Annotated in this window: 88 protein-coding genes; 33 read left to right on the top strand and 55 right to left on the bottom strand. The window is 70.9% G+C overall.

Annotated features, from left to right (window positions below; all coding sequences use genetic code 11):
* Positions 1–673, bottom strand: a 673-nt coding sequence (locus AB0M54_RS17910) for an aquaporin (RefSeq protein WP_364324368.1), incomplete at its 3' end; no start/stop codon positions are given.
* A gap of 191 nt (positions 674–864) precedes the next feature.
* Here AB0M54_RS17910 and AB0M54_RS17905 point away from each other — a divergent pair.
* The 10 genes from AB0M54_RS17905 (at position 865) to AB0M54_RS17860 (ending at position 10,820) form a co-directional block, all read left to right on the top strand.
* Positions 865–2,130, top strand: coding sequence for a DUF2079 domain-containing protein (locus AB0M54_RS17905; protein ID WP_364472440.1), 1,266 nt, complete (start codon positions 865–867; stop codon positions 2,128–2,130).
* A gap of 117 nt (positions 2,131–2,247) precedes the next feature.
* The gene (locus AB0M54_RS17900) at positions 2,248–3,684 is read left to right on the top strand and encodes a HAMP domain-containing sensor histidine kinase (protein WP_364472437.1); all 1,437 of its coding nucleotides are present in this window, start codon (positions 2,248–2,250) and stop codon (positions 3,682–3,684) included.
* 264 nt (positions 3,685–3,948) lie between these two features.
* Positions 3,949–5,208, top strand: a complete 1,260-nt coding sequence (locus AB0M54_RS17895) for a cellulose binding domain-containing protein (RefSeq protein WP_364472435.1) — start codon at positions 3,949–3,951, stop codon at positions 5,206–5,208.
* A gap of 282 nt (positions 5,209–5,490) precedes the next feature.
* The gene (locus tag AB0M54_RS17890; protein WP_364472433.1) at positions 5,491–6,945 is read left to right on the top strand and encodes an ATP-binding protein; all 1,455 of its coding nucleotides are present in this window, start codon (positions 5,491–5,493) and stop codon (positions 6,943–6,945) included.
* Between the two features lie 31 nt (positions 6,946–6,976).
* A complete protein-coding gene (locus tag AB0M54_RS17885) occupies positions 6,977–7,411 on the top strand; it encodes a roadblock/LC7 domain-containing protein (protein ID WP_364324353.1) in 435 nt (144 codons plus the stop codon).
* Entirely contained in the window at positions 7,408–7,782 is a 375-nt protein-coding gene (locus AB0M54_RS17880; RefSeq protein ID WP_364324351.1) for a DUF742 domain-containing protein, read from the top strand. Before AB0M54_RS17885 ends, AB0M54_RS17880 begins: the two co-directional genes overlap by 4 nt.
* Positions 7,760–8,446, top strand: a complete 687-nt coding sequence (locus AB0M54_RS17875; protein ID WP_364472431.1) for an ATP/GTP-binding protein — start codon at positions 7,760–7,762, stop codon at positions 8,444–8,446. The genes AB0M54_RS17880 and AB0M54_RS17875 overlap by 23 nt, the downstream gene beginning before the upstream one ends.
* Entirely contained in the window at positions 8,415–8,897 is a 483-nt protein-coding gene (locus tag AB0M54_RS17870) for a GAF domain-containing protein (RefSeq protein WP_364472429.1), read from the top strand. Before AB0M54_RS17875 ends, AB0M54_RS17870 begins: the two co-directional genes overlap by 32 nt.
* A 298-nt stretch (positions 8,898–9,195) precedes the next feature.
* The gene (locus AB0M54_RS17865) at positions 9,196–10,701 is read left to right on the top strand and encodes an acyl-CoA dehydrogenase family protein (protein WP_364324342.1); all 1,506 of its coding nucleotides are present in this window, start codon (positions 9,196–9,198) and stop codon (positions 10,699–10,701) included.
* Positions 10,698–10,820: a hypothetical protein gene (locus tag AB0M54_RS17860; RefSeq protein ID WP_364472428.1), complete on the top strand. Its 123-nt coding sequence runs from the start codon at positions 10,698–10,700 to the stop codon at positions 10,818–10,820. The genes AB0M54_RS17865 and AB0M54_RS17860 overlap by 4 nt, the downstream gene beginning before the upstream one ends.
* On the opposite strand, the gene AB0M54_RS17855 is transcribed toward AB0M54_RS17860, so the two are convergent.
* The 6 genes from AB0M54_RS17855 to AB0M54_RS17830 form a co-directional block, all read right to left on the bottom strand.
* The gene (locus AB0M54_RS17855; protein WP_364472426.1) at positions 10,817–11,383 is read right to left on the bottom strand and encodes a hypothetical protein; all 567 of its coding nucleotides are present in this window, start codon (positions 11,381–11,383) and stop codon (positions 10,817–10,819) included. The two genes, AB0M54_RS17860 and AB0M54_RS17855, sit on opposite strands and share 4 nt — an antisense overlap.
* Positions 11,384–11,453: 70 nt before the next feature.
* The gene (locus AB0M54_RS17850) at positions 11,454–12,059 is read right to left on the bottom strand and encodes a hypothetical protein (RefSeq protein ID WP_364324333.1); all 606 of its coding nucleotides are present in this window, start codon (positions 12,057–12,059) and stop codon (positions 11,454–11,456) included.
* A complete protein-coding gene (locus AB0M54_RS17845) occupies positions 12,056–13,399 on the bottom strand; it encodes a hypothetical protein (protein ID WP_364472424.1) in 1,344 nt (447 codons plus the stop codon). The genes AB0M54_RS17850 and AB0M54_RS17845 overlap by 4 nt, the downstream gene beginning before the upstream one ends.
* On the bottom strand, positions 13,396–14,196 hold the full coding sequence (locus AB0M54_RS17840) for an ABC transporter ATP-binding protein (RefSeq protein WP_364472422.1): 801 nt from the start codon (positions 14,194–14,196) through the stop codon (positions 13,396–13,398). Before AB0M54_RS17840 ends, AB0M54_RS17845 begins: the two co-directional genes overlap by 4 nt.
* Before the next feature lie 19 nt (positions 14,197–14,215).
* Positions 14,216–15,016: a hypothetical protein gene (locus AB0M54_RS17835; protein ID WP_364324323.1), complete on the bottom strand. Its 801-nt coding sequence runs from the start codon at positions 15,014–15,016 to the stop codon at positions 14,216–14,218.
* On the bottom strand, positions 15,013–15,564 hold the full coding sequence (locus tag AB0M54_RS17830; protein ID WP_364324320.1) for an RNA polymerase sigma factor: 552 nt from the start codon (positions 15,562–15,564) through the stop codon (positions 15,013–15,015). Before AB0M54_RS17830 ends, AB0M54_RS17835 begins: the two co-directional genes overlap by 4 nt.
* A 239-nt stretch (positions 15,565–15,803) precedes the next feature.
* On the opposite strand from AB0M54_RS17830, the gene AB0M54_RS17825 reads away from it, so the two are divergent.
* On the top strand, positions 15,804–16,583 hold the full coding sequence (locus AB0M54_RS17825; protein WP_364324311.1) for a GNAT family N-acetyltransferase: 780 nt from the start codon (positions 15,804–15,806) through the stop codon (positions 16,581–16,583).
* Here AB0M54_RS17825 and AB0M54_RS17820 read toward each other — a convergent pair whose 3' ends face one another.
* The 4 genes from AB0M54_RS17820 to AB0M54_RS17805 all read right to left on the bottom strand — a co-directional run bounded on the left by AB0M54_RS17820 (position 16,584) and on the right by AB0M54_RS17805 (position 20,352).
* The gene (locus AB0M54_RS17820) at positions 16,584–17,375 is read right to left on the bottom strand and encodes a GMC oxidoreductase (protein WP_364472420.1); all 792 of its coding nucleotides are present in this window, start codon (positions 17,373–17,375) and stop codon (positions 16,584–16,586) included.
* 809 nt (positions 17,376–18,184) lie between these two features.
* Positions 18,185–19,012 carry an MBL fold metallo-hydrolase gene (locus AB0M54_RS17815; RefSeq protein WP_364324305.1) on the bottom strand — a complete coding sequence of 276 codons (828 nt, stop codon included), beginning with the start codon at positions 19,010–19,012 and terminating at the stop codon, positions 18,185–18,187.
* A gap of 67 nt (positions 19,013–19,079) precedes the next feature.
* On the bottom strand, positions 19,080–19,868 hold the full coding sequence (locus AB0M54_RS17810; protein WP_364324906.1) for a cytochrome c oxidase assembly protein: 789 nt from the start codon (positions 19,866–19,868) through the stop codon (positions 19,080–19,082).
* Positions 19,869–19,887: 19 nt separating this feature from the next.
* Positions 19,888–20,352 (bottom strand): DUF2243 domain-containing protein, encoded by a 465-nt coding sequence (locus AB0M54_RS17805; protein WP_364324302.1) that lies wholly within the window; start codon positions 20,350–20,352, stop codon positions 19,888–19,890.
* Between the two features lie 329 nt (positions 20,353–20,681).
* On the opposite strand from AB0M54_RS17805, the gene AB0M54_RS17800 reads away from it, so the two are divergent.
* Positions 20,682–21,440, top strand: coding sequence for a GAF and ANTAR domain-containing protein (locus AB0M54_RS17800; RefSeq protein WP_364324299.1), 759 nt, complete (start codon positions 20,682–20,684; stop codon positions 21,438–21,440).
* Between the two features lie 18 nt (positions 21,441–21,458).
* Entirely contained in the window at positions 21,459–22,175 is a 717-nt protein-coding gene (locus AB0M54_RS17795) for a GAF and ANTAR domain-containing protein (RefSeq protein WP_364324296.1), read from the top strand.
* A gap of 9 nt (positions 22,176–22,184) precedes the next feature.
* Here AB0M54_RS17795 and AB0M54_RS17790 read toward each other — a convergent pair whose 3' ends face one another.
* The 3 genes from AB0M54_RS17790 to AB0M54_RS17780 form a co-directional block, all read right to left on the bottom strand.
* Positions 22,185–23,579 (bottom strand): hypothetical protein, encoded by a 1,395-nt coding sequence (locus AB0M54_RS17790; protein WP_364472418.1) that lies wholly within the window; start codon positions 23,577–23,579, stop codon positions 22,185–22,187.
* 75 nt (positions 23,580–23,654) lie between these two features.
* Complete coding sequence (locus AB0M54_RS17785) at positions 23,655–24,449, bottom strand: SigB/SigF/SigG family RNA polymerase sigma factor (RefSeq protein ID WP_364472416.1); 795 nt, start codon at positions 24,447–24,449, stop codon at positions 23,655–23,657.
* A 258-nt stretch (positions 24,450–24,707) separates the two neighbouring features.
* On the bottom strand, positions 24,708–25,625 hold the full coding sequence (locus AB0M54_RS17780; RefSeq protein ID WP_364472413.1) for a manganese catalase family protein: 918 nt from the start codon (positions 25,623–25,625) through the stop codon (positions 24,708–24,710).
* 174 nt (positions 25,626–25,799) lie between these two features.
* Here AB0M54_RS17780 and AB0M54_RS17775 point away from each other — a divergent pair, with 174 nt between their 5' ends.
* Positions 25,800–27,059, top strand: coding sequence for an Nramp family divalent metal transporter (locus AB0M54_RS17775; RefSeq protein ID WP_364472410.1), 1,260 nt, complete (start codon positions 25,800–25,802; stop codon positions 27,057–27,059).
* Between the two features lie 71 nt (positions 27,060–27,130).
* Here the strand turns inward: AB0M54_RS17775 and AB0M54_RS17770 are convergent, their stop codons facing one another.
* On the bottom strand, positions 27,131–27,769 hold the full coding sequence (locus AB0M54_RS17770; RefSeq protein WP_364472407.1) for a response regulator transcription factor: 639 nt from the start codon (positions 27,767–27,769) through the stop codon (positions 27,131–27,133).
* A gap of 30 nt (positions 27,770–27,799) precedes the next feature.
* Here AB0M54_RS17770 and AB0M54_RS17765 point away from each other — a divergent pair, with 30 nt between their 5' ends.
* The 4 genes from AB0M54_RS17765 to AB0M54_RS17750 all read left to right on the top strand — a co-directional run bounded on the left by AB0M54_RS17765 (position 27,800) and on the right by AB0M54_RS17750 (position 29,673).
* Positions 27,800–28,477 carry a sensor histidine kinase gene (locus AB0M54_RS17765; protein WP_364472404.1) on the top strand — a complete coding sequence of 226 codons (678 nt, stop codon included), beginning with the start codon at positions 27,800–27,802 and terminating at the stop codon, positions 28,475–28,477.
* A 103-nt stretch (positions 28,478–28,580) separates the two neighbouring features.
* Positions 28,581–28,757: a hypothetical protein gene (locus AB0M54_RS17760; protein WP_364472401.1), complete on the top strand. Its 177-nt coding sequence runs from the start codon at positions 28,581–28,583 to the stop codon at positions 28,755–28,757.
* A gap of 86 nt (positions 28,758–28,843) precedes the next feature.
* Entirely contained in the window at positions 28,844–29,299 is a 456-nt protein-coding gene (locus AB0M54_RS17755) for a DUF4383 domain-containing protein (protein WP_364324272.1), read from the top strand.
* Positions 29,300–29,397: 98 nt separating this feature from the next.
* Complete coding sequence (locus AB0M54_RS17750) at positions 29,398–29,673, top strand: hypothetical protein (protein ID WP_364472399.1); 276 nt, start codon at positions 29,398–29,400, stop codon at positions 29,671–29,673.
* Positions 29,674–29,786: 113 nt separating this feature from the next.
* On the opposite strand, the gene AB0M54_RS17745 is transcribed toward AB0M54_RS17750, so the two are convergent.
* The 10 genes from AB0M54_RS17745 to AB0M54_RS17700 all read right to left on the bottom strand — a co-directional run bounded on the left by AB0M54_RS17745 (position 29,787) and on the right by AB0M54_RS17700 (position 39,152).
* Positions 29,787–30,392 (bottom strand): GAF domain-containing protein, encoded by a 606-nt coding sequence (locus tag AB0M54_RS17745; RefSeq protein WP_364324266.1) that lies wholly within the window; start codon positions 30,390–30,392, stop codon positions 29,787–29,789.
* Between the two features lie 178 nt (positions 30,393–30,570).
* Entirely contained in the window at positions 30,571–31,884 is a 1,314-nt protein-coding gene (locus tag AB0M54_RS17740) for a neutral zinc metallopeptidase (protein ID WP_364472396.1), read from the bottom strand.
* Positions 31,885–32,086: 202 nt separating this feature from the next.
* Positions 32,087–32,467, bottom strand: a complete 381-nt coding sequence (locus AB0M54_RS17735) for an ester cyclase (protein ID WP_364472394.1) — start codon at positions 32,465–32,467, stop codon at positions 32,087–32,089.
* Between the two features lie 51 nt (positions 32,468–32,518).
* Positions 32,519–33,073: a HEAT repeat domain-containing protein gene (locus AB0M54_RS17730; RefSeq protein ID WP_364472391.1), complete on the bottom strand. Its 555-nt coding sequence runs from the start codon at positions 33,071–33,073 to the stop codon at positions 32,519–32,521.
* Positions 33,070–34,749 (bottom strand): DUF4157 domain-containing protein, encoded by a 1,680-nt coding sequence (locus AB0M54_RS17725; protein ID WP_364472388.1) that lies wholly within the window; start codon positions 34,747–34,749, stop codon positions 33,070–33,072. Before AB0M54_RS17725 ends, AB0M54_RS17730 begins: the two co-directional genes overlap by 4 nt.
* Before the next feature lie 42 nt (positions 34,750–34,791).
* On the bottom strand, positions 34,792–36,117 hold the full coding sequence (chrA, locus tag AB0M54_RS17720) for a chromate efflux transporter (protein WP_364472385.1): 1,326 nt from the start codon (positions 36,115–36,117) through the stop codon (positions 34,792–34,794).
* A gap of 85 nt (positions 36,118–36,202) precedes the next feature.
* Positions 36,203–36,700 carry a MarR family transcriptional regulator gene (locus AB0M54_RS17715; RefSeq protein ID WP_364472383.1) on the bottom strand — a complete coding sequence of 166 codons (498 nt, stop codon included), beginning with the start codon at positions 36,698–36,700 and terminating at the stop codon, positions 36,203–36,205.
* Positions 36,701–36,707: 7 nt separating this feature from the next.
* Complete coding sequence (locus tag AB0M54_RS17710) at positions 36,708–37,256, bottom strand: FAD-dependent monooxygenase (RefSeq protein WP_364472380.1); 549 nt, start codon at positions 37,254–37,256, stop codon at positions 36,708–36,710.
* 54 nt (positions 37,257–37,310) lie between these two features.
* Positions 37,311–38,192, bottom strand: a complete 882-nt coding sequence (locus AB0M54_RS17705) for an LLM class F420-dependent oxidoreductase (RefSeq protein WP_364327288.1) — start codon at positions 38,190–38,192, stop codon at positions 37,311–37,313.
* Positions 38,193–38,201: 9 nt separating this feature from the next.
* Positions 38,202–39,152, bottom strand: a complete 951-nt coding sequence (locus AB0M54_RS17700) for an LLM class F420-dependent oxidoreductase (protein WP_364327285.1) — start codon at positions 39,150–39,152, stop codon at positions 38,202–38,204.
* Between the two features lie 54 nt (positions 39,153–39,206).
* Between AB0M54_RS17700 and AB0M54_RS17695 the strand changes: the two genes are divergently transcribed.
* From AB0M54_RS17695 to AB0M54_RS17670, 6 genes are all read left to right on the top strand, one after another.
* On the top strand, positions 39,207–40,232 hold the full coding sequence (locus tag AB0M54_RS17695) for an ABC transporter substrate-binding protein (RefSeq protein WP_364472377.1): 1,026 nt from the start codon (positions 39,207–39,209) through the stop codon (positions 40,230–40,232).
* Positions 40,233–40,245: 13 nt separating this feature from the next.
* Complete coding sequence (locus tag AB0M54_RS17690) at positions 40,246–41,043, top strand: ABC transporter permease (protein WP_364472374.1); 798 nt, start codon at positions 40,246–40,248, stop codon at positions 41,041–41,043.
* A 24-nt stretch (positions 41,044–41,067) separates the two neighbouring features.
* Positions 41,068–42,093: a serine/threonine-protein kinase gene (locus tag AB0M54_RS17685; RefSeq protein ID WP_364472371.1), complete on the top strand. Its 1,026-nt coding sequence runs from the start codon at positions 41,068–41,070 to the stop codon at positions 42,091–42,093.
* Positions 42,094–42,176: 83 nt separating this feature from the next.
* On the top strand, positions 42,177–43,391 hold the full coding sequence (locus AB0M54_RS17680; RefSeq protein ID WP_364327273.1) for a PQQ-dependent sugar dehydrogenase: 1,215 nt from the start codon (positions 42,177–42,179) through the stop codon (positions 43,389–43,391).
* Between the two features lie 29 nt (positions 43,392–43,420).
* Positions 43,421–44,209: an SAM-dependent methyltransferase gene (locus tag AB0M54_RS17675; protein ID WP_364472368.1), complete on the top strand. Its 789-nt coding sequence runs from the start codon at positions 43,421–43,423 to the stop codon at positions 44,207–44,209.
* Positions 44,210–44,289: 80 nt separating this feature from the next.
* Complete coding sequence (locus tag AB0M54_RS17670) at positions 44,290–46,809, top strand: LuxR C-terminal-related transcriptional regulator (protein WP_364472365.1); 2,520 nt, start codon at positions 44,290–44,292, stop codon at positions 46,807–46,809.
* Positions 46,810–47,222: 413 nt separating this feature from the next.
* On the opposite strand, the gene AB0M54_RS17665 is transcribed toward AB0M54_RS17670, so the two are convergent.
* The 5 genes from AB0M54_RS17665 to AB0M54_RS17645 form a co-directional block, all read right to left on the bottom strand.
* A complete protein-coding gene (locus AB0M54_RS17665) occupies positions 47,223–48,731 on the bottom strand; it encodes an RICIN domain-containing protein (protein ID WP_364472362.1) in 1,509 nt (502 codons plus the stop codon).
* A 121-nt stretch (positions 48,732–48,852) separates the two neighbouring features.
* The gene (locus AB0M54_RS17660; protein ID WP_364327258.1) at positions 48,853–49,803 is read right to left on the bottom strand and encodes an alpha/beta hydrolase; all 951 of its coding nucleotides are present in this window, start codon (positions 49,801–49,803) and stop codon (positions 48,853–48,855) included.
* Positions 49,804–49,838: 35 nt separating this feature from the next.
* Positions 49,839–50,780, bottom strand: coding sequence for an NADP-dependent oxidoreductase (locus AB0M54_RS17655; RefSeq protein WP_364472359.1), 942 nt, complete (start codon positions 50,778–50,780; stop codon positions 49,839–49,841).
* A 116-nt stretch (positions 50,781–50,896) separates the two neighbouring features.
* Positions 50,897–51,718 (bottom strand): helix-turn-helix transcriptional regulator, encoded by an 822-nt coding sequence (locus AB0M54_RS17650; RefSeq protein WP_364327252.1) that lies wholly within the window; start codon positions 51,716–51,718, stop codon positions 50,897–50,899.
* A 102-nt stretch (positions 51,719–51,820) separates the two neighbouring features.
* Positions 51,821–52,645 carry a helix-turn-helix transcriptional regulator gene (locus AB0M54_RS17645; RefSeq protein WP_364472356.1) on the bottom strand — a complete coding sequence of 275 codons (825 nt, stop codon included), beginning with the start codon at positions 52,643–52,645 and terminating at the stop codon, positions 51,821–51,823.
* Positions 52,646–52,853: 208 nt separating this feature from the next.
* On the opposite strand from AB0M54_RS17645, the gene AB0M54_RS17640 reads away from it, so the two are divergent.
* The gene (locus AB0M54_RS17640; RefSeq protein WP_364472353.1) at positions 52,854–53,168 is read left to right on the top strand and encodes a hypothetical protein; all 315 of its coding nucleotides are present in this window, start codon (positions 52,854–52,856) and stop codon (positions 53,166–53,168) included.
* Positions 53,165–53,671: a cupin domain-containing protein gene (locus AB0M54_RS17635; protein WP_364327246.1), complete on the top strand. Its 507-nt coding sequence runs from the start codon at positions 53,165–53,167 to the stop codon at positions 53,669–53,671. The genes AB0M54_RS17640 and AB0M54_RS17635 overlap by 4 nt, the downstream gene beginning before the upstream one ends.
* Before the next feature lie 37 nt (positions 53,672–53,708).
* Here AB0M54_RS17635 and AB0M54_RS17630 read toward each other — a convergent pair whose 3' ends face one another.
* From AB0M54_RS17630 to AB0M54_RS17590, 9 genes are all read right to left on the bottom strand, one after another.
* Positions 53,709–54,215 carry a MarR family transcriptional regulator gene (locus AB0M54_RS17630; RefSeq protein ID WP_364327243.1) on the bottom strand — a complete coding sequence of 169 codons (507 nt, stop codon included), beginning with the start codon at positions 54,213–54,215 and terminating at the stop codon, positions 53,709–53,711.
* A 75-nt stretch (positions 54,216–54,290) separates the two neighbouring features.
* Positions 54,291–56,597 (bottom strand): endopeptidase La, encoded by a 2,307-nt coding sequence (gene lon / locus AB0M54_RS17625; protein WP_364472350.1) that lies wholly within the window; start codon positions 56,595–56,597, stop codon positions 54,291–54,293.
* 102 nt (positions 56,598–56,699) lie between these two features.
* Positions 56,700–57,212 (bottom strand): SRPBCC family protein, encoded by a 513-nt coding sequence (locus AB0M54_RS17620; RefSeq protein ID WP_364327304.1) that lies wholly within the window; start codon positions 57,210–57,212, stop codon positions 56,700–56,702.
* 90 nt (positions 57,213–57,302) lie between these two features.
* The gene (locus AB0M54_RS17615; RefSeq protein ID WP_364472347.1) at positions 57,303–60,113 is read right to left on the bottom strand and encodes a glycoside hydrolase family 2 TIM barrel-domain containing protein; all 2,811 of its coding nucleotides are present in this window, start codon (positions 60,111–60,113) and stop codon (positions 57,303–57,305) included.
* A 35-nt stretch (positions 60,114–60,148) separates the two neighbouring features.
* Positions 60,149–62,215 (bottom strand): PQQ-dependent sugar dehydrogenase, encoded by a 2,067-nt coding sequence (locus AB0M54_RS17610; protein ID WP_364472344.1) that lies wholly within the window; start codon positions 62,213–62,215, stop codon positions 60,149–60,151.
* A gap of 241 nt (positions 62,216–62,456) precedes the next feature.
* Positions 62,457–63,656: a PP2C family protein-serine/threonine phosphatase gene (locus AB0M54_RS17605; RefSeq protein ID WP_364327231.1), complete on the bottom strand. Its 1,200-nt coding sequence runs from the start codon at positions 63,654–63,656 to the stop codon at positions 62,457–62,459.
* Between the two features lie 50 nt (positions 63,657–63,706).
* On the bottom strand, positions 63,707–64,141 hold the full coding sequence (locus AB0M54_RS17600; RefSeq protein ID WP_364472341.1) for an ATP-binding protein: 435 nt from the start codon (positions 64,139–64,141) through the stop codon (positions 63,707–63,709).
* Between the two features lie 41 nt (positions 64,142–64,182).
* Positions 64,183–64,902 (bottom strand): GAF and ANTAR domain-containing protein, encoded by a 720-nt coding sequence (locus AB0M54_RS17595; protein WP_364327225.1) that lies wholly within the window; start codon positions 64,900–64,902, stop codon positions 64,183–64,185.
* A gap of 37 nt (positions 64,903–64,939) precedes the next feature.
* Entirely contained in the window at positions 64,940–65,353 is a 414-nt protein-coding gene (locus tag AB0M54_RS17590; RefSeq protein WP_364327222.1) for a CBS domain-containing protein, read from the bottom strand.
* 148 nt (positions 65,354–65,501) lie between these two features.
* On the opposite strand from AB0M54_RS17590, the gene AB0M54_RS17585 reads away from it, so the two are divergent.
* Together AB0M54_RS17585 and AB0M54_RS17580 are read left to right on the top strand one after the other, a co-directional pair.
* Positions 65,502–67,805 carry a nitrate reductase gene (locus AB0M54_RS17585; protein WP_364472338.1) on the top strand — a complete coding sequence of 768 codons (2,304 nt, stop codon included), beginning with the start codon at positions 65,502–65,504 and terminating at the stop codon, positions 67,803–67,805.
* A gap of 4 nt (positions 67,806–67,809) precedes the next feature.
* Positions 67,810–68,268: a hypothetical protein gene (locus AB0M54_RS17580; protein ID WP_364327216.1), complete on the top strand. Its 459-nt coding sequence runs from the start codon at positions 67,810–67,812 to the stop codon at positions 68,266–68,268.
* Between the two features lie 21 nt (positions 68,269–68,289).
* On the opposite strand, the gene AB0M54_RS17575 is transcribed toward AB0M54_RS17580, so the two are convergent.
* Positions 68,290–68,856, bottom strand: coding sequence for a TetR family transcriptional regulator (locus tag AB0M54_RS17575; protein WP_364327213.1), 567 nt, complete (start codon positions 68,854–68,856; stop codon positions 68,290–68,292).
* A gap of 85 nt (positions 68,857–68,941) precedes the next feature.
* On the opposite strand from AB0M54_RS17575, the gene AB0M54_RS17570 reads away from it, so the two are divergent.
* Entirely contained in the window at positions 68,942–69,403 is a 462-nt protein-coding gene (locus tag AB0M54_RS17570; protein ID WP_364327210.1) for a cupin domain-containing protein, read from the top strand.
* A gap of 14 nt (positions 69,404–69,417) precedes the next feature.
* Here AB0M54_RS17570 and AB0M54_RS17565 read toward each other — a convergent pair whose 3' ends face one another.
* The 9 genes from AB0M54_RS17565 to AB0M54_RS17525 all read right to left on the bottom strand — a co-directional run bounded on the left by AB0M54_RS17565 (position 69,418) and on the right by AB0M54_RS17525 (position 78,445).
* Positions 69,418–70,467 (bottom strand): LacI family DNA-binding transcriptional regulator, encoded by a 1,050-nt coding sequence (locus tag AB0M54_RS17565; protein WP_364327207.1) that lies wholly within the window; start codon positions 70,465–70,467, stop codon positions 69,418–69,420.
* A 28-nt stretch (positions 70,468–70,495) separates the two neighbouring features.
* Positions 70,496–71,458 carry a ribokinase gene (locus AB0M54_RS17560; protein ID WP_364472335.1) on the bottom strand — a complete coding sequence of 321 codons (963 nt, stop codon included), beginning with the start codon at positions 71,456–71,458 and terminating at the stop codon, positions 70,496–70,498.
* Positions 71,455–72,357, bottom strand: coding sequence for a carbohydrate ABC transporter permease (locus tag AB0M54_RS17555; protein WP_364327201.1), 903 nt, complete (start codon positions 72,355–72,357; stop codon positions 71,455–71,457). The genes AB0M54_RS17560 and AB0M54_RS17555 overlap by 4 nt, the downstream gene beginning before the upstream one ends.
* Positions 72,354–73,280, bottom strand: coding sequence for a sugar ABC transporter permease (locus tag AB0M54_RS17550; protein ID WP_364327198.1), 927 nt, complete (start codon positions 73,278–73,280; stop codon positions 72,354–72,356). Before AB0M54_RS17550 ends, AB0M54_RS17555 begins: the two co-directional genes overlap by 4 nt.
* Positions 73,280–74,611 carry a sugar ABC transporter substrate-binding protein gene (locus tag AB0M54_RS17545; protein ID WP_364472332.1) on the bottom strand — a complete coding sequence of 444 codons (1,332 nt, stop codon included), beginning with the start codon at positions 74,609–74,611 and terminating at the stop codon, positions 73,280–73,282. Before AB0M54_RS17545 ends, AB0M54_RS17550 begins: the two co-directional genes overlap by 1 nt.
* A 28-nt stretch (positions 74,612–74,639) precedes the next feature.
* On the bottom strand, positions 74,640–75,575 hold the full coding sequence (locus AB0M54_RS17540) for a nucleoside hydrolase (RefSeq protein WP_364472329.1): 936 nt from the start codon (positions 75,573–75,575) through the stop codon (positions 74,640–74,642).
* Positions 75,576–75,800: 225 nt separating this feature from the next.
* A complete protein-coding gene (locus AB0M54_RS17535) occupies positions 75,801–76,394 on the bottom strand; it encodes a TetR family transcriptional regulator (protein WP_364472326.1) in 594 nt (197 codons plus the stop codon).
* Complete coding sequence (locus AB0M54_RS17530) at positions 76,387–76,680, bottom strand: DapH/DapD/GlmU-related protein (RefSeq protein WP_364472323.1); 294 nt, start codon at positions 76,678–76,680, stop codon at positions 76,387–76,389. Before AB0M54_RS17530 ends, AB0M54_RS17535 begins: the two co-directional genes overlap by 8 nt.
* A gap of 166 nt (positions 76,681–76,846) precedes the next feature.
* Positions 76,847–78,445, bottom strand: a complete 1,599-nt coding sequence (locus tag AB0M54_RS17525; protein WP_364472320.1) for an alpha/beta hydrolase — start codon at positions 78,443–78,445, stop codon at positions 76,847–76,849.
* Positions 78,446–78,746: 301 nt separating this feature from the next.
* Between AB0M54_RS17525 and AB0M54_RS17520 the strand changes: the two genes are divergently transcribed.
* The gene (locus AB0M54_RS17520; RefSeq protein ID WP_364472317.1) at positions 78,747–79,370 is read left to right on the top strand and encodes a hypothetical protein; all 624 of its coding nucleotides are present in this window, start codon (positions 78,747–78,749) and stop codon (positions 79,368–79,370) included.
* A 7-nt stretch (positions 79,371–79,377) separates the two neighbouring features.
* Here the strand turns inward: AB0M54_RS17520 and AB0M54_RS17515 are convergent, their stop codons facing one another.
* From AB0M54_RS17515 to AB0M54_RS17505, 3 genes are all read right to left on the bottom strand, one after another.
* Complete coding sequence (locus AB0M54_RS17515) at positions 79,378–80,229, bottom strand: LLM class flavin-dependent oxidoreductase (protein WP_364472314.1); 852 nt, start codon at positions 80,227–80,229, stop codon at positions 79,378–79,380.
* A complete protein-coding gene (locus AB0M54_RS17510) occupies positions 80,195–82,504 on the bottom strand; it encodes a bifunctional diguanylate cyclase/phosphodiesterase (protein ID WP_364327169.1) in 2,310 nt (769 codons plus the stop codon). Before AB0M54_RS17510 ends, AB0M54_RS17515 begins: the two co-directional genes overlap by 35 nt.
* 96 nt (positions 82,505–82,600) lie before the next feature.
* Positions 82,601–83,173 carry a zinc-binding dehydrogenase gene (locus AB0M54_RS17505; RefSeq protein WP_364472311.1) on the bottom strand — a complete coding sequence of 191 codons (573 nt, stop codon included), beginning with the start codon at positions 83,171–83,173 and terminating at the stop codon, positions 82,601–82,603.
* Between the two features lie 172 nt (positions 83,174–83,345).
* On the opposite strand from AB0M54_RS17505, the gene AB0M54_RS17500 reads away from it, so the two are divergent.
* Entirely contained in the window at positions 83,346–83,627 is a 282-nt protein-coding gene (locus tag AB0M54_RS17500; protein WP_364472308.1) for a hypothetical protein, read from the top strand.
* A gap of 12 nt (positions 83,628–83,639) precedes the next feature.
* Here AB0M54_RS17500 and AB0M54_RS17495 read toward each other — a convergent pair whose 3' ends face one another.
* Positions 83,640–85,190: a HAMP domain-containing sensor histidine kinase gene (locus tag AB0M54_RS17495; protein WP_364327160.1), complete on the bottom strand. Its 1,551-nt coding sequence runs from the start codon at positions 85,188–85,190 to the stop codon at positions 83,640–83,642.
* A 126-nt stretch (positions 85,191–85,316) separates the two neighbouring features.
* Positions 85,317–86,285: a glycerophosphodiester phosphodiesterase gene (locus AB0M54_RS17490; protein WP_364327157.1), complete on the bottom strand. Its 969-nt coding sequence runs from the start codon at positions 86,283–86,285 to the stop codon at positions 85,317–85,319.
* Between the two features lie 164 nt (positions 86,286–86,449).
* Between AB0M54_RS17490 and fucP the strand changes: the two genes are divergently transcribed.
* Both fucP and AB0M54_RS17480 read left to right on the top strand, forming a co-directional pair.
* Positions 86,450–87,775: an L-fucose:H+ symporter permease gene (gene fucP, locus AB0M54_RS17485; RefSeq protein WP_364472305.1), complete on the top strand. Its 1,326-nt coding sequence runs from the start codon at positions 86,450–86,452 to the stop codon at positions 87,773–87,775.
* Positions 87,772–89,058 carry an ABC transporter substrate-binding protein gene (locus AB0M54_RS17480; protein WP_364472302.1) on the top strand — a complete coding sequence of 429 codons (1,287 nt, stop codon included), beginning with the start codon at positions 87,772–87,774 and terminating at the stop codon, positions 89,056–89,058. Before fucP ends, AB0M54_RS17480 begins: the two co-directional genes overlap by 4 nt.
* A 21-nt stretch (positions 89,059–89,079) precedes the next feature.
* On the opposite strand, the gene AB0M54_RS17475 is transcribed toward AB0M54_RS17480, so the two are convergent.
* Entirely contained in the window at positions 89,080–89,238 is a 159-nt protein-coding gene (locus tag AB0M54_RS17475) for a hypothetical protein (RefSeq protein WP_364472299.1), read from the bottom strand.
* Positions 89,239–89,470 lie beyond the last annotated feature (232 nt).

Here is an 89,470-nt window from a genome sequence, read left to right as displayed (position 1 = left end):
AGGACTGAGTCGCGACTTCGGCGGCCGGGACGGACCGGACCGGGTCGCGATCCTCTCGGTTGATGGCCAGGAAGGCGGCCGCCGCGAGCGCTCCGCCGGCGACCTCGGCGACCAGATGGACCCAGATCGCGGACCAGGAGAACAGACCCATGGCCGCGCCACCGACGGCGACCGCCGGATTGAAAGCGCCACCGGAAATCGCTCCCACGGTGAACGCGCCGGCCATCACGGTTCCCCCGATCGCCAAGCCGTAGAAGGAGTTCTCCGGGTGGTCACGACTCGTGGCGACGTTCAGCACCACGTAGGCCAGCGCGAAGGTGAACAACGCCTCGACGGCGAACGCCATCGGGATCTCCCGGCCGGTGAACGACAGCGTGGCCGGCTTCGGCCCGGCGACGATCAGCCTCGCGGTCAGCGCGGCCAGCAGCCCGCCGGCGATCTGACTGATGACGTACGCGCCGGCGGCGGAACCGCTGATCCGGCCCCGGATCAGCACGGCCAGGGTGACGGCCGGATTGAAATGCGCACCGGAGACATGGCCGCCGGCATAGACCATCACCATGAGAACTCCGCCGATCGCCACCGGCGCCAACATGTTCATGCTGGTTACCGCTATGCCGACCGTCAGAACGAGAAAGAACGTTCCCACGAATTCCGCCGCGTACCTACGCACAGTTGTTCTCCTCCGTGGTCGGACGTCGTCATTCCGGCGCCGAAACCATCGACTGCCGCTGATGGGAAACGCTAGGCGATATTCGTGGCGACAGATGTTATGAATCCCTTAAGGACATCGGCGACCGCGACCTGAAGTGGTTTTCAGCCTGCTTCAGGGCCGGTTCAGGTGGCGTTGTCGATCATCGCCGCGTGTCGAAACGAGTCGGTTCGCTGGTGGTCGCGCTCTTCTCGGCGTACGCCATGGTCGCCGTGACCAAGCACCTCAGAGTGCGCACCAATGCCTTTGACCTGGGCATTTTCGAACAGGGGGTGCGCGGGTACGCCGGCCTGGGCGCTCCGCTGGCGCCGCTGAAGGGGCCCGGCGTGCACCTGCTCGGCGACCACTTCCATCCGATCCTGATCCTGCTCGCGCCGATCTACCGGGTGTTTCCGAGCCCGATCACCCTGCTGATCGTGCAGGCCGCGCTGCTGGCCCTGTCCGCGGTGCCGGTGACCCGGCTGGCCGTCGCGCGGTTCGGGACCCGTGGTGGCCTGGCGATCGGCGCCGCCTACGGGCTGTCCTGGGGCATCCAGCAGGCGGCCGGCTTCGACTTCCACGAGATCTGCTTCGCCGTCCCGCTGCTGGCCTTCAGCCTCGAGGGCCTGGCGCGGCGGCGGTGGGGCGTGGCGGTGGCCTGGGCGGCGCCGCTGCTGCTGGTCAAGGAGGACCTGCCGCTCACCGTCGCGGCGATCGGCGGCTACCTCGTCCTGCGCGGCCGGTGGCGCCTCGGCCTCGCGACCATCGGCGGCGCGGTCGGCGCCGGCCTGCTCATCGTCCTGATCCTGATCCCGGCGTTCAACCAGGCCGGCGCGTACACCTATGCCTCCGGCAGCGCCCTGCTGACCGGGGTGCCGGTCAAACTGCTGACGGTGGTCCTGCTGCTGCTTCCGACCGGCTTCCTCGCCGTACGCTCACCGCTGGTGCTCCTGGCCCTGCCCACGCTGGCCTGGCGGTTCTGGGCGGACAACCCGCACTACTGGGGGCCGCGGTACCACTACAGCGCGGTGCTGATGCCGATCGTCTTCGTGGCGATGCTGGACGCGCCGCCGGCCCTGCTCGACCGGTGCCGCCGGTGGTTGCCGGCCGCCGCCCTGGCCGTCGCGGTGTCCGCGTCGGCGGTGCTGCCGCTCCGCGCCCTGGCCGACCCGGCCACCTGGCGGCGTGATCCGGCGGCCGCGGCGATCCGGTCGGCGCTGACCCGGATCCCCGACGACGCGGTCGTGGCGGCCGACCAGCGGCTGGCGCCGCAGCTCACCGCCCGCTGCGAGGTCTACCTGTTCCCCTTCTACCCGAACGCCGTGGTCCAGCCTCAGTGGGTGGCCGTCCTCGAACCCCGGGACGCGGTGCCCGGCTATCGGAAGGTGACCTCCGATGGTGGGGTCGTGCTCTTCGTCCGCGCCAATCCGGCAAGCTGAAAGGTTTTCCGGACCGTGCGGCCGCGGGCTGGCAGGATGGTCCGATGCGGCTCCTGATGGTGGACGAGCGTGAACCGGTCGAACCCTGGGGTCGCGGCCCAACGATCCCCGGCACGCGTGCCTAGGCCGCAGCTGCCGGTACGGGTTCGGGCGGCGGCCGCGGCGGCGCTGGCGGCCGCCCTGTGCCTCGGTGGCGGGGCGCTCTGGCTGCGCCACGTGATCCACGCGAACAGTGTGGCGGGGTCCGTCGCGACCGCGCGGTCACAGGCCCGCGCCATCGCCTCGACCTACGAAACGCCCGCGGCGAGAATGAACGCGGACGGGGGCGCCCTGGCGGTGGACTGTGATGCCGCGGGTTGCCCCTACGACAAATGGTACGAGTTTCCCTATTTCGGCATGGAGATCAGCTTCGCGGTGGTCGACAACCACGGCAAGGTGCTGCTGACCCAGAACCAGTTGAGCGGTCTGAACTTCCCGGCGGTCCCACCGCGGTTCGACGAGGACTTCTTCGGCCGCCTCGACGTTCACCTGCCAGCCGCCCGCAGCGGCCCACCGGGGCAGCTCGACGGTCGCCAGGTCACCCTCGTGACCTACAACGTCAGCCCGTCGGGTGCGACCGTCTACGTCCTGGTCTCGCCGCTCGACGCGGAGGCCGCCGTGGCCCCGGTCGACGATTGGCTCCGACGTGGTCTCCCCGCCGCCGTCCTGTTCGTCGCCGCGGTGGCCTGGTGGGCGGCCGGACGCGCGCTGCGCCCGGTCGAGGGGATGCGCGCCGAGCTGGCCCGCATCACCGCCGCGGACCTCAGCGGCCGGGTGCCCCAGCCGCGCACCGGCGACGAGATCGCCCGGCTGGCCGTCACCATGAACGAAACCCTCGACCGGATCGCCGACGGGGCCGAACGGCAGCGCCGGTTCGTGGCCGACGCGGCGCACGAGCTGCGTAGCCCTCTCGCCGGCCTGCGCACCACCGCCGAGGTCACCGCCACGCACGGCGGCGTGGTCGACCCGGAGGTGCTGCGCACCGGCACCGAGCGGTTGCAGCGGCTCATCGACGACCTGCTGCTGCTCGCCCGTCTGGAACGGACGGCGCCGGCTCGGGGAGAGCCGGTCGACGTCGCCGCGGTCGCGGAGGAACTGGTCGGTGAGCGCCGCTACCGTGTGCCGCCGGACGAGCGGTTCGTCCTGGTGGCCGGTGGGCCCGCAGAGGTGATCGGGCGCGAAGAAGAACTGGGCCGAATGCTCAGGAACCTGCTGGACAACGCCTCCCGGTACGCCCGCGACCGCATCACCGTGACCGTCGCGCAAGCCGAGCCCGGCGTCGTCCGGGTGGAGGTCCGCGACGACGGCCCGGGTATCCCGGAAGCCGACCGGGAACAGGTCTTCGAACGGTTCGCGCGGGTCGACCAGGCCCGCGATCGCCGGCACGGCGGCGCCGGTCTGGGCCTGGCGATCGCCCGGGACATCGCCGTCCGGCACGGCGGCAGCCTGTACGCGGCCGGCACCACAAGCGGCGCCAGCCTCGTCGCCGAGCTGCCGCAGGCGCCACGAACCTGAAGCTCGTCATTACGCGAACGGTCATTACCAGGTTCGGCCTCGAATAATCGTTACGCGGGGACCACGACGCGGGTCGCGGACGGTAAAAGTCCTGGCCAGCCGCCCCGCCGACCCGAGCCCGGTCGGGCCGCCCGGCGATCGCCCCGGACGCTGCCGGAAGCGGCGCTTGAGCCGGCCCGACCGGACTGGCAACATTGGCCACCTTCGATGGGAGCGCTTCCACACCTGGTGAGCCCGGCACCCTGACAAGGAGGAGAAGGTTCGATGGCAGAGCACGCAGATCCGAGACGCAGGGTGCTGAGCGCGGCGATCGCCGCGGCGGCCCTCGTGCTGACGGCGGGCGTCGCGGTGGTGACCGGCACGACCGCGTCGGCCGTCCCGAACAGCACCCTGGCGGCCACCGCGGGATGCGGGAAGACCCCGTCCCTGCGCGACGGCACCTACACGATCCAGAGCGGCGGGCGAGCCCGCACGTACATCCTGCGGCTGCCCGGCTCCTACACCAGCAGCCGGTCCTACCGGCTCGTGATCGGGCTGCACTGGCTCAACGGCAGCGCGAACGACGTGGTCGGCAACGGCTTCTACGGCCTGCAGCAACGGGCCGGCGACAGCGCCATCTTCGTCGCGCCGCAGGGCCTCGACGCCGGCTGGGCCAACACCGGCGGCCGGGACGTCACCCTGGTCGACGACATTCTGCGGGTGGTCGAGAACGACCTGTGTGTCGACACGACCCAGCGGTTCGCGCTGGGCTTCAGCTACGGCGCCGCGATGAGCTACGCCCTGGCCTGCGCCCGGCCCACGGTGTTCCGGGCGGTCGCGCCGATCGCCGGCGCCAATCTCAGCGGATGCTCGTCGACCTCCCAGCCGGTCGCCTACTTCGGCATCCACGGGATTCGCGACAGCGTCCTGAACATCTCCCAGGGCCGGGCGCTGCGGGACAGCTTCGTCCGCGCGAACGGCTGCACGGCGCAGAACCCGCCGGAGCCGGCCCAGGGCAGCGGCACCCACATCACCACCAACTACGCGGGATGCCGGGACGGCTATCCGGTCCGGTGGGCCGCCTTCGACGGCGACCACGTCCCCCTCCCGGTCGACCGCAACGCCGCTTCGTCGTGGGTCTCCGGCGAGGTCTGGCAGTTCTTCGCCCAGTTCGGCGCCACCACGCCGCCGTCGCCGCCGACCTCGGAGACTCCGCCGCCCGGTGACGCGGCCTGCCGGGTCACCAGCGCGGTCAACGCCTGGAGCACCGGCCTGACCGTCAACCTCACCGTCACCAACACCGGCGGATCGGCCATCAACGGCTGGAACCTGGCCTTCACCCTGCCGGCCGGACAGAGCATCACCAACGGCTGGAACGCCACCTACTCCCCCGCCTCGGGACGGGTCACCGCCACCGACGCCGGCTACAACGCGGGCTTGGCCCCGGGCGCGTCGATCACCGTCGGATTCCAGGCCACCCACAACGGCAACAACGGCGCTCCGACCGCGTACGCGCTGAACGGCTCCTCCTGCACCAGCGCCTGACCACAACCGGCCGGGCACAAGAAAGCGAGACGACGTCACGTCGTCTCGCTTTTCTTGTCGGCAACTGATCGGAAGCGCACTGAGCCGCTGAACCATAATGTCGGCTCAGGTCGGCAGGCATGACCGGTTCACCCATTCAGATGACGTGAATCAGCATCGAGGCCAGCCGATTCACCGGATCGATGACGAGGCGATTTCTGCTTGTGGTGATGCATCCGCCACCCACCTACAGTGAATGGCCTTCCACCGGGAATTGCCGCATCACCACGATTGAGGATGCTCATGCCCGACACTCCTTTCTTGATCGCCGGCGCCGTCGTCCTGGCCGCGGTCGGCTTCGCTGTCCGGACGGCCCTGCGTTCCGGCGTCCGGTCGGGCGGGCGGCGGATCTCGCCCGCCGCATCGCGGTCGGCCCTCGCCGAGACCCGGTCGGAGCTGGTCGCGGCTCGCGCCGAGGTCGACCAGCTCACCGAGCGGCTCCGGCAGGCGCAGGCCCGGGTGACCCCGACCGCCACAGTGCCGGTCGCCCACGCCGACGGCCGGCACGTGGAGGTCTTCGTGAACCTGTCCCGGCGGCTGCAGTCGCTGGTGCACCGCGAGATCAAGCTGCTCGACGGGCTGGAGAACGAGGTCGAGGATCCTGATCTGCTGAAGGGCCTCTTCCAGGTCGATCACCTGGCGACCCGGATCCGGCGGCACGCGGAGAATCTGGCGGTGCTCGGCGGGTCGGTGTCGCGCCGGCAGTGGAGCCGGCCGGTCGCGCTGACCGAGGTGCTGCGCTCCGCGATCGCCGAGGTCGAGCACTACTCGCGGGTCAAGCTGGTGCCCCCGATCGACGGCACTCTGCCGGGGCACGCCGTCGCCAGCGTCATCCACCTGATCGCCGAGCTGATCGAGAACGCGACGATGTTCGCGCCACCACACACGCAGGTGCTGCTCCGCGCACAGCAGGTCGCGGCCGGGATGGCGGTCGAGGTCGAGGATCGCGGGCTCGGCATGCAGCGCGCCGACCTGGACCGGGTCAACCAGTTGCTGGTCAACCCCGACGACACCAACCTCGACGACCTGCTGCGGGACGGCCGGATCGGGCTCTACGTGGTCTCGACCATCGCCCGGCAGCACGGGATCACCGTGCAACTGCAGGCGAACATCTTCGGCGGCACCCAGGCCGTGGTCATCCTGCCGCCGCTGCTGATCGGCTTGTCGGCCCCTCAGGCCGTGGCGGAGGCGCCGCTGACTCAGGGGAAGGTGTCCCTGACCCAGGCGGACGAGCCGCTTCAGGCTCAGCTGCGGCCTCCGCTCGAGCGACGAGTTCCGCTCCAGAAGCGGGTTTCAACACGACCAACACCTCAGGTACGGGGGCAGTCGCCGAGCCGCGGCCAGGACACCACCGAGATCACTCGGCCGCCGGCCTGGCCGGAGGTCAAGCCCGCTCACGCGGCACAACGTCAGGTGCCTGGGGACGCCGTCGTCCTGGCCGGCGCGGCTCGCGGCCCGGCCGGGCCCCGGCCGGACACCACCGCAACCCTTGCCCAGCAACAGGTGGAAGCCACGCCGTCACGGCCCCCGCTGCCACGCCGCCGCAGTCAGACCCACATGGCCCCGCAGCTGCAACTCGGCCGGCCGTGCCCGGCGACGGAGCCGATCGGCGAACACCATCCGGGCCTGATGGCGTCGTTCATGAACGGCGTCGCGCAGGGCGAAGCAGGCGTACCCGAGGCCGGAAACCATGACTGACGACCGCGTATCTCGGAAAGGCCCAGCTCACATGTCGCTCACCGATCCCGTACGCACGTCCCGGGACCTCGTCTGGCTGTTGTCCGGATTGGTCGATCGCGTCCCGGACACCAGGAGTGCCCTGCTGCTGTCGTCGGACGGGCTGCGCAAAGCCGCTCACGGGCTGGACGACGACGGGGCGGATCACCTGGCCGCGATCGCCTCCGGGCTGTTCTCGCTGGCCCGCAGCGCCGGAACCCGGTTCGGCGGCAGCGAGGGGGTCCGCCAGGTGGTGTGCGAGCTGGACGATTCACTGCTGTTCGTCTCGGCGGCCGGCTCCGGGGCGGTGCTCGCGGTGGTCGCCGGGAAGACGGCCGACCCCGGGGTGCTGGGCTACGAGATGGCTCAGATGGTCAAGAGCGTCCGGCCGTACCTGGCCACGCCGGCCCGGCCGGCGTCCGACGTCGTGGACGTGCGCGGACGGTGAGCGTCCTCGAGGCCGACGAGCACTGGTTCGACGACGCCGCGGGACGGCTCATCCGGCCGTACACGGTGAGCGACGGCCGGACCGAACCGACCATCCGGATGGACCTGCTGTCGATGGTGATCGCCACCGGCCGCCAGCCGCAGGGTCAGCTCGGACCGGACCACGCCCAGGCGCTCGGGCTCTGTCGCAGCTTCAGCACGGTCGCCGAGATCGCGGCGCGGCTGAGGCTTCCCGCTGTGGTCACCAAGATCCTGCTTTCCGACCTGGTCGATTGGGGCGTGGTCGATGCCCGATCCCCCGATCCGATAGCTGATTCCTCGAATCCGGCGGTTTTGGAGACCATCCTCAATGCCCTTCAACGACGGCTCTGACGGCTTCCCGTCCGCGCTCAAGCTGCTGATCGCGGGCGGTTTCGGCGTCGGCAAGACCACCTTCGTCGGTTCGGTCAGCGAGATCGAGCCGCTGCACACCGAGGAACTGCTCACCACCGCGAGCGTGGGCACCGACCGGCTGACCGGCGTCGAACGCAAGACGACGACCACGGTCGCGATGGATTTCGGCCGCATCACGATCAGCCCCGATCACGTGCTCTACCTGTTCGGCACCCCTGGGCAGGAACGCTTCTGGTTCATGTGGGAAGAGTTGTCCAGCGGCGCCATCGGCGCGGTCGTGCTGGCCGACACCCGGCGGCTGGAGGACTGCTTCCCGGCCGTCGACTTCTTCGAGTCACGGGGCATCGGCTTCGTGGTCGCGGTCAACGAGTTCGGCGGCGCGTGCCGGTACGAGCTGGACGACCTACGCGGCGCGCTCGACCTGAAGCCGGAGGTTCCGATCGTGCACTGCGACGCCCGTGATCAGCGATCCGCCACCGGCGTGCTGATCGGTTTGATCCACCATCTCCTCGCCTCCCGACCTGTCCATGATCGAACGGAGTCCCCGCATGATCTACGACCTCTCCGGACACCATCCCCTCACCCCGGTGGATCCGGAATTGCCCGCTCGCATGCGCCGGCTGCACGAGCTTGGCCTGGGTGACGAGCCGGATCCGGAGCTCGACGAGTTCGCCCGGCGGGTCGGCGAGGTCACGAAGGCGCCGCTGGCCATGGTCAACTTCGTCCGGGACGACCGTCAGTACCTGGGTGGCCTGTACGCCGGCCCCACCGTTCCGGAGGCTCTCCGGACCGCCCTGGCCGGCCGCACCTTCACGCGTGAGCACGGGTACTGCCCGCACGTGGTCGTCCGCCGGAAGGCACTGGTGCTCGATGATGTCTGCGACTATCCCCGGTTCGCCGGCAACCCGGTGGTGGACGAGATCGGCATCCGCTCGTACCTGGGCGCTCCGTTGATCGACCGGACCGGCGTCGCGCTCGGCACGGTCTGCGTGGTCGACGTCGAACCACGCCCGTGGGGCCGGCCCGGCCTGGGAACCATCAAGGCGCTCGCCTCCGAGATGGTCGCGCAGATCCATGCCCGCGAGCGAACGTAGGCGCAGCCGGACGGTCACCCAGGTCGGGCAGCACTTCCGAGGAAGGCTGTCCGGCCTTCGCTCTGTCCGGCCAAGGTCGGCCGGATGGGACTTCTCGCCCATCACCGTACGTAACGAATTGACTCCGTTGAGAAACCGAGGGGCCGGTTGTAGAGTTCGGTCGAAATAGACGGCCGTGAGCTTGTTTTAATATCAAGTATCCTTTCGGGAGCCAATGATGGAAGCCGAAGCCCTCGATCACGACGCTGTTCTCTGCACAGCGACGGACGACCGGCCGGAGCCGACATCGGCGAAAAGGATGTTGGAATTCCTGCGTGCGTACTCCCGGGATTTTCTCAACTCCCGGCTGATGGACGAGCGCCGCTCTCTTCCACCGGCACTGATCTCGGATTTCGCCGACGTCGGTCTGCTCGGCCTGCAGATTCCCCACGAATACGGCGGACAGGATCTGTCCCACAACGACATGAACCGGGTGTTCACCCAACTCGGGGCCATCGACGCCAACCTCGCCGTTTTCTGCGCGGTGCACAACACTCTCGGAACAGCGCCGATCCAGCTCTCCGCCACCGAGGAGGTCCGGCGCCACGTGCTGCCCCGCCTGGCCACGGGACAAGCATTGGCCACCAGCGCGATCAGCGAACCGGGCATGGGCTCCCACCTTCGGGGCATGACGACCAGCGCGACCCGCCACTCGGACGGCTCCTACACGATCAATGGCCTCAAGAAATGGATCTCGCTGGGCGGGGATGCTCGATACGTCAACATCTTCGCCGGACTCCATGATGACGACGGCCCGGCCCGGGGCATTACCGGCTTCCTGGTGGACAGTCGTACACCCGGTTTCGAGATCGGTCCGGAAATGCTGACCCTGGGTCTGCGTGCGGTGCCCCAATACGATCTCAGCTTCCGCAATCTCTGGGTGCCTCCCTCCGCCCTGCTGGGCGTAGAAGGAGACGGCCTCAGCACGGCCAAAGCGGCATTCATGGGTGGCCGGATCATGCTCGCGGCGATGGCATCGGGAGCGGCGATGCGATCTCTCGAGCTGGCCCAGAGATTCACGTCGGGCCGTGAGGTCGCCACCGGCTCCCTGGCCGAGAACGGGCGCATCCGTGAATTGCTGGCCGAGGCGGGAGCGGCCGTCCAGGCGGTGGAAACACTGATCACCCGGATCGCGGCCTGGCTGGACGCCGGCCGGCACGTACCCGACGCCTGGTATTTCTGCGCCAAGATCCTGGGATGTGAGCTGGGCTGGCGCGCCATCGACACGGCTCTGCAGATCTTGGGCGCCCGCGGCTTCCTCGACACCAACACCGTCGGTCAGCACTTCCGGGACTACCGGTTGTTCCGGATCTTCGAGGGCTCCACCGAGGCGATCACGGTCTACCTCGGGACCATGCTGGTCAGCCACCCCGACGAGTTCACCGACCTGGTGAAGCAGGTTCACCCGACCGCGGAGGTGCTCCGGCAGGTCGACCGGGTCGTGGAGATCGGCGCCCACCGCCCCGATGACGGCGCGGCCCAGCACATCCACGCGGCGGTCATCGGCGAGCTGGCGTGCTGGACCCTGTTGACCATGGTGACCAGCGAAGCCGTCCACCGGTCGGCGATGCACGGCTACACCGCGTCCTGGGCCGAGGACCAGCTGCGGCAACGACTGGACATCGCGCGCCTGGGCGCGAAGCGGGAACTGCCCACCCGGTCGGAGTTCACGGCCCACGTGGCCGGCTATGCCGACGTCATCGGGAATGTGGACCAACGACGCTGGCCCGCCGAGGAGTGGGGCGCCGACCCGTTGCTCCGATGACGCGACGAGCCCCGGCGCGGACCGCGGCCGCCGTCCTGGCCTGGGACCGCGACCGCGGTGAGCCGCCCCTGAGCGCCGGCCTAGGCCCCGAGCGCGAGGCGGAACTGCTGGAGAGCTAGGGCGTCTTCGCGTTGCCGGCGCCCCGGTATTTCTTGAGGCTTTCCTTGAACACCTGCTTCTCGCAAGCCTGCAGATCGTCGTAGGCCTGGTTGGCGCCGGTGCCGTCGCCGTACAGGATGGACACCGGATCGCCGCCCACGGTCACGTTGTGGCCCTTGGCCCGCAGGCACTGGGCCGTCTCCCGCAACCGATCCTCGTACTGCGGGTCGATGCGACGTTCCCGGTCCTGCCAGGTCTCCGGGACGAGCAGGTCACACTTCTCCGCGGCCGCCCGGACCTCGGGTCTGATCCGCGGCTTCTCGTGGTCGTCGGGGACCGTGACGCCCAGATCGGTCAGGCACTTGCGGTGGGCCACCATGTACCGGTCGTACTCCGCCTTGCCGTCGTCCGGGCCGAGCACCGGTCGCTCCCGCTGGGCCGCCGGCGCGGAGGCCGACGCCGCGGGCGCCGATCGCAGGGTCGCGACGGCGGGCGTCTCGTTCCCGGCCGGCTCACCGCAACCGGCGAGCAGAGGGATGAGCAGCGTCGCTGCGGCCACGGCACACAGGGTTCTGATTCGCACGGGCCCATCCTTCGGCACGCTTGTCAGAACAGGGTCAGGATTGTCCACACACCTCGGCTCCGCCGGGACGTCAGGACTGGGCGGCCTCGGCGGGCGCCCGCCGCCGGGGACCGGCCACCGCGTACGCGATCAGCCCGCCGAGCGTGAGCAGCCCGGCCGTCACCGCCGCGGCCTGGCTGGACGACGGTTGCGCCGGCCAGGTCAGGATCTCCGCCGCAAGGGGCGTCTCGCCGGGGAACAGGACTGAGGCCAGCGTCCAGCCCAGCGGCAGGAACCAGGACCGCGGGGTGCCGATCGTCGCGGCACCCAGGGCGGTCAGCCCGAGCAGCCCGGCGGTGTCACGCACCACGATCGCGGCCGGGCCGAAGCGGGCCCCGGTGGCCAGCGTGACGGTCAGGGGCACCACGACGACCAGGAAGGCGCCCAGCAGGTGCGCCACCCGGCGCGACGGCCACGGCAGGGCGGCCGTCAGCTCCAGTGCGTCGTCGGGGCCGCCGAGCGTCGCGGTCAGGGCGGCCACCAGCAGCAGGACCGTCAGGATGACCGTGGCCAGGCCGACGGTGCGGCTGTCGGAGGACACCGACCACAACGACCAGATCACCACCACGCAGCCACCGGCGCCGGCCAGCGCCATCGGCACACGCCGGGAGCGCAGGTAGAGCGTCAGCCACCTCACGGCGTACCCCCGGTGATGATTCCGTCGCGGGCCGAGCACGTCACCGCAGCCTGGCGCAGGGCCACGACGCGGGCGAGCGCCTTGTCCTCAGGCAGCTTCCGCAGTCCCTGCCAGCGCTGCGTGGCCTGCGCCACGGTCTCCGGGTCGTGGGTCCCGGCCGAGAGCAGCGTCGAAGGCGTCGGCGACACCGGCGCCTGTCCCGTCAGCCAGGAGGCGGCGGCCAGGTCGTCGGCCGGATCGCTCGGGTTCTCGCAGGTCGCCCGGCCGCGGAACGCGCGGACGACCACCTCGGCCGCGCTGCTCTCGTTGCCGAGGTGGCCGTTCGGGGCGGCCACAACGTCGAGGAGCACGACGTCCGCGCGCCACGCCGGCCGACCGTCATCGGGATAGACGGTGGTGTCCTCGTGCACCTCCGCCGGAGCGTCCGGCAGCTTGGCCAGCGCGGCGAGACCGGCCCGGGCCCGCGGCGTGAACTCGGCCAGCAGCCCGGAATGGACCCGGCTGACACACACCCGGGGCGCGTCCTCGGTGCACATCAGCTCTCGGGCCACCGGATCCACCGCGTCGAGGACGGTCCGGTTGTGGTGGGGCATGACGGTGATCGCCAGCGCCGCGCCCGCCAGCACCGGCAGCACCGCGGCGACCCGGAGGCGCCGGCCCCCGGACGCCAGGAGAAGCACGGCGGTGATCGCGAGGCCGGCCATCCAGCACGCCTGGGCGACGCTGACCCGGCCCGGGACGGTCGTGTAGGCGTCCGGCATGTTCATCTGATCGATCGGCGAGAACACCAGGGACAGCCAGCCCCGTGGACGGGTCGCCCACGGCGTGAACAGCACCGCGGCCAGGCCGGCGATGGCCAGCATCGGAGCGGTCACCGGCGACGGCAGCAGGCGCCCGACGGCCAGGCCGAGCCAGGTCGCCGCGATCAGGGCCAGACACCCGACGGCCGCGACACCGAAGGCCGCGGCCGGCAGGTACTCGGCGGTGCCGGCGATCCACAGGCCGGCCAGAAGACCCATCGCGAGGTAGCCGGCCACCACCGCGACCGCCATCGCGCCCAGCGTGGGCACGATGCGCAGCGCTCTCGGCCGCGGTGTGCTGGCGAACAGCTCCGCCACTCTCGACCGGTGCTCCCGGCGCGCCTGCCACCCGCCGGCGGCCAGCGCCAGCGGCCACAGCAGGGCCAGGTACCACCGTTGGGTCATGGCCAGTTGCATCCAGCCGTCGGCGAACAGGATCCCGCCGGCGAAGAAGATCAGCACCAGGCCGAGCAGCAGCACGACCAGGGCCGTCCCCCGCGCCGCGGACCGGCGCAGCTCGATACCGAAGACCCGGCTCATCGGCCCGCCTCGGTCCGGTGGCGGCGCAGCAGCGCCGAGTAGCCCCGCTCGGCCGGGCTGTCACCGGCGTCACCATGCCCGCCCCGGGTGACCAGATCGCCGGGCGTGCCCTGGTAGACGAGCCGGCCCTCGTTGATCATGACGACGTCGGTGCAGGAGGCCACCACGTCCTCGACCAGGTGGGTGGAGACCAGGACGCTGCTGTCGACGCCGAGGTCGCGGATCAGCTCGCGGAAGTCGAGACGCTGCTCGGGGTCGAGACCGACGGTGGGCTCGTCGAGCAGCAGGATCCGCGGGTCGTTGACGATCGCCTGAGCGATGCCGGCCCGGCGCACCATGCCGCCGGACAGCGTCTTCATCCGGGCGTCGGCCTTGGCCGTCAGGCCGACCCGGTCGATCGCCCGCTGCACCGCGCCGGGCACCTCGGTCTTCGGCATCTCCTTGAGCCAGGCCATGTACTCGACGAACTCCCGGACGGTGAACCGCGGGTAGAAGCCGAACTGCTGGGGCAGGTAGCCCAGCCCGCGACGGACCGCCCGCAGATCGGCGCGACCGTGGACCTCATGCCCCAGCAGGGTCAACCGGCCGCCGGCCGGCTTGATCACGGTGGCCAGGGCCCGCATCAGCGTGGTCTTGCCGGCGCCGTTGGGACCCAGCAGCCCGTGCACGCCGGTGCCGAGGGCGAGGTCGAGCTCGTCGACGGCCAGGTGCCGGCCGGCGCGCACCCGCAAACCCTCGGCGTGCACCGCCCAGGGGTGGGTGGTGGCGACCGTCTCGGCCATGCTCACCGTACGCATCGTCTGATCCTCCGATTTGTCAGTTGAGGCCGGACAGCCGGCGGAACGCGCCCGCCCGGCTCGCGGCGAACCCGGCCAGCACGACGGTGAGCAGCGCCCACCCGCGCGCCGATCCCGGTTGCAACATGGCGGGAAGCTGGAAGGTGTAGACGGCGGGCACCACGACGGCCACGGCCCACGCGGCGCCGAGCCCGATGGCGGCGTGGCGGACACCGACGAAGGCGCCGAGCGCGATGGTCGCCGAGGTGAAGGCCAGGCAGGGCAGCAGCGTCAGGGCCACCGACACCCCGGTGCCGCTGCTGGCCAGGGCCAGCACCGGCACGATCACGACCAGGACCGCCGCGGTACGCCGCAGCAGCACGGTCAGCCCGGCCGCGGGCGTGGCGGCGATCAACTCCCAGGCCGGATCGTGCCGCCGGCTCCAGGCGACCGCCACCCCGGGCAGCGGCGCCACCGGGGCCAGCAGCATCACCAGCGACGGCATGGCGGGCGCCGTCACCGCGAGCAGGACCGCGCAGCCCAGCACCGCCGCCGTCATGCCGAGCCAGGGCGCCAGGCGCCAGACCGCCCAGCGGTGCAGCACCGCCGCCGGCCGCGGCCGGCGCACCGGCGCCGGTCCGGCCGCGATGCCCTGGCCCACCCGGGCGGCGATCCGGTCGAGACGCGCCCGGGTGTCGTCGGTCGCGACACCGGCCATCAGGGCCCGGCACGGCGGGCACGACTCGAGATGCACCTCGACCGACCACATCGTGACCTCGTCGAGGTCTGCCTCCCGGTCGGCGTAGCGGGCGATCACCGCGGGGCTCGGATGTGTGGTCATGAGAGCGCCTCCCGAAGAGCGATCCGGGCCCGCCGGGCCCGGGATTTCACCGTGTTCTCCGGCACCCCCAGCAGCAGCGAGGTCTCGCGCACCGAGAAGCCGTCGAGCACCATCGCGCGCAGCACCTGGCGCGCGTCCGGCGGAAGCGTGAGGAGGGCATGCTCCAGCTCGTGGCCGACCTGGCCGAGCATCACCTCGTCCTCGGCGGCGGGGGCGACCAGCTCGGCCGGCGGCAGCGGCGGCAACTGGCTCTGCCGGGCCCGGCGGCGGAAGGCGTCGATGAGGCGGTTGGCGGCGATGGTCCACAGCCAGCCGGCCGCGTTGCCCGGCGTGGCGGACCGGGCGAAACTGCCCGCGGCCCGCCACACCGCCAGGTAGGTCTCCTGCATGACGTCGTCGACCACGTCGTCGTCGAGGCACCGCCGCCGCAGCCGGGCGAGCAGCCACGGCGACGTCCGCCGGTACAGCTCGTCGAAGGCCGGCCGGTCACCGGCGGCGGCGCGGCGCACGAGCTCGTCCTCGTCGGCGGCCTGGAGGCTTCGTTTCACATCCGGCTTGACGACCACGCCGCGGCTGAAGGTTCAATCCGCGATGTGACGCGGGCCACTCTTCCGTGACCATCTGAGGCTCGCAGTCGGCCGACGCCACCAGCGTCTGGTCCGTTCCGGTCTCGCTCGGTAAGACTGGATGGACCACCGATCAGGTCACACGATCTCCGGTATTTTCCCGTACGGACAGATCTCGACCGGGCGGCGAACCGGACCGGCCGCTCCTCGTCATGATGGTCATGAACCATCCGCTCGTCACGTCGCCCCACGACCTGCCCCCACAGCTGGCCAACCTGCGCGCACACTGGCTCGCCTGGGGTGATGGCTCGAGGGAGGTCGACGCCGACCTTTCGCTCTATCGGAGCGGCATCCAGCATGGCCTGTTCAACGGCGTTCTGCGGGTGCACGGCCGCGACCCCGGCGAGGCCGCCGCCGAGGCCGAAGCGGCGCTGTCCGGGGTGCCGTGGAACTGGTGGATCGGCCCGGACAGCGATCCGGGTGTGGCCGAGGTTCTGCAGAGCCGGGGCTACACCCACCGCGGGGCGATGCCGGTGATGGCGGCGGACCTGACGACCGTTCCCCGCCCGTCGCCTCCCCCGGGCCTGATCATCGAGGAGGCGACCGATCGCCGGGGCATCACGGACTATGTGAACGCCTACTCCCGCGCCTTCGGGTTCGCGGACGAGGTGCGCGCCGCGGCGACGGCGGCCGAGGTCGCCTTGCGCACCGACCTGGGCACGCTGATCCGCCTGGTCGGGTACCTGGACGGGCAGCCGGTCGCGACCGCCGCCGTGGTGCTCAGCCACGGCGTGGCGGGGCTCTACTGGATCGGCACCGCGGCCGGCCACCGCAATCAAGGCCTGGGCGCGGCCCTGACCGCGGCAGCCATGTCGGCGGCGAGCCGGCGTGGGATGTCCGTCTGCACGCTCCAGGCCAGCGCGCTCGGCCGGCCCGTCTACGCCCGGCTGGGCTTCGCCGAGGTCGGCCAGGTCGCCCTCTACGCCGTCCCCGGCCGGTAGTCAGCGCCGCCCGAGGTAGGCCCGCGCCACCTGACCGGCGAAGAACGCACTGAAGCGCAGCACCGTGCCGGCGCCGGTGCGGCCCGGTGGGGTGCCGGTGGCGCGTACGGAGGACAGCATCCGTAGCGTGTCCGCGACCCCCACTCGCACCCGCCCGGTCGGCACGGTGGCGTCGTAGCGCCGGGCCGGTGTGGCCGGGCCGGCCTCGGCGGGCAGGCCGACCGTGCCGGCCATGGCCTCGGCGAACCGCACCCCGGGCGGCACCGGACGGCGCGGCCCGATCAGCCGTACGCTCTGCACCGCGGCGTCCTCGGGCACCGCCCCGCGCGTTGCCCCGGCGTGCTCGGGCGCCCGCCAGGACGCGTCGCCGGTGATCCGCCGTACCGCTAACTGAGCGCAGCGTTCGGCCACCGCGGTGATCGTCAGCGACGGGTTGCCACCGGTCGCGCCGGGCAGCAGCGCGCCGTCCAGGACGTAGAGCCTGGGATGGCCGAACACCTCGCCGTCCGGCGAGGCCGCGCCGGTGTCCGGGCCGTCGCCCATCGGCACGCCGCCCAGGTTGTGCACGGTCACCGGCTGCCGGAACAGCCGCCACATCGGGGTGGCGAACGGGGTGCCGCCGAACGCCCGGACCACCTGACCGGCGAGCGCCTGCTCGTCGGCGTAGAGCGGGTCGTTGCGGGTGGTGTCCCAGACGACCCGCAGCCGGTGCTTCGGCCCGCGCAGCTCGATCCGGCCCTCGGCGCGGTCGCGGCCCATCGCCAGCAGCACGGCGGTACGCCGGGCGTCCAAGTGCGCGCCGAACGCGCGGGTCTCGCCCAGCGCGGTGGTGATGGTCGGGCCGACCGCCCGGGGCGAAGTCGGTGTCCAGGTTGCGGCCGAAGCTGAGGAAATCGCCGTTGCCGGAGTACCGGGTGCCGAGCGCGGCGGACAGGCCGGGCAGCGTGCCGTACTGGTCACGGCTGCGGAGCAGCAGCTCGGTGGTGCCGATCGCGCCGGCGCAGACAAACACGTAGCGGGCGGTGACCTCGCGCTCCACGCCCTCGCGACCGGCGCCGGGCCGCCCGTGCTCACGCAGCCGAACCCGGTAGCCGCCGTCGCCGGTGACGCCGACCCACAGCGCCTCGGTGCGCGTCCCGACCGTGGCGCCGGCCCGCTCGGCCAGCGCCAGGTCGTTCAGGTCCAGGGTGTTCTTCGCCCCCACGTTGCAGCCGATGTCGCACTGCCCACAGAACGTGCAACCGCGCTGCGGCACCCCGAAGCGGTTGGTCTGGCCCGGACCGCGGTCGTCGAACGTCACCGCCAGGTTGGGGTGGAAGAAGCCGTCCCGGTGGCCGAGCCGGTCGGCCGCCGCCGCCATGAAACGGATCCATCCCGATCCTCCCGCCGCTCACCGCGCGAGGCGTCCAAGGGGATGCGCTCGAACAGGTCGTTGAGGACGACGAGATCCAGGAAAGCACACCCGGATCGCCGTACCCCAGGCTGCCCTCAGGACGTACCGCGGATTGCCCTTGCAAGTGCTCGGCGAGCTGCTGCGCGCCTTCCTTGCGGTGAGCGGCTTGCAGGCGCCGCTGTCGGCCCTGCTCGCACCGGCGTCCTGCTCAGGGTCCTGCGGAATCGGCGCCGTCGAGCGGCCGGTCCGGGACACGGAGCGGCAGGTCGACGGTTCCGCCCCGCGACACCGGCTGGATGCCGGCGAGTCCCTCGTCGCGCGCACGGTTCAGATAGCGGTCGAGCGGGGACTTCATCACCCGGTAGTCGTCGAAGTGGATCGGGACCGTCCGGCCGGGGTTGATCAGGTGGGTGAGTTCGGTGCCCTGCCGGTCGTCCATGGTGACCAGCAGGCCGAGCACCCGGGTGCCGCCGAGGTGGATCAGCATGGCGTCGATCTCGCCGAACCGGCGTGGGATCTCGGCCAGGCCGGGCCGGAAGAGGGTGTCCCCGGTGATGTAGAGGGTGAGACGCGGTGTTCCCCGGACCGCGAACTCCACGACCGAGCCCATCACGTCGGGCAACAGCGCGTCGGCGAATCCCGGCCCGTGGCGGCCCGGCACGGCCGTGACCCGCAGCCGCTGCTCCCGGCGGGTCCATTCGTGCGATTCCCAGGTCGGCAGACCGTGGACGGCGCGGAATCGCCGGTCCAGGCGGCGTTCGGCCTGGGGTGTGGTGATGATGGGCAAGGCCGGGTCCAGGCGCTGCCGGGCGGCACGGTCGAAGTGGTCGCCGTGCAGGTGGGACAGCAGCACCGCGTCCAGATCGACATCGTCGAGCACCTGCAGCGCCGGGTCGCGCAGGCGCTTGGTCCACATCCCGTAGCCGAGCGAGACCCGGCTGCCGGCCGGGCCGAACGCCGGGTCGGTCAGCAGGGTGAAATCGCCGATTCGCAACAGCACGGTGGCGTTGCCGATGAAGGTCGCGCCGGCGCGCATGGGTCCTCCTGACGGATGGTGAGACCGGCCGGGTACCCGGCCGCCGGCGAAAGTAACGGCGGGCCGGTCAGACATCGGCCGGCAGGCGCCAGGCGCGCCGCGGCGTCCGCGGTGATGCGGGAGCGACGGCGGTGTACCACTGATGGAGGAAGATCGTGATCAGCAGCAGGTCGAGCAGGTCGCCGCCGTAGTACATCAGCTGGGCGCCGGCCTCGGCCTGTGCCGCCGCGACTCCGGCGGGCGGGTGGGCGTACACGAATTTGGCCAGGATGTCGTGGGCGGCCAGGAAGGCGATCAGGACCGATGCCCGGGTACGTCGTCCCGGCCGGTGCGGCGCGGGATCGACGCCGATGACGGCGGCGGTGAACAGGTAGCCGGCCGCGAAGGTGTGGACGGTCACCAGGACGTGCAGACCGGGGTGCTCGCCCATCCGTGGGTAGATGCCGGTGGTGTAGAGGGCCCACAGGCCGCCGGCGTTGAGGGCGGCCGCGGTGACCGGGTGGGTGAGGATCCGCAGCGGACGCGTCCTGAGGAAGCGGGACAGGCGCCGGGCCCCGGCCACCGGCAGCGCCCGGAGGGCGAGCGTGATCGGGGCGGCCAGGACCAGCAGCATCGGGGCGGCCATGCCGAGCAGCAGATGGCCGGTCATGTGGGCGGTGAAGTCGCCATGGCCGGCGCCGGTCACCGCGATCGCCGCCGCCAGCAGACCGGCGCACCACGACAGGGTGCGTCGAGTGGGCCACGGGTCACCGCGCCGGTGGATCATCCGGACGGCGCCGAGGTAGCCGACGGCCGCGATCGCCAGCGGCGCGGCGTACACCAGCCAGAACAGTCCGACGCCGCCCTCGCCGGTCATGTCGTGCACGGCGGCCTTCTCAGCGCCCGGGCCGGTGGGACCGCACGAGCAGCGCCACTCCCCCGATGACCATGCCCAGGGCCAGGATGTTCCAGGTCCAGTCGTACGGCGCGAGGTCCACGTGGTACCGGATCTGGTGCAGCCGCATGAGCTTGTGCTGAACGGTGCCGTCGTAGAGCTGGAAGCCTCCGGCGCCGGTCAGCAGGCCGCCCCACCAGCGCCGGCCGTGGAACGCGCCACGGCGGCGCAGGTCGGCGAAGAGGAACAGGGCGGCGACGGCGGCGAACCAGCCCACGGCGTGGAAGATCCCGTCGGAGACCAGGCCGGCGGCCGGGGTGGACCGGTCGTAGAAGTGGTGCCAGTGCAACAGCTGATGAAACACGGTCTCGTCGACGAACGCGGCGACACCGATTCCCAGCAGCACCCCCGACAGCACGTTACGGCCGGCCGCCACATCGGCGGCGGCACTACGCGGTCCGGACACGACCAGCCTCCAGCATGCTCATGCCAAGGTGGCTTCCCCATTCCGGGGTGTCTAGACCCGGGTGAGGGAGATCCGCCGGTCTACCCGGGTGTCTGACTGATCTTCCTGGTAGGTGGCGCCGCCGTGCGATTCCTCGGTCCGGGCCGGGCTCCGCCCTCGGGCGGGCCGGCTTCGGACTGGGCGCCGGCGGCCAGATCGGGGGCGGTCCTGGCCGAGCTGGCCGCGTGGACCGTGCGGGTTGACGGCCCGTACTGTTTTCGGCTGGCATCGGACATGGCGGTGAGAAAGCGGGGTATGCGGCCACACCTGCTACGACTCGGGAGGAACGGGTGGCCATCCCATCGGCGTCACCGTCGCGGCCGGGCCGGCCCGGCAGCGGCCTCACCGACGACCTGATCATCCTGGCGGGGACGCCGGACGACGGGTCCGACGTGCCGGCCCTGCTGCGGTCGATCACCCAGTTCGCAGCCGATCTGCTGCCACCGGTGGACTATGCCTCGCTCACCGTCCGTGAGGAGGACGGTTATGTCACCGTCGCCATGAGCAGCGAAATAGCGCTCGCCGTCGACGAAGCCCAGTACGCCGAAGACGCGGGTCCCTGCCTCGACGCGTTACGGACGGCCGAGCCGACCGCCGTCCCGCGGATCGACGCGACCGTGAACTGGCCGGGTTTCCGGGCCGAGGCGTACCGGCTCGGCCTGCGCGCCTCGTTGTCCATCCCGCTGTTCGCCGGCCGTGGGACAACGATCGCGGCCCTCAACCTCTATGGCCGCGACACCCAGGCCATGGCCCCGTTGAGCGCGGCGGTGCTGACCACGTTCGAGGGCTACCGCGAAGGCGGGAACGACGCCTGGTCCGGATCGGACGGCCTCGATCCGGGAGCGCTCAGCCTGGTGAACGGGCTGACCGGCGCGCTCGCCGTGCGCTCCAGGATCCAGATGGCCCTGGGCGTGATCATGGCCGCGGAACGCACGAGCGCCGACCACGCCTACCCGGTTCTGCGCTCGCGAGCCGCGACGACCGCGTTGTCGCTCACCGCCGCCGCCGAATCGATCCTGACCCGGGCCGGCAACCAGCCGCACTCCTGACTCCGCTTGGAGCATCACATGACCGACTCGCAGCCCCTGGACCCCATCGAAGCCTTCGGACGACTCGGCCGGATCAAGCTCGCGGAAACCGACCTCAAGGGCGTCCTGGACGAGGTCGCCCACCTGGCCAGACGCACCGTGCCCGGCGCCGTGGAGGTCTCCGTCACCCTGATCGACAGCAAGGAGGCATACACGGCCGCCTACACCGGACAGCTCGCGCTCGACCTCGATGAGCTGCAGTACGGCAAGGGGTACGGGCCGTGCCTCGACGCGTCAGCCGCGGCCACCACCCTGTCGCTGCCGGACATGGCCACCGAGGACCGCTGGCCGGACTGGGCCGCCCGGGCCCTCGACGCCGGCGCCCACAGTTCCCTGTCCATCGGCCTGCCCGTGCACGAGCGGGTCACCGGCGCGCTGAACTTCTACGCCACCGAAGCCGAGGCCTTCGACCACGACGCGGCCATCCTCGGTCAGACGTTCGCCGGCTACGCCGCCGTCGCGCTCACCAACGCCCACCTCTACGACGCCCAGACGAACCTGGCGCGGCAGATGCAGGAGGCGATGCAGAGCCGCGCCGTCATCGAGCAGGCCAAAGGCATCATCATGGGCAGCCGGCACTGCACCGCCGACGAGGCGTTCGCCGTCCTCACCAGGATCTCGCAGGACACCAACCGCAAGCTTCGCGACGTGGCGACCGCACTGGTCGCGAGTGCGTACCCGGACCCTGAGCCCTGAGCTGTCCGGTCAGATGACCAGCAGTCCCAGCGCGGGCCCGTTGCCCTTCAGCCACCGCACCGCCTGGTGGACGGACAACGGCCCGGCCTGCCCCTCGCCGGGCGGGTCGGCCCGGAGGCGTCGGGTGGCCCGGCCGGCCGCGGGCGGCAGGAGCGGATACCGGCCGGCGAGCAGGGCGTCCACCGTTCCCGGCCGACGGCCGAACGCCGCGATCGTGCGCCAGTGCCACAGGGTCGCGGTGTCGTCGTGCAGGGTTCCGGGCGGGTCCGGCAGGACGTCGACGGCGTCGAAGGGCTCGCTTCCGGCCAGCCACCACTCGGCGGCTTCGGCCGCCTGCCGCGACGACGACTCGCACCAGTAGGGCACCTTCCGGTCGTCGGCGACCGGCCAGGGGTCGATCATCCGGCCACTGGCGACCACAGCCCGCCGGGCCTGCGCCGAGGGCCGCAGCCAGACCTTGTACAGGTCCGCCACCGCACCGCTGAAACCGTGGGGATCCCGGAAGAGCACCCGGTAGCCGGCTGAGCCGGTCTCGGCCGCGATCCGCCGTAGTTGCGGTTCGATCGCGGGCTCACCGCTGGTCTCCGCGTACTGACGGGAGCTCTCGTAGTTCCGCGACGGCGGGTCCTCGGCGCCCAGACTCCGCAACAGCTTGGTCAGGGCCCGGCTGTCCGGGCGGTAGTCCTCCGCCGTCCAGCCGCTGGTCGGCGTGCCGACCTGGAAGCCGTACCCCGGCGGACCGTCCGACACCGGCCAGTCGCGCAGATCCCGGACCAGCACCGACGCGCCGCCGGCAGCCACGCGGGAACGGAGAAAGATCTGGTACGCCTCGGGCAGCGTCCGCCAGCGCACCTGCATCGACACGGTGGCGCCGCACAGCGAGCCGCGCAGGACCGGATCGTGCACCTGGCGAACGGTGATGCCCGGGTTGCGGGCCAGGATGCGTTCCGCCAGCCCGGCGCCCCAGGCTTTCGCCGCCGCCCAGTCGGTGACCGACCCACCGGGCCATGGCGCGGTCACGGTGAAGGTGGTCGGCAGCCAGGCGGCTCCGCAGGCGGCCGCCAGATGCACGGCCGCGCCGTGCGGCGAACCCAGCACGACCGCCGGGTAGGTGGCCGCCGCATACCGGCTCACGATCCAGTCCGCCACGGCCTCCGCGTCGATGTCGTCGATCCGGTCCAGCGGCACGGCTTCGTCGACGGCCTTCGCCGTGAGAGCGGCACGGCGGACCGGCTCCGGCAACGCGCCGTGGCAGCCCAGCACGGGAACCCGTTGCAGGAAGCCGCCACGGCGCTCGGCCGGCGGCACGGCCATCGCGAGCAGCGCCCGGCCCATGCTGTCGGCGCAGACCACCCGGCCGGCCGGCAACGCGTCGAGCGTCGGGTGTGGATGGTTCTGATCCATTGCAGCAGTACCGCCGTCCGCGCGGGAGATACCGGAATGTCACCGGTCCCGCTCGGCTACCCCTCGTCATCGCGATTATTCGGTCTCGACGAGTTGCTCGCGCAGCTTGAGCAAGGCGCCGGAGAGGATCCGGGAGATGTGCATCTGCGAGACGCCGATCTGCTCGGCGATGGCCGCCTGCGTCTGGTTGCCGTAGAAGCGCATCGCGATGATGCGCCGCTCCCGGTCGGTCAGGCGGGCCATGGCCGGGGGCAGGGCGACGTTGAGCTCCACCAGGTCGTAGCCGTGGTCCTGGGCGCCCAGGATGTCACCCAGCTCGAACCCGGAGTCGTCATGGATCGGCGTGGAGAGCGACACCGCACGGTAGGCGTAGGAACTCTCGAGTCCTTCCAGGACCTCTTCCTCGGACGTGTTCAAGTGGCCGGCGAGGTCGGCGACCGTGGGCGACCGGCCCAGGGTCTGGCCGAGTTCCACCCGCGCCCGCCCGATCGCCAGCCGCGTCTCCTGCACCCGGCGGGGTGCCCGCACGGACCAGGTCCGGTCGCGGAAGTAACGCTTGATCTCGCCGGTGATGGTCGGGAAGGCGAACCCGACGAACTCGACGCCACGGCCGGCGTCGAACCGGTCGACCGCCTTGATCAGGCCGATGGTCGCCGTCTGGCGCAGGTCGTCGACCATGTCGCCCTGCCGGGCGTAACGGCGGGCCAGCCGGTAGGCCATCGGCAGCCACGCCTCGATGACCTGCTCACGCAGGGACCGCCGGTCTGGGTGGGACGGTGGGAGGGCGCAGAAGGCCAGCATGAGCCGGTCGGCCCGCTCGTCCTCGTCGGTCCGGTGGGAGCCGGTGGGGGCCGAGGTTGTTGTCCGCATGGTGTCTCCTCGCGGCGCGCGAGCGTCGTAGGCATGAGACATGCGAGACGAGCCGTCGCGTCGAGACACCCGAGGCATAAGGGGCCGGCGAACCGCAACGTCGTCCTTGCACGTCGGGGCTCGGCACCGTCTTGACCGATTCCAGAAGGCTAGCCGAAAAGGCGACCCGTGGCCAGCCGAAAGTATGAGCGGGTCACGGTCGAGGGTGGGTTGGCGGCCGGGGTGCGCCGGCCGGACGGCCGGCGCACCCGATCCCGCTCAGTCCAACGCGCCCTTGATCTTGTTGACGACGTTGGCGACACCCTGGGCGTGCGCCCCGGCGCCGGTGCCCGGCTTGCCCTTGCCCATCGCGCCGTCGTACGTGACGTACAGCTTCGGGTCCGGCGCCGGACCGAGCGGCTTGTCGTCGGTCAGCGGCTGGGCGTCCGGCACGTACACGATCTCCTTGTCGCCCTTCAGGGTCGGACCCTGCGCCCACCGGCCCTCCCCGGCCGTGCTCGCCGGGTCGAAGCTGTAGAACGTGTGGTTGGCCTCCTGGTTCTCGTCCTCGGCGTTCGAGTCCTCGATGCCGGTCTCGGTGAAACCGTCCGCGATCAGCTGCTCGATGCCGAGCAGCCACTGCTGCTGGTGCCAGGTGTCGCGGGCCAGGTTGAACTGCAGCATGTCCTTGACCCCGCGGTCGTCGGTCATGTTGTAGACCCGGCTGGTCATCAGCCGGCTCTGCGCCTCGGCGGCCACGTTGGACCGGAAGTCCGCCAGCAGGTTGCCGCTGGCGATGATGTAACCGGTGTTCCACGGCACACCGGCGGCATCACGTGGCAGCGCGCCCCCGCCGCTGACGATCGCGTGCTGCGGGTTCATCCCACCGAGCACCGCGGCCAGCAGCGGGTTGGCCGCCGCCGCCTTCTCGGTCGCCTCGCCCGGCGCGCCCTCGAGCAGCCGGGCCAGCATGGTCGTGAGCATCTCGACGTGGCCGATCTCCTCCGTCGCGATGTCCATGATCATGTCCTTGTACTTGCCCGGCACCCGGCACGACCAGCCCTGCCAGAGGTACTGCATCATCACGGTCATCTCACCGAACTGGCCACCGACCAGCTCCTGCATCTTCGCGGCGAGCAGTGCGTCCGGCTTCTCCGGCTTGGCCTGGAACTGCAGGTAGTCGACGTGCTTGAACATCAGAACCTCCATGCGGAAGGGATTGGCCTGACCCTGGGCTACCCGCGGTCCTGGCCCTGGCGGGCCCGCATCGGGCCCTTCGGGGCCTGGCCCGGCGGGGTCACCGGTGGCCCGGCCGGGTCACCGGCGCGGGCATCCGGCAGACGCCCAGCCGTCGCACCCGGGGAGATCGTCATGGCTGTCGTCACGCCCGCGCCTCCGGTCGGCGCACCGACCCTGCGACGGCGCATCGGCCGGCTGGCGCCGTGGTTCGGGCCGGCCTTCGTGGCCGCGATCGCGTACACCGATCCGGGCAACTTCGCCACCAACTTCACCGGCGGCGCGACCTTCGGCTACCAGTTGGTGTGGGTCATCGTCGCCGCCAACCTGATGGCGATGCTGATCCAGTCGTTGTCGGCCAAGCTCGGCCTGGTGACCGGCCGCGACCTGCCGCAGCTCTGCCGGGACCGGTTCCCCCGCCCGCTCACCCGGGCCCTGTGGGTGCAGGCCGAGCTCGTGGCCATGGCCACCGACCTGGCCGAGATCATCGGCGGTGCGCTGGCGCTGAACCTGCTCTTCCAGGTGCCGCTCCCGGCCGGCGGACTGATCACCTGCGTCGTCGCCCTCGCGCTGCTGACGCTGCAGCGCCGTGGGGTACGCCGGTTCGAGACGGTGATCGCCGGACTGCTGGGCGTCATCCTGCTCGGCTTCCTGTACAACGCGGTGCGCGCCGGCGTCGATCCGGGCGCGCTGGCCACCGGAATGGTGCCGTCGCTGTCCGGAACCGACAGTCTGGTGCTCGCCACCGGCATCCTCGGCGCCACGGTGATGCCGCACGTGATCTATCTGCATTCGGCCCTGACCAAGACGCGTACGGCCCGGGCCGCCGATCCGGCCGAACGCCGGCAGGCGCTGCGGTGCCAGCGCGTCGACACCCTCGTCGCGCTCGGGGCCGCGGGACTGGTCAACCTGGCCATGCTGGTGATCGCCGCGCAACTGTTCTTCGGATCCGGGATCGCCGGCACGGACCGCCTCGATGGCATCCACGCCGGGCTCGGCGCCGCCATCGACCGGTACGCGGCGCTGGCGTTCGCCGTGGCCCTGCTCGCCTCGGGCCTGGCGTCGTCGAGTGTCGGCACCTATGCCGGGCAGGTCGTCATGCAGGGCTTCATCAAGCGCAGCATCCCGCTGCCGGTGCGCCGGATCCTGACCATGGCCCCGGCCATGGTCGTGCTGGTCCTCGGCGCCGACCCCACCCAGGCCCTGGTGTGGTCACAGGTGGTGCTCTCCTTCGGCGTGCCGTTCGCCCTCATCCCCCTGATCCTGCTGACCCGGCGCCGCAACGTCATGGGCGAGCACACCAACAGCCGGACCGTGACGGCAACCGCCACCGCCGTGGCCGCGCTGATCATCTCGCTCAACGTCGCGCTGGTCGTCCACACGGTTGCCGGTTAGGACGTTTCACCGTTCGGAGGACGGGCAGTCGCGCCGGTACCCCGCAGGTATCGGAGGACCGTCATGGCTCTTCACAGGATTCCCGCGCTGCCGGCCAGCGCCGCAGCTTCCGTCCGGCTCGACACCCGCATCTTGCGCAGCAGCGTCGCGGTCAGCCGCTTGACCGTGCGCTCGGAGACGTGCAGCTTCAAGGCGATCTCCGTGGTGGTGGCCCCGGCCGCGATGAGCTGCAGCAGGTTCCGGTCCGCCTCGTCGAGGTCCGCGGGGGCCGGGCGGGCGTCCCGGCCCGATCCCAGCAGCGCGGCGAGCAGACTCGACGGCAGGACCGCCCACCCGCCCAGCACCGCCAGCAACGGCCGCACCATGTCCTCGGCCTCGCTGCTCTTCGGCAGGAACCCTTCCGCACCGGCCCGCAGCGCCTCGATGGCCGGCCGCGGATCGTCGTCACCGGACATCGCCACGATCCGCACCCACGGTGTGGTGGACCGGATGGCGGCCACCGCCCTGACCCCGCCCGGGGCCGGCATGTGCAGGTCCACCAGGACCAGATCCGGGACGGTACGCCGGACCAGGCTCGCCGCCGCCGAGGCATCCCCGGTCGAGGCGACCACAGTGGCCAGCCCACCACTCACGTCGGGCAGCAACAACTCGAGCCCGCGGACGAACAACGGGTGGTCATCGACGAGGGCAACTGCGATGGCGTTCGGCATGGAAGCCGCTTGCCCGATGAAGGACCGAACATGCCCGGTCTGAGCCGCCGATGGCGGAGCGGGCGCCGGCCGCAGCCGGCCGATCCCGGCCTGGTGTTGCTGCGCAGTGTCTGTCATGAACTGCGCCCGCCGGTCTCCACCCTCACCTCACTGGTACGCGCGCTGGAGACGCAGCCGTCCGAGTCGGCCCGCGGTGAGCTGGCCCGCCTGGCCGGTGAGCACGTAGCCCATGCGGAGGCCGTCCTGCGGCAGGCCGCCGCGGCGGCGTACGGCATGACCGGGCCCGCGGACCCACCCGTCCCGCTGCACCGGATCCTGCCCGTGGTGTCGGCGGCCGTGCCCGCCGGGCGGCTCGTCGTCCGGCTGGGCCGGGCCACCGCTGAACGGCTGGTGCACCCGCGGCACGCCGGTCAGATCCTGATCAACCTGCTGACCAACGCCGACCGGCACGGCCCGGCCGGCGGGTCGATCGAGCTGACGGCCCGCGCTCATCGGCGCGGTCTGCGGCTGACCGTCACCGACGGCGGCGCCCTGACCCCGGACCTCACCCGGTCACTGCACCGGCGCACCCCGCCGGCCGGGGAGAAAGGCCTCGGGCTCTGGGTCGTACGCCACCTCGTGGCCGTCCACGGCGGCACCATCCGCGCCCGGAGCCTGACCCCGCACGGCCTGGCCGTCGAGGTGACGCTGGCCCGCCCCCGACATTGACCCGGCCGGGCCACCGCCTGGCCCCCGCGGGACGCCCCGGCGGGCACTCCGTCGCCATGGCCTGTCCGACCGGGAGGCGCCGCCGGCAAGAAAGGACCGAGCCGTGCTCACTGCCCTGCTCACCCGTAGCGTCGTAGTCGCGGCCTACCTGCTCGCGCTGCTGTTCCACGGTCGTGCCGACCTGCCGACCGGCCTGCTGGCCGGCGCCGTCATAGCGGTGTGGACCGTTCCCCTGGTCCGTGACCGGATGACCCGGAGGTCCGCGCCGCACGGCGGCTGACGTCGCCCAGAAACTTGCCCTTTGATGCGTTAGTCCGGTCCCGACCTGGGAAGCCGCAAGTATCCCCTAGGAAAGCGAGTGGAAAAATGGCCAGCAGCGCCCACACAAGCAATGTCACCTCGGCCCGCCGGCCGGTGCAGACCGCGGCACTGGTCGTCGCGATCGTCTTCCTCCTGGTCGGGGTCCTGGGCTTCATCCCGGGCATCACCAGCGACTACAGCAGCATGTCCTTCGCCGGGCACCACTCCGACGCCAAGCTCCTCGGAGTGTTCCAGGTGTCCGTGCTGCACAACATCGTCCACCTGCTGTTCGGCCTGGCCGGCCTGGCCCTGGCCCGCACGGTCTCCGGCGCCCGGGCCTACCTGATCGGCGGCGGAGCCATCTACCTGGTTCTCTGGCTCTACGGCCTGGTCGTCGGGCAGGACAGCTCGGCCAACTTCGTCCCGCTGAACCCGGCCGACGACTGGCTGCACCTGTTCCTCGGGCTCGGCATGATCGCCCTCGGCCTGCTCACCACCCGCCGGGCCGTCGCCCGCCGGTGACGGGACATCCCTTATGGACGCCGACGCGGGCACCCGTCCGCGTCGGCGTTTTCCCAACCCGGCGGCTTGACGCGGCCGATCGTGGGTAGCCGACGGGCATGACGAACAGTGACGAAGGTGTGTGGCGCGACGAGGAGAAACTGCCGTTGTCTGAGCTGAACCAGGCGATGGCGACGTTCTCGCAGGACGGTCAGGCCGATGATCTGACCGGCTCGGACGCGGGCGCCGAGGCCGAGTTCGGGGACGGTGCGAACACCGAGCGGGCGGAGGCCGACGGCGCCCCGGGTGACCCCGACGCGACGTCGGCGGCGGGCCGGCGGCTACGGCCATCGCCGGACGGCACGTCGGTCGGCGGGCGGACCGGGCCGAACTGACCGACCGCCGGCGCCCGCGCGTAACAGCCGCTCGGGCATCAGGACCAGAACGGCATCCCATCCGGTACGCACGACCGCGGTCGTGCGTACCTGCCGTTCGCTGTCGTCTCGCGTCATCCTCGGTCTCCTCCTCGTCGCTCTTCGAGCCGGGTGCCGGCGCTGTCGGCCCGGCCCGCGGCGACGTCGCCGAGTTCGCGACGGGCGGCAGGCCCGTCGTACAGATGAGCGTTGGCCATGGCGACCGCGGCGTACCCACCGAAGGTCTCGGCCAGGGTGACCGCGTCCTCGTCGAAGGCGTGCGGCTTGCGGGCGTACACGTTGAGGGCCCCGCTCACGTTTTCGTGCAGTGGCAGTCCGATCGACACCGAGCTGTGCACCCCGGCGTCGAGGGCGCGGTCCGCCCAGTCCGGCCACCGGCTCTCGCCGGCCATGTCCGGCACGCTCACGGTGATGTTCGCGGCGGCCGCGGCCAGGCACGGACCGTGGCCCTGCTGGTACTGCCACTCGTCGACCGTCAAGGCCCGTTGCCCGGTGAACGCGGCGGTGTGCGCGCCCCCGGCGCCGAGGAGAGTGACCGACACGTCGTCGGCGCCCGGGATGCTGCGCCGGGCCAGGTCGGCCACCTTGGTCAAGGCCGTCGCGACGTCGGTTTCGGTGAAGTCGATCCGCCCGAGCTCGGCGAACGCGTCGGTGGGCTTGATGGCTTGCGGGTCGGTCATGAAACTGTCCTTCCGACACACCGCCGCACGCGGCAAGGTGGGTTCCGGTCCGGGGGCCACGCCGCTTCTTGACGGGACTCGCCGACGCTGGGCGCCGGTCGCAGACCGCACGGATGCCCGGCTCGCCGCCTCCGAAACCGTATTTCGTCGGCCGCGGTCGGGTAGCTGAACGGTGGGTTCAGGTACAGGCGCCCAAGCCCTGCAGAACCCCGTTGCGGTACGAAGCGATGCGCTCGAAGGCGCTGGGGCCGGACTCCTCCGCCGCCCGACCGAACGCCAGCAACGCCGCCACGGCCTCGTCCAGGTCGCCCGGCGACAGGGTCAGACCCTGGCCCGGCTGACGGTTCAGCTGGTCGTTGGTCCACGAGCCGGCCAGGCAGTCGACCGCGAGCTGACCCGTACGGTCGGAGGTGCTCCGGCCGCGGCGGTCCTGCGCGGCCCGGGCGAACAGGTCGCCGAGCAGCATGCCGACGGCGTTGTCACCGATGTTCTGATGGAGCTGTGGCCCGAGCCGCCCGTTGTCGAAGGTCACGAAGTCGCCCGCCTTGCAGTAGAACGCGGCGCCCCCGGCGGCCGGGTCGGGTGCGGTGCACGAGGGTGGCGTACCGGTGAACGGCCGGACCGGCAGGGTCGGCCACGGCTTCCCGGCAAGCTCCGGATAGGCGCGCGACCAGTATCCCTGCGCGTCGTCGGCCAGCGAGGTGACCGCCTCCGCGTACGGCAGGTCACCACCGGTGGCGGCGTCTTCCCGGCTGGTGAACGGCACCTCGGTCACCGGAACGTTGCCGGCGCGGTACGCGGCGCAGGTCGCGACCCCCTTCTCCACCCCGTCCTGCAGGGCCCGGATGCGATCGAAGGCGTTGCCGTGCGCCTGCGCGGCCTGCGCCGGCGTGCCCGGCTGGTCCCGCAGCAGCAGCAACCCCGCCACCGTGTTGTCGAGCTGGGCCGGCGTGACGCCGGTGAACGCCTGTGAACGTCCGGCCAGCACGTCGGCCATCCAGGCCCCGGCGAAGCAGTCGGCCTGCTGCTCGAGCACGACGGTCGGCTGGTCGCTCACGCCGAGCCGGGTCTGCACGGCGTGGCCGTACTCGTGGGCGAGGACCACCCCCACCAGCAGTGGACCGAACTGCTGCTGCAACTGGGGGATCAGCGTCTGTGCGTCCCAGGCGATGAAGTCACCGGCGGGGCAGTAGAAGGCGTTCGGCTGGTACACGCCCTGCTCATCGCCACACGCGGGCGGCAGGTCGGTCTCGGTGTACGGGTGCAGGCCACCCTGGACGGGCTTGAACGCGGCGCCGCGGCTCACCTCCGGATATCGGGCCGTCCAGAACCGTTCGACGTCCGTGACCGATCGAGTCACCACGTCGTTCGGCGAGGCGGTGGCCGCGGTCGAGGTGTTCGGTCCGGCCGATTCGGGTAGCGGCACGCACCCGGTTACCGAGGTGAGCAGAACGGCCAGGACAGCGACGGAGATCCTGCGGTACGCGGTCATATCGTCGTCGCCTTCCCCATGCATGTCATTCGCTCCGATGCGGCCGACTACCCCGGCCCGGGACATGTATGCGCGACGTCCGCCGTCGTGAACCAGGGCGAGGACGGATAGACTGGGCGCCTGCGGCACGGCGCCTTCGATGGGTGTCAGCGAGACCAGCGTCAAGAAAGCGGCGCGGATCCCGGACCCCAGATCAGGAGTCCTACAGCGATCGCGCACCCCACCCCAGATACTTGGTGGTGATGGGCGACCGCCGCTGCACCCCCCACCAGGCCTTCGCCATCCTCATCTCCCGGCCGGTGGGTGCGATGCCGTGGAACACCCCGGTGTGCGTCCCTCGACCGATCAGTCGGGCGGCGATCGTGTTCGCCTCGACGATCAGTCCCTGTAACTCCCAGTGATAGTCAGGGAAGCCGATGCCTACCGCCTTCATCCGCTCGATGTAGGCGGCCAGTCCGTCCACGGAACCGGACCCGCTGACCCGCTCGTCGACGAACGCGCCCAGCTGGTCGAAGCGGTGCTCGTTGCAGAGGGTGAGGTACCGCTTGTACAGGGCCACGACGTCGGCGCGTTCAAGTCCCACGGGGCCGATCATCGCACGCGGATCGCCCGGCCGGCGTTCCAAGGCGAGGCACTAGCCGGGACGAGTAGCGGCCCCCTCGGCGAACTCCCGGATCTCGGGATCGGTCGCCTCGGCCGCGGCCCGCAGCGGGCCGGGGTCATGGGGCGCGAGGCGGACGGCGGCGACGGCGGCGAGGCGCCGGGTGTGGGCGGCCGGGCTCGCCAGGGCGGCGATGATCGCGGCCGGGTCCATGGACGACGGCTCCTGCGGCATCGCGGCCAGGGCGGTCATGGCCTTCCAGCGCACCGCTGGATCCGGGTCGTCGACGAGCACCGGGATCGCCGCCGGCGAGAAGCGGGCCACGGCTTCGACGGCGAAGAACCGTACCTCCCGGTTGGGGTGCCGGAGCAGGTCCTCGAGTTCCGCGCCCAGCGGCGCGGCCAGATCACCCAGCTCGGAGGCCACCCACGTGCCGATCGCGACCACCGCGTCGTCCTGGCTGAACAGCAGCGGCCGCAGCACCTGCACCGAGACGCCGCCGCGCAGCTCGGTGACCAGGTGGTTGGCGGCCCGTCCGTCATCGTCGCCGTGGAGTATCCGCTCGACCAGCTCGACCGCCATGGTCATGATCCACCCAGTTTCTTCCGGATCGCGCGGAGCAGTTCGAGCTCCTCCTCGATCCGGATCCGGTGAGCCTTGCCGACCTGCTGCCCCTCGGCGCCGATCGTCGTCTCGCCCAGCCGGACCTGCTCGGCCTGGCGCGCCTGGACGCTCAGCTCGAGCTCGTCGGCGGCGAACAGCAGCTCCTCGCGCGTCCAGCTGCTGACGGCCAGGTTGCGCTCGTAGCCGTTCTTGGGCAGCTCGCCGCCGGCCTTGCCGCCGTGGTCACGAACCGGCGGTTCGAAGTCGCGCTCCGGCTTGTCCCCGCGGGGCCGGCCGGACATCGCCATGATCATCGGACCGGCCGGGGCGGCGAGACCCGCGGCCACCTGGACCGGGACGGTCTCGGCGACCACGACGACAAGCCGGCCGTTGGCCGTACCGAGCACCATGGCCTGCGGCGGCGGTCCCTGGTACGGCGGACCGCCGCCGGAACCACCGCCGCCGCCCTTGGTGTGGGTGATCAGCAGGATCAGAGCGTCGACGCCGATCTCGGCGACCGCGCGGGCGAACTCCTGACCGGCGAAGTCGAGCTGCTCCGGCGTGGTCGCGTTCCGCGCGTCGGCGAAGTTGATCAAGTGCTGGGCGGCCGAGAAGAGGCTGGTCCCGATGAAGATCGCGGTCAGGCCGAGAGCGATGTCGGCGGCCCACCCGACCGGCGTGAACTGCGAGGCGATGAAGACCGCGGCGAAGCCGACGATGGCCATGACCAGCGCCTGCGGCGTGATCATGCTGAGCAGCTTCGCTTTCACCGCGGCGCCGATGTCGGCCCGGTCGAACGCCGCCACCAGCTTCTCGGTGGTCGTCATGTCCGGGATCGCCTTGCCGGCGCCCGCACCCGGCGCCGGGGCCGACCCGTCGTCGGTGAGCCGGGCCACGTTGCTCTGCGGGCCGACCCGGGGGTTGTTCACCGCGCCGAGGTGGAGGTAGGACACCTGCTCGCGGGTGAGCTCGCCGAGCCGGGCCCGGATGTCGGCCTCGTTGAAGCCGTTGAGCTTCTCGGCGGCGCTCTGGAAGTTGCCGGTCTGCAGCGCGGTCGCCAGCGACTGCCGATATTGCCCGTCCAGCGTGGCCGTGTCGACGCTGGCCAGCGGCTCGCGCTGGATCAACCGGGAGATCGCCCGATTGCCGGCCGGTTGCAGCTGCCGCACCAGAGCCGTTCCCGGCGCCGCCCGGGTCGCGGGCGCGGCTTCGCCGGTCATCACCTGGCGGGCCATGGACCGCGCCTCGACCTCGGCCGGGTCGTCCGGATGGCTGACACCCGGTGGGCCCGCCGTGCCGCTGCTCTGCTGGACGACGTGCGTCAGTTCGTGAGCGATCAGCTCCTGCCCGGAGGAGCTGCCCGGCTGGTAGTGGCCCGCGCCGAAGTAGATGTCGGTGCCGGTGGTGAACGCCTGCGCCTGCACCGAGCCGGCCAGCTCGGCGGCCTTGTTGTCGGTGTGCAGCCGGACGGCCGAGAAGTCGGCGCCGAACCGCCGCTCGAGCACGGCCCGCCCCGGGCCGGACAGCGGGCTGCCGGCCGAGCGGTCCTCGGCGATCCGGGCCAGCGCGGCGTTGCCGGGATCGACTGACGGAGTGGGCGGCGTTCGTGCTTCCGCGGGCGGCCGCGGGTGGGGCTCATCGCTTCGAAGCCTGGGCTCCATCGCGCCATGCTATCGCCGGCGCACAATCCGTGGCGGATTCCGTCACGTGACGGGCAGCCCGGCCAGCCCCGCGATCAGCCCCAGGACGGCGCTGACCCCGAGCACCCGCAGCACCGACCACTTCAACCCGAAGATCAGAACCGCCGCGACCACCGCGATCACACAGGCCACCGGCCGCACACTGCCGCCGGAGAACAGGGTGTGCACGGCGAAATAGACACCCAGGTTGGCGATCACCCCGACCACCGCGGCGGTGATGCCCGTCAGCGCCGCCGACAACGCCTGATTTCCCCGCAGCCGTTCCACGTACGGGGCGCCGAGCAGGATGAACAGGAAGCACGGCACGAAAGTCACCCAGCACGTCAGCACCGACGCCACCACCCCGGCCACCCAGGGGTCCAGGACGCCGGGGTGGTGGTAGGCGCCGAGGAACGCTACGAACTGCACCACCATGATCAGCGGCCCGGGCGTGGACTCCGCCAGCGCCAGGCCACGCACCATGTCACCGGCCGACAACCAGGCGAAGTCCTCCACCGCCCGCTGCGCCACATAGGCCAGTACCGCGTACGCGCCACCGAACGTCACCACCGCCGTACCGGAGAAGAAAAGCCCCTGCTGGGTGTAGACGCTGCCGGCCCCGGTCGTCGCGGCCACCACCGCGAGCGGCGCGAACCACAGCACCAGCCCGGCCGCCAGGATCACCACGGCGCGGCGTGCGGACGGCTGGTCGTGGTGCAGAGCATCGTCGGCGATCAGCGGCGGCGGACCCTCCTTGGCGGCGCCGTGCCCGCTCCCGGCGGTGATGAGCGCGGGCCGCCACCGGTGCAACGCCCACCCGGCGACCGCCGCGGCCGCCACCACGAGCGGGAACGGCACACCGAACACGGCCAGCGCCGCGAACGCGGCAACGGCGAAGCCGACCAGCGCCGGGCTGGTCAGCGCCCGGCGGCCGACCCGCCACACCGCCTGCGCCACCACGGCCACCACGGCCGGGGCGAGACCCGCGAACAGCGCGGTGACCACTGTGGTGTCGCCGAACCCGACGTAGACCGCGGACAGCGCGAGCAGCGCCACGAAGCCCGGCAGCACGAACAGCGTGCCCGCGACCAGGCCCCCGCGCAGGCCGTTGAGCAGCCAGCCGACGTAGATGGCGAGCTGCTGGGCCTCCGGACCGGGCAGCAGCATGCAGTAGTTCAGGGCGTGCAGGAACCGCTGCTGCCCGATCCACCGTCGTTCGTCGACGAGATGCCGCTGCATGACGGCGATCTGCCCGGCCGGCCCGCCGAAGGTCTGCAACGAGATGCCGAACCAGGTTCGGACCGCTTGCCGGAACGGGACGACGTCAGCGGGGGTCGTGCGGTCGGACACGCCAGTCTCCTCGTTCAGCCGGGGGTGCGGTTCAGCAGCAAGCATGTCGAACGGCCGTCGCGTACGCCGGCCCGGGCCGCCCACCTCACGCCGGCTCCCGCACAGCCGGCGGCGCGGTGTCGCCGCGGAGGTGGTCGAGCTCGGCCAGATACATCGCCTGTATGCGGCCGTAGTGCCGGACCAGCAGCAGGAGCTCTTCGACGGTGTACCCCTCGATGAGCCGCTCGGCCCGCTCGGCGAACCGCTCGTACGGTCGCTCCAGCTCGGCGATCCGCTCGGGCCGCAGGGTGACGATCACCCGCCGCCGGTCGGCCGGATCGCGTTCGACGGTGACGTAGCCGGCCTGCTGGAGCCGGCGGAGCATGCTGGTCACGGCCCCGGTGGTGAGGTTGGTCCGCTCGGCGACCTGCCCGGCGGTGGCGGACCCGGCGTCGGCCAGGAAGTCCAGGCACTCCAGGTCGCTCACGGCGAGGCCCAGGCGCTCCGCGATGGCGTACCGGAACACCGTGGACAGCCGCGAGGTCTCCCGCCCGGCGCGCATGAGGTCGGCGATCGCGGAGGCACGGGCCGGCTCGTGGGACATGCCGCCATCATCCCTCCGGCACGGTGACGCGGTGCAGCCGAGGTAGCACGCGGGTCAGCACCCAGTCCGGTGCGGCCGCGCCGCCGGTGAGGCGGCGCATCAGCCCGGCGGCGGTGTCGACGGCGCGGAAGGCGTAGGGCGCCATCTCGTCCTGGTAGCCGGCGATCGCCTCCTCCACCGGCGTGCCGTTCGCCCGCGCCTCGATCAGCCTGCGGGCGAGCAGGGCGGCGTCGCGGAGCGCGGTGTTGCCGCCCTGGGCGCCGAACGGCGGCATGACGTGCACGGCGTCGCCCATCATCGTCGCCCGGGCCGCCACTCTCCACCGCGACGGCGGGTGGCCGGTGGCGTGCTCGGCGTCGACCGTGAAGATCACCGCGGCCATCCGGCGTTCCCGGTAGTAGGCCGCGGTCTCGTCGATCGTCGGCTGCCGATGGCCGTGGGCCTTGAAGTAGTCCTCGGACGCACCGAGCAGCTCGGGGCTGAGGGAACCGTGGCCGTCCCGGCTGATCTCGGCGTGCGTGTGGACATCGATCGCAACGAGGCGGGCGACGTCCATCACGCGTCCGGGGCCTTCGGCGCGGGGATGCCGGCCTGGCAGTCGCTCGCCAGATCAACTGAACTGCGGAATCACCTCTTGGGCGAACCGCTGCATGGGCTCGTGGTCGTACGCCACCCGCGGCACGTAGACGATCACGTAGTCGGCGCCGGCCTCGGCCATCCGCTCGATCCGGCCCACGGTGTCCGCCGACGACTCGTTCAGATCCAGCTCCAGGCTCGTCGACTTGACGATCCGGTCGTAGTCGCGGCCCAGGTTGTCGCAGTGTCCGCGCAGCACCTCGAGCTTGCGGCGGATCAGCTCAGGGTCGCCGCCACCCACGTTGCAGGCGTCGGCGTACCGGGCGACCAGCTTCAGGGTCACCTTCTCGCCGCCACCACCGATCCAGAACGAGGGATGCGGCTTGCGTACGCCCTTCGGCTCGTTGATCGGCCGGTCGATCGAGTAGTACTTGCCGGAGAACTCCGGCCGCGGCTCGGTCCACATCTTGTGCACCACCTCGACCGCCTCCCGGAACGCCGCCATCCGCTGCGGCACGTCGGCCCACTCGTAGCCGTACGCCTTCCACTCCTGCTCGTACCAGCCGGCGCCGATGCCCGCGTAGAGCCGGCCGTGGCTGGCCACGTCGACGGTCGACGCGATCTTGGCGTACAACGACGGATGGCGGTAGCCGTTGCAGCCCACCATCTGGCCGATGTTGACCCGGCTGGTGTCCCGGGCCAGGGTCGAGGAGACCGTCCAGCACTCGAACGTCGTGTTCAGGGTGGGCTCGGGAATGGTGTGGAAATGGTCGTACACCCAGACCGAGTCCCACGGGCCCGCGTCGGCCAGCCGGGCGACGGCGGTCATCGCCTCGTACTGCTCGACCGGGTCGGCGATCTCCGTCAGGTCCATCTTCCAGCCCTGCGGCACAAACACTCCGAAGCGCATGCTCATGACCGCAACCTACCGCGATCTTGGCCGGTGTAAACGCCGGCCGGGAGTAAAGGCCGGCAGTACGTCCGACGCGATCAGATCCACGTGGTCCAGGTCCGCCATGTCGATGATCCGCAGGTAGACCCGGGACGCGCCGATCGCCGCCAGCTCCGCGATCCGGTCCACCAGCACCCCCGGCACGCCCACCACCGGGTCCTCCGGCGGCAACGCGCTGGGCACGTGCAACGGCGCCGCCCGCCGCCCGGCCTCCCGGTCCGTACGCCCCAGCGCCACCACCACCCCGGCCGACAACGCGACCGTCCGGCCGTACCGGGAAGCCGCCTCCCGTACCCGCCCGAAAGCCTCCGCCGTCTCCGCGACCGTGCGGAACGGCATGTTGAACTCGTCCGCGAAGCGGCCCGCCAGATCCGGGGTACGCCGCGGCCCCCGCCCGCCCACGATGATCGGCGGCCCCGGACGCTGAACCGGCTTCGGCAGCGCCGGAGCGTCCACCAACCGGTAGTGCTTGCCCTCGTACGAGTACGGTCCCGGCGCCGACCACAGACCCGTGATGATCTCCAACTGCTCGGCCAGCCGGTCGAACCGCTCACCGCGCGGCGGGAACGGGATGCCGTACGCCGTGTGCTCCCGTTCGAACCAGCCGGCGCCCAGGCCCAGCTCGATCCGGCCACCACTCATCGCGTCCACCTGAGCCGCCATGATCGCCAGCGGGCCGGGCAGCCGGAACGTCACCGAGTTGACCAGTGTGCCCAGCCGGATCCGGGACGTCTCCCGCGCCAGCCCGGCCAGCGTCAGCCAGGCGTCGGTCGGGCCGGGCAGGCCCGCGTCGGCCCCCATCGACCGGTAGTGGTCGGCCCGGAAGAACCCCTCGAACCCGGCGTCCTCGGCGTGCCGCGCCAGCCGCAGCTGAGTGTCGTAGGTGGCGCCACGGTGCGGCTCGGTGAACAGGCAGACACGCATCGAGGCAGACTAATACGCTAGACCGGTCCAACCCTCTCGGTCGGAAGGAAACACGTGCCCAGGAAGACCTTCATCCGTACGCTCGCAGCGGCGGCGCTCTCCCTCAGCCTCACCGCCGCGGCCGGTTGCGCCGGCGACACCGACCAGCCCGGCCCCGGCGCCCCGGCGCTCGAGAAGGTCACGTACCTGACCTCGTTCGGCACGTTCGGCCGCGACGCGTACGCCTACGTGGCCAAGGAGAAGGGCTACTTCCGCGACGCCGGGTTCGACGTCGAGATCAAGGCCGGTAACGGCAGCCTGGAGAACATCAAGAACGTCGTGGCCGGCCAGGTCCAGTTCACCCCCGTCGACCTGACCGGCGGCCTGCTCGCCGCCGGCGGTGAGCAGAAGGTCACCGGCTTCACCGCGGTCGCCGCGATCCAGCAGCACACCATGGCCGCGATCATGTCGCTCGAGGGCTACGGCATCACCGCACCGAAGGACCTGGCGGGCAAGACCCTCGCCGACACCCCGGGCTCCGTCGTTCGCAACCTCTTCCCGACGTACGCGAAGAAGGCCGGCGTCGACCCGGCCAAGGTGACGTTTGTCAACGGAACGCCGCAGACCCTCTTCAGCACCCTGGTCCAGCACAAGGTCGACGGCATCGGCCAGTTCGTCGTCGGCAAGCCCACCGTCGAGGGCATCGCGAAGAAGGACGCCGTCCTGCTCCCGTACCGCGACTTCCTCCCCGACCTCTACGGCAACGTGCTGATCACCTCCAGCGAGTACGCCAAGGAGCACCCCGACAAGGTGCGGAAATTCACCGCCGCCCTGCTCAAGGGCCTGCAGGACGCGATCACCAACCCGGACGAGGCCGGCGCTCTGCTCAAGAAGAACGTGGCCACCGCGAACCCGCAGAGCGCCGCCGCCGAGCTGGCCCTGATGGCGCCGTTCGTCCGCGGCGACGCCGGTGTGGTCGTCGGCGCGCTGGACAACGCCCGGGTCACCAGCAGCATCACCATCCTGCGGGAGTCCGGCCAGATCCCGGCCGGACTCACACCGGGCCAGGTCATCAGCTTCGACCTGGTGCCCAAGACCTGACCCGCGACGAGACATGACCGACACCGACCGGCCGGGCCCCCCGCGCCGTCGTACCGCCTCCGCCGTGCTCTGGCCCATGCTCGGCCTGAGCGTGACGATCGGCGCCTGGTGGACCGCCACCACCGTGTTCGCCGTCAACACGGTGGTGCTGCCGTCCCCGCCCGACGTGCTCGACGGCTTCCAGCGCTACCGCGGCCTCCTGGTCGCGGAAACCTGGCACACCACCGTCGCCGCCGCGCTCGGCTTCGCCCTGTCCGCGATCGCGGGCGTGCTGATCGGGACGGCCATCGCGGCGTGGCGTCCGTTCGAGCGGATGTTCTCGCCGCTGCTGGTCGCCTTCAACGCGGTGCCGAAGGTGGCGCTGGCCCCGCTGATGCTGATCTGGTTCGGCTACGGGCGCACCCCGGTGCTGGCGATGGCCTTCATGGTCTGCTTCTTCCCGATCGTGCTGTCCACGGCGGTCGGTCTGACCACCACCCCCGCCGACCTGGCCGAGCTGGCCCGATCGGTGAACGCGACCCGATGGCAGACCTTCCGATGGGTACGGCTGCCCGCCGCGTTGCCGCAGATGTTCGTCGGACTGCGCGTCGCCATGCCGCTGGCGGTGATCGGGGTGGTGGTCGGCGAGATGCAGTACGGCGAGACCGGCCTCGGCATGATCATCGTGCAGACCAGCGGCCAGGGCGACACCGCCACGGCGTTCACCGCGATCACCCTGCTGGCCGTGGTCAGCATCGTGCTGTACTACCTTCTCCTGATGGTCGAGCGGCTCGCGCTGCCGTGGGTACGAGCCACGACATCAGCGCGCTGACGACGAATTCGCTGGGGGAAGCCGATGAGCACGCCGTTGCGCACGAGCGATCCGACCCGCCTCGGCGACTACGAGCTGCTCGGCCGCCTGGGCGCGGGTGGCATGGGCACCGTCTATCTCGGCCGTGGCGCCGACGGCCGCCGGGTGGCGGTCAAGACCCTGCGCCATGAGTACGCCTGGGACGTCGTGCTGCGCGGCCGGTTCCGCAGCGAGGTCAACCGGCTCCGCCAGGTCCCGCCGTTCTGCACGGCGGCCGTGCTGGACGCCGACCCGGACCACGAGCCGCCGTACCTGGTGGTCGAGTATGTGTCCGGCCCCAGCCTGGCCGACGAGATCCGGAAGAACGGTCCCCTCGGCCCCGATCTGCTGCCCGGCGTGATCATCGGCGTCACCACGGCGCTCGCGGCCATCCACGGCGCCGGGGTGGTGCACCGTGACGTCAAGCCGACCAATGTCCTGCTCACCCTGGGCGGCGTCAAGGTGATCGACTTCGGCATCGCCCGGCCGATCGACCTGACCAGCGAGCACACCCTGACCGGCCAGCTCGTCGGCACGGTCGAGTACATGGCCCCCGAGTGCTTCGACACGGTCGGCAGCGCGGTGAGCCCCGCCGCCGACATCTTCGCGTGGGGTGTGCTGGTGGCGTACGCCGCGACCGGCCGCACCCCGTTCACCGCCGGCACCGCCGCGGCCACGGCGGTCCGGATCGCCACCCAGCCGCCCGACCTCGGCGCGCTCTCGGGGCGGCTCCGCGATCTGGTCGGCCGCGCCCTCGCCAAACGACCCACCGACCGCCCGACCGCCCGCGAACTCCTCGACACGCTGCTCGGCGCGGCGCCGGTCGCGGCCCGTCCGCCGGTTTCGCGGCCGGTCCCGCCGACGATACCGCGGCCGCGGCCGCCCCAGCTCCAGAGGCCGACGCCGAGGCCGGCGGTTCGCGAAAACCCTCGCCACACCCGGGTCTTCGTCGTGCTCATGGTGCTGACCGGCCTGCTCGGCACGATCCTGACCCTCACCCTCCTGTGGGTGCTGGACGACTTCATCTCGTAGCCGGCCTTGACGACATCGGTGATGGTCGATGTATGGTGGGAGCGCTCCCAGACCGCGTCCGCCACTCTGCTCGAGGAGCCGACATGTCTCGTAGGCGTCATCGCCTGGCCACCCTGCTGGCCGGCCTGCTCGTTCTGGCCCTTTCCACGCCATTGCTGACGTCGGCGCCGGTCGCTGCCTCCCGTACCCATGCCGTGCCCCTGGCTGAGCTGACGGTGGTGTCCGAACAGGTGGCCTCCGGCCTGCGGCGCCCGATCGCGATCACCGGGCTGCCGGACGGCCGGATGCTGATCGCCGAGAAGGACGGCACCGTCCGCGCCTACCACCCCGCCACCGGCCTGTCGGCCGAGCCGCTGCTCGACCTGACCGCCCGGATCGACACGTCGGACAACGAGCGCGGCCTGCTCGGCCTCACGCCCGCCCCGAACTTCGCCCGGACCGGCATGCTCTACATCGCCTACACCAGCCTCCCGGCCGGTGCGCTGACCCTGGCGCGCGTGCCCATCAACGCTCCCGAGCGGCTGCAGGTGCTGCTCACCCAGGAGCACGCCGAGTACGGCAACCACAACGGCGGACAGGTGGCGTTCGGCCGCGACGGCTACCTCTACTGGTCACTCGGCGACGGCGGCCACGCGAACGACCCGTTCAAGTCCGGTCAGAGCCTCCGCACCCTGCTCGGCAAGATCGTCAGGATCGACGTCAGCCGCACGTGCGGGGCGAAGCCGTACTGCGTGCCCGTCACCAACCCGTTCGTCCGCGAGCCGGGCGCGCGGCCGGAGATCTGGCTGTTCGGGCTGCGCAACCCGTGGCGGTTCTCGGTCGACCCGGTCGACGGCTCGCTGTGGATCGGTGACGTCGGTCAGGGGCTGGTCGAGGAGATCAACCACATCCGCCCGTGGCAGGGCGGGGCGAACCTCGGCTGGTCCTGCCGGGAAGGCACCCCGATCTTCGACCAGCAACAATGCCGTCCCGGTGTGCGGTACACCGACCCGGTCTTCGAGTACGACCACTACAACGACAACTGCTCGGTGACCGGCGGCGTGGTGTACCGGGGCACGCTGACCCCGGAGGCGTGGGGAACCTACGTCGCGAGCGACTACTGCTCCACCCGGGTGTTCGCCGTGCGTCCCCGGCCCGAGGGCGGCTACGAGACCGCCACGATCGGCAACTTCCCCACCCAGCCGTCCGCGATCGGCACCGACGTGCACGGCGAGTTGTACGTGCTCAGCGACCTCCCGGGAGGGATGAGCCGGGTGCGGTTCGAGCGGGTACCGCCACGGGCTGCCCCGCCCGCCTGAGCGCCCCGCCGGCGCGGAAGAATGGCGTCATGACCGACGACTCCAGGTTGGACACCACGGTTCCGCATTCGGCGCGGATCTGGAACTACTGGCTCGGCGGCAAGGACAACTTCAAGGCCGACCAGGAGGCGGGCGACGAGGTCATCGCCCACATCCCGGACATACCCATCGGCGCGAGGTCCCACCGCACCTTCCTCAAGCGGGTGGTGAGATTCCTGGTCGAGGAGGCCGGCGTCCGTCAGTTCCTCGACGTCGGCACCGGGCTCCCCTCGGCCGACAACACCGACGAGGTCGCGCAGTCGCTCGACCCGCGCTGCCGGGTGGTCTACGTCGACAACGATCCGCTGGTCATGGCCCATGCGCGTGCGCTGCTGTCCAGCACCCCGGAAGGTGCCTGCGACTACCTCGAAGCCGACCTGCGCGAGCCCGAGACGATCCTCGCGTCCGCGCGGCAGACCCTCGACTTCTCGCAGCCGATCGGGCTCATGCTCCTCGGCGTCGTCAACCACCTCATGGACGACGACGTGGCGTACGACTGCGTCGCGCGGCTGGTGCGGGAAATGCCCGCCGGCAGCTACCTGGCGCTCACCCATTCCACCGCCGAGATCCACGGCGAGCCGATGCTGCGCGTGATGCGAGAGACCACCGAGCGCGGCGGTACGCCGATCCGCGCCAGGACGAAGGCCGAGCTCGAGCGCTTCTTCGACGGACTGGATCTGGTCGAGCCCGGCGTCGTGACGTGCTCGCGCTGGCGCCCCGAACCGCAGTCCGACGAGCCGGAGGTCTACCTGTTCGGCGGCGTCGGCCACATCAGCTGAACTCGCCCTCGATCATCACGGCTATATTCGGCAAAGCCGTGGGTTCCCGTCCCAGGACGGCACGAGCGCACGGAGACGCCTTGGTCGAGCACGAGGACGACAGCCTGATCAAACAGGTCGAGTTCTACCGGCGACGGCTGGCCGCCGTGGCGGAGTCGGCCGGTAACACCACGGAGACGGCGGCGATGGCGGCCGCCTTCGCCGAGGCGCAGCGGGTGGCCGCCCGGGGGCTTCGGTCGGCCGTGGAACTCGGGCTGGAACGGGGGCTGAGCTGGCGGCAGCTCGCCGAGCTGCTCGACATCCCGGCCTCGACGCTGCACCGCCAGTACCGCAGCGGCGCCGCCATCCTGACGGCCCGCGAATCGCCGCCGGACCGGCCCGACGCGCCCTCGACGGCGGGCCGGGTGCCGCCGTGGTTCGACACCTTCGTCGGCCGCGAGCGCGAACTCGCCGACCTGACCGATCTGCTGGGCCGGACGCGGCTGCTCAGCGTCATCGGCCCGGTCGGTGTCGGTAAGACCAGGCTCGCCGCCGAGCTGGCCCGGCGCGTCGAGCCGGCCTACCCCGGCGGGGTCAGATGGGCCCCGCTGGCGCCCGTGACCAAGCCCTGGCAGGTGGCGTCGGCCGTCGGCACGGCGGGTGAGCCCTCCGCGACCGGAGCCGCCCTGCTCGTGCTCGACAACTGCGAACACGTGATCGACGGCGTGATCGACGTCGTCTCGAAACTGCGCGCCTCAACCCCGCAGTTGCACATCGTGACCACCAGCCGGGAGGCGCTGCGGGCCCAGGGCGAGACCGTCATGGTGCTCGAGCCGTTACGGGCCGATGCGGTACGCCTGTTCGGCACCCGGGCGTCGGAGTCGACACCCGGCTTCGAGGCCGGCGCCTGGGCCGGCGTCATCGCGGAGATCTGCGACCGGCTCGACGGTCTGCCGCTGGCGATCGAACTCGCCGCGGGCCAGATGGACGTGCTGACGCCGGAGCTGTTGCTGCCGAAGCTCGCGGATCGGTTCGAGCTGCTCGTCGACGCCCAGCGCGGGCCGGTCGGCCGCCGGCGAAGCCTTCGCGACGCGATCCGGTGGAGCTACGACCGGCTGGACGAGGCCGGACGCGAGGTGTTCGCCCGGCTCTCCGTCCTGCCCGGCGGGTTCGACGAGCAGAGCGCCGCGGCCGTGACGGCCGGCCTCGGCCTGCCCCGGGCGCGGTTGTCGGCACTGCTGACCGGCTTGGCCCGCAAGTCGCTGATCGTCCTCGACGCGCAGCGGCCGGGCCGGTTCCGGATGCTCGAATCGCTGCGGGCGTTCGGCCAGGAGGTGCTGCTCGACGCCGGCGAACTCGCGCCCACGCAGGTCTTGTTGCTGGACTGGCTGGTCGGCTTCGAACAGCAGCTGGTGAAGTACCCCGGGGGCGACGAGCTGACGACGATCGAGCAACGGATCGTCGCCGAGCTGGACAACCTCCGCCACGCGGTGAACGTCGCGGCCACCATCGGTCACCCGGCCCACCCGATCCTGTCCATCCTGCTCGCGCGTTTCCTCGCCAACACCTCCGACCTGGCCGAGGTGGAAAAACTGCTCACCGACGTGCTGAGCAACCCTCTGACGTCGCCGCCGCACCGCTCGAACGCACTGACCTGGCTCGCGAAGAACGACACCCGCCAGGGCGATCTCGACGCCGCGGTCCGCCACTCGAACGAGGCCCTCGCGCTGGCCCGTGAGCTCGATGACGTGGAGACGCTGGCGATCGCGCTCACCAGCGTGATGTTCACGCGCGGCTCCACCGGCGACCTCCGCGGCGGTGTCCGGGTCGGAGGGGAACTGGTCGCGCTGCTGCGGCGGGAGGATCGGGCCGGCCTGGCCGGGTGGGTCCTCAACAAGCAGGCCTGGCTGCTCGTCGCCGACGGCGACCTGGCGGCGGCGCGCGAGGCGATCGCGGAGTCCATCCGGATCTACGAGTCGCGGGCCGACCAGGCCGTGCCGATCGCCGGCCGGTTCGCCAACCACGCCGGGATGAGCCTGCTGCACACCGCCGCGGTGACGGCCACCCTGCAACGGGACGACGCGGCCGCCGCCGAGTACGTCACCGCCGTCCTCGCCATGGCGGTGCCAGATCGCGACACCGTCCTGAGCGCCATCGAATGCGCGGCAATCCTGGCGGTACGACAGCAGAAGTACGCGCTCGCGCTCACCCTGACCGCCGGAACGACCGCCGTAGGCCGCCCGGTGCAGGAATTCTGGACCCGGCACCTCGAAGCGGCGACGAGCACGGCCCAACACGCCATCGGCCCGGCGGCGGCCGGGGCGGCGGCGGCCAGGGGCTCCTCGATGACCGTCGCGCAGCTCACCGATCTGGCGGTCAGCGGGGGCACACCGGCCGACGAACCCCTCACCGACGTCCTGACCCGCCGGGAACTCGCGGTGGCCCGGCGGGTGGCCGACGGTCTCACGAACGCTCAGATCGCGAAGGAACTCTCGATCAGTCCCCGCACCGTGGACAGCCACCTGATGAACATCCGCACCAAGCTGGAGGTCCGGACCCGGGTGGAGGTGGCGCTGTGGGTCGACCGGAACGGCAAGCACACCCGCCTACCAGGCGTATGACCGCGGGGCCTCCCCCGGTCCGGGCCAGATCCGAGAGCCGCCGGTCATCCGGGTGGCTCGGTGAGGTTGCCGGCCGGCAGGTCCGGCGGCGGCGCCCTCGCCGGTGGCTGCTCTGGCACGGCGCTGCGATGGCCGGCTCCTACACCGCCTTGCTCACCGGCTTCTACGTCGACAACGGACCCCCAACTACCGCTGTGGGACCGGCTGCCGCACCTCAGCTACTGGCTCCTGCCCGCCGCGGTGGCAATCCCGCTGACCTGGCGGGCTCTGGCCCGCAACAACGCCGTCGGCGGAAAGCGCTAGGTCGACTGTCCGCGGCGGCGGGCGCGAAGGAGTATGGGGGCCATGCGGGTTTCGGTCCTGTACTTCGCGGACGGCCCGAAGTGGGTGGATGCTGGACACCGCTGACGAGGTTAGCCGCGATGCCACTTCTGGTTGGTGCCGCCGTTGCAGCCCCACAGGTGGAGTTCGGCGCCGTCGGCGGCGTTCCAGTTCTTGACGTCCACGCACTTGTTCGCGGCCGGGTTGACCAGGGCGCCGGCGGCGGTGAGGGTGAACTGCTGCGCCTGGTTGCCCGAGCACGTCGCGATCTGGATGACGGCCCCGTCCTGGGTGGAGCCGCCGGCCACGTCCATGCACATGCTGTTGCGGGTCCGGAGGGTGCCCCCGGTGAACTCCCACCTCTGGTTCTCGCCGTTGTTGCAGGTCCAGGTGGTGAGGCGTTGACCGTTGCTGTAGTTGGAGCCGGGCACGTCGATGCACTTGTCGCTGAAGTTGCTCAGGACGGCGTTCGTCGTGCCGGTCGGCCGGGACGACGGGGTGACCGCCTGCATGACGACCGCGCCGATGGCCTCGACCGTGGTCGTGCTGTCTCGTGGAGTCTGCGCATCCCAGCGGTTCCACGACAGGTTCAGATCGGTACGGCGCACACCCCACGCCGCGTCCGCGTTGCGCTTCATCCAGTCGTAGTACTGGGCCCACAGGCTGTTCTGCCGGACGAATTCGCCCATGCCCCGGGCGAACTCCGACTGCCAGGTGCCGTCCCGCCGGCCATCGGTCAGCAGCCCGTTGACGGTCCGGGCGCGGATGACCCAGTCGGTCGTACGCCTGGCGTCATCGAAGATGGACGACCGGCCGTTGTTGCGGTAGAGAGCTTGCGCCGCACCGACGAAGGCGCCCGCGGAGTAGACGGTCTGACCGCCGGAGAGATCGCCGGCGGCGGTAATCGTCTCGTGCACGGCGCCGGTGCCGCGGTCGAGCAGGGTGCGCCAGACCCAGTCGTAGATCGCCTGCGCCTTGTCCAGGTAACCGCGGTCGTTGGTCGACTCGTAGATCAGCACACTCAGAATGACCGCGGGGCTGTTGCTGAGGGCGTTCTTGTCCGCCTTGTCGACGCTCCACCAGACGCCGCCCCCGAGCGCGCCGTCCCACCCTCGGTCGTAGACCCGGTTGAAGGCGTACCGGGCCTGATCGAGGTAGGTTCGGTTGCCGGTGATCCGGTAGCCCCGGATGAAGGCGAGGCCGGCCCAGAGCAGGTCGTCGTTGTAGTTGTTCCAGTTCCAGTCGTAGAGCCCGCCGGATCCCTGGTTCTGCTGCAGGAAGGTGTCGAGAAGGCGGCCGATCAGGTCGCGGGTGGCGGAGCCGCGGGTGCTCTCGTAGACGTCCTCGGCCGCCTGGATGGCCAGCGCCTGGCGCCAGAAGTAGTCCTTCTCCCCCACGGTCAGCGATTCCTTGTAGTAACGCTGATTGCCGTTGCTCACCAGCAGCGCGCTGTTGAGCGCGTCGAACGCGGCGTTCGTGTTGGCGGTGAGCGGAGCGACCGCGCGTGGAATGGTGTCCGCGTCGCTCCGCACCGTGGTGACGGCGATCGAGGTCGTCACCACGGTGGCAACCAGCGTGAGGAGGGAGATTCGCCTGATCATCGATGTCCTCCGGAGCAGGGCGGGGGGCGAGGAACTGCTGCCATGCTCGCAAACTAATCGACTGCTATCAATGCGCAATTCGCGCAATCACGCGGATCGCGTTCCCATCCGGGACGCGGGCTCAGACGGATTTGAGGACGCGTACGCGGTCGGCGATGGCGCGCCGGGCGACGTCGGCGGTGAAGGCGATGGAGTCGAATTCGTGCGGGGCGCCGGGGTGCAGATGGAATTCGACCGGTACGCCGGCGCGGCTCAGCGTCGTCGCGTACGCCATGTCCTCGTCCCGGAAGACGTCGATCTGGCCGACCTCGATGTAGGCCGGCGGCAGGCCGGTCGCGTCCTCGAGCCGGGCCGGCGCCGCCGTGGCCGGGACGTCCGGTCCGCCGGCGGCGTCACCGAGCAACGCGGGCCACGCGGTGCGGCTGTCGTCATAGGACCACAACGCGCCGGGCTCGATGTACGGGTCGGGCGTGGTCGTGCGGTCGTCCAGCATGGGCATCAGCAGGATCTGCCGCGCGATCTTCGGGCCGCCACGTTCCCGGGCGAGGATCGTCAGGGCCGCCGCCATGCCGCCGCCGGCGCTGTCGCCCATCACGCCGACCCGCTCGGCGTCGACGCCCAGGTCGTTCGCGTGCTCATGCAACCACCGCAGCGCCGCGTACGCGTCCTCGACCGGCGTCGGGAAGGGGTGCTCGGGCGCACGCCGGTACTCGACCGACAGCATCGGGACACCGCTGGCCGACACGTACCGGGACACCGGTCCGTCGAACAGGTCGATGTGACCGAAGATGTATCCGCCGCCGTGGAAGAACAGTACGGCCGGGCCCGGCGCCGCGCCGTCCTTGACATACCAGCGCATCTTGATCCGCGTTCCGTCGTCCGCCGTCGCGTAGTGCTCGCTCGTGCGCACATCGACCGGGATCGGCTGCGCGGCGCCGGATGCGCCGATGATCGGCTCCCACAGGGCGCGGCGGCCCTCGACATCGCCCACGGCCGGCGGCTTGGCCTCGGCCATCGCGCCGGCCATCGGGGCCAGCGCCGCGGCGATCTCGGGATCCAGTGACAGTGACATGATCGTTCCCTTCCAGGTTGCTGAGGGCCGGCGGCTCAGGGCGCGACGACGACGGTCTTGCCGCTGGGCAGCGCGCCGGCGGCGGCCTGGGCGTGGACCGCCGGCAGGTCGGCCAGGGGCACCCGCTGGGCGACGTCGACGTGGAGCTCGCCGGAGTCGGCCAGCGCGACCAGGCGGGCGAGCTGCCCGGCGTCGCTGCGCACGAACAGGTCGATGCCGCGTACGCCGCGCTCGTCGTCCGAGGGCGCGGGCATCCAGACCGTGGTGTTCACCAGCACACCGCCCGGACGGATCAGGGTGACCAGGGCGGCCAGCCGCGCCGGGTCGACCGGGGCGAGGTTGAGCACGACATCGACCGGCTCGCTCACCACCGCGGCCACCTCGGTGGTGGTGTGGTCGACGACCTCATCGGCGCCCGCCTTGGTGGCCTGCTCACCGCTGCGGGGACCGGCGACGGCGATGACGTACGCGCCGGCGTTCTTGGCCAGCTGCACGGCGTAGCCACCGACCCCGCCACCGGCCCCGTTGATCAGCACACGCTGCCCCGCGGTCAGCTTCGCGTGCTCGAACAACGCCTGCCACGCGGTCAGCCCCACGGTCGGCAACGCGGCGGCATCGGCCAGCGCGACACTCGCCGGCGCGGCCGTCAGAACCTCGGCCGGCGCCACGACGTACTGGGCGGCCGCGCCGTCGGCGCCCATCGGCAGGAACCCGACCACCTGATCGCCGGCCTCGACCCCGGTGACGCCCTCACCCAGCGCCTCCACCGTGCCGGCCACGTCCATGCCCGGCGTGTGCGGCAACGCCACCGGGATGGGCCCCTGCATGAATCCGCCGCGGATGTTGCCGTCGACACCGTTGAACGACGTCGCGGCCACCCGGATCAGCACCTGTCCGGCCCCAGCGACCGGCTGCTCCACGTCCTCGAGACGCAGAACACCCGGGTCGCCGTACTCATGGAAACGCACTGCCTTCATCACCAGCACCTGGCCTTTCGATAATCTGTATGTGCTTCGATTTCGAAGCACATTTGAACCGTAGCATGCTTCGAGTTCGAAGCAAGGAGATGTGAGCGGGCCGACAGCCGCGCGGGTCAGCCGATGACGGCCAGCAGCTGGAGGTTGCTGTGGCTCGGGGAGCCGGGTGTCGCGGAGAAGACCAGCAGCTCCTGAGCCTGCTCGGGGTCGACCAAGCGCTGGCAGTACAGCTCCAGCTCCCCCAGCTCGGGATGCCGGTACCGCTTGAGGTCGTGATGGTGCGTCACATCCACCTCGTGCAACCGCCAGACCTCGGCGAACTCACGACTGGCCGTCAGCAGCGCCGCGACGATCTCACCGGCCCGGCCCGCGGGGTCGGTCGTGTAGGCCGCCCTGATGCCGACGGTGAAGACGCGGCCCCGCACGGGGTGGTCCTCGTCCGGGTACAGGTCACGGCTGGCCGGGTCGGTGAACCAGCGGTAGACCAGGTACCGGGACAACCCGCTGAACCGGGTGTAGTCACCGAGCAGCGCGACCGCCGGACGGGTCTGCAGCAACGTCTCGCCGAACCGGGACATCACCAACGCCGGGGTGTCCGCCAGCCGATCGACGATGCGCATCATCGTCGGAGAGACATGATCGTCGCGCCGCACCTGCCGTGGCGCCGGATGCCCGCCGAGGTCGAACAGGTGGTCCCGCTCGCTCAAGCTCAGATGCAATCCCCGGGCCAGCGCGGCGAGCATCTGCTCGGACGGCTTCGGACCCCGCTGCTGCTCGATCCGGCTGTAGTAGTCGGCCGAGATGCCGGCCAGCGCCGCCACCTCTTCACGCCGCAGGCCACCGGTCCGCCGCCGGAGGCCCCGCGGAAGCCCTACATCCTCCGGCTGCAGCACCTCGCGGCGCGCCCGGAGAAAATCGGCCAGCAGTGCCCGGTCCATCGTCAGCCTCCCTACGTTCGACTGATCGAGCGTCGCGGAAACCGGAACGCGGATGAAGGTCGTCCTTATCCAGGGACGAGTTGTCCCCCTCACCCGGGCCGACTAGTTCTGCCGGGTCAGCAGGAGCTGGAGCTTGTCGAAGCTGGGCGAGCCGGGCGTCGCCGAGAAGACCAGCAGCTCCTGGGCCTGATCGGGGTCGACCAGGCGTTGGCCGTACAGCTCCAGCTCTCCCAGCTCGGGATGCCGGTACCGCTTGAGGTCGTGGTGGTGGGTCACATCCACCTCGTGCAACCGCCAGACCTCGGCGAACTCACGACTGGCGGCCAACAGCGCCGCCACGATCTCACCGGCCCGGCCGGTCGGGTCGGCCGTGTACGCCGCCCTGATGTCAACGGTGAAAACCCGGCCCCGCAGCGCATGGTCCTCGACGGGATAGATGTCGCGGCTGGCCGGGTCGGTGAACCAGCGGTAGACCAGGTACCGGGACAGGCCGCTGAACCGGGTGAAGTCACCGAACAACGCGACCGCCGGGCGGGTCTGCAGCAACGTCTCGCCGAACCGGGACATCACCAGGGCCGGCGTGTCCGCGAGACGGTCGACGATGCGCTTCATGGTCGGGCTGACCTGGTCGTCGCGGAGGATCCGGCGCGGCGCCGGGTGCCCGGCGAGGTCGAACAGGTGGTCCCGCTCGCTCAGGCTCAGATGCAGCCCCCGGGCCAGCGCGGCCAGCACCTGCTCGGACGGCATCGGACCCCGCTGCTGCTCGATCCGGCTGTAGTAGTCGACCGACATACCGGCCAGCGCCGCGACCTCTTCACGCCGCAGGCCACCGGTCCGCCGCCGGGGACCCCGCGGCAGCCCGACATCCTCCGGCTGCAACACCTCACGACGCGCCCGAAGGAAATCGGCCAGCAGTGCCCGGTCCATTTGCCTCCCAGCCCCCCAACGACGTGCCAACGGTATCGAGAAACCGGCTCACCCGGATCGGTAATTCACACCACCGCTTTACGCGGTGCTACGCACACCCAGCGTCATACTCCGCGTCGCTCCCAGGGGAAACGGTCGCGCCTGGTGTCCCATTCCGGAACGGCCGGTGCGGCGGCGGTCACATCGACACTCATGGTCCCGACACGACATGATGCGGCCCCGAGGCGACATGCGAGTGCTGGCCGCGTTGACCGGGGGCGCGGTGCGGCGTTGCGCCGCGTCCGGCGTACGCCTGATCCTGCTCAGCGCCGCGGACCCCTCGGACCGGCTGCCCCTGGGCCGGGTCATCCGCCGCCGGGCCACCGCGCTCACCGCGATGGTCGGCGACCTGGCCGACCAGCATCGCCGTTCCCCCGCTGTCGCCGGCGACATAGGTCCCCCCGGTCGCCAGCGGGAGGCGAGTCATCCGGGGTTCACCTGTGCCTGGATGCGCCCGGCGAGCTCACCCAGACTCGCAGCATGACGACTATTCCCGATGACGACCCCACCCGTTCGCTGACCGTGGCCGATCACGACAACCCGGCCACGAAGTTCGTGTCTCTGGTGGGCAACACGTACGCCCTGCTGATCACCGGCGAGCAGACCGGCGGCCGGTACTGCCTCATCGACATGCGCGTGCCCGACGGTGGCGGCCCGCCGCCGCACCGGCACGACTTCGAGGAGATGTTCACCGTCCTCGAGGGCGAGATCGAGTTCACCTTCCGCGGCGAGAAGCACACCGTGCGGGCCGGGTCCACGGTCAACATCCCGGCCAACGCGCCGCACTTCTTCCGCAACGTCTCCGGCGCACCGGCCCGCATGCACTGCATGTGCACCCCGGCCGGCCAGGACGAATACTTCCTGCGCATCGGCACCGCCGTCGACGGCTGGGACGCACCACCACCGCACCTGTCCGACGAACAGGTCACCGAGCAGCGCCGCCGAGCCGCCGAGCTGGCCGCCACCTATCGCAGCGTGTTCGTCTGACCCGTCTCGGCCCCCGACGCGGGACGGCATCGACCCGTCAGCCGGGTCGATTACGTCCCGCGCGGGGCCGGGCTGACCGTGGCGGGGTGGCGCGCATGTGTTCGCGGACGCGGCCGAGAACGGTGCTGAGCGCGGCGAGGTCCCCCTCGGCCATCGGTTCGAACAGCAGCCGCCGTACGTCGTCGACGTGGCCGGGCAGCACGTGGGCGACCAGGGCGCGGCCGGCGTCGGTGACCGACACGATCACGCTCCGCTCGTCGTCCGGCGACGGCGAACGGACGACCAGGCCACGCTTGGCCAGCAGGCCGGCCTGATAGGTGAGCCCGCTGCGGCTGTAGACGATGCCGTCGGCCAGATCGGTCATCCGGAGCCGGCCGTCCGGCGCGTCGGCCAGCCGGGCCAGGATCTGGAACTGCACGTAGCTCAGATCGCCGGCGGCTCGCAGATGCTCGTCGACCGCGTACTGAAGAAGGCTGCTGACCTCCATCAGGGCGAAGTACGCACCAAGCTGGTCGGCGTTGAGGCCGGGCCTCGGATCACTCACCCGCATGATCGTACTTGCTTAGAATTCGAAGTGCGTCGCCGGACCCGGCGACGCACTTCGAGCACGGCGGGGCGCTCAGCCCACCATCGTCGTGGTGGACACCGGCTCCAGGGCGGCGTTCAACACCTCCCGGACGTCGGAGACGACGTGCACCGTCAGTGCCGCCAGCACGTCGGCGGGGACGTCGTCGAGGTCGGGTTCGTTGCGCCGTGGCAGGTAGACCTCGGTGAGCCCGGCCCGCTGAGCGGCGAGCAGCTTCTGCTTGACACCGCCGATGGGCAGGACCCGGCCGGTCAGCGACACCTCGCCGGTCATGCCGACCTCGGCGCGGACGTTGCGGCCGAGCAGCAGCGAGACCAGCGCGGTGGTCATCGTGACACCGGCCGAGGGCCCGTCCTTGGGCACCGCCCCCGCGGGCACGTGCAGATGGATCGGGTGGTCCAGCTGCTCCGGGGAGATGCCCAGCTCCTCGGCGTGGGCCCGGACGTAGGACAGCGCGATCTGCGCCGATTCCTTCATCACGTCGCCGAGCTGGCCGGTGACCGACAGGCCGCCTTTGTCGCCGGGCAGCAGGGACGCCTCGATGTAGAGGACGTCACCACCCATGCCGGTCACCGCCAGGCCGGTAGCCACGCCGGGGATGGCGGTGCGCTCGGCCGATTCCGGAGTGAACCGGGGCCGCCCGATCAGGCTGATGAGGTCGGCGGCGTCGACGGTGGCGGGCAGGTCGCCCAGCGCGGCCCGGCGGAACGCCTTGGCCAGCAGCCGCTCCATCGACCGTACGCCGGCCTCCCGGGTGTAGTTCGCGGCGATCTCACGGAGCGCGTCCTCGGTGACGGTGACCTCGCCGGCCGACAGCGCGGCCCGCTCCAGCTGCCGGGGCACCAGGAAGTCGCGCGCGATGGCCATCTTGTCGCTCTCGGTGTACCCGTCGATCGAGATGAGCTCCATCCGGTCGAACAGCGCCTGCGGGATCGTGTCGAGCACGTTCGCGGTCGCGATGAACACCACGTCGGACAGGTCCAGGTCGAGGTCGAGGTAGTGATCGCGGAAGGTGTGGTTCTGGGCCGGGTCCAGCACCTCCAGCAGCGCCGCGGCCGGGTCGCCGCGGTAGTCGCTGCCCACCTTGTCGACCTCGTCGAGCAGGACGACCGGGTTCATCGAGCCGGACTCCCGGATGGCCCGCACGATCCGCCCGGGCAGCGCACCGACATAGGTCCGGCGGTGGCCACGGATCTCCGCCTCGTCGCGGACGCCACCGAGGGCGACCCGGACGAACTTGCGCCCGAGCGTACGGGCGACCGACTCGCCCAGCGACGTCTTGCCGACTCCGGGCGGCCCGGCCAGCAGGATCACCGCGCCGGACCCACGGCCACCGACAACCGCCAGGCCACGGGACTCCCGCCGGGCGCGGACGCCGAGGTATTCGACGATGCGCTCCTTCACCTCATCCAGCCCGTGATGATCGGCGTCGAGCACCGCCCGGGCGGCGCTCAGGTCGGTGTTGTCCGCGGTGCGGACGTTCCAGGGCAGGTCCAGGACGGTGTCGAGCCAGGTGCGGATCCAGCCCGCCTCCGGGTTCTGGTCGCCGGCGCGCTCCAGTTTGCCGACCTCGCGCAGCGCCACCTCACGGACCGCCTCGGGCAGGTCGGCCGCCTCGACGCGGGCGCGGTAGTCGTCGGTGCCCTCGGCCTCGTCCGCACCGAGTTCCTTGCGGATGGCCTTGAGCTGCTCGCGCAGCAGGTATTCCCGGTTGCGCTTCTCGACCGACTCGCGGACGTCGTGCTCGATCTTGTCGCTGACCTCGGACTCGGCGAGGAAGTCCCGGGTCCATTCGATCAGCAACCGGAGACGGGCCTGGACGTCGGGCGTCTCCAGCAGTTCCCGCTTGCGGTCGCTGTCCAGGTAAGGAGCCCAGCCCGCGGTGTCCGCCAGGTCGCCGGGGTCGTCGATCGCGCTGACCGATTCGATGACCTGCCAGGCCTCCCGGCGCTGCAGGACCGAGACCAGCAGCTCCTTGTACTCGGCCGCCAGCTCGCGGTCGCGGTCGCTCGGCGCGCCGGCCTCGACCGGTTCGACCTCGACCCACAGCGCCGCGCCCGGGCCGGTCACGCCGCCGCCGATCCGGGCGCGGACGCCCGTACGCAGCATGGCCGCCGCCGATCCGCCACGGGACTTGCCGACCTGTTGGACGCTCGCCACGACGCCGTGGGACGCGTACCTGTCCTCGAGCCGCGGAGCGATCAACAGCTCGGAGCCCGCTGAGGTGCGGGCCGCGTCGACGGCGGCCTGAGCCGCTTCATCCAGCTCGACCGGGACGACCATGCCGGGCAGCAGGACGATGCCGTCGAGAAACAACACGGGGAGACGCTTGCCGCTCATCCCGAACCTCCGAAAGTTGAGTATGTGCCGCTCAACCCCGAAGGCGCCGGCCCTCTTCCGGCGTTCACTGCGGGCGAAATCGAGCCGCCCCGGCCGGCCCGCCTACACGACGCTCGTCCGCTGTTCGGCCGCGCGCACGCACCGCGCGAGGGCGGCGACCATGTAGCGGCGCCAGAGCGGCGTGAACGGGCCGGCGAGAACCCAGCGGCGGCCGGGAAGCGGCTTGAACTCGTAGGTCCACCGGATCAGCGTGCCCGGCCCGTCGGGGTTGAAGTTCCATTCGCCTCGAACACCGCTCGCGAGGCGGGAAAGGACGTTCGTGAACCCCGTCAGCTGGTACGCGAAACTCGAACCTTCGGTGTATTCGGTCAATTGTTCGTCGGCTTGCGATCCGTCGTCGAACTGAGGATTTCTGGTCGGGCCGGGGTGATCCCAGGCTTCGGTCTGATTGGCCACGCTGGTGATGCCGGGAAATGGCGCCACCGGGCGGAAGACGCTGGGCAGGTCGATCGGGGCGATCACTCGGAAAGCGTCACCCGGCGCCGCCGAGGTCCGCTGCTGGACGGTGATCGAAACAGTGTTGTCGGCCGGGCCGATCAGGAGCGATATCGTCATGCCGACAGTCTGCGATGACCGGCACACCGCAAACAGGCACAGCTCGTCCCTGGATGGCCGAGTCCCCCCGAGGCGTGCGGCCGGTGGTGATCAGGCGCCGAAGCGGAAATAGACGGTGCGGTGATAATCGCCGGTGGCGACGTTCGGCTGACTCTCGGGGCCCAGCGCTCCGGCGCTGTGGAACTTGTTCCCGATGGGCGCGATACCGTCCAGGAACGACAGGCCCTTCGACGGGTACGGCGCCGTGGCGGTGATCGGGTCGGGCCCGACCGCGGGCGTGAACAGGCGCAGGAAGAGACCGTCCTCGGCGGCGACCATCGTGATGGTGCCCTCGGTGGTGCTCAGCGCCGCCCAGCAGGTACGGGCGTGGTAGCCCTTGAACTCCGGGTACTGGAACCCGCTGGAACCGGTGGCCGTGTTGTTGTACTGCTTGGTCCAGACGTCGGTCGACACGCCCCGCAGCCGGTTCTTGTAGACCCGGTGCGGCCCGTCGCCCAGCCAGGTCAGGCCCCGGACGTTCGCCTCCGGGTAGTCGAAGCCGACGCCGAAATAGCTGTGGTTGCCGGTCCGGCGGTAACGGTATTCGAGCTGGAGCCAGCCGTTGGCGTCCAACCGCCACCGCACGGTGCTCAGATCACCGGTGTAGGTCGCCTCGACCACCCACGCCGTGCCGTCCTGGAAATGGGTCAGGCCGCCGAAGGTCGACGAGCCGTCAGCCGGCGCCGGACCGTTGGTCAGCGATATCGGCATGCCGGCCTGCCGCACCCCGGTCACCCGTCCGTTCGCCTTGCCGATGGTGACGGCGGTCGGGCCGGAGGTCATGGTGATGCCGGCGGCATCCTCGACGGCGGTCACGCTGCCGGCGGCCGGGACCACCAGCCGCCGGGCGAAGTCGGCCGCCTTCTTGATCCGCCAGGTCCAGCCGACGACGGCGCGTCCGGTGGGATCCGTCGCGCTCAGCATCAGCGCGTCGGAATCGTTCCAGTCGGCCGGAAGGTCCAGCCGCAACGAGCCGACGGCGCCCGGGGCGATGGCCGGGCCGGCCAGACTGCCCTGCGCGGTGACGGTGTGCCCGGCGCCGGCTCCGGGCACCGCGAAGGTCACCAGCTGCCAGTGGAACCGGCACTGGCCGACATCGGTGAAGGCGTACCGGTTCACGATCTTGACGGTCTGGTCGAACGACGCCGGGAAGGTCGAGGCGTAGTAGCCCGGGTTGTTGAGCTGGATCGGGGACCAGATGTCGCGGATCGTGAAGAAGCTGGCCTCCTTCTCCCGGAACGGGCCGAGGATGCCGTCGGGCGCCCGATTCCCGAAGGTGTCGAGGGCGCCGCCGCGGTCGTCGCGCACCACACTCTCGTCGAACAGCGCCCAGATGAACCCGCCGGCCGACCGCTGCCCGCCGCCCATCACCCGCCAGTAGTCGTTCAGACCGGCGCCGGCGCCACCGTCGTAGAGGCCGTGCAGGAACTCGGTGGGCATGAACACGGTGCCGCCGGCCGCCTTGCCGACCGTGCTGTCGTACGACTGGTAGTGGCTGGTGTCGACGTTGTTGAACGTGGTCCACGGGTGCAGGACGGTGCGCTTCTGCGGGTCGTGCTGAGCGAAGTCGTCGTCGAGCCCGACGTTCCATCCGCCCTCGTTGCCGTTGTCCCAGAACACGACGGAGGGATGGTTGACATCACGGCTCACCAGCGCTTCGACCAGCGGCGCGCCCACCCCCTCGTCGTAGCGCTTCTGCCAGCCGGCGAGCTCGTCGAGAACGTACAGGCCCAGCTCGTCGCACAGGTCGAGGAAGTACGGGTCGGGCGGGTAGTGCGACATCCGGACGGCGTTCATGTTCATGTCCTTCATCAGCCCGATGTCCAGCCGCGCGATCCGGGGACTGGAGGCCCGGCCCAGGGTCGGCCAGAAGGTGTGCCGGTTGGCGCCCTTGAGCACCACCCGGCGGCCGTTGACGTAGATGCCGTCCCCGGCGCGGACCTCGACCGTGCGGAAGCCGAACCGGGTGCCGACGGTGTGCAGCGGCGGGCCGGAGCCGGTGACCACCGAGATCTCGACCTGGTAGAGGTTCGGGGTCTCGGCGGTCCACAGCAACGGTGTGTCCACCGCCGTCGTCAGCGTCGCCCGGGTGGCGCCGGCCGGGACGGCGACCGAGAAGGCCGCGCCGACCGCGGTGCCGTCCAGCCGCCTGATCTGGCCGGTCACCCGCCCGGCGGCGGTGACACCGCCCAGCAGCACGTCGGCGGCGAAGGCGCCGTCGGCCCGTGCGTCGACCGCCACCCGGTCGATGTGAACGGCCGGGACGGCGCGCAACGAGACCGGCCGGAAGATCCCGCCGAAGTTCCAGTAGTCGCCGCGACGCTCGGCGTCGTTGACCGAGTTGTCGGAGGACTCCTTGCTGACCGTGGCCTCCAGCAGGTTGGCCTGGCCCAGCCGGAGCAGCGCGGTCACGTCGTACCGGAACTCGTAGAAGCCGCCGCGGTGCCGCGGCCCGGCCGAGGCGCCGTTGACCCACACCTCGGTGTCGGTCATGGCGGCCTCGAAGACCAGGTGGATCCGTCGCCCGGCCCACGAGGCCGGCGGGGTGAAGGTGTGCCGGTAGTTGCCCCGCTCGTCCGGGACCAGGGCGGACCCGTAGTTGTAGCTGCCGAATCCCTGGCACTCCCAGTTCGACGGAGTGGGAATCGTGCTCCACTCCCCGCTGCGGCGCCCGGCGGTGACCTGGAAGTCCCAGTCGACGGTGTGGTCGGCGTCGGTTCCGGTCAGCGTCATCGTCTCGGTCACCGGGCCGGCGAGCGCCGCCCGGGCCGGCGAACCGAACCCCAACCCGACCGCGGACAACCCCGCGGCCCCGACGCCGGCCGCGCCGATCGCCAACAGGTCACGACGGTTGATCTGCACGTTCGCCTCCCGGTCGTTCGCCGATCGATGTGCGGTCAGGTGCCGAGCGTCACGCGGAAGATCTTCTCGTCACTGTTGTTCGGGGTGCTGTCCTTGTCACCCGCGTTGCTGGTGGTCAGCCAGAGGCCGCCGCCGGGGGCGGGCTCCACGGTGCGCAGCCGGCCGTAGGTGCCGTTGAAGTAGGTCTGCACGTCGATCAGGCTGGTGCCGCTGATCACCTCGCGGTACATCCGGGTGCCGCGCTGGCAGGCCACATAGAGCACGTCGCGGACGATCGCGATGCCGGAGCACGAGCCCTCACTGGTCGGGTACGTGTGTTTGGGCGCGAGGAACCCGGCCGTGCCGCAGGTGCCGCTGGTGCCCTCACAGGCCGGCCAGCCGTAGTTGCCGCCCTTGGTGATCAGGTTCGTCTCGTCCATGATGCCGTCGCCGAACTCCTGCTCCCAGAGCCGGCCCTGCGAGTCGAAGGCCAGCCCCTGCGGGTTGCGGTGGCCGTAGCTCCAGATGTAGTTGCCGAACGGGTTGTCCGAGGGGACCGAGCCGTCCGTGTTCAGTCGAAGCACCTTGCCGTTGAGGTTGTTCAGGTTCTGGGCGTTGGCGCCGTTCTGCGCGTCGCCGGTGCTGGCGTAGAGCTTGCCGTCCGGTCCGAACCGCAGCCGGCCGCCGTCGTGGTACTTGTTGCGCAGGATGCCGGAGATCAGGATCTGCTCGGTGCCGGTGTTCAGGGTGTCGCCGTCGAGCCGGATCCGGACGATGCGGTTGTCGCTCGGCGAGGTGTGCATGATGTAGAGCCAGTGGTCGTTGGCGAAGTCGGCGGAGACGGCCAGGCCGAGCAGGCCGCCCTCGCCGTCGGTGTTCTGCACGTTCGGGACCGTGCCGAGGGTGGTCTTGGCCCCGGTCGCCGGGTTGAGCCGGATGATGTCGTGGGCGTCGCGGCGGGTGTAGAGGATGGTCCCGTCAGCCAGCGTGACCAGGCCCCACGGCAGGTCCGTCTCGGTGGCGATCTGGGTGACCCCGCAGACCGAGCTGCCGCACGCCGCCCCGGTGGTCACCGTGACGCTGTTGCTGCGCGGGGACGTGTTGGCCTGCGCGTCCCGGGCCACCACGTAGTAGGAGTAGGCCGTTCTGGCCGTCAGCGCACTGTCGATGAACGACGTGGCCGGCGGGGTGGTGGCGGTTCCGGTGATCGTGCCGACCTTGGCGTTGTCCCGGAAGATGTCGTAGGCCCGCACGCCGATGTTGTCGGTGGCCGCGGTCCAGTTCAACGTGACGGTGGTCCCGGACGCCGAGCCGGTCAGCCCGGCCGGCGCGGTGGGGGGCTCGTCGTCGTCCTGGCAGTGCGGCGGGGTGATCGACACGGTGGTGCTGGCCTGGGACACGTTGCCCGCGGCGTCCCGGGCGTTGACGTAGAGACCCCAGGTCGCCCCGGCGACCACGGTCAGGCTGGTGGAGAGCGTGGTTCCGCTGACCGACTTCATCAGCTGCCCGTCGTGGAAGATGTCGTAGAAGGCCACCCCGACGTTGTCGGTCGAGGCGTTCCACGCGAACGTCACCGCGTCACAGACCAGATCACTCACCCGCGGATTGCCGGGCACACTCGGCGGCTGGGTGTCTCCCCCGGTCGTCCGCCATTTCTGGTTGCCCTGCCCGTTGCACGTCCACATCCCGACCTCGGCGCCGTTGGCCGTGTTGCCGCCCGTGACGTCCAGGCAGAGGCCGGACTGCACGCCGGTGATGCTGCCGTCGGAGTTGAGCCGCCATTTCTGGTTGGCGTTGCCGGTGCAGCGGTAGATCTGCACGACCGCGGGGGCGGTGGTGTCCTGACCGGCGACGTCCAAGCACTTCGGCTGGTCGTACACCCGCAGCTCACCGGCCGACGTCAGCGTCCAGGCCTGATTGGCCTGGCCGACGCAGTCGTAGAGGTTCAGCCTGGCGTTGTCCGCCTGGGACTGGGCGACGACGTCCAGGCAGCGGCCGGAATCCACGCCCACCACCGGCGACCCGGCCGCCGCCTCGGCCGGTGCTTGCACCGCCACGAACGCGAGCGTCATCACCCCGATCGCCGTCGTCGTGGCCAGTCGCCGCCGAAGCGCTACGTGCATGAAAGGAATCCGCATACAACCCATCCACCGGTAATCATGTTGACATTCGACAGCCTACATAGCCATTTAACGATGTCAATGGTTGCAAACGCGAATAGAGGACGGCGGGTTAAGCGTATAGACCGGCCGCGGGCCGCCAGAATAAGCAATTCACGCAGGTGCCGTCCGATGGATCCAGATCACTCAGCGTCAGAATGGCTGCACGGCGGCGGCCGACCCGTCCTGTTTCGGGACGGCCCGGCTACCTGAACGAATCGTCGGAGGAGCGCAGGCCGGCGAGCAGCAGGGTGGCGTCGTCCTCCGCGGAACCCTCGTGGAACTCGGCGACCGCATGCGCCAGTTGCCGCAACGTTTCCGGCGCGGACAGCCCGGCCGCGGCGTGCCGTTCGGCGTGCTCGATGAGCCGGCCGGTCCCGAACATCTCCTGCTTCCGGTTCCGCGCCTCGGTGATGCCGTCGGTGTAGAACAGCAGCCAGTCGTTCGGATGCAGGCGGACGTGCCCGGTCGCCACCCGGACGGGGGGCACCCCGAGCGGCGTACGGCGCCGGCCGGGTAGTTCCATCACGAACTTGCCGTCGCGCAGCAGCAGCGGGGCCGGATGCCCGGCGTTGACGTACCGCAGGGAGCCGGTGTCCATGTTCAGCTCGGCCACGATCGCGGTGACGAACCGGGCTTCGGCCCCGAACTGCTCCAGCAGCGCCGCGTCGGCCGCCGCGACCTGCGCCGCGAGGTCACCGCCGGCCCGCCGGGCGGCCCGGATCGCCACCACCGCGACGGTGTACGCCAGCCCGGCGGGCAACCCGTGCCCCACCCCGTCGAAGACCGACATCCAGGCGGTCGATCCGTCGATGGCGTAGTCGAAGCCGTCGCCACCGACGTCGTAGCGTGGCTCGAGGATCGCGCTGATCGTCAGCCGCTCGCAACTGGCCGTCAACGGCGGCAGCATCCGGTCGAGCAGTTCGGCGCTGGCCGACATCGGCCGGGCCCGGCGCGCCCGCAGCAGGAAGTCGCCCTTGGGGGCGGTCACCGTGACCAGGTGACCGACCAGGCCCGCCATCGTCTCGCACCGCCGGCGCAGCACCTCGTCGCCGGCGTCCGGCCCGCCGGGGAAGGTGAACTCGATCACCCCGAGGCGATCCGTGCCGTTGACCATCGGCACCCACCAGCCCGTGTCGCCGGCCGGCTGCGTCCGCACCATGCGAAAGGCCTGGCCGGCGGCGGTGCCCTCGAGCGGCAACGGATCGCCCGAGGGCCGGTCACGGGTCGGGACGGGCCGGAGGGCGCGCTGCTCGTCGTCGACCAGGTAGATCGTCGTCCGGAGGCCCAATGGCGCCAGGGCGGTGGCCACCGCCGGCGCCAGCTCATCGGGCTTCCACAGGTGTGAGCGTTCCAGCACGCCGGTCAGCGCGCCGAGCCAGAGCCCCTCCTGCGTCGATGTCATGCATGCACCCTACGAGATCTTCCGGACGACATCGCGGGCTCGCCCGGCCGTCACGCCGGCGGGATGCGGAACTCGGCCCAGACGTGCTTGCTCGTGCCGTCCGAGTACCAGCCGACGGCTTCGGCCAGCTCACCCACGATGTGCAGGCCCAGGCCGCCCTTCCCGGGCTTCCGCGGCCCGGCGAGCTCGGGAACCGTGCCGGGATCCTCATCGGCCACGTCGAGCACGAAGGTGTGTTCGGTCCGGCGCAGGGAGACGCGGGTGGGCGGCCGTCCGTGCCGGATGGCGTTGGTCGCCAGTTCGGTGGCGACGATCGCCACCTGTTCCGGCACGTCGTCCAGCTTGCCGTCGGGCGGCATCGGCTCGCCGTTCAGGGCCTCGAACAGGCCGGCCCGCAGTCGACGCAGCTCGGCGAAGTTGTCCAGCACCCAGTGCTGGATGTCGTCCGCGGCGGCCGGCGGACGGGAAGCGGTTTCCAAAGACACCCCCCGAATATTCCCGGTGATCGCGAAGTTCAAGCCTCCCGTCACCGGAGGTTGTCGTCGATCAGGCGGGTCGCCGTTTCCGTCAGGGTGGAATCCGTCTCCGCGGCGTGCACGCACAAGGCGGTGAACGCGTGCGCCAGGCTGCCCCCGGACCGGGACATCAGCAGTCCGATGGCCTGCTGGATCCGTGCGCGGACCGTGAGGGCGCCGGCCAGGCCGGCGACCAGTTCGTTCCCGCCGGCGTCGAGGCCGTCGACCCTCCGGTCCACCGGTGTGTCCGTGTCGAACACCGCCCACACGGCCGTGGTCAGAACCTTCATCGCGTCCGGGTCGTGGGCGTACAGGTTCAGGGCGGCTATCGTCGTGCCCTGACCGGCGAACAGCGGGATGGACAACGAGGACCGTAGCCCCAGCCCGAAGGCGACCTCGCGGAAGGCGGGCCAGGCCATGGTGGCGGCGATGTCGGGAACCGCGACCGGCTCGTTCCCGGTCAGCGCCTCGAGGCACGGACCCGCGTTGTCGGTGTACTGGGCCGCGTCGACGGCGACGGCGATCTCGTTGCTCGCCGCCACCGTCGCGTAGGCGCCCTGATATCCGCTGGTCACCGACGCGTAGCTGACGGCGGCGACCCGTCCGGTGCTGAGCACCGCGATGTCGACCAGGTCGGCCCCGATGCGCGAGTCGTCGTCCACGCGGCCGGCCAGGGTGACGATGCGTTGGCGGAGGGGTGTGCCCGGCTGCCCGGGTGCCCTGGACGACAATGCGGTGCCTCCTCGAGGGGAACGCCTGGCCGGACGACTACCGGGTGACGGCGTCGATCAGGTCGCCGACCGGGCGGTCCGGCAGCGCCTTGGCCACGTCGGCGATGGCGACGATGCCGATCAGCCGGTGCCCGTCGATCACCGGGAGCCGGCGTACCTGATGGCCGGACATGGTGCTCAGCACCTCGGCGACGTCGTCGTCGGCGCCGACCGTGACCGGCTTGCCCTGGGCCAGCTCGCCCGCCGTGACCTGCGCCGGGTCGCGGCCCTGGGCGATCGCCTTGATGACGATGTCGCGGTCGGTGATCATGCCCTTGAGCCGGTCGTCCTCGCCGCAGATGGGCAGCGACCCGACATCCAGGTCGGCCATCTTCCGGCTGGCGTCGGCCAGGGTCTCGTTCTCGCCCACGCAGGTGACGTCGGGGCTCATGATCTCGCGTGCGGTGGTCATGGCTCTCCTCCCAATCGGTGGTAGCTGGTCGCGTACCCAGCGGAGCGCTCTTGATTCCTGCCTCCAAAATTTTCGAGTCCCTGAGGTTCCATCAGGCCGAGCCGGGGGATGCCGGTGTGGATCGAGGCGGAGCGGGAAGGAGTACGTCATGACCGACCGGATCGCCGATCCCTGGGGCGAGCGGACGCCGTACGGGCCGGGGGACAACTGGCCGGCCCGGGTGGACACGCACCTGGCGGACGGGGTTCAGGAGCCGGACGTGGACCGCTGGGTCCAGTCCGCCTCGATCCTGCACTCGAACGGTGACGCGATGGACATCGCGGTCAAGGACGAGCGCATCGTGGGCGTGCGCGGCCGGCCCGGCGACCGGGTCAACCGCGGCCGGCTCGGGCCCAAGGACCTGTACGGCTGGCAGGCCAACCACAGTCCCGACCGGCTGACCCGGCCGCTGGTGCGCGACAACGGACGGCTCGTCGAGACCGACTGGGACACCGCGATGGACCGGCTCGTGCGGCGCTCGCGCGAGCTGCTGGACGGCCCGGGTGGCTGGGGCCATTTCGGCTTCTACACCAGCGGTCAGCTGTTCCTGGAGGAGTACTACACGCTCGGCGTGCTCGGCAAGGCCGGCATCGGCACCCCGCACATGGACGGCAACACCCGGCTGTGCACCGCCACCGCGGCGTCCGCGTTGAAGGCCAGCTTCGGCACCGACGGGCAGCCGGGCTCGTACACCGACGTCGATCATTGCGACGCGATCGCGCTGTGGGGTCACAACGTGGCCGAGACGCAGACCGTGCTGTGGATGCGGATGCTGGACCGCCGCCGGGGACCGAACCCGCCGGCGATGCTGGCCGTCGATCCGCGGTCGACCCCGGTGGCCCGCGAGGCCGATCTGCATCTGCCGGTGCGTACCGGAACCAACCAGGCGTTGATGAACGGCCTGCTGCGGGAGATCATCGCGCGCGGCTGGTACGACGAACGGTACGTCGCCGAGCACACGATCGGCTTCGACGAGCTCGCGCGGGTGGTGCACGCGTACCCGGTCGATCGGGTCGCCGAAATCTGCGACGTGAAGGTCGCCGACGTGGAACGCGCGGCCGAACTGCTCGGCACCGCCGACCGTCTGTTGTCCACCGTGCTGCAGGGTTTCTACCAGTCCAACCAGGCGACCGCGGCGGCCTGTCAGGTCAACAACCTGCACCTGCTGCGCGGCGCGATCGGCCGGCCGGGCGCCGGCGTCTACCAGATGAACGGGCAGCCCACCGCGCAGAACACCCGCGAGACCGGCGCCGACGGGGACCTGCCCGGCCTGCGCAACTGGGGGAATCCCGACCACGTCCGCGAGCTGGCCGAGCTGTGGAACGTCGACGAGATGACGATCCCGCACTGGTCCCCGCCGACCCACGCGATGCAGATCTGGCGGTACGCCGAGCAGGGTTCGATCAAGCTGCTGTGGATCAGCGCCACGAATCCGGCGGTGTCGCTGCCCGATCTGGCCCGGATCCGCCGCATCCTGGCCCGGCCGGACCTGTTCGTGGTGGTGCAGGACCTGTTCCGCACCGAGACGGCCGAGTACGCCGACGTGGTGCTGCCGGCCGCGACCTGGGGCGAGAAGACCGGCACCTTCACCAACGTGGACCGCACGGTGCACCTGAGCGAGAAGGCGGTCGACCCGCCCGGCGACGCCCGCCCCGACCTGGACATCTTCCTGGACTACGCGCGGCGGATGGACTTCCGCGACCGTGACGGCGAGCCGCTGATCGGCTGGTCCACGCCGGAGGAGGCGTTCGAGGCGTGGAAGCGCTGCTCGGCCGGGCGGCCCTGCGACTACAGCTCCATCACCTACGAACGGCTGCGCGGTGGCGGCATCCAGTGGGGCGGCGAGCGACTCTACTCCGACGGCGTGTTCAACACCGACCCGGACCGCAGCGAGACGTACGGGCAGGATCTCACCACCGGCGCCGAGTTCACCGCCGAGCAGTACCGCGCGAAGCAGCCGGCCGGGCGCGCGTTCCTGCACGCCGCCGACTACCGGCCGTCGCCCGAGGTGCCGTCCGAGGAGTTCCCGCTGCTGCTCAGCACCGGGCGTACCGTCTACCAGTTCCACACCCGCACCAAGACCGGCCGGGCCCCCGAGCTCAACGCCGCGGCGCCGGACGTGTGGGTGGAACTTCACCCCGACGACGCGGCGCGGCAGGACATCGCCGACGGCGATCTGGTCGGCATCGCTTCCCCGCGAGGTGGCATCGAGGCCCGCGCCCGGATCGGCGGCATCCGGCCCGGGGTGGTGTTCGTGCCCTTCCACTACGGCTACTTCGACGTCGCACCGGACGACCGCCGGCCCCGCGCCGCCAACGAGCTGACCGTGACCGCCTGGGACCCGGTGTCCAAGCAGCCGATCTTCAAGGTCGCCGCGGTCCGGATCGCGAAGATCGCCGGACCGGAGGAGTGATCCCATGCACCTCGCCCACTACCTCGGGCTGCTGCACCGCGCCCAGCTCACGCTGGCCGACGCCTTCCGGGAGGTGGCCGGCGCCCACGGCGACGAACCGGACATCGACCACCTCTGCCGGCAACAGGCCGAGCGATGCGACGACCACGCCGCGCGGCTGGAACCGTTCGCCCGGCGGTACGCCGAGGACGCTCCCGACGAGCCGGAACGGTTGCACTCCGACCTGTTCCGCGGCACCCGTACCGGCGGGATCGGCCTGCTGCGCGACCTGCACGACCTCTACCTGATGGCCGTCGAGTGCGAGGTGTGCTGGACGGTGGTCGGGCAGGCCGCGCGGGGCGCCCGCGACCGCGACCTGGTCGAGGTCGTGACCGCCTGCGAGGGCGAGACCACGTTGCAGCTCACCTGGTTGCGGACCCGGATGAAGCAGGCCGCCCCGCAGGCCCTGGTGGTGGCCGACTGACCCGCGCCGGCCGGCCGGTTCCTACCTGCTGACGGTCGTGCGCAGCGACCGCACCGCCTCCGACAGGAGGTCGCGCAGGGTTCGCGTCTCGCCCGGCCGCGTCCATTTCTGGAACGCCGCCTGCTGCGCGAGCATGGCGGCGCCGGTGGCGAACAGCGCGGTCTCCGGATCACAACCCCGCTCGCGGAGCACGGCGGCGATGGCCTCGGCGAGGACGGCGTTCTTGCGCAGTTCGCGCTCCTGCAGCTCGGGGTTGGCGGCCAGGATCGCGTGCCGGCGCGTCACCGCGGCCCGGCGGTCCTCGAACATCGTGTCGGCCGCGATCTCCAACGCGCGCACGACCGCGTCGAGCGGTGGCAGATCTTCGTCGCCGGCCGCGATCTCCCGGATGACCTCCTGCTGGATCTCGGAGCTCAACCCGAACAGCACCTCGCGCTTGTCGGCGAAGTGGTTGAAGAACGTCCGCTGGGTGAGCCCGGCCCGCTGGGCGATCTCGGCGACCGTCGTGCGCTCGAACCCCTGCTCGTCGAAGAGCTCCAGGGCGGCGCCATGGAGGCGCTCGACTGCGTCCGGTTTCCATCGCGGCATTCCCCGAGCCTAGCGATTGCAGCTTGTGAAGTCATGGGTGTACGGTGACTTCACAAGCTGCAATCACGACTTCAGGAGGCTCTTCATGGCCGCTGTATCGATCGTCGGCCCCGACGAGGGCGAGATCATCGCCAGCGGGGCGCTGCAGATCCGGATCCTCGAGGACGGCAGCAACACCGATCACCGCCTGGGCATCGGCATCCTCCCCCTCGCCCCGCACACCTCCGGCCCGCCGCAACATCGCCACGCCAAGCACGACGAGGGCTTCTACATCCTCTCGGGCACCGTGCGGTTCACCATCGGCACCGACAACTACGACGTCGGCGCGGGCAGCTGGGTCACGGTTCCGCCGGGCGTACCGCACACCTTCGGCAACGCGACCGACGACCCGGCGGTCATGCTGACCACCTTCACCCCGGATCTGTACGTGCACTACTTCCGCGAGATCAAGAACCTGGTCGATTCCGGGCAGCCGATGAACCGCGAGACCATGACGCCGATCTGGAAGAACTACGCCACCGAACCATCCACCGAATTCGCTCCGTAACCCCGGCCGGACCGTCAGTCCGCGGCCCGGCCGACGCGCTCACAACCGCAGGTCCGGCCGACGACCAGGTTGCCGGTGAGGCGCACGTGCGCCGCCGCGGTGCCCGGGCGGCGGATCTCCGCCAGGAGCTGCGCGCACGCCGTCCGGGCCAGGTACTCGACGTCCTGCCGCATGCTGGTCAGCGGGGGAATCGTGTAGCGCGCGGCGCCCGTGCCGCCCATCGACACCACCGCGACGTCGTCCGGCACCCGCAGGCCGAGCTCCCAGCACGCGTGCAGCACGCCGATGGCCTGCACGTCCGAGGCGACGAACAGGGCCGACGGGCGGCGGCCGTACAGCGTCCACGGCCGGCCGTGGCGGCTCAGCAGCAGGCCGGCCGCCTGGTAGCCGCCGCCCTCGCTGACCTCGGCGAAGGCGACCAGCCCGTCGCCGGCCGGCCGGCCGGCCCGCCGCTGCTGCGCCCGCCAGCCCTCCAGCCGCAGGCCGTCCGTGCTGACGTGCGGCGGACCGGTGATGCAGCCGATCAGCTCGTGACCGTGGATCTGCAGGTGGTCGACCGCGCGGGCGGCGTCGCGTTCGTCCTCGGTGCTGATGGTGGAGATCCGGTCGTCCGGGTCGGAGCGCTGCTCCAGCAGCAGCACCGGCTGCTCGAGCTCGGCCAGCTCCACTCCCCCGGCCAGCGCCACCCCCGAGGTGATGATCAGGCCGTCGGCCTTGCGGTCGACGAACGTCTGGAGCAGGCGCTCCTCGCTGGCGCGGTAGCCGTAGGTGCTGCCGGTCAGGGTCAGATAGCCCTGTTCGCCCAGGGCCCGCTCGATCGCCTCGGCCAGCGAACCGTAGAACGGGTTGCTGCGGTTGGGCGTGAGCAACCCGATGGTCTGGGTGCTGCCGCCACGCAGCGCGCTGGCGATCGCGTTGGGCCGGTAGCCCAGCTGGTCGATCGCGGCCAGGACCCGGGCCCGGGTGGTGGTGGCGACGGGGCGGGGACCGTTGTTGAGCACGTAGCTGACCACGGCCGGCGAGACCCCGGCGGCCCGCGCCACATCCGATCGAGTTACCGCCACGCCCGGACCTCCCCGTCGCCGCCGTCCGTCACACGCCCGTCACGACCTGGCCCTCGGCGGACTCGAGCCCGATGTCCGCCGGAGAAGGATACGACGACTGCGCGCCGGGGCTCTGCACGGCGAACGTGCCGGCCCGTACGCCGATCGTCACCGCCTCCTCGAGGCCCGCGCCCGCCGCCAGCCGCACGGCCAGCGCACCGACGAAGGCGTCGCCGGCGCCGGTGGTGTCGACCACCGCGGACGGGACCGGCGCCGGCACGTGGCCGTCGTTCTCGGCGTCGGCCCAGCAGGCGCCCTCGGCACCGACCGTGACCACCACCGAGCGGGTCCGGTGCCGGAGCTGCCCGACCGCGCGCTGGGCGGCGGCCGCGCCGCGCACCTCCCAGCCGAGCAGCCCGCTGGCCTCGGCCTCGTTGACCACCAGCGGGTCGCACCGGGCCAGGAGCTCGGGATCGACGCGCTGGTAGGGCGCCAGGTTCAGGATCACCCGGGCGCCGGCGCCCGCGGCCGCGCTGATGGCCGCGGTGATGATCTCGGGCAGCACCTCGGCCTGGGCCACCATCGTCGCCGCCCCGGTCTCCGCGATGATCCGGCCGACCGTGCGGCTGACCCGATCGGCGGTGAGGGCGAAGTTGGTGCCGGGCACCACGGTGATCGAGTTCTCGCCCGAGTCGTACACCAGAACCAGCGCCAGACCGGTACGGCCGCGGCTGATGATCTCCACGTTGGTGGTGTCGACGCCTTCCGAGCGCAGCTCACGGATCAGTTGCGCGCCGTCGGCGTCGTCGCCGACCGAGCCGACGAAGCTGACGTCCCCGCGCAGCCGGGCCATGGCCACGGCCTGGTTGGCGCCCTTGCCGCCGGGCTGCTGGAGCAGGCCGCTGGCCAGCACCGTCTCGCCGGGGCCGGCGGGCACCGGCACCCGGACGATGTAGTCCTGGTTGGCCGAGCCGACAACGATGATTCCGGCCGCGCCGCGATCGTTGTTCACTTCTCCCCACTTCCGATCGATAGCCGTCCGAAGAACCGCTGGAGCACGAACATACTGATCGCGGGAACCAGGGTGAGCACGATGGTTCCGGCGAAGTTCTGCCCGTAGTCGGCCGCGTGCTCACCGAACGTACCGGCGAGCGCGACCGGCGCGAGTTGCTGACGGTTGTCACTGACGATGAGCAGCGGCCACAGGAACGCGGTCCACTGGCCGATGAAGATCAGCAGGGCCGAGTTGGTCAGCGCGGGCCCGCTGAGTCGCATGTAGAGCGAGAACAGGATGCGCGGCTCCGAGGCGCCGTCGAGCATCGCGGCCTCCCGGTACGAGTCCGGGATGCCGAGGAAGTACTGCCGCAGGTTGAAGATGGCCAGCCCGTTGCCGATGCCGGGCAGGATCAGCCCGATCAGCGAGTTGCCCAGGCCCCAGTCGGTGAACTGCTGGGCCAGCGGGATGGCGATGGCCTCGAACGGCACCATGAAGCTGATCACGATGATCGCGAAGATGAGGTTGCGGCCGGGGAACTGGAAGACCGCCAGCGCGTACGCCGCCATCGACGACATGATCAGGCCGAACAGCACCGAGGCGATGCAGACGATGAACGAGTTCAGCAGCGCCCGCGCGAAGCCCGAGTCGAGCAGCAGCCGGACATAGTTGTCCAGCGTCCACTCGGACGGGATGATCAGATGCCAGCTCAGCGGCGACATCGTGGTGAGGATCTCCAGGGTCGGGCGGAACGACCCGATGAGGATCCACAGCGCGGGCAGCACGAACGCCATGCCGAGCACGACGGCCACCGCGGTCAGGATCACCCGGGAGATCGGCGTGCGCTTCTTGCGTACGGGCGCGGCCGGCGCCGGGGGCCGGCCGGTCGGAGCGAGCTTGGCCGGAGTCACGGTCATCGCGGCGTCTTCTCCTCACGCAGCAGCCGGAACTGCAGCAGGACGAAGAAAATCATGATCGCGGTGAGGATCACGACCTCGGCCGCGCCGAGGTTGCGGCTGCCGTACCCGTACGTCGTCCGGTACGCGTCGAACATCAGCAGCGTGGTGCTGGCCTGCGGGCCGCCCTGGGTGAGCAGCTGCACCGGGACGAACAGCACGAAGTTGGCGACCGTGTCGGCGACCAGCACGAACAGCAGCGGGCGCTTGAGCATCGGGATGGTGATGCTGAAGAAGGTCCGGATCGGGCCGGCCCGGTCGACCTTCGCCGCGTCGTACAGCTCCTCCGGGATCGCCTGCAGGCCGGAGATCAGGAACATCATCCAGTAGCCGATGCCGATCCAGCTGGCCAGCACGATGATGCAGGCCAGGGCCTGCGACGGCGAGGTGAGGAACGGCTGCGGGTCACCGCCGACCGCGCTGATTAGCGCGTTGACCGGCCCGTTCGGGTTGAGGGCGGCGCCCCAGGCGATGGCCGAGCCGACGATGGGTACGGTCACCGGCACGAAGACCAGCGTGCGCCAGACGCCGGCCAGCGGGATCTTCTGGATGAACAGCACCGCCAGCATCAGGGCGATGGCGATCTGCAGCGGGTTGATGATGACGTTGAAGACCAGGGTACGAAGGATCGTGTCGACGAACGCGGGGTCGGAGAACAGCGACCGGTAGTTGCCCAGCCCGGTGAACGTGGCCTCGATGATGCCGCCCGGGAACGCCTTGTAGAGGCTGTCCACGATCGCTCCGACGGTCGGCACCACCCGCAGGACGGCCAGCGCCACGACCGCCGGGGCCAGGAACACCACGGCCCAGAGCATCTCCTGCCGGCGACCGGCCCGCCGCCGCCGGTTGGCGGCGGCGGGCTTGGTGGTGACGGGCAACGCCATTACTTGTACTTCTTCCAGGCGGTCGTCAGCTGCGTCTGCGCGCTGTCCAGCGCGGTCTTCGGGTCGGCGCCGTTGCGGATGTCGGCGAACGCCTGGTTCAGGATCGTCTCGAACTCGATGTAGCCGATCGTCTGCACCCGGTTGACCGCCGTGTTCGCGGTCTCGAAGTCGATGATCGTGGCCGCCTTCTTGCCCTCCGGCGAGGAGAAGACCGACTTGTCGAAGTAGATCTTCTTGCCCACCGGGCCGGCGGCGAGCTCGGGGTCGGACCGGTACTTGATGTAGCCGCCGCCCTCGTCGATCGTCATCCACTTGAGGAAGATCGCGGCGGCCTCCTTGTTCTTGCTGAACGGGTTCATCGCCAGCGACCAGGAACCCGTCGGGGTGGCCGGCTTGCCGCCCTCGAACACCGGCTGCGGGGCGACGCCCCAGTCCACCTTGGACGCGCCCAGCTGAGGAATGAGCCACGGACCCTCGACGATGTACGCCGCCTGGCCGGCCACGAACGCGGGGTCGGTCTCCTCGGACTTCATCCCCTTCGGCGCGACGCCCTGCTTGAACAGGTCGCCGTACCAGGTGAAGGCCTTGACCCACTGCTCGGAGGTGAAGTCCGGGGTCAGGTTGCCGTCGCCGGACGCCCCGACCGTTCCGCCCAGCTGCACCGGCAGCGGCTCCAGCTGGTAGTAACGGTCGAACTGGCCGAACAGGAAGCCGTACTTGGCGCCCGCGGCCTTGGCCTTGGCCGCGTCCTGGGTCAGCTTCTCCCAGGTCATCCGCTGGCCGGTCGAGGCCGGCGGCTCAGCCAGGCCGGCCTTCTTGAGCAGCGCCTTGTTGTAGTAGAGCAGCTGGGTCGAGTTCGCGATCGGGAGCGCCCACAGTTTGTCCTGGTAGACGCCCGCGTCGTACGCCGTGGGGTCGAACTGGTCCTTGGCGCCGGCGAAGGCCTTGGTGAGGTCCTCGGCCATGCCGCGCGAGGCGAGGGCCGAGACGCGGGGCTGGTCGGCCCAGTAGACGTCCGGGTCGCCGCCCTTGTTGGCGATCCGCGAGTCGAGCGTGCTGTTCAGGTTGTCGAAGGGCACCGACTGATAGTCGATCTTGATGGTGGGGTGCGCCTTCTGGAAGGCGTCGATGACCGACTGCATGTTGGCGGTCTTCAGGTCGAGAATGCTGACGACCTTGATCGTGGCGGTGGGATCGGTGCTCGGCAACGACCAGCCGGAACCGCCACCGGTCGCGGTGTCGTCGCCGCCACAGGCGGTGAGCAGCAGCGCCGCGGCGGTCGCCGCGGCCAGGCCGGAGACCAGCCGGCGCCGGGTCAGATGGACACTCATGATTGCGCCTTCCGTAAATCCGTGGTCCTCAGAGATCTTTGATCAAGCCCATGAAGTGATCGGTGAAAGCGCCGGGGTTGACCCCGACCGCGACGCGGCAGTTGGCCGGCGGCGGGTCCTGGCCCTCCCGCCGGTCGGTGATCATCACGCCGCGGGCCTCGCCCTCACCGGTGATGATCGAGACGGCGACCTCGCGGAACTCGCAGATCTCGGGGTGGGTGAGCACGGCGACGGCGAGCGGGTCGTGCATCGCGCAGGAGTCGGCGTCGATGGCGCTGCCGGGGTAGCGCTGCTTGAGGTAGTCGATCCAGGCGATGGTGAACTCGCCGGCGAAGGGGGCGAACGGGGTCTCGGCGGCGAGCATCTGCGCGGCGTGCTCCCGGGTGAGCCGGACCTGCATCGTGACGTCCAGCCCGACCCAGCGCTGCGGGGCGCCGGAGCGCAGGACGGCCTGCGCGGCCTCGGGGTCCATCCAGACGTTGAACTCGCCGGGCAGGCTGCGGTCGGTCATCGTCCCGAAGAAGATCCCGCCCATGATCACGATCTCCTTGACCGTGGACGCCAGCCGCGGCTCGAGGTTCAGAGCGGCCGCGACGTTGGTGAGCGGCCCGATCGCGACGAGGGTGATCTCGCCCGGGTTGGCCATGATGAGCTCGGCGATCGCGGCCGCGGCGTAGCCGGGTGTGGCCGCGGGGACGCGGTCGCGCCGGGCGGTGACGTGGTCGGCCGGCACGCGGACGATGCCGGGCCGGGTGAGGGCGGCGGCCGCCCCCTTGATGATCGGGACGTCCTTGATGCCGAGGCGCTGGACGAGCTCGCCGGTCAGGATGGTGGCGCTCTCGACGTCGGTGTTGCCGTTGACCGTGGTGAGGAGTTCGAGCTCGATCCCGGGGTCGGCGTGGGCCAGAGCCAGGGCGAAACCGTCGTCGATGTCGGAGCCCGGGGCCCCCATCGCCAGGTCCATGTCAAGGATGATCCGAGGCATCGCGTCTCCGTTCAACTCGTGTTGCATCGCAGTAAACACGAGTTGAATGTGTCGCACAACACTCGTCGGCAATGTTCTCGAAACTTGTCCCCGGCCTTCGACCGCACGTTTACGCAGGTCACGAGCCCGGCTTAGGCTTGTCCGACACATTGCCGTTCATCATCACCCAGCGTTACCGCCCGGCCAGCCGGGCCGGCGACGAGGTCAGGCGGGGCGGTTGGCGAAGACCCGGGCCAGGAAGACAGTCGCGACGCCGGCCACGACCACGGTGAGCAGGCCGACGCGCAGGCTGGTGAGGTCGGCGACGAACCCGACCAGCGGTGGCGACAGCAGGAACCCGACCCACAACAGCCAGCTGACGATGGTCAGGCCGGTGCCGTGCGGGATTCCCGGCAACTCGTCGGCGGCGTGCATGGCGGCGGGCACGAGCGTGGCGAACCCGAGGCCGGCGAAGGCGAGGGTGATCACCGCTTCGATGGCTTCGTCGCGATCGGTGGCCGCGACCAGCCGCCGATCGAAGACCGCGGCCATCGACTCGGCGTGCCGGGTGAACGCCTCCACGAGAACCTCGTCGAGGCCGGCGAAGTGGTAGGTCATCGACCCCAGCGGCACGTCCGCCGCCCGGGCGATCTCCCGGTGCGTGGTGCCGGCCACCCCACGCTCGGCGATCAGGCTCAGGGCGGCGTCGATCAGCCGGTCGCGGCGATGCGGGTCGTGCCGCCGGGACCGCCTCGGCGCGGGGGTCGCGCCGGCCGTGGTGGCTTCGGTGGCTTCGGTGGCTTCGGTGGGCTCACTCATCGGACGCGGCCTCGATCTCCTCGGAACCGGCCTCGATGACGCGGATCACCCGGGCCGGACTGCCGGCCGCGACGACGTTCGCCGGCAGGTCGCGGGTGACCACCGCGCCGGCGCCGACCACGGTGTTCTCCCCGATGGTGACCCCGGCCAGGACGATCGCGCCGCTGCCGAGCCACACGTTGTCGCCGATGACGATCGGCCGGGCGGCCTCCCACTTGGCCCGGCGCGGCTCCGGGTCCACCGGGTGGGTCGGCGTGAGCAGCTGCACGCTGGTGCCGATCTGCACGTCGTCGCCGATGGTGATCGGGGCGACGTCCAGCGCGACGAGACCGAGTTGGCGAACGTCCGGGCCCCGACGCGGAGGTGACTGCCGTAGTCCACCCGCAGCGCTTGTACATAGAACCGGCCCGGCGCCCGTGAGGGCATCCGGGCCGGTCAGGGCCGTGCACGCGTCAGCGAACGGGAGGCGCCGCCTTCCGCAGCGTCGCCTTGAGGCTGCCGCTGCCGGTGGACGCGAGCGACCTGGCCGCCGCGGCCGTCGGGTCCGGCGCCGGGACCGGTTCGCACTGCTTGTCGGACCGGTTGCCGCTGACCCGGTTCGGCAGGGCGCCGTTGTCAAGGTACGCCGCGATCGTGTCGTCGGTGCAGGCGATGCCGCTCAGCGAGCCGGCGTGCGTGGTGCCGCCGACGCCCTCGACGAGGACCGAGCGGGGGAACCGCTTGCGGATCTCGAGGCTGCCCGCGTACGGCGTGGCCGCGTCCTTGGTCTCGCTGATCAGCAGGATCGGCGGGGCCTTCTTGCCGTTGACGTTGACCGGCTTGCCGACGTCACCCTTCCAGAACAGGCAGGGCGCGTTGAACCAGGCGTTGTTCCAGGTGATGAACGGGTGGTCGGCGTAGATCCGCCAGTTGTCCCGCTCCCACTTGTTCCAGTTGGCCGGCCACCGCACGTCGGTGCACTGGGTGCCCAGGTAGATCGCGTACCCGTTGTCCGTGCCGGGGCCGGGCTCCGGGTAGAGCTCCAGCAGGCCGGAGGCGTCACCGTCGTTGACGTACGCCGAGAACGCGGTGGCCACATCGGCCCAGCCGTAGACGTAGTACCCGGCCGAGACGAAGATGTCGTTCCACTCGTCCGGACCGATCTTGCCCTCGGCCGGCGCCTTACGCAGCTTCTGCAGCGTGGCGTAGTACTTGGCCTTCACGGCCTTGCCGGTGGTGCCCAGGTGGTACACCGCGTCGTACTTCGCCACCCACGCGAAGTACGTGTCCATGTTCTTGTCGAACTGGACGTCCTGGCTGAGGTTGGCCTCATACCAGACGCCACGCGGGTCGACGACGCCGTCGAAGACCATCCGGCGCACCTGGGCCGGGTGCAGCGTGGCATAGACCTGACCGAGGTAGGTGCCGTACGAGAAGCCGTAGAAGTTGATCTGCTTCTGGCCCAGCGCCTTGCGGATGCTCTCCATGTCGGCCACGTTGTCGGTGGTCTTGAGATGGTCGAGCAGCGGGCCGCCGGCGCGCCGGCAAGCTTCCGCGTACGCCTTGGAGCGCGCCAGCCAGGTCTTCTCCAGCTGCTCGGTGACCGGCACGTAGTAGGGCCGGTTGTAGCCGGCGACGTTGCCGTCACAGGTCAGCGACGGCACGCTGGAGCCGACGCCGCGCGGGTCGAACCCGATCCAGTCGTAGTCGAGACCGACGCCACCCGGGATCGCCGTCTGCAGCACCGAGTAGATCAGGCCGGAACCGCCCGGGCCACCCGGGTTGACCAGCATGACGCCCTGGTAGTCGGCGGCCGCGGAGGTGTGCTTCAACCGCGACACGGCGAGCTGGATCTTGGTGCTGCCCGGTCGCGCGTAGTCCAGCGGAACCACCACGAAGCCGCACTCGGCGCCGCGCGCTTTCAGCGTCGCGTTGTCGCAGGTTCCCCAGGTGATCGGTGGCGGCGTGTAGCCGGGGGTGCCGCTGTGGGCCTGCGCCGACGACGGGATCATGCTCCCGCCGATCACCAGCCCCACGGTTGCGGCGAGGGTTGCCGCCAGAAGTCGTCTCATACCGAGCCTTTCATCCACGATTCACCCCAGGTTCACGCTCGGGCGATCTCCGGAGACTAGCCATCCAGACGCGGCGATGAGGCTGTCCGTTAGGACAGATTTCAGGAAACGCCCAGCTCCGGTCGTTACGGCGGGTCTCAGGGCCGGAGCCGGACCGGCCCGGCGTCGATCGCGACGCGGAACAACGAGTACGGATAACGCCGCAGGTCCTCGCCCCGCTGGTAAGATCCAGGTTCGGGGGTATGGCCGTTACCGGACATCACTCCCCTACCGGGCCTCGGGCGGAGCGTACGGTCGCGTCATGGCCGATTGGTACCGGCTCGACGTTCCCGCTGACTCCGCGCAGTACGTTGACGCGTGCCTGCAACCGCGGTTCACGGAGCAGGACGAGCCACGCGACATCCGGGCGATGGGCGGGATCGCCGAGATCGCCGCCGCCAGCCGAACCGAGGGGCGGGCCGGCAGCCGACGCGTCGCCGCAGACTTGCTGGCGCGGCCCGAGTTCGCCGATCACGACGTGCTCTACAGCTGGCTGATCGACGAGCAGCGCGACCCGTCCGGCGCGCTGGAGTCGCTGCGCGTGGGCCTGGATCGCTGCCCCCGCAAGCGTTTTCTCCTCGATCGCCTCGGCCTCGTCATGCTGCGGCTCCACCACGGACCCGAGGCGTTGTACTACTGGGCGCAGGCGACCGGCGGCGCCATCCGGGCCGGCCGGGCCGACGGCTTCTCGTCCTACCTGTTCCTCGCGCACGTCGCCCGGGCACTCGGCGCTCGGCAGGCTACTTCCCAGCTCGCCCGCCGCGCGAACCCGGAGGGCGGCGGCCCGCCGATCGAGCTGGAGCCCGAGCTGGCCGACGAGGTCACCCGGGTGTTCGAAGCCCAGCGAACCCGCCCGATGAAGGCGGTCGTCGAAGCCCTGGCGTGACGAGGCGTCAGGCCGCGCCGAGTGGTCCAGTCTGGATGATGCGGACGGCCTCCTCCAGGGGTGTCTCCCACGGGAGCAGGTCGCGCAGGATCCAGGTCACGCCGGCTGATTCGTATTCGGAGATCAGGTTGTCGGGCTCGGGAGGCAGGGTGCGGCTGACGACGACGTCGTACGGGGCGTCGGTGGTGCGGTGCTGGGTGATGTAGTCGATCATCTTGCGGGCGGAGTCCGGAGAGGACGGAAGGATGGAGAAGCCGTCCTCGCGGATGTCCATCTCGGCCGGTGCGGCGCCGTCCCAGCGCGCGGCCCGGCGGAACGGTCGTTTGTTCGGCCAGTAGCCGGCCACCCACACCGGGACCTGATCTTGCACCGGTCGCGGCCGGAAGGTGGTCTCGCGGACGGTGTAGTGCTCCCCGCTGAAGGCGAACGGTTCGCCGGTGCACAGTCCACGCACGATGGTCAGGCACTCGTCGAGTTTGTCGGCCCGGACCCGTGCGTCCCCGTCCTCGCCGAACTGCTCGAACTCCGCCTCCCCGGAGAAACCGAGGCCGACGCCGAGGATCATCCGGCCGGCCGAGAGGTGATCGAGGGTGGCGACCTCACGAGCGACCTTCCAGGGCCGCCGGCGGGCGAGCTGGGCGACCATGGTCCCGATCTTGACCCGCTCGGTCGTGGCCGCGATCGCGGCCAGGACGATCCACGGATCCGTCACCGGAGGCTGGGTCCGCAGATCGAAGACCAGTGAGTCCCACACGAACACGGCGTCCCAGCCGGCCCGTTCCGCGTCCTGAGCCAGCTTCACCAGCACGTGCGGATCGGCGTACTCACCGATCACCGGCAGATTGACCGCGTACCGCATGGGTCGACCCTACGACGGTGTACTGGTCGTGGACCAGGGCTGTCGCGTCGGGTGGTGGGAGCGGCCGGTAGAAGTAGAAACCCTGGCCGACCGTGCACCCCATGTCGATCAGGGCGGCCGCCTGCTCGACCGTCTCGACGCCCTCGGCCACGACCGTCATCTTGAAGGCCCGGCTCAGGTGGACCACCGCCTCGCACACCGAGCGGGCCTCGGCGTCATCGGCGATGCCGGTCACGAACGAACGGTCGATCTTCAGGATGGTGACCGGCAGCCGGCGCAGGTAGCTCAGGGCCGAGTAGCCGGTGCCGAAGTCGTCGACCGCCAGCTCGATGCCGAGGTCACGCAACGCCTCCAGACGGCTGATGGTGAGCGGGTCGGGTTGCAGGATGACGCTCTCGGTGATCTCCAGGGTGAGCCGGTCCGGCGGGAATCCGGTCTCGGCCAGGATGGTCTCGACGGTCTGCACCAGGTCGGCCTGGGCCACCTGCTTCGGTGACAGGTTCACCGACAGCCGCAACGCTTCGGCGCCGGCGTTGTCGGCACGCCAGCCGACCGCCTCCCGGCAGGCCGCGCGCAGCACCCAGGTGCCCAGCGGCACGACCGCGCCGGTCTCCTCGGCCAGATCGATGAACTCGCCCGGGCCCAGCAGCCCGCGGGCCGGGTGGTTCCAGCGGACCAGCGCCTCGACCCCCCGCAGGTCGCCGGTGGCCAGGGCGACCGCTGGCTGGTAGTACACCACCAGTTCGTCGTTGGCCACGGCTCGGCGCAACTCGGCCTCGCGTGCCTTGGTGTCCATCACGTCCGAGTAGTACTCGAAGCGCGCGCGGCCGGCGCGCTTCGCCGCGTACAGGGCGGTGTCGGCCTGCTGCAGCAGGGTCTCGCCGGAGGCGTACGGATCGTCGCGGACCACCACGCCGATGCTCGCCTCGACCATGAGCACGTGTTCGCCGAAGATGACCGGCGTGCGCATCGCCTCCAGCAGGCGGGCGGCGACCGTCCCCGCGGTCTCCGGGGACGGCAGGCCCTGGACGAGGAAGGCGAACTCGTCGCCGCCGAGCCGACCGGCCAGGTCGCCGTCCCGGAGCACGCCGCGCATGGCCTCGGCCGCGGCGATCAGCACGGCGTCGCCCGCGTCGTGGCCGAACGTGTCGTTGATGGGCTTGAACCGGTCGAGGTCGATGAGCATGACCGCGGTGTACCGGCCCGGGCGGATCGGCTGGCCGGCGAGCTGGTGCAGGCGCTCGGTGACCAGGGTCCGGTTGGCCAGACCGGTCAGTCCGTCGGTGATCGCCATCTCCCGGTTGTCACGCAGCGCGTGCATCTGACGCGCCATCACCAGCAGGGTCAGAACGGCCGAACCCAAGATCATTCCGCCGTACGGGTCGAGCGGCAGGTGTGACGACTGCTCGGCGAGCAGGAGGTAGGCGGCGACGCTGGCCGCGTACGGAAGAATGAAGACCGCGTTGCGATCCCCGCATCTCGGCGCGGGGTGCCGCGGCCGGCGATACTGCTGGTCGGCGGCCACCACCAGCAGGAAACAGCCGGCCAGCCACAGCAGGTCCGGCCAGGAGCCGCCGGTGAAACCGCCGTGCAGCTGGATCCAGCTGTACGAGACATCGGCGGTCACGGTCAGCGCGATCGACGCGGCGAGCAGCCGGATCGGGGCCGGCGACTCCCGCTGATGGCCCCGCAGCAGGGCGGTCGACACGGCCAGCACGAGCAGCAGATCGCCGATCGGCAGCAGGGCCGGGAACGCGCGCTCCCATGCGGTCATGCCCGGCAGGTTGAGGATCGGGCCGAGCAGCAGGTACCAGAGGGCGATGAATCCGCCGGCGCCGACGATCAGCGCGTCCAGCGCCAGCTTCTGCCGGTCCCGGCGGCGCCGGTACTGCCCGGGCAGCATCAGCAGCCCGGCGAACATGAACGGGGAGAAGAGCAGGAAGCAGTAGTCGGCGGTCGAGGGATAGCCGGTCGTGTGCAGGACGTGTCCCTGGGCGAACCAGGAGCAGTGCGCGGCCAGCTGCCAGGCGAACGCGACGGTGATCACCCGCCAGGCCCGCCGGGTCCGGGGCTCCTGCCGCTTCGACAGCGCCACCCGGGCGGCCAGCACGGTGAAGACAACCGCCTGCGGTACGTAGGAGGCGTCCGTGATCAGTGTGCTGACCTCGGCGCCGCCCCATCCGCCGAAGAACCAGGCCTGTTGCAGGACGAGCAGAACCGCGCAGGCGAGCACGCTCGCGGCGGCCACCGGGCCGGTCCGGATCCAGGTGAGCATCACCATCCTGTTCGGCAGCGCCGGTGAGTTCGTGAGCCGTTTCGACCTCGGAGGCGAAGATGTCGCAGCAGACCCGATTTCGGGCCGCCGGCCGGATCACGGGATCAGGAGATGCTTGCCGCGGGCCTGCCCCGAGCGGCTGACCGCGAGGGGCTCGCGCCAGTTCTCGAGGGGGTAGGTCGCGGCGATCGGGATGGTGAAGCCGCCCTGGGCCGCCAGTGCGGCGTATTCACCGAGGACGTCGTACCGCAGATTCATGGCGGTGCTGCGTACGCCCAGGTTCTGGAGCGCGGCGAAGTCGGTCACCGTGACGATGTGGGCGGGGTCGGTGACGGCGGTCAGCAGCTCCGGCATGGCGCCGGCCGGCGCGCTGTCGAAGACCAGGTCGACCGGGCCGCCGGCCAGCGTCGTCACCCGCTCGCCGAGGCCTTCGCCGTACGCGACGACCTCGGCTCCCCCATCGCGCAAGGCGTCGGTGTACGTCTTCCCGGCGCTGGCGATGACCCGGGCGCCGAGCCGCACGGCGATCTGGGCCGCCGCGAAGCCGATCGTGGTGCCGGCGCCGCTGACCAGCACCGTCCGGCCGGACACGTCGCCGAGCGCGGCGATGCCCCGGTAGGCGGTCTCGACCGCCATCGGCAGGGCCGCCGCCTCGGTCGCGCAGATCACCCAGCGGGCGAACCTGACCGAGCGGTCGTTCTACCGGTGGTTCACCGACAAGCGGGAGGTCCTGTTCGGCGACGACGACCTGGAGGCCTGCTACCTGCCCGCGATCGAGGCGGCTCCGGAGGGGCTCGGTGCGCTGCCGACGCTGCTGGCGGCCTTCGCGTCCACGCCGGAGGTGCTGCGGCCGCGTGAGTTCCTGATCGAGCGCGCCGCGGTGATCGCGGCCAGCCCGCCGCTGCAGGAGCGTGAGCTGATCAAGATGGTGACCCTCAACCGGAAGCTGGTCGCCGCCCTGGTCGGCCGCGGCCACGACGGCCAGACGGCCTACCTGGCCGCCGACGTGGGCTCGGCGATCCTCCGGCTGGCCACCCACCGCTGGATCCTCGGCGACGACGCCGACTTCGCGGACCTGCTCGCCACCGCCCGGCAGGACCTGGTGGACGTCGCCGTGGCCTGAGCGGGATAAAAACTACTGCTCCGCGTCCGCTGTCGGCAGGGTCACCCGGAACGTGGTGCCCTGGCCGGGCGCGCTCAGCACCTCGACGGTGCCACGGTGGGCCCGGACGATGGCCGCCACGATGGCCAGACCGAGGCCGGTGCCGGTCGCCTCGCGGTCGGTGTGCCGGGTGCGGGCCTCGTCGGCTCGGTAGAACCGCTCGAACACCCGCGCCTTCTTCTCGTCGGTCAGGCCGGGCCCGGTGTCGGCGACCTCCACCACCGCGCGGCTGTCCGGTGCGACGTACAACCGCAGGGTGATCGCCGCCTGCGGCGGGGTGTGCCGGAGCGCGTTGGTCATCAGGTTGCCGATCACCTGCCGGAGCCGGGCGTCGTCACCGTCGGCGATCAGCGACGCCGGGCTGTCGCGGATGTCCAGGGTGATCGACCGGTCCGGGGCCGTCGCCTCGGCCGCCTGCACCGCGTCCAGCGCCAGCACCGGCAGCTCGACCGGGCCCAGGGCCAGCGGCCGTTCCTGGTCCAGCCGGGCCAGCAGCAGCAGGTCCTCGACGAGCAGGCCCATCCGGGCGGCCTCGTCATGGATCCGGCGCACCAGCCGGGTCGCGTCGGCCGGGTCGGTGACCGCGCCCTGGCCGTAGAGCTCGGCGAAGCCGCGGATGGTGGTGAGCGGGGTACGCAACTCGTGCGACGCGTCGGCCACGAACTGCCTCATCTTGGCTTCCGAGGCCGCCGCGCGCCCCTCGGACGCCCGCGCCGCCAGGGCCGCCTCCCGGGCCGCGGCCTCGGACGTCGCGCGGGCGATGAACGCCACCTCGATCTGGGCCAGCATGGCGTTCAGCGCGCGGGACAGCCGGCCCAGCTCGGTGGTGGGCTCCCCGTCGTGCCCCTCGGGGTCGGGCACCCGCCGGCTGAGGTCGCCGGCCCCGATCGCCGCGGCCGTACGCTCGATCTGCAGCAGCGGCACCAGGCTCTGCCGGACCAGCGCGGCGCCGACCACGGCCAGCATGATCAGCACGCCCGCGCCGACCAGCAGGTCGGCCCGGATCAGCCGGGCGATCGGATCGTCGATCCCGGTCATCCGCTGGCCCACGTGCAGCACCGAGCCGTCGCCGAGCCGGATCACCAGCATCCGCCACATGTACTTCCCGTTGGCCGACCGGGTCGTGTACGGCACACCGGCGTGCGCGTCGATCTTGTCGACGCCGGCGAGCAGCACCGGGCGGTCGGCGACGCCGAGATCGCCGCCCACCTTGATCCGGCCGACCCCGGAGGTCGTGGTGACCCCGGCGAGGTAGTCCGGGGTGACAACCACCTGGTAGTGGGTGGTGAGCGCCTGATGATTCGCGGCCGCGGTCTCGATCGAGGCACCCGCGAAGGCGGCGAGCTGGGCGTCCATCCGCGAGATCAGATAACGGTGCAGCGCGTACGTGCTCGCCATGCTGATCAGCGTGAGTGCCGCGACCACCAGAACCAGCACGGAGGCGACGAGCTTGGCGCTCAGCGACACCCGGCGGAGGGTGGGCCTCGGGAGGATCGGGTGGCGAACCCACTCGGTCAGCGACACCGCGGGCTCAGCCGGCGGGTGGACAGGGCACGACCATGGACGAGATTCTCAACCACCACGCTGCGTACGCACTGCGCCGCGGCTGAGAGATCCCTGTCAATGAGTCTGGGCCGCCGGGGAACATCGTCAGCCGGTGGCGCACGGGTCGGTGCCGGGGGTGCCGGGACGCGCTGCTCGCCGCTGGTCGAGCAGGCGTTCCAGGACGGCCGGCTTCGACGACATCAGGCCGTCGGCGCAGGCGTCGATCAGGGCGCCGTACGTCGCCTCGTCCTCGGTGCCCGATCCGCTGAACCAGACGTGCACGGCGTACCCGTCGCTGTGTGCCCTCGAGATGAAACTCGGCGACGCGACCTTGAAACCCTGGAAGCCGACCGGGATCTGCAGCGCGACCGTCCCGTCGATCGGGCGGATGCGGAGGGTCAGATAGCGCAGCACCTCGTTGAAGCCCGGCGCCAGCCCGACGGCCGGCGCCCTCTTGTGGAACTCGGCGATCGCCTCGTCCTCGAACGAGGCCACGATGATGTCCTGGGTGCGGTTCAGGCGCTGGAGGAGTTCGGCGAGCAACCGCGCGTTGCGGACGAACGATCCGCTGTCATCGTCCGACGTGCCCTTGATCTCGACGGTGAACGGGGTCCGCGGGAAGCGGGTCAGCACCTCTTCGAGGGACGGCACCGTGAAGTCGCCGGCCGAGTACCCGGGCGGCGGCGGCCGCTCCCCGGTCCGGACCCCCCGCAGGTCGGAGTGGAACGCCGCGTCCAGCTGCCGCACCTCACGGAACGTCTTGCCCCGGATCGGCCCGCTGCCGTCGGTGGTCCGGTCGACCGTCGCGTCGTGCATGACCACCAGCACGTCGTCGGCGGTCGAGTGCACGTCCATCTCGAGCATGTCGGCGCCGACGTCGACCGCGCGCCGGAACGCGTACATGGTGCTGGACGGCGCCTCGTCCTCACCGCCCTGGTGCGCGATGGAGAGGAAGCGTCTGGCCATCCACGGGCCGGGGGCCGAGCCGCCGGGCCGGGCCAGGTTCACCACGAACCCGGCCGCCAGCACCACGACCACCGCGCCGGCGATGAGCCACTTCCGTCGAGCCTTCATCGCCGCCAAGCCTAACCGCCGATGATCACGGCACGAGGACGCGGATCCGGAATCGCGCATTCAAACCTGCGCCGGCGAAAATAACATTCACCATCTGCTATCCGCGCCGGCCATTTGATCAACGGCTTCCCATATGGTGAGGAAGCCGATTCAAGGGGGCCCACATGGCCGGCGTCGCCACCACCTCAGCCGCGGGACGCAACGATCAGGCCGGCCGCGAGCCGATGATCGGGCGCGGCATGATCGTCCTGTTCATCGCGCTGATCGGCTGCTTCACCGCCTGGGGCGTGGCGGCCGATCTGACCACGCCGATGGTGGCCGGATTCAAACGCATTTTCGACATGACCACATTCCAGGCGTCGCTGGTGCAGCTGGCCTATTTCGGCGCCTATTTCCTGCTCGCGCTGCCCGCCGCGTTCATCAATCAGCGGTTCGGCTACAAGGTGGGCATTCTGACCGGGCTCGGCCTCGCCGCGGTCGGCGCGTTCGCGTTCTATCCGGCCAGCCGGATCATGACCTACGAAGCCTTTCTGGTGGCGTTGTTCGCGATCGCGGCGGGCTGCTCGATCCTGGAGACCTCCGCCAATCCCTACGTGCTGTCGCTCGGGCCGGAGAAGACCGCCACCCGGCGGCTGAACTTCGCCCAGGCGTTCAACCCGGTGGGCACGAACATCGGTGTGCTGCTGGCGTCCACCCTGATCCTTCCCAAGCTCGCCGACCCGGTGGACATCGGATCACTGTCGCCGGCCGAGCTGCACACGATCCGTGCCGGTGAGCTCGGCGCCGTGATGGGCCCGTACCTCGGCCTCGGTTTTGTCCTGCTCCTCATCGCCGTGGCGATCGCCAGTCAGAAGGCGCCACCGATCGTCGAGGAGTTCCCCGACGCGGGTCCGGCCGACGGCGGCACCGGCAGCCTGTTCCAGGTGCTGTGGCGCAGCAAGCGGTACCGCTACGGCGTCGTCGCGCAGTTCTTCAACGTCGCGGCCCAGGTCTGCACCTGGACGTACCTGATCCAGTACGTGCAGCAGGCGCTCGGCGGCAGCCTCCAGAAGGGCGGCGCCTACCTGCAGGTCAGCCTGGTCGTCTTCCTGATCTCGCGGTTCGTGATGACCTGGCTCATCGGCCGCATCCGGCCGACCAAGATCCTGACCGCCCTGGCCTTCCTGGCCGTCCTGCTCTGCGCCTTCGCCATGGTCAGCCCCAACCTGGCCGGGGTGTGCGCCCTGGTGGCGGTGTCGTTCTGCCTGTCGCTGATGTTCCCCACGATCTACGGCGTCGCGCTCGAGGGGCTCGGCCCCGCCACCAAGTTCGGCGCCGCCGGGCTGGTGATGGCCATCGTCGGAGGGGCGATCATGCCGCTGGTGCAGGGTAAACTCGTCGATTCGACGAGCGCCGCGATCTCGTTCGTCGTACCCGCCGTCTGCTTCGCCCTCGTCGGTCTCTACGCCCTCTACGACCTGACGGCCCGGCCCGCGGTGAGCAAGGCATGAGAGCCCGATACCGTACGGCCGCAGCCGTCGCCCTGACCATGACGCTCGCGGTCAGCGCCTGCGGCGGTGGCGAGCCGACCAGCGCCACGAAGGACACCAACCGGCTCGAGGTGATGTCCTGGTGGACCTCCGGGTCGGAGGCCGCCGCCCTCAACACCCTGCTCGCCGCGTTCCAGCAGGCCCACCCCGGCGTGCAGCCGGTCAACGCGGCGGTCGCCGGCGGCGCCGGCTCGCAGGCCATCGTGGAGCTGGCGAAACGGCTGCGCTCGGGCAACCCGCCCGACGTCTGGCAGACCTTCGCCGGCAAGTCGGTCCAGGGGTACGCCGAGCGCGGAACCGTCCGGGACGTCACCTCGGTGCTGCCCGACCCGGTGAGCGCGGCGATGCAGCCGACCATCCGGCAGTCGCTGAACCGGGGCGGCAAGCCCTACGGCGTGCCGACCGGCGCGCACCGCAGCAACGTGCTCTGGTTCAACACCGACCTGCTCGAGAAGGCCGGCGTGGCCCCACCGGCCGGCGACTACCCGCTCGCCACGTTCCTGACCGATCTCCGGAAGGTCAAGGACTCCGGAGCCACCGCCCTGTGCCTGGGCGGCAAGGACCCCTTCACCACCGTCGAGCTGTTCGAGAACACCCTGCTCAGCACCATTGGGACGGCCGGCTGGAACGACCTGGTCAACGACCGGCTGGACTGGCGCGGCGCGAAGGTGCGAACCGCGCTGCGGTCCTTCGGCGACATGCTCACGTACGCCGACCCGGAGGCGAGCGGGCTCTCCTGGGATGCCGCGGCGACCAAGCTGGCCGCCGGCGGCTGTGCCTTCGCCTCGGTCAACGACTCGGCCTACGGCGAGCTGATCGGGGCCGGGGCGCGGGAGGGCACAGACTTCGGCGCCACGGCCTTCCCCGGCACCGGCGGCAGCTTCCTCGCCGTGGTCGACGTGTTCGTCGCCGCCACCAAGGCCGACAACGCGAAGAACGCGCTGGAGTTCCTCGGCGGCATCAGCACACCGGCGACGCAGCTCGCCTTCAGCCGGGCGAAGGGCTCGGTGCCGGTGCTGCGCGACGTCGACGTCTCCTCGTTGCCCGCCTACCAGCAGCAGTCGTCGAAGGCCCTGTGGACCTCGCCGGTGCTGCTGTCCGTGGCGCACGGCGAGGCGATGAGCCCCACCTTCCAGGCGGGCTTCTACGACGCCGTCTCGACCTACGTACGCACCAGAAGCCCGGACGCCTTCGCCGACGACCTGCGCGACGCCGTCGCCAACGACACCATCCCGCAGCGCTGACTCACGGAAGAAGCCGCGGCTTCAGCGCCGGCTCCGGATTCCTTTGACCAGGTACCACAGGCCGACGATGATACCCACCACGCCGAAGACCGCTACGGCTTCCGCGTTCCGGCCGATCCGGTTCGTGGGGTTGCCGAACAGCGCGTAGCCCGCCAGAAGGGCGCAGAGCAGGATCGCCACGAGGACGCCGATGAGGTTGCCGACGGTGTATCGGCCACTTGTCCCGGCCACGATGCGTGCCTCCCGTTTCGAGTCGGAACCGGATAGGAATGGTGCCGTCTGTCCGGATCGGAGTGTTGCCGTCCGGCGACGTTCTGAAACCTCGGGGCGCCGGGCCGGCCTTCCGGCCGCGCGCCCCCCGCCGCACCCGCCCGCGCGCGACACGCCGCAAACCGAGCACGCGCCCCCGACC

The sequence above is a fragment of the Actinoplanes sp. NPDC051470 genome, assembly GCF_040682035.1.
Taxonomy (GTDB): domain Bacteria; phylum Actinomycetota; class Actinomycetes; order Mycobacteriales; family Micromonosporaceae; genus Actinoplanes.
The sequence above is the reverse complement of the archived record's forward strand: the minus strand, read 5'-3'. Positions and strand labels throughout refer to the sequence as shown.

Bases quoted from the DNA above. Each gene is read 5' to 3' on its own strand.
- AB0M54_RS17895 (WP_364472435.1), top strand. From the start codon at position 3,949: ATGGCAGAGCACGCAGATCCGAGACGCAGGGTGCTGAGCGCGGCGATC.
- AB0M54_RS17890 (WP_364472433.1), top strand. From the start codon at position 5,491: ATGCCCGACACTCCTTTCTTGATCGCCGGCGCCGTCGTCCTGGCCGCG.
- AB0M54_RS17885 (WP_364324353.1), top strand. From the start codon at position 6,977: ATGTCGCTCACCGATCCCGTACGCACGTCCCGGGACCTCGTCTGGCTG.
- AB0M54_RS17875 (WP_364472431.1), top strand. From the start codon at position 7,760: ATGCCCTTCAACGACGGCTCTGACGGCTTCCCGTCCGCGCTCAAGCTG.
- AB0M54_RS17870 (WP_364472429.1), top strand. From the start codon at position 8,415: ATGCGCCGGCTGCACGAGCTTGGCCTGGGTGACGAGCCGGATCCGGAG.
- AB0M54_RS17865 (WP_364324342.1), top strand. From the start codon at position 9,196: ATGTTGGAATTCCTGCGTGCGTACTCCCGGGATTTTCTCAACTCCCGG.
- AB0M54_RS17860 (WP_364472428.1), top strand. From the start codon at position 10,698: ATGACGCGACGAGCCCCGGCGCGGACCGCGGCCGCCGTCCTGGCCTGG.
- AB0M54_RS17845 (WP_364472424.1), bottom strand. From the start codon at position 13,399: ATGAGCCGGGTCTTCGGTATCGAGCTGCGCCGGTCCGCGGCGCGGGGG.
- AB0M54_RS17840 (WP_364472422.1), bottom strand. From the start codon at position 14,196: ATGCGTACGGTGAGCATGGCCGAGACGGTCGCCACCACCCACCCCTGG.
- AB0M54_RS17835 (WP_364324323.1), bottom strand. From the start codon at position 15,016: ATGACCACACATCCGAGCCCCGCGGTGATCGCCCGCTACGCCGACCGG.
- AB0M54_RS17825 (WP_364324311.1), top strand. From the start codon at position 15,804: ATGAACCATCCGCTCGTCACGTCGCCCCACGACCTGCCCCCACAGCTG.
- AB0M54_RS17815 (WP_364324305.1), bottom strand. From the start codon at position 19,012: ATGCGCGCCGGCGCGACCTTCATCGGCAACGCCACCGTGCTGTTGCGA.
- AB0M54_RS17810 (WP_364324906.1), bottom strand. From the start codon at position 19,868: ATGACCGGCGAGGGCGGCGTCGGACTGTTCTGGCTGGTGTACGCCGCG.
- AB0M54_RS17795 (WP_364324296.1), top strand. From the start codon at position 21,459: ATGACCGACTCGCAGCCCCTGGACCCCATCGAAGCCTTCGGACGACTC.
- AB0M54_RS17790 (WP_364472418.1), bottom strand. From the start codon at position 23,579: ATGGATCAGAACCATCCACACCCGACGCTCGACGCGTTGCCGGCCGGC.
- AB0M54_RS17785 (WP_364472416.1), bottom strand. From the start codon at position 24,449: ATGCGGACAACAACCTCGGCCCCCACCGGCTCCCACCGGACCGACGAG.
- AB0M54_RS17780 (WP_364472413.1), bottom strand. From the start codon at position 25,625: ATGTTCAAGCACGTCGACTACCTGCAGTTCCAGGCCAAGCCGGAGAAG.
- AB0M54_RS17775 (WP_364472410.1), top strand. From the start codon at position 25,800: ATGGCTGTCGTCACGCCCGCGCCTCCGGTCGGCGCACCGACCCTGCGA.
- AB0M54_RS17770 (WP_364472407.1), bottom strand. From the start codon at position 27,769: ATGCCGAACGCCATCGCAGTTGCCCTCGTCGATGACCACCCGTTGTTC.
- AB0M54_RS17765 (WP_364472404.1), top strand. From the start codon at position 27,800: ATGCCCGGTCTGAGCCGCCGATGGCGGAGCGGGCGCCGGCCGCAGCCG.
- AB0M54_RS17755 (WP_364324272.1), top strand. From the start codon at position 28,844: ATGGCCAGCAGCGCCCACACAAGCAATGTCACCTCGGCCCGCCGGCCG.
- AB0M54_RS17750 (WP_364472399.1), top strand. From the start codon at position 29,398: ATGACGAACAGTGACGAAGGTGTGTGGCGCGACGAGGAGAAACTGCCG.
- AB0M54_RS17745 (WP_364324266.1), bottom strand. From the start codon at position 30,392: ATGACCGACCCGCAAGCCATCAAGCCCACCGACGCGTTCGCCGAGCTC.
- AB0M54_RS17740 (WP_364472396.1), bottom strand. From the start codon at position 31,884: ATGACCGCGTACCGCAGGATCTCCGTCGCTGTCCTGGCCGTTCTGCTC.
- AB0M54_RS17730 (WP_364472391.1), bottom strand. From the start codon at position 33,073: ATGACCATGGCGGTCGAGCTGGTCGAGCGGATACTCCACGGCGACGAT.
- AB0M54_RS17725 (WP_364472388.1), bottom strand. From the start codon at position 34,749: ATGGAGCCCAGGCTTCGAAGCGATGAGCCCCACCCGCGGCCGCCCGCG.
- AB0M54_RS17715 (WP_364472383.1), bottom strand. From the start codon at position 36,700: ATGTCCCACGAGCCGGCCCGTGCCTCCGCGATCGCCGACCTCATGCGC.
- AB0M54_RS17710 (WP_364472380.1), bottom strand. From the start codon at position 37,256: ATGGACGTCGCCCGCCTCGTTGCGATCGATGTCCACACGCACGCCGAG.
- AB0M54_RS17705 (WP_364327288.1), bottom strand. From the start codon at position 38,192: ATGAGCATGCGCTTCGGAGTGTTTGTGCCGCAGGGCTGGAAGATGGAC.
- AB0M54_RS17700 (WP_364327285.1), bottom strand. From the start codon at position 39,152: ATGCGTGTCTGCCTGTTCACCGAGCCGCACCGTGGCGCCACCTACGAC.
- AB0M54_RS17690 (WP_364472374.1), top strand. From the start codon at position 40,246: ATGACCGACACCGACCGGCCGGGCCCCCCGCGCCGTCGTACCGCCTCC.
- AB0M54_RS17685 (WP_364472371.1), top strand. From the start codon at position 41,068: ATGAGCACGCCGTTGCGCACGAGCGATCCGACCCGCCTCGGCGACTAC.
- AB0M54_RS17680 (WP_364327273.1), top strand. From the start codon at position 42,177: ATGTCTCGTAGGCGTCATCGCCTGGCCACCCTGCTGGCCGGCCTGCTC.
- AB0M54_RS17675 (WP_364472368.1), top strand. From the start codon at position 43,421: ATGACCGACGACTCCAGGTTGGACACCACGGTTCCGCATTCGGCGCGG.
- AB0M54_RS17665 (WP_364472362.1), bottom strand. From the start codon at position 48,731: ATGATCAGGCGAATCTCCCTCCTCACGCTGGTTGCCACCGTGGTGACG.
- AB0M54_RS17660 (WP_364327258.1), bottom strand. From the start codon at position 49,803: ATGTCACTGTCACTGGATCCCGAGATCGCCGCGGCGCTGGCCCCGATG.
- AB0M54_RS17655 (WP_364472359.1), bottom strand. From the start codon at position 50,780: ATGAAGGCAGTGCGTTTCCATGAGTACGGCGACCCGGGTGTTCTGCGT.
- AB0M54_RS17650 (WP_364327252.1), bottom strand. From the start codon at position 51,718: ATGGACCGGGCACTGCTGGCCGATTTTCTCCGGGCGCGCCGCGAGGTG.
- AB0M54_RS17645 (WP_364472356.1), bottom strand. From the start codon at position 52,645: ATGGACCGGGCACTGCTGGCCGATTTCCTTCGGGCGCGTCGTGAGGTG.
- AB0M54_RS17640 (WP_364472353.1), top strand. From the start codon at position 52,854: ATGATGCGGCCCCGAGGCGACATGCGAGTGCTGGCCGCGTTGACCGGG.
- AB0M54_RS17635 (WP_364327246.1), top strand. From the start codon at position 53,165: ATGACGACTATTCCCGATGACGACCCCACCCGTTCGCTGACCGTGGCC.
- lon (WP_364472350.1), bottom strand. From the start codon at position 56,597: ATGAGCGGCAAGCGTCTCCCCGTGTTGTTTCTCGACGGCATCGTCCTG.
- AB0M54_RS17620 (WP_364327304.1), bottom strand. From the start codon at position 57,212: ATGACGATATCGCTCCTGATCGGCCCGGCCGACAACACTGTTTCGATC.
- AB0M54_RS17610 (WP_364472344.1), bottom strand. From the start codon at position 62,215: ATGCACGTAGCGCTTCGGCGGCGACTGGCCACGACGACGGCGATCGGG.
- AB0M54_RS17605 (WP_364327231.1), bottom strand. From the start codon at position 63,656: ATGACATCGACGCAGGAGGGGCTCTGGCTCGGCGCGCTGACCGGCGTG.
- AB0M54_RS17590 (WP_364327222.1), bottom strand. From the start codon at position 65,353: ATGACCACCGCACGCGAGATCATGAGCCCCGACGTCACCTGCGTGGGC.
- AB0M54_RS17585 (WP_364472338.1), top strand. From the start codon at position 65,502: ATGACCGACCGGATCGCCGATCCCTGGGGCGAGCGGACGCCGTACGGG.
- AB0M54_RS17580 (WP_364327216.1), top strand. From the start codon at position 67,810: ATGCACCTCGCCCACTACCTCGGGCTGCTGCACCGCGCCCAGCTCACG.
- AB0M54_RS17575 (WP_364327213.1), bottom strand. From the start codon at position 68,856: ATGCCGCGATGGAAACCGGACGCAGTCGAGCGCCTCCATGGCGCCGCC.
- AB0M54_RS17570 (WP_364327210.1), top strand. From the start codon at position 68,942: ATGGCCGCTGTATCGATCGTCGGCCCCGACGAGGGCGAGATCATCGCC.
- AB0M54_RS17555 (WP_364327201.1), bottom strand. From the start codon at position 72,357: ATGACCGTGACTCCGGCCAAGCTCGCTCCGACCGGCCGGCCCCCGGCG.
- AB0M54_RS17550 (WP_364327198.1), bottom strand. From the start codon at position 73,280: ATGGCGTTGCCCGTCACCACCAAGCCCGCCGCCGCCAACCGGCGGCGG.
- AB0M54_RS17545 (WP_364472332.1), bottom strand. From the start codon at position 74,611: ATGAGTGTCCATCTGACCCGGCGCCGGCTGGTCTCCGGCCTGGCCGCG.
- AB0M54_RS17540 (WP_364472329.1), bottom strand. From the start codon at position 75,575: ATGGACCTGGCGATGGGGGCCCCGGGCTCCGACATCGACGACGGTTTC.
- AB0M54_RS17535 (WP_364472326.1), bottom strand. From the start codon at position 76,394: ATGAGTGAGCCCACCGAAGCCACCGAAGCCACCGAAGCCACCACGGCC.
- AB0M54_RS17525 (WP_364472320.1), bottom strand. From the start codon at position 78,445: ATGAGACGACTTCTGGCGGCAACCCTCGCCGCAACCGTGGGGCTGGTG.
- AB0M54_RS17520 (WP_364472317.1), top strand. From the start codon at position 78,747: ATGGCCGATTGGTACCGGCTCGACGTTCCCGCTGACTCCGCGCAGTAC.
- AB0M54_RS17515 (WP_364472314.1), bottom strand. From the start codon at position 80,229: ATGCGGTACGCGGTCAATCTGCCGGTGATCGGTGAGTACGCCGATCCG.
- AB0M54_RS17510 (WP_364327169.1), bottom strand. From the start codon at position 82,504: ATGCTCACCTGGATCCGGACCGGCCCGGTGGCCGCCGCGAGCGTGCTC.
- AB0M54_RS17490 (WP_364327157.1), bottom strand. From the start codon at position 86,285: ATGAAGGCTCGACGGAAGTGGCTCATCGCCGGCGCGGTGGTCGTGGTG.
- fucP (WP_364472305.1), top strand. From the start codon at position 86,450: ATGGCCGGCGTCGCCACCACCTCAGCCGCGGGACGCAACGATCAGGCC.
- AB0M54_RS17480 (WP_364472302.1), top strand. From the start codon at position 87,772: ATGAGAGCCCGATACCGTACGGCCGCAGCCGTCGCCCTGACCATGACG.